Below are 115,343 nucleotides of genomic sequence, written 5' to 3' on the forward strand. Positions count from 1 at the left end.
GCGTTTTCGTCCAAGAAAATTATCCAAAGTCAAGCTCCCGTATTTCGGAGAGCTTTTTTTGCGTAATTGACTTCGGATAATTTGCTATTCATTATGTATTGAAAAAAACCAGCCCCCAATATAGGACTGGTTTAAGTTATCGTATCGTTCCCGTTAGCGTAACAAAACGAGTAAGTAGTCATAACGTCCTTCTCGTTGATGTCTATTCCGCTTTTGATCCCGAGAGTTCAACAACGCAATCACGAAGTCCTCCAAACTCTAGAAACAGTTTTTAATTCTGTCCCATGAAATGCAAGCCTATATATATCAGGCATTGATGTCGATTCCCAAAATTCAAACCCATGATCATCGTTAAAGTAATTTAGCATCAGTGTCATTATATCTCCGTGTGTCCCGATTACAATTTTCTTGTTCAGATATTCACTCAACAGATATTCCATAACTTTAATTGCTCTTTCTTGTGCATCTATACTTGACTCTCCGTCTGGAAAAGAATAACTGCGATCTTTATACAATATATATTTTGCTTCTTGAAAACTCTTATCTGATATCATACCAACCTCTCTCTCTTTTAAATCTTCGAAAATAATAATATCTTTCTTATGTACATCTGCTAATTCTTTAATTGTTTGTATAGCCCTTTCGTAAGGACTTGAAACAAAGACATCAATTTCTTCATTCTCTAATTCTGTTTTGATTTTGATAGCGTCAGAAATTCCTTTTTCGGACAATCCCCTTGTTCTTTCCATTCCCTTAATAAATGGAGATTCAGCATGCCTAACAAAGTAAACGATAGTTTCCATTTCTTCAGCACCTTTCTAGCAATAGCATCGTAGTGTATGCAATAGCAGCCTTATTTAAAAGCTTGCGGCGGGAATCGATGCTTCGTCGCTTGCTCATAGCCGTACGCTAGCTTGATTAATGTCGGTTCGCTGAAGGCCGTTCCGATAAAGGTTATGCCCTGCGGTCCTTTGGTCGTATAGCCGCCTGAGGCGATTATACCCCGCTCCGCAAATCCTCCTGGCACCGTAATGACGGGATAGCCTGCTCTAGCGGCAAGATCGTCACCTTCCTCGTTGCCGAGGAACAGCAGCGCATCTAATCGATGCTCCTCTAAGGCATAATCAATCCCCAGTTTGCCGGCCAGCTCTTTATTTTTTATTTTACTATCGAGATATTCTTGCTCGGTCAGCGTCCCGCTCGTTTCCTCTGACCAAACCAGCGTGCCTTGCCCATATTTTAAAGCGATATCCGCATGCTCTTCATTATAGGCAATCAGCTCCCGCAAGGAATGAACGGGAACCGATTCATCAAGCTTCTCCAGATAATCATTAAGATACTTCTTGAATTCATACCGCAAAACATTCCAGTCCCATTCCGTCTGCTCGCATGGAAGCTCGACCGGATCAACAATGGTTGCGCCTGCCCGCTTCAAAACCTCAATTGCCTGTTCAATAATGGCAAGCCTGGCTTCATCTAAATCTTTATAATAAAACCGCGGAACCCCGATACGCGCTTGCTTTAAATAACCGGCATCCAAAAATGGCGTGTAATCCCGGCAGGCATGCTTCACCCCGGATAACGTGACCTCATCACGCTCATCCGCTCCCGTTAACGCTCCGAGAAGAATGGCCGCATCCGTCACCGTTCTTGTCATCGGACCGGCAGTATCTTGACTATTCGTAATCGGAATAATGCCGGCCCGGCTGACTAATCCAATCGTTGGTTTGATTCCGACCAGGCACGTTTGGCTTGCAGGACTAATAATCGAACCGGAGGTTTCCGTTCCGATCGCAGCCGCCCCTAAATTTGCCGCAACCGCAGCAGCTGATCCAGAGCTTGAGGCGCCTATGAACAGCTCTCCCGGCCCATAAGGATTTAACACAAGTCCTCCTCTTGAGCTGTAGCCCGCCCACATCGAACCCGACATAAAATTCGCCCACTCCGTCATATTCGCTTTACCGAGTATAATAGCCCCGGCAGAGCGTAATTGCGAAGCAACAAACGAATCCGCAGCAGCAAAAGAATTCGCCAATGCCACCGATCCTGCGCTCGTGTGCATATTGTCATGCGTATCGATATTGTCCTTCAGAAAAACTGGGATGCCGTGCAAGCTCCCCCGGCTTCCTCTCTCGCTTCGTTCCCTGTCTAAAGCCTTAGCGATTTCTGTCGCATCCGGGTTGATTTCCAAAATCGAATGGATGACTGTATCATACCTGCTGATTCGATCCAGATATAATTTCACTAGCTCTTCTGAGCTCAGCCAACCAGCTTCCATAGCGGATTGCATGCTTGCGAAATCCGCTTCTATAACCCACTCTTCCTTATTCGGATTCATTTGATCAGCCCCCCATTACCCATTGCAGTTCATCATATCCAATTAAAGGATAAATGTCATTGTAATAAACGGTTATAGCCAGTATGCATATTTACTTTTCTCGATAACGAAAAAAGACCTTCCATAAGGTCTTGATTCCATTCGGCTCGTTTATTAAAGTATTTGCTCGATAAACCGTAAAATAAATGAGGAAACATAAGATCGGCATATACGATTTGGCATTCTTCTTCGCTTAAAGGATGAGCCTCCCGGTAGGCCCGCAGCATTAACGAGGCTCTCGAAATGCTCCAGCCATTTTTCTTCATCACTTTATTGAATATTTTCCGAATGTCCCTTGCCGGCAAATCATAGGTTAACGAATCCATGACAATAACGAATAAGCCATTCTTCGACGCTACAGAAGCTTAAAGCTCTATATTTAACCGCTGCGCAACATGCTGGAATGTATAATTGCTGTCTACGAGCTGCCTGCCTTTTACCGCCATCGCCGACGCTTCTTTTTTGTTCGTAAGCATGTAATTGATCGCATCGGCAAACGATGACGCGCTTGTATAATCCCGAACGATATATCCGTTAACCTTATGGCTTATTACCTCGGCGTTGCCGCCCCGGTCGGTTGTAATAACCGGCACGCCTGCCGCCATCGCTTCATAATGAACGCGCGCCAAAGGCTCTTGCCATTGAGCGCTGCACACAAATACGTCGGCCATCGAAAAATAATTTTGAATTTCATTTGCCGGAATAAATTTTGTAAATATAACCCGGTCAAGGTACGGCTCGGCTAATCTAAGCAACCATTTGCCATAACTGTCCACGGCGTTATCGCAAAACCATCTTCCGCCCACAATGACAAGAACGGCTTCCGGATGCTGCTCAGCACACGGCTCATGGATTGGATGAGCAAATGAGGGCCTTTTTTTTACGCTGAGCCGTAACTCGGAAAAGAAAATTACGGAAAAGGGAATGCGCTGCAAACGGATGAAGGGGTATACGTTTTGGACCTTGATAATCTGACCTATGATATCCCTTTGCGGGATGTGCGTAAGTTAATTACGAAGCGCATGGAAGAGCTGGGCTGGAATCTCGAGGAATTGGAACGTTTAATTAACTGTTACGAAGCTGTTCTGCCGCTCACGCCAGAGCAGAAACAAGTGCTGTATATCGATTTGCTATTTCCGTACAAGTATTACGGCTATGCTAAAAACCCATTCAAAAAAGGGGAACCCGGCGAAGTGAAAAAGCTGCTAAAAGGATACCAATTTGATCTGGAAGCATGCCTGTTCTACAAAAGGTATTGCAACTAAATTAGAAAAAAGAGGTGGTATTCATGAAATTAGAGGAAGAATTCGTAGGCCGGGGCGCCCAATTTGCCGAACTGCTAAAAATGCTGGCTGATCTGATTGAAGCGGATGCCCTTGTTGTCCGTGGCAAAAAAATTGAACTGCCCGATACAGACATGGAATATAAGTACAGCCATAAATCGGATCTCGGCGCCAACAAAGTCACGGTAACGATTGAGTGGCTGGATCGTTAAGCGCAGTACAAGCTCAAGGCAAGGCAGCCTCATAATAGCTTAAACCCTGATAGCCCCCTTACGCAAAACAGCGGGATAGTGATCTCTGACGAGAGACTATCCTGCTGAAGGAAGGGGGCCTTGCTATTTCCCATTAGAATCTTTCTGATACGACCTTCGCCTGCGTGAAGAGCAGCAAATAGTCGCGTCCGCCGGCTTTCGAATCCGTTCCAGACATATTAAAGCCGCCGAATGGATGGACGCCTACCAAGGCCCCCGTACACTTGCGGTTAAAATATAGATTGCCTACGTGGAACTGCTCGCGGGCCTGCTCCAATCTGCTGCGGTTCCGCGATATAACGGCGCCCGTTAAGCCATATTCGGTGTTGTTCGCGATATCGAGCGCCGCATCGAAGTTGGCCGCTTTGATAAACGCTAATACCGGTCCGAATATTTCTTCCTGGGCGATCCGGGCATACGGAGCGACGTCCTTAATGATCGTCGGTTCAATAAAATAACCGCTGCTGTCTCCAACTCTCCCGCCATGCACGATCACGCCTTCACTGCGCCCGACCTCGATATATTTTAATATGCTCACGTAGGCCCGCTCGTCGATGACGGGGCCTACATTGGTAATTTGCTCATTGGCCATCCCAAGCTTCAGCCTCTTCGTCCGTTCAACAACCTTCTCGATAACCTCGTCATAGATGAGCTCATGCACGACGGCTCGCGAGCAGGCGGAGCATTTCTGACCCGAATAGCCGAAAGCGGAAGCCGTAATGGCATCGGCAGCCAGATCGAGATCCGCGTCCTCATCGACGATGATCGTATCCTTGCCGCCCATCTCTGCGATCACGCGTTTTATCCACTTCTGATCCTGCTGGCTCAGCGAGGCCTTCTCGTTAATGCGCAAGCCTACCTCTCTCGAGCCCGTAAAGCAAATAAAGCGGGTTAACGGATGCTCCACCAAAAAATCCCCCACCTCGCTGCCCGCTCCCGGCAGGAAGTTTACGACACCGTCGGGCAGACCAGCGGCCTCGAGCAGCTCGACAAACTTGGCTGCAATGACTGACGTAGGGCTTGCCGGCTTCAGAACGACGGTATTGCCGGCAACAACCGCTGCCATCGTCATGCCCGCCATTATCGCAAGCGGGAAATTCCATGGCGGAATAATAATGCCTACTCCCAGCGGAATATAGACAAGCTCATTATCCTCGCCGGCTAACGCGACAATCGGTTGACGCTCCGAGAGCCGTTCCATTTCCCGTCCGTAATACTCCAGAAAATCGATCGCCTCGGCCGTATCTCCGTCAGCCTCGGTCCAGCTTTTGCCCGCTTCGTAAACGAGCCATGCAGAGAACTCATGCTTGCGCCGCCGCAGCAGCGCCGCAGCCTTATAGAGCACCCTCGCCCTTGCGGACGGCGTCACTTTCTTCCAATCCTCAAAGGCCGCTGCTGCCGCAAGTATCGCCTTATGCGCCAGCGCGGTATCCGCCTGAGATACGATGCCGACAAGCTGTTTCACATCGGAAGGATTGATCGATTTGCGTTTTTGGATCGTTTCGATTCGGTCCGGACCAATCTTAAGCATATATTCCTGGCCAAGCTCCTGCTCCACTTTACGCAGCGCCTCTTGAAAATCGTTAATATGATCGGTTATCGAAAAATCGGTAAACGGCTCATTCTGGAATGGCTCCCGCATAGGCGTATCCCTCCTAACAATTCAAATCGATTCATGACGCTCGTTTCACTCAAAGGATCTGCTCGCCGAGCAGCGAGCCGATCAGCTCCACGGCAAGTTTTGCCGTCTGGTCGTTTTGGTCGAGGCTTGGGTTTACTTCTACGAATTCTGCCGATGTGACAAGATCGGATTGATACAGCAGCTCAAGCGCAAGATGCGCTTCCCGGTAGCTGAGGCCTCCTCTGACGGGCGTGCCCGTGCCGGGCGCCTCGCGCGGGTCCAGGCTGTCGATGTCAAAGCTGACATGGACGCCATCGGTAATTTGCTTGAACCGCCCGATCACTTTCTCCATCACGCGCGCGATGCCGATCCGATCGATGTCATGCATCGTATAGCAAGCAATGCCTAATGAGCGGATATACGCCTTCTCGCCGGAATCAAGCGATCTGGCTCCGACAATCGCGACATGCTCCGGCTTTATTTTGGGCGAAATGCCCCTAATGCCCGTTAGCAGCGGGATGCCTCTCCCGAGACTGATGCCAAGCGACATCCCGTGGATATTGCCCGACGGACTCGTATCCTCCGTATTCAGATCCGAATGGGCATCGAACCAAATGACGCCCAGATTCGCATAATGCTCGGCCAGCCCTGCAATCGTTCCGATCGAAATGCTGTGATCTCCGCCCAGCACTAACGGGAATGCGTTCTCCGCAACGATTTCCGATACGCGTTCCGACAGCCGGTTGCTTATCTCGTGCACCTCGGACAAATTTTTTGCATTAGCCGCCTGAAGCGGCGGCAGCGGCGAGGAAACGCTGACCTCCCCTGCCAGCCGGTATGAAATATTCAGTTCAGCCAGTTTGCGTTCAAGGTCTGCGGCATGTAATATGTGCGCTGGTCCAAGCTCCGCTCCGGGAGTGCCGGCCCCTTTCCCAAAAGGAACCGAAACGATTGCCACCTGTTGAATGTTCATAGCCGTCGCTCTCCTGCCAAGCTGCTATTCGCGAAGACAGCTTGAATCTGTTCAAAAGCAAAGTCCAGTTCATCTTCCGTAATGATTAGAGGCGGCGCTAATCGGATGACATATTCATGTGTTTCCTTGCACAGCAGCCCCAGCTGCATCAGCCTCTCGCAGTAAGCTCTCGCAGGCTTTAACAGCTCAATGGCAATAAATAAGCCGCGGCCTCTGATCTCGGCGATATCCGGATGCTTGAGCGCTCTGAGCTTTGTCATAAAATAACGCCCTAGCGTAAGCGAGCGATCCGCCAGCTTCTCCTCCACGGTAACGTCCAGCGCAGCGATTGCAACGGCACAGCTCAGCGGATTGCCTCCGAACGTAGAGCCGTGCGACCCTGGCTCGAATACATCCATAATGGCACTATTCGCAGCAATAGCCGATACAGGCATCACGCCTCCGCCAAGTGCCTTTCCCATGACATAAACGTCGGGAATGACATCCTCCCAGTCGCAAGCGAATCTGCGCCCCGTTCTCCCGAAGCCGGTTTGAATCTCGTCTGCGACGAGCAGCACCTGATGCTCCCCGCACAGCTTAGCCGCACCTGCAAGAAACCCGTCCGGCGGAATACGGATGCCTGCTTCGCCTTGGATCGGCTCGAACAGCACCGCAGCGGTATGCGGCTGTATCGCTGCCTTCAATGCATCCAGATCCCCGTAAGGAACAATCCGAAATCCTGGCGTGAAGGGACCAAAGCCTTGCCGGTAAGCCTCCGTTGAGGAGAAGGAGGTTACCGTCAGCGTCCGTCCGTGAAAATTGCCTTCGAATACGATGATCTCCGCCTGATTTTCCGGTATATGCTTGACGCTGTAAGCCCAGCGCCGCACTGCCTTTATCGCTGTCTCAACCGCCTCAGCCCCTGTATTCATGGGAAGAATCCGGTCTTTTCCGGTGTAGGCTGCAAGCTTCTCGCAGAAGGCGCCCAGCACCTCGTTATGAAACGCGCGTGACGTAATGGTGACCTTATCCGCTTGCTCCTTTAACGCTTCGATAATGCGAGGATGACGATGGCCCTGATTCAAAGCAGAATAAGCGCTTAACATATCCATGTAGCGCGCGCCTTCCGAATCCTGAACCCACACGCCCTCTGCGCTGCTAATGACAATCGGCAGGGGATGATAATTATGGGCGCCGTATTGTTCTGCTAGCTCTATATCCCTCTGTTCCCTGTTCATTACATCACCTGCTCCTTTCCTTTCTGCTTAAATTGCAAATATATAGCCGTTTTTCAATTTTATGCGGTTAAGGGGTGACAAATAACAGCGAGGCTCTGCATAAGGGTAGAATGGAACAATTTCTTGTGTGAAAAACGAATGCTTGCTTTAATAATAGTCGGGGGAATTACAAAATGAAAGATAAAAAAAAGCGTTTTTTTATTATGCTATTTAGTCAGCTAGACAGCTAAAAAACGATTCCAGCCTTTTTCCATGTTATCTTGAACCCACTGCAGGTGATTAATGTCCTCATACTGCCGGAACGGGCATTCTACGCATAGAATGAGATCCAAATAAAGATCATAGAGCGCTCTGCGGCCTAGCTGTGTGTGCGTAAGCGCCGCAGAGCCATAGCCAGCCATAAACGGCGAGGATTGATGAAAGTGGCTAAAATAAAACTCCATCAGCGGATCGCCCCAAAGCGAGCGCTCGAAATCGATAATTCCCGTAACCGCTCCATCCTTGATGAACACATTCCCATCCCACAAATCCCAGTGCAAGAGCCGCGGCTCCGTAACCTCATCAAGCACGCCCAGCCTAAGCGATACCTCGTTCCTGATCGTATCGTAGTCTGCCGGCAGCTTTACGCCTTCCCGCTCTCCGTCGGAAAGCACGCTCAGCAGCAAACGGTGAAAGGCCTCTCTCCAAGAGAAGCCCGTCTCTTCGCTTGCCGCGTACAGACCAAAGCGCTCTCCGCGAATATCATTCAATTGACGGTTATAGATGCCAAGCTGATAATCAATCCGGTAACGCTGCTCCTCGGTCAGACGATCCTTCACTTTATTGTAAGGCTCGCCTTCCAGCATCTCCATAATGAAATACTCGCAATTTACGAGAGATTCGGATGCGTCATGGGCATATACGGACGGCACTGGGACGGCGCCGGCTTGCTTCACGAGTCGCAGCACCTCTACCTCCGACTTCATCAGCCCCTGCTCGTAGCTCATCATCTTCGTAGACAAAGGCGGTGCCGCCTTCACGATGACCGGCCGCCCATCCTCCAGCGTTACTTTATACGCCGCGTTCGCCCAGCCGTCCGTAAGCTCCATAACAGCAGCTGCCTGTTGGCCAAAAGCTCTTATTGCAATCGCTTTCAATTCAGTTTCGGAAAGCTTTCGCTTTATTCCGTTTTCCATCATACTCATCTCCCTGAGTGGTTTTGCAGCTTCGCAGCTAGGTGAATGGGCTGACGGCTGCGGCAGAAGACTTGTATTGCAATGCATTTGTGCAAAAGCTCTCAGCCCTCCCCCTGCCGGGCCGAGCGCTGATATAGAGAAAGTTTCTTTCTCTATATTCCTCAGCTCCCCCTCAAGCCCGCTACCGAGCGGCCTCCGGCGAAATAGCGCAACTTTCTTGCTCTATTTTCGCGAAATGCAGCAAAAACGCTGATATAGAGAAGGTTTCTTTCTCTATATTCCGTTGCTTCCCATCAATCGCCCGATTCCGAGCGGCTTCCTGCGAAATAGCGAAATTTTTTTTCTCTATTTTCGCGAAACGCAGCAAAAACGCTAATATAGAGAAAGTTTCTTTCTCTATATTCCTCAGCTCCCAGCTAGCCAGCCATCCATACGTCCGTCAGCTAGGCGTTTTTTATTCCCCGGACTGTTCGAAATGCTCCTGACAGAATGCAAGCACCATCTTCTCTTCGTCCTCTTCGAGCTCAAAGTCGATATACTTATTCGAGGAGGTCATCAAAAACTCATACTTCGCGATACGGGCTGCATCCTCTTCAATCACATAAATCACTCGAAGCGTTACGCCCTCTTCATGATATAGCTCATCATCCTCTGCAACATCCAGATCGAGTATGAATTCGTATCTCTTCCCTGTCAAAATGCCAAACGGATCCTTCATTAATTCAGCGCTGTATTCGGCAATCGTAAACATGTTATCCGCTCCTTCTCTTCTATTATAGCAAAACAAAAGCAGCCTGAAACTTGTTAACAAGCTCCAGACTGCTATTTTTTGATGAACGGCAGCGGCCGTTCAGCTTCTTACAGGCTGCTTAGCGTTTCTGTAAGCACAGGCACGATTTGCGATTTACGGGAAACAACGCCCTTCAATACCGCTTTGTTATCGGACAATGTTACGTTGTAAGCTTTCTCTACAGCATGAGCTTGAGCGCCCAGTGCGAGAGCTACGGAATCATTGTTCAAAATATCAGTTACGACAAGCACGAACAGGTCAAGGCCTTTTGTCGCGATAATGTCGGTAAGAGCTGCTTCAAGCTCTGCTTGGCGGGAAATGACATCATTCGTATCTACCGCGTTTACTTGCGCGATTTCTACTTTGTAGCTGCCCATTGCGAACTCTTTCGCATCAAGGGAGATCAGCTGCGCAATCGTTTTGTCGCTTAGATCCGCACCTGCTTTGAGCATGTCCAGACCATAGCTTTGTGCGTCAACGCCAGCGATTTCAGCAAGCTCGCGAGCAGCTGCCACGTCTTGCTCTGTGCAAGTCGGCGATTTGAACAGCAAGGAATCGGAAATGATTGCGGACAGCATAAGACCGGCAATTTCTTTGCGGATTTCTACGCCGTTTTCTTTGTACAATTTATTCAAAATCGTAGCTGTACAGCCAACAGGCTCAGCGCGGAAATAGAGCGGCTGGCTTGTCTCGAAATTAGCGATACGGTGGTGATCGATAACTTCCAGCACGCGTACTCTATCGATGTCGTTCGCGCTTTGTTGACGCTCGTTGTGGTCAACCAATATGACCGTGTCAGTCTCGTCGGCAACGTTCTCGATGAGGCGGGGAGCTGCAATGCCGAAATAGTTCAGCGCGTACTCCGTTTCGCCGTTAACGTCTCCAAGGCGGATAGCCTCGACGTCAGCGCCTAGCTTCGTTTTCAGCTCAGCGTAAGCAATAGCCGATGTAATCGTGTCGGTATCCGGGTTTTTGTGCCCGAAAATAAGTGTTTTAGTCATTTCAAGTACTCCTTAAAAGTTATTTGTCGGCAGAGCCTCTGAAGTCGTTAGCGGCCCATATCCTTTGTTGATTATATACTAAAAACCATTATAACTTTAAGTGTTCCTTATTCCTATACCTTTACACCGGATTAAATTATAAATTTTGTGAATATTGAATGGCTATACAATAAAGCGCTTATTCAGCGATGTAAGCCCGTCAGACATGGAGCGGATCAGCTCTGCCGAAGTGCTGACCTCGTCCATGGATACGATCTGCGCACCGGAGTTTGTCGCCGCATTCTTTAAACAGACTATATTTAGAAGAGGATACTATGTCCAATTTGGGGGCATATATCCTCTTTTTTCATACATATTGGAATGCATAATCAGATGCTGAAATGATAGTCTAATATGTATATAAAGATTAAGGATCATATGTTTTTTTAGTTGGGGGACGTAGCCCACAGCGGGAGGCGTAATGAGGTTTTGAAACCAAGCGTAAAAAAGGATTTAGGGGTGAAGGTCTATGCGAGTGCAAGAGGTTCTTGTAGATGGTGGCAAGAGATACATGTTAGTAGATATAGAAGGCATTCCTGTGATTCCTGTGGTGAAGTATCTCAAGTATTTAGATGTTACAGGAAAAAGCAGCAATACACAAAAGACGTACTGTTATGCGTTAAAGCAGTATTTTCTGTATTTACGGGAGACAGAAAAAGATTATAAAGAGATAAGACTTGAGGACTTGGTAGAGTTTGTGGGATGGTTACGGAGTCCGTATGGAAGCACGAATGTAATAACCCTAACCCCAGTAAAAGCAAAGAAAACAGAGAAGACGGTGAACCTTACGGTTACAGCGGTAACAAACTTCTACGACTACTTACACCGCAATGAAGAGCTGCCACATGACTTGGGTGAGAAGTTGATGCGACAAGTCTTTACTGGAGGAAGAACGCGATATAAGAGTTTCTTACATCACGTCAATAAGGACAAACCGTCCGTACGGAATGTTTTGAAGGTGAAAGAACCCCGAAAGAGGATTCAAACGCTCACAAAGGAACAGGTGCAACAAGTGATGGCAGCAACAACCAACATACGGGACACCTTCCTGATTCAACTCCTATTTGAGACAGGATTGCGGATTGGAGAGGCTCTCTCCTTATTCATGGAGGATTTCAAATTCGACCATGGAAAAGGGCATCGTATCCGCCTGACGGACCGCGGGGAATTGGAGAACGGCGCGAAGCTCAAAACAGGTGAACGAGAGATATTTGTGTCGCAAGCGTTGATGGATTTATACGATGATTACCTGTACGAAGTGATCGATGAACTGGACATTGATACCAACTTCGTGTTTGTGAAGCTGAGTGGAATGAATATGGGAAAACCTATGACCTACGGGGACGTAGAAGCCCTTTTTAAACGGTTGCGGAAGAAAACAGGAATAGATGCCCATCCTCACCTGTTCCGCCACACACACGCAACGATGTACTACCGAGAGACCAAGGATATCAAACAAGTGCAGGAACGCTTGGGTCATTCGCAAATCCAAACAACGATGAACTTGTATCTTCATCCTTCGGACGAAGACATCCGCAAGGATTGGGAAAAGGCACAGAGCGCATTTGAGATACAGAAAAAGCACTGAAAGGCGGGGGCGGGAGAGAATGAAACAGAAACAACAAACAAATACAGGGGAATTAGGGTTTCATGAACGATTACAGCAAGAGCTATCAACCTATCTTGTGAAAACAATTCAAAGTGATGGTTCTGTTACCATTCATCACGTGAAGGACCCTTATTTCTTAATCAATGATGTTTGGAATATAGTTTTTTTGGAAAACATTCCTCATTTTAAGAAAATGGTTGAGGACTTTAATGTCAAAAAAAACACAAAAAGGAATGTGCATTTTGAATTTAACAGTCTTAACGTCAACCTAGAAGCGAAATATGTCTTTTATCAAAACCTATTTAACGACAAATGGTCGTTGACTACCCTTTTTATATCTCATTCACGGTACCTGAGAAAATTGGCAATATTTTTGAACGAAAAATACCCTTCTCTCCACTCTATTCTTGATTTAGATATAGAGAAAACAGAACGAGAATGGTTGTTCTGGTTAGAACAGCAAGGGATTGCAACACATAAAAAAATCAAAAACGCTTTGACGTATGTCAAATACACACCTATAATCTACATTTTGCGCACAATTCATTCAAATTTATTTGCATTGACTGATACACGCGAAGAATTGGACAAAGACCGATGGGATGTAAGAATACTGCATGATAAGTATGGGATTAATTATGTGAAGAGTTCTACTAATTATTACATTGATTTCACCAAAATTGAACAAGTTAATATACGCCAACATGTCAAAAGATATATTAGTCAACGCTTACTTGGAAAGAACAATTTCTCTTGGTCAAGGGCTACACACTACTTAAAAGCCCTACCAAATTTTTTTTCAATCGTGTTTTCGTTAGAGCCGACATGGACTGACTTAAAAGGGTTGAAACGTTATCATATAGAACAATATATCAAATGGTTGAATGAGCACGCGAAAGAGATTTCAATAAAAAATGCACACCCTGAATACTATATATTACAAACTCTTAGTGTTATTAGAAAATTTCTTGATGATATACAGCGGTATGAGTATGATATTGCCCCTGAAACTGATATAAGATTATTACTTTTTCCAGAAGACAGGCCAAAGTTGAAGAAGAAGACATTGGACCAAATTGACTATATTCCTGACTTTGTGTTAGAACAACTCTTCAAGCATATAAACGATTTACATAAAGAAGTCATCCCAGTCATATGGATAGCTTTTAAAACAGGTCTACGAATTTCGGATATATTAGGCTTAACCTCTGATTGTTTAGAGCGACTAAACAGTAAATACTCTATTGTTACAGATATTGAGAAGACCTATGTACAAGGACATCGAATTCCAATTGACGATGAGCTAGCAAACATTCTCGCAGTTCTCATTAAGGAGTCCAAGGAAAACAGTAACAAAGACAATAATCCAGAGGAATTCATTTTTGTACGTTATCGTGGCTCTAGGAAGGGGAAACCTTATACCCAATATTGGGTTCGACTAGAACTAAATAAATTAGCTTACAAGAAAAACATTGTAGATGAGAACGGGAACTTATTTCATTTTACGAATCATCAATTTCGCCACACCTATGCGGTAAAAATGTTAAACGGTGGTGCTGACATTCTAACAGTGCAAGAATTGTTAGCTCATGCTTCTCCAGAGATGACCTTGCGATATGCCAAACTGTTGGACGATACGAAGAGAAAGGCATTTGAATCGGTCATTAACCAAGGTGTATTCAGTTTTGACTTGAACGGTGATGTACAGGAGATCAAAGCAGGCGAAGACATCCCAGCAGACATCTTGCAAGCTCTGTGGCAGGATCATAAACTAAACGCGATGGACAACCCATACGGGACGTGTCACGCTCGATTGAAAGGGAATTGTCCGCATATGGAAGCCCCACCTTGCCTGACATGCAACAGCGGCAGTCCGTGTAAAGACCTGGCAATTGGCTTTTCAGAATTGGATGTTGAAAAATATGAGATGCACGTTAAAACAACAGCAAGAGCAATAGAGGTAGCGAAACAGTATGGTCGAGACGATGTGGTGGAAAAGCAAGAGAGAAACTTACAACTATACCTCGGCATTCGGGATAACATTCGCGGAGGTAATATTATCTTTGGCAGACAAGACCGTATGAAGAGAAAGGCTGGTATACCAAATGGTTGAATACGACCGCAGAGAGCAGTTAAAAGCGATTCATAAGTCAAGGAAGGCTTCCACCTTTCAAAAGGTTGACGAAGCCATTCATAGGCTCATACGAGCCTATGAGAGCATCAATTTCAACAGTGTGGCAAGTGAAGCTGGCATAGCAAAGGCTACTTTATACAACCATCAGGAACTACGTGAACGAATAGAGTCGTTACGGCAACAACAAGAGCAAGCGCCTACACCCAAGCAAACGAAACGAGAGATGGATGACAATAACAAAGATGCCTTGATTGCTTCCTTACAGCGCCGCATTAAGAAGCTAGATGGTGAAAACAAAGAACTAAGAGAACAATTGAAAGTGGCTTACGCACAAGTATATAAAAAAATCTGAGGGAACACCGACCGTTCCCTCCTTTCTTCATTAATACGATAAAAAAGGGCATTAAATTGAGTCAATTAAGCTGGTGGGAACAATATTATATTACTCAACATGGAGGTGCACAAAGTACGCCAAGTGGTACCTTACAAAATAGAATTAACGCTATATCCCCTACATATTGGCAAGATCTTGGTCTTGTAAAATATTAAAAATGAAAGGGCTGACTACGTGAATAAAAGAAAGAAAAAAAGACCTAAGGTAGGAGATGTGTTCTGCCCATAGTTTAATAAAACGGCAGCCGATCAATATGACCAACTGCCGCGCGAAACAGAGATTACAATTCGTCCAGATTTGGCGAACGACGGAAAAGTGTTGCTTGCTCAAAGCTATAAGCGATACTAATTAGCGTTGTCTCACTGAAAGCCCTACCTGAAAACACAACACCAAATGGACCCTGCGTCGAATCGCCATCCGCATCAATTGTTCCTTTTGTTGAATAACCGGCAGGCACCGTAATCAGGGGATACCCCAACCTGGCAGCAATGTACATGCCATCAATGTCACCGGGTAGCATTAATGCATCTAATCCGTGTTTATCAAGTGCATAGTCAATTCCTTGTGTGACAGCATGATGGTTGTATTCTTGACGTTTAAGTTGATAGGTTGTCTCGTTTAATGCATTTTCTTCAGAACGAATCAGATTGTCTTGGCCAAACTTCAATGCGGAAGCAGCGTGTTTCTGATTATAACTAATCAGTTCTTGAAGAGAATGCACGGGCATATCCGAGTTTAACTTGGATAAATAGCTATTCAGTCCTGTTTTGAATTCATAGCAGATAACATCATTGTTCCATGAATGTTGTTCCAAATAGAGGTCCACAGGATCGATAACTGTTGCACCTTGCTCACGCAGAACAGCGATGGACGATTCCATAATCGAAAGTCTTTCTTCATCCAACGACCGATAGTAATGTCTGGGAATCCCAATACGAGCTTTACGCAGAAAGTCTTGGTCGAGATAAGTTGTGTAGTCATGAGAAGTACGATGCGGGCTCGTCCATGTTGCCTTATCGTTTTCGTCAATCCCCACGATTGCCCCGAGTAGAGTCGCTGCATCAGTGACTGTCTTGGAAATTGGTCCTGGTGTATCCTGACTTATAGAGATCGGGATTATGCCGCTACGGCTAGCTAGCCCTACAGTAGGCTTTATTCCGACGAGAAAATGTTGGCTCGCCGGCCCTATAATTGAACCTGCTGTTTCTGTTCCGATCGCTGCTGCTGTCAGGTTTGCCGCTACGGCTGCAGCCGATCCAGAACTTGAACCGCTGACGAAGAGCTTGTCAGGTCCATATGGATTCAATACATTTCCACCTCTGGAACTGTATCCAGCTGGCATACAGGTGGACATAAAGTTCGACCACTCGGTCATATTTGCCTTACCTAGAAGAACTGCGCCGGCAGCGCGAAGCTTTGCGGCTATGAACGAATCTTCAGTAGCAAACGATTCTGCCAATGCAATTGAACCAGCGCTCGTATGCATCCTGTCGTGCGTATCAATATTATCCTTGAGCAGGATTGGAATTCCGTGCAACGGCCCCCTACTACCTGTTGTATTTCGTTCAAGATCAAGATTTCTTGCGATTTCGAGTGCATCTGGATTGATCTCTAATACGGCATTGATTGAAGGATTATACCTATGAATGCGTTCGATATATGCAAGAACGAGCGCTTCGGAAGTACATTCACCTGAAGTCATTGCCTTTTGAAGACTCACCAAATCGGCATCTTGAATCCAATCATATAAGTTGATGCTCATTTATTAAGCCCCCGGTATTGGTGAATTTTCGGATAACAGTAATATGGTAACATGCAGCATTATCAAGGGTATAGCACAAATTTTATGTATTTAAGAAAGTATCGGTTGGACATCACAGTTGAGCTTGAATTTTCTCGAACCTCAATGTTGTAATCTACACGTTACTTCTATGAAAAATGGCAACCGATCGTATGGCCGGCTGCCGTCTTGTTCCATTCAGCTATCGTCTCTCGTTAGCTGAATCATGCTTGAGTTTTTCGACGGTATCCATCTTCAAGGATTTGTTTGAGGCCTTCAGTTCTCTTTTGAATAAACACATTCCAAAAAGTCTTACCTTTCTCAGCTAGATCTTCTTGTGAGTAGACCCCCTCATCGAATTTCCCCCAACAGCCATCTTTTGTTAACTTATCCCATCCTAGATAATCTGCATAAATGCGGTTTTCTGAGGGGATGTCTGAACCCATTGACTGAGGTTTAACCAATTCTGGACAAAGCCACATTGCGGTACAAACGGACAACAGACCGCCGTGCATCTCGTTCAAGCCCTCTAAGCCAGCCGCTTTAATTGCTTCTTCCCATGCAAGATGATTATTATGATTTGCAGTGATCACGATAATTTCTGGATATTTGTAATTAATATGTTTGACAAATGCACCTTCCCAGTAAGACCCACCGTGTCCTGTGCAGACCAAGAATTTACTAAATCCTTGTCTAGTTAAGTTACAAATAATATCCTCCAACATTGCTGTTAAGATATTGGGGCTTACGGTAACTGTACCCTTGAAATTGGCATGCTCTTCAGAGGTGTTAAAGGGGATGGTAGGTAACACGTATGCATTCAATTCTGTTCCATATGTGATTGCATATAACTCTGCAATAAGAGTATCTAAATGCATGGGCAAATACGGTCCAAATTGTTCCGTTGCCCCAACCGATAAAATCGCTGTATCCATTCCGCTGCTTGAGATTTCACTTGTCGAGTTTCTAAAACTAAGCATATGAACCCCCTAAAAGATTGATTTATACCACACCAAATTGTACCATTTTTAGAGCGGTAGAAAACAACTTTATCAAAACTATCCCATACCATAGCGTATTAAACTAATCTGCCCGTTGAACAATGCCGCCGATTTATCCATGGGCAGTCTTAACTTGACGAATACAAAGTAAAAAACATAAAAACCCCATATATTATACATGTACAATATGTGTACCCTTTATTTTATCTGCCTTTTTTCAATTTAGGTCTTGATAAAAATCGCCGCGACAAGCTGAGCCTGCGCTCCCAAAGAGCTTTCAATTAATTTCGTCGACGACCGGTAAATCGTAAAGCCAAGCATCGGAACAATGCTGCATTTCTCCATGAAACATGCGAATTCATCGTCTTTGAGTACTAGTTTTAAATACCTGCAAACTGTATACTAACATAAGTCTATTACACCTAAATTTCCCCTATTGCTAAAGGAGCAATCACCATGCTGAAACGTTTTATCGTTAAGCCATTATTATTCATCTCACTCATACTTGCTCTGCTTGCTGCATCTGTTCCTATCCAAGCGGCTTCCATTAATGTTCCCAACCACTGGGCTGCGGACGTTATGAAACGATGGAGCGACCGCGGTTGGCTGACGGCACAGGACGTGAAGTCCATTGACAACCCAACCACCCGGGCGGAATGGATTCATTGGATGAATCAAGCATTCCAGTTTACGGATGGCCCGTCAACTAAGTTCAAGGATGTGAAGCCCTCTACTAAGCTAGCCTATGAAACAGCCGCTGCTGTAGCGGCCGCTTATATCGAAGGCTACCCCGATAACACATTCAAGCCTCAGCAGAAGGTAACCCGCCAGGAAGCCGCCGTCATTATGACCCGTCTCTTCGGGCTTCGAACCGATCTCATGCCAACAGGCTACAAGGATACCGCTACCATGGGAGCATGGAGCAAAGGTGCGATAGCTGCCGTTACGGAGCAGGGGCTTTTATCAGGGAACAACGGGAAGTTTAATCCGAAAGCGCCTATTACGAAGGCGGAGGCCATTTCATTTATCGATCGAGCCCTGACCAAGAACACGATTGAATATAAACGTTCCGGCACTTACGGAAGCGACAAGAAGCGCAATTTAGTTCCTAGTGATGTCACGCTGCTTGCTGCCGATACCGTCGTGCAAAACATAAACTTTAGAGAAGACCTCATTATTGATGCTGCTGTCTTGAACGGAAGTATTACGTTAAGAAATGTGACTGTGAAAGGTACGTTAATTGTTAAGGGGGGCGGCCTAGGGCGCATCCAACTCATCGATTCAGAAATTGCGAAAATGACGATCAACAAAAAAACAAACGATGCGGGTGTTTCTTTGAAAGGGACTACAAGGGTAGGAACGGTAAAGATAGAATCCGGAGGCTCCATTGAAACGGCAAGCAGCAGCAAAATCAACGCGGTCAGCATCGCTTCCACCATGTCTCCTGCCGTTCCGGTACGTTTATCAGGTTTGTTCACTTCGGTAAACGTTGACACACCAAACCGCATCGTACAGCTTACAAACAGTAAAATCGATTTACTTCACGTTGCCAAGTCTGGATCAAATGCTAATATTTCTCTTGGGAGCACCGGTTCAATTACCGATCTGGTAGCAGGCGGAAGCTTAGAGTTAACAGGATCAGGAAAGCTGCAGTCTGCAATCATAAATACATCGAACGTCAGATTAAATCAATCGCCGCTTTTCGTTACCGCAGGCGCGGAGCTTCCACCAAATGCTACCCTGCTTATTGCTGGCAAAGAAACCAATCCCGCTGCCTACTCGCTCGCACAACCGCCAATCGTGATGGGTGTTGCAGAAAGCATAAATTACGGAGAAAGCATGTCAATCGCCAGCAGCAAAAACGGCATGCTGTACGTCGTTCCTCTGGATACGCCATTGAACCTTAATGATATCCTTATAGATGGAAGCTATATAGAACCTATCGATGCATTGGTTCCTTACACGCTCGATGCGAGTTCATTTACTGAAAAAAAATGACGTGTAGTTGTGATCGATTCATCTAATCAACTGTCCGAGCCTAAACCATTTACGATTATCAATTTTGAAAAAACACCTTTAAAGATGACTTGGGCAAGCAATAACGAGAATCGTTCACTAGCCATTTCATTTAACAAACATATCGTAAATGCATTATCTTCAATTGAGGAATTAAAGCATGCTATTACCATATCGGCAGATGGCGGCGCTTCATTCAGGACTTTGGGTATAAATGATCATGTATCAATTAACCGAGCCCATCTGAATATTGAGCTTAGCGGTGGCGTTCAAGGGAATAATAACGTCGTTCGTTTAACCGAAGGTGCCGTGAAATCGAAGGATGGCTTATACAAAAATAATGCTCTGGAATCACGGAAAATTGCTGCCGGCGTCCGCTTATCGCTATTATCTTGGAATTTTTTAAAAATCGGCGAGGATCTTCATTTTAAAGTAGACAGACCGGTAGACGTCTATTTTACTAACGTCAAGGATATCGGAAAATACAAAACCTATGAGGAGGCTGCAGCGGGCGGCCTGTCTCTTAAAATATCCGTCTCTGAAAATGAGGTAGGCAAGCAGTTAACGATTCCTACCGCTGGCTTAAAAAAAGGCGACTATGAGCTGACAACTATGTTCTTCAATGCAGAATCCTATCATATTACACTTAACGACGTTCCATTTGTCGCCTATTACAACGTATATAATTTACCGGGCTTAGACCATGACTACATTACCGTTTCAGGAATATCACCGGGAAATACAGTTACTTTCTATGCGGATAAGGACAAAAAACAATTAATCGGCCAACAGACCGGCACTTCCATCTCCGGCAAAGCCATGATTAAATTCCAATTACCGCTTGAGGACCTTGTCAGCGAGCCAAAGACCATTTATATCACACTGAGCACAAGCGGGGGCTACGAGAGCAACGTTATCCCGGTCGTGTACAAAGGAGCGAACTCTCCACCTGTCCCAAAGAACTTCGATAAAAAGATCGTTCTTAGTTTAGCAACAGGCACGTCAGCGACGATTCAGGTAAGTGAATTGGCGACTGATCCCGACGGAGATGTGTTAAGAGTAATAGGTATGTCGTATCTGCTTAATGGTATTGTCAATTGTAAAAACGGTCAGGACAATGTCGTCATTACAGCTGGATCGAAATCCGGCCAAACCAACGTAACCATCATAGTAAGCGATCCTGAAAATCATCTAATCGAAATTATCATTCCAGTAACGGTCGAAAAATAATAAAAAGGGGTATCCGTCTAGCCGATTGCCGGCCAGATGGATACCCCTTATATTCTTTCAGGGCGGGACAGCGGCCATAGCCGCCTGCCCTCTCCGCTGCAAAGCAAAATGATTCTCATAACGGCCCTCCAAGCTGTATCTTAACCAACTTGCAGCGCTCTTGACATCCCTGCAATCTGCGCGGCTAATTGTCTAATCCTCTCCTGCACGGCGCTGTCGGCAATTTCATTGTTTTCATCAAAATGATCCCGATGTGCATACACGTAATCCGGCGCCGTGTACGCTCTAAAATAGCCTGCGATCGGCTTCAATTGATTTTCGATAACGAGGAAATGCTGATACGTCCCCCCCGTACCGACAAAGCCGATTACTTTATTGCGAAACGTATCGACGGGCAGCAGATCAAACAGGTTTTTTAAAGCGCCCGTCAGCGATGCCTGGAAAACCGGCGTCCCGATAACAAAGCAGTCGGCAGCCAGTATCGCCTCAACCACTCGCCGGGTATCCTCGTTATATTGCAAGAGAGGACGGCCATCGCAAAATTCGATCGCATAGTTTTTCAGATCCAGCACCTCTACCGATAGCTCCGGATCTAGCGCTGCGGCATGATCGACGACATTTTTTACGAGCGACAAGGTCTTTGTTCCAATGAGCGTTCCCGATATTCCCAGTAACTTCAATTTATAATCCTCCTTCAGCCGAAATGACCAGCCTGTCGTACAGATGTGTTTTCAGACGTCTCATGAACGGACGCTTTCGAGCTTGCTCTGTCATAGCAGTATCAAAGGTTTGGATGAGGGGACCAGCCAGCATATCCCCTTCGATATGAGTCTGGCGATGCAGAAACAGCAGACTCTCGCCGCTGCCGCCAGGTGCCGCTGAGGCTACGACCAAATCGTTCTCAAATGCCCAAATCCGCTTCATCCAAGCCGTATTCCGCTCTTTGCCGGAGGAGCTGATCGCAACGATATCCGCTCCCTGCTTGGCCATTACCCTGTAAGATTCCGGATAGGAGCCATCCGCATCCGTCAATATGCCGACTCTGGCAAACGGAAGCTCATACGTTCGGTAAGCTTGACTCTCAGCCTTCCGCTGCTTGTCTTCATCCCCATGTATGGAGGACGAGCTTTCCGTTATGCCATCAGGACCGACGAGTACAGCTGTGCTTTTCGAATTTCCAAGCTCCTTCTCTGCAAGACCAATGGCGATATAGCTCCGATAATCGTTCGCAATCGCTTGCAGATGAGCCATGACGCGCTCTTGCGAAATAAGCGCCGGGTCAATTTCCGCCTCAGGCAGTACGAATAGCCGCGGCAGCGACTGATCGGTCAATGGCTCCGCAGTCAGGAAGGCCTGAGATAGACGCTCCAGCAAGGAAGGCCCTTCCTCATCCGGAATCGGAACGGTAATCAGCTGAAAAGGCAATTGCATGGAAGGGCTTCTCGTTTCGCCTTCTTGCCAAAGATAAGGATGCAGCAATAGCTCGCCATAAGCGCCGGGACGTCTTGAAGCCGTCATTTGCTCCCGTTTATCAGAATTCCGCTTGACTGCTCCGTAGACGATGCCTTGACCCGACAGCAGCGTCGATTGAATATCGCCATCCTGGTCGATGACGGCGCTGCCGCCCGTAAATAGCGCTCCCCTTTCCCGATCCGAACGGTTCGCCGCTATCCAGTACAGGCCATTTTCCTTGGCCCGCAGGCACCATGTCCTGCTCGGGGGATTGTTGCCGCCGCCAACCCAGTTAGTCGGGAAGGCGATGATATCCGCCCGCTTCAGCGCAGCGATTCGCGCAGGCTCAAAGTACATCGCATCCATGCAAATCAGCATCGCGATTCGTCCGATTGACGTTTCAAACACCGGAATCTCTTCCGTCCCCTCGCGCGCCCATCTCGGATCGGCGGCAAACAAATGTGTTTTGCGGTATGTGCCGACAATGCCCTCCGGTCCGATTAATACGGCGCTATTATAATAAGCGCCTGTTATGGCGTCCCGCTCGGGCAGCCCGACTACTGCGTAGCAGCTATACCGCTTTGCGGCAGCATGGAAGACATCCGTAGTCGGACCGGGAACCGGTTCCGCAAACGGAGCAATTTCTTCTCTGCTGTCCCACACATAGCCGCTGGAGGCCATTTCAGGAAAAACGATCAACCTGGCGCCTTGCTCCGCCGCTTCGGCAAGCAGCTCCAGCATGCGGGCGCGATTGCCTTCAACGTTTCCATGCCCGGCATTAAATTGAACGGCTGCCACCTTTATTTCAGCATCAAGCTTAACCCCATTCTTATCCATCTCGAACCATCACCAACGCTTCCTCATGCCAATCGATAAGCACGGCTTTGTCTTCATCCTTCTGAATGAGAATACGCGAATCGTCGTTTAGCTCGCCGACAACAGATGCCGTAATTCCCTCAGAGGCAAACAGCGCGATTACGCGATCGCAGCATTCGGAGCCTGTCGCAACAATGAATCCGTATCCGGGAAACACGCGCAGCCACCGCTCCCAGTCCATTGCTTCAGGCTTCGGAATACGCTCCAGCTCCACCACAGCTCCGCAGCCGGCATTTTCCGCAAGCATCGCGATCGTGCCTAAAATGCCTGCATTGCTAATATCTCTGGCCGATGCCGCAAGCCCTTCTTCCGCGAGCCTAGGCAATAGCTCGAACTTGGCCAGCAGCGTCTCCGGACTGTGAACGCTGGTGCAATCCCATTGGGGGTAGTCTTTGAATAGCTTCCCAGCCAGATCTACCGCTACGATAAGCGACTGGCCTGGAGCCGCTTGCGAGGCGCGGAGCAGCTTGCTTGCTTTTCCAATAATGGAGGTTCCCACCCCTTCCGCCTCCCCAGGCAGATAATGGCCCCCAACCATCGGGATTTGAAACTTCCGGCAGCCCTCGGCCATTCCTTCGGCAATCAAAGAAGCCGTCCGCTCATCAGGCGCGCTTAGCAAATTGGTGATTGCTGTCGGTCTGCCGCCCATTGCATAAATATCGCTTGTGCTGACTAACACCGCACAATAGCCCGCCCAATAAGGCTCCTTCTTGACAAGCTCAGGCAAAATGCCGTCGCAGGACATTAATAAATAACCGCCGGAAGACGGGAGAACGGCTGCGTCATCTCCGATCGGGTCCAGCATTTTCTCAGGATCCCAAGAAAATGCCCGCAGCGGCGCCTGAATATCCTTCTTTCGCAGGAAGCCTGATGATTTCGCCAATCCTTCAATTAATGCTGCCAGCTCGAGCATCAAGCGCCAACCTCCTATAAAGAGCCGCATGCTTCTTCGCCGCCAACTCCCAGCGAAAGGTATAAGCCGTTTCCTTGCCTTCGGCTATTAATCGCTCCCGAAGCTGCGCATCCGACGCCACCTGAATCATACACTCGGCTATCTCATGCTCATCCTCCGGATTCGGAAGCAAAGCGTTATGCTCATGGATTAAAAATTCGCGAAACACTTCGATATTAGACGCGATAACAGGTGCGCCGCCCGCCATCGCCTCCATAACGGCAAGTCCCCAGCCTTCTTTCACGGAAGGCTGCACGTAGCAATCTGCCAGCTGGTAATAATCTTGTATCGCTTCATTGCCCGGCGAGCCTACGATACGAACATCTTGACGGACCTCATTGTCCATCGCATCCAATTCCTTATTAAAATCATGCAAATAATAGCGATAGTCGAACAGCGTCGCTCCGCCGGCTATGACGAGAACGGCATCCGGAATGGAACGCTTCACGATCTGGAAGGCGCGCAGCGTACGGATCGTATTTTTACGCGGCTCAATGCCTCCCAAGCTGAAGAAGACGGTGCTATTCGCGAAGCCATACGCCTCCTTCAGCTGTTGCTGGCTGCCCCTTCGCCCGAAGAACCGGTTTTCCACCCCATTGTGAATAACGGTCGATTCTCTGTTGTAAGACAAGATGAGGCGGCTGCGCCAATAATCGCTAACCGTGATGAGCTCTGCCGGCCTTACAACCGACTTATGCTGACAGCTAACGAGAGCCGGCGTTGTAAAATCATCCAAGTGATGCACCGTCCGAATGAAAAAGGGGACGCGCCCCTTTTCCATCTGACGACTGAGACAATTGGCGCTGATGCAGTCCTGCGCGTGATGAATGTCATACTGCTCCAACTGCTCGCCAGCCAGCCCTTCCGTATAGGCATCAATATAGCTGGCAATACGGGCATCAAAGGTTTCTATCCCGCCGGAACGGTATGGAATAACCCGGACATCCGCCTGCACATGACGATAAAATTTCTCCTTGCCGCCGAGTCCAAGCGCAAATACCGTAACGGAACAGCCGCTTCTCACCAGCGCCTCCGCCAAGGCAAGCGTATGAACGACACCGCCACGCGGGTTCGTATTGTACGTATAAAGAGCAACTTTCATGAACAGGCTCCTTCCTCCATAGCGATAGCGTATTGGCGTACTCTAAATGCTGACTTTTACTGTATTCACCGGCTCCAAGCCCGCCAGCTTAACCACCTTGACCACGCTGTCCTCTGCCCCGCCGATCGGACGGATATGAATGCCCTTAATGCCCGAAATATCCTTCAGCTTGCCGATTAGCTCTGCTGCAATCGTCAAGCCTTCCTCCTTCGATTCCGCTGCGGTAAGGCGGGCTTTAAAGCTGTCGGGAATAACGATGCCAGGAATCTTCAGCGCCGTATCGACATGCTCGGCGTTGCGGAGCGGCAATATGCTGGCCATAATCGTAATGCGCTCATGCAGGCCGCGGCTTCTTGCCTCCTCCATCCATTCACCGATCAGATCCATATCGAATACGAGCTGCGTGCGGACGAAGTTCGTTCCGCCCTCCACCTTTGCCTCCAAGCGGTCGATCAGCTCCTTAATAGGCTTGCCCGCAATATTCTCGACCGTTCCGATTGTGAACGTCGGCTTCTCTTCGAGCAGCGTTCCATCGAACAACTTGCCTTCATCCACGAACTTGCGCACGTAACTTACGAGCTCCATCGTCTGCAGGTCATAGACTTCCTTCGCGTTCGGCTCCGTACCGACTCTCGCCGGATAACCGCCCAGAATCGCAATATTTTTTACGCTGAGCGCCGCAAGTCCGAGCAAATCGCTCTGTATCGCCATGCGATTGCGGTCCCGCAAATTGATTTGAACGATCGGTTCAACGCCGACCTGCTTGACGAAGTGAGCTCCAACTACAGGCGATAACCTGGCGATAGCAAGCAGATTGTCGCTCAAATCCACCGCGTCCACATACCCCCGGTACCTTTCCGCCTGCTCAATAAGCGACTGCGGATTCCAGCTGCGGGGCGGAATTAATTCCGCCGTGACAATAAAATGATCCTCCGCAAGCTTTCCCTTTTCCAATATTAACGTCATACGATCACCTTCTCTTTCATGAATGCTGTATCTAAAGCGTTAGATTTGGAATGTGCTCAAAATGAACGCGCCGGCACGGGAATACTCTATCAGGCAATCCTGAAGATCAAGCGGATGGCACGGAATGGAGCCTTCGATCAGATCCTCTTCCCGGTGTCCGTGCAGACCCAGACCAAAACGGCATACGTATACCTTTCCGCCTTCCTTGATAAATGTCGCCAGCCCTTCGTTATGATTCATTTGACCTCCGAAAGCGGCGTTGCCGACCGACGGGAAGCCGCGTGTCGCAATCGCGTTCATCGCCCCCGTGCCGTAAAAATAAATGGCCGTTTCAAAGCCCTTCCGCTGCGCGCGGATCGCTTGAAGTATCGCAACGTAGGAGAGGGAGGATTCATGCGCGATACCGTGGATAAGCGACAAAAATTTATCGCCTGCATTCGCTTGGTAATCAGGAAAAACCTTCGTCGAGCCATAAAGCTTCGTACCTACCGGTAAAATAGGATGAGGAATCTCATTCATCGATTTCAATTCGTTTTCAGTAAAGTTTGCCATTTGTTCATCAGCCTCCGTAAATTTGGTTTTTTTATTAAGCTTGTATGGTCAAGAGCAAATTGCTCGAATCCCTATTTTTTGAAATATACTTCCTCGGCATTGCCCCAGAAGATGCGTTCCTTGATTTCGTCCGAAACGCCTTTTACACCTTGGACCTTCCAAAACTCGCTTTCAAAATCGCTCCAAGGCTCGTCGCAGCCAAACATCACTCTATCGGCGCCAATTCCTGTACGGTCCAGCTCCTGCAGCAGCTTGCGGACCGCGAAGCCTATCGCCCAGCTCGTATCGAGATAAACGCGATAGCCTCCTTCCACCATGTCCTTCCACTGCGAGAGCAGACGGATATGCCCGCTGGTGCCGCCTCCCATATGGACCAGGTGAACCTTCAACTCTTTGCCATAACGCTTGATCATTTCGAAGAAGCCTGTAATATCCGAGCCGCCGCCGGGGCTGGTGTGGAATTGAATGGGAATATCGTACTCAACCGCCGCCCGGAAAATCATTTCATGCTGCCGCAGCGTTTGCTCGTCCCATTTGTTCGGATCGGCCGTTCCGCCGAGGATGTAGCTCATTTTGAGCGCTCTAATATTTGGCTTACCGAGCAATTGCAGGGCGGATTCCGTCAGCTCGCGATTTTGCGGCAGCCCCGATACCCACAACGCTCCCGCTACCTTGTCCCCGCCCTCCCCGCAAAGCTTGACGACAAGCTCATTATGCGAAAAGGGCTGCGCCTGCACCGGAATGCCGTAATTAGGGATGATCAGCGTCTTCTCAATGCCGCGGGCTTGCATGGACGAGCGAAGCTCCTCCGTCGTTGAAGGCCCCGGGTCAGCGGGAGAAAACGCCTCTTCCGATTCGTAGTACGGCCACGGGGCCAAATCGCCGACATGGTTGTGAATGCTGAACACTCTTCTGCCAATGCCCATCGGAGACGGCTTTTGCATTTGGTAAACACGTGAATCGGGTAAAGCTGCTTCAATTTCTGACGGGAAGCCTGCGTTTTCGCGCTTGTTCATCGTGGACATGTAAATCAGCCTCCATAAGTTGATGCGGATGCTCCTCAATCATGAATGCATCTCCGCTTGCCTGCCAGCCCAGCTTCTCGAACAGCTTCACGTTCTGCTTTTGGACCTTGGCGAAAAATCGTTTCGCTCCGCGGCGCTTCATCTCCTCGACCGCAGCTTCGATCAAGTACACGCCTACCCCTCTGAGCCGGTATTTTTCAACGACCGCCAGTCTTCCGCCCCACCATATCCCCTCTTCATGAGGATCGGAGTAGCACCGGACGGTGCCCATCAGAATCGATCCGCTCCGCCAGGCGTTCAGAAAAAGCGATGAAGAATCATGATCGTCGGCATCGGATTGCTCGAACATTCCCTGCTCAGCAACGAATACTTCCCTTCTAAGCCGGAGTGCCATTTGGATCTCCCCGGCGGACAGCGCTAGTCTTATTTCGCAATTTCTCATCTTCCATCGCTCCTTCTAGACAATCGCTTTTTCAAAGGATGACAGCGCCGAGCAAGCCCCGCATTTGGCGCAGCCTGCCGCGCTGCCTGCCGCAGATAAGCCCGCGTCGGATAAAAAAACTGCCACTTTGCCATACATTTGCTCCATGTAAGCTGAGGATGGCGGCTGCGCATGCTCGAGCATCGTTCCCCGCAAAGGTCTGAGCGGAACGACGAACGGGTAAACGCCCATGCCGGCTGCACGCCGGCAGCCCTCGAGTGTAAGGTCCGGATCCTCTCCCATGCCGAGTATCACGTAGGTCGATACTTGGTTTCGGCCGAAGACGCTAACTGCTTTGCTGAAAGCGTCAAAATAATTATCGAGCGAGATCGACGACTTGGACGGCATCATCTCGCGCCTGACGCGCTCATCGAATGATTCCACATGAAGGCCGATCGTGTTCGCTCCAGCGTCCTTCAGTATTTGATAAAGCCTCTCGTCGCTAGGCGGCTCGCACTGCACCTGGATGGGAAGGCTGCTTACCTTGCGAATAGCCTCGACACATGCCGCCAAATGCAGCGCGCCTCGATCCGTTTCATTCGGCGTTCCTGTCGTCAGCGTAATTTGCTTGATTCCATCAAGCTCCTCGGCGGCCTGCACGACCTCGGCAAGCTGCTGCGGCGACTTTTTGGCGACGGTGCTTCCCGCATCGAGCGAGTGGCCGATTGCGCAAAACTTGCAGCGATCCTTCGGACTCCAGCGGATGCAGCTTTGAATAACCGTGCTTGCCAGTACATCCGAGCCGTGAAGCGCTGCTATTTTTTGATAAGGAATGCCCTCGCTCGTTGAACGGTCGTAAAATTTCGGGCGGGCGACAGGATCGATATACATCAGCGTTTTCCCTTCATATTGAAGGGAATAGCCATCCTCCTGCTTCACGATCTCGTAAGGGGAATGCTCGGCCGGGTCATTGAAGGCCGGCAGCATAAAGGTGTCTTCCCCGAAGCGGAAAGCCGCATCATCCGAAGGTCCGGCTCCGCCTTTGCGCCCATTGTTCGTGAGTCCGGCTGTGCGTACTCCTTTGTTTTGAAGATCGACCAGCCATCTTGCATCCTCCGGAAGCAGTCCAGCTTTGTTTTTGTCTTCGCCTGCCCGATTTGTGAATTCTTTCATGGTTGAACCACCTTCCCGTTCGTACTAGGTTAGTAATCTTTCGTGTTAACTTATATTACACATAATAAACGGATTAGCCCGTTCTGCGACCATCCAACTCGTTACTTTTTTGACCATCCACTGAAATAGTTCACATGCGGACTATGCAATTGACTATTTTTAATTTTCATGTAATGTTAGTTAACATAAATATAAAATAGCTTTCTCCGTCCTTTGGCGGCAAAAGCGATTTGCAAGGCTGGCAACATTTGAATAGCGGAAGCTTCTTCCGTTATTCGTTCCCTTATCCGATAAAGGGAAGATTTAACGGAACCATATTCCTTTACTGATCTGAATAACTCCGTTTCGAGCCAATAATCGCCCATTTAGAGGGAATGAATTCCGCTATTGGAGTCGCATAAGTGTTAGAAGCAGGTTTAGCGGAATGTCTTTCCGTTATTTGTAAATCTACTGAATTGTTGAAATGAGCGTTGTTAGGAAGAAACTTCTTCATCGTTCACAAAGGCGGGGGGCAGATCATGGAGTGGAAGCCAACGAAAGCAGCGGGGATCGCGGTTTATAAGCAAATTGCCAATTATATAGAGGGCAGAATTATGAATGGGGAATTTCCGTCCGGCAGCTGGCTGCCTTCCGAACGGCTACTTGCCGAGAATCTGAATGTGAATCGAAGCACGATTATTTCTGCTTACGACGAGCTTCATGCTGCGGGACTCGTCAAACGGGTAAAGGGCATTGGCACAATCGTCAACACCGACATCTGGGCAGATGTGACAAGGCGGCTTCCCAATTGGGAGCAATATGTAAAAAGCGGATTTTTTCAGCTCAACAATCCGATTAACCGTCAAATTTACAGCGTAACGCAATCCGAAACCGACATTATTAATTTAGCTGTAGGCGAGCTAAGCCGCGACCTGCTCCCGGTTCAGCTATTGCAGGACGTTCATCGTTCGATGGAAATCAGCAGCTATTTGGGCTATGAGCATATACAAGGCAATATGAAGCTCCGTGAAACGTTAGCCGCACACCTGCAATCCCATCGCAATATTGACTCTACGGCCTCCTCGATCCTCATCACTTCGGGGGCCCAGCAAGCGCTTCACCTTATTATTCAAAGCTTGCTGAACCCGGGGGACGCCGTTGTCATCGAAGATCCGTCATATGCCTATTCCTTGCCTATTTTTCACTCGGCAGGATTGCGGACGTTTCTGCTGCCAGTATCGGAGGATGGAATAGATCCCGAAGAAATCATTTCGCTTTACAAAAAGCACCGCATCAAAATGATTTTTCTCAATCCCAACTTTCAAAACCCGACCGGAACGTCCTTAAGTGAAGAAAAAAGGTTGAAAATCATAGACCTATCTACGAAATACGGCATTCCGATCGTTGAAGACGATCCCTATAGCTTGACGGACTTCAGTGACCGAAAAGTACAAACTTTAAAATCGATGGACCGGGACGGCACGGTGATTTATATTAGCTCTTTATCCAAAATTATCGCCTCCGGTCTGCGCATCGGCTGGATTCTTGCTCCTCAATCGGTCATAAACCGTTTGGCGGACGCCAAGCAGCAAATTGATTTCGGCCATCCGAACTATCCGCAATGGATTGCGGAAAATTTACTTTCCTCTGCCGCATTCGATAACCATATCCGCAAATTACGCAAGGGGCTTCGGGTAAAACGCGATATGATGATCCAGGCGATTAAGCTGCATTTTGGAGAAACGATCGATTACATGATTCCGGAAGGCGGCATACATCTGTGGTGTAAGCTGAATGATCACTTTGATGAGCAGCAATTGTTCAAAGAAGCAATACGGCAGGGCATGGTTTATGCGCCCGGCAGCACGTTAGGCTCTTCAGCTAACCGGATCAGGCTCACCTTCAGCCGTGCGGACGACGACCGTATTGCGTCCGGCATCAGCAGGCTGGCAGAGGCGGCTCAAAAATGCGCAAAATCTAAATAGCTCTACACTGCAGCTAATCATACAAGAACGGAATAAAGCTAAAAAATAGATCTATTTCATGCCTTTTCAGTTGAGTCGAGGAAATAGATCTAAAATTTAGATCTTTCTCCTTGATTCTCTGCTGAAACACCCGCTAAACTCCCTATATCCTGCATATAGATCTAAAAACTAGACCTAATTACCCCGAGAAATTGAAATGTAACCAAATAGGTCTAAAAATTAGATTTAATCTCCCCTGTAACCGCAAGCTCGGATCTTTCACTTGTAAGCAAGACGCACTGCAAAACACAAAAAAAGGCGGGGGAATTCATTCTCCCTTCGCCTTCTCATTGTAATCCCTGTTACGCCCTAAACCCCTTCAAAAACTGAACAGCCTTGCTAATATCCGCCTCCGGGTTTGTACCGACCTCGCGTTCGATCGTCAGATAGCCGGTATAGCCGATCTCCTGAAGCGCCCGCAGGTAGGCTGGCCAATCCACGCCGCCCTCTCCGAGCGGAACTTCGCGGAACGCCGAGCCGGATTCGGCCATTACGGCAATTTTCTCATGGTCGAGCGATACCTCATAGCCATAATCTCCATATACGTCGCGCGGGTCGATATGACCAAGCTTTACGCCATCCTTCGCATGTGTATGAACGATATAATCTTTCAAATTATATACGCCCTGAACAGGATCGTCGCCCGTTACCATCACCATATTGGCAGGGTCGAAATTAACCGCTACCCCTTTCGTGCCGAGGCCGTCAAGAAAAGATTTCAAATGAGCGGAGGTCTCGGGTCCCGTCTCAATGGCGAAGTAAGCGTTCATGTCGTTCGCAAAACGGGCCAATTCCTCGCATGCCTTATGCATCGTCTCGTAAACGCGGCTGTTTGGATCACCCGGTACGATTCCGATATGCGTCGTGATGATGTTTGTTCCAAGCTCCATGCCAAGCTCCATGATCCGCTTGGACTTGTCGATCTTAGCCTGGTTTTCCGCCGGGTTCTGAAAGCCGTGACCTCCCAAATCGCCGACTAAGGCGGAAATATCGAGGCCCAGCGATTCAATGTATGCTTTCCACTCTTTACGCGCCGCAGCGCTAAGGTTTGCGGGATCAAGCTCACCGTGCACCGCATATATTTGCACGCCGTCGGCTCCGACTTGCTTCGCTTTCAGCAAGCCTTCCTTAACCCCAACCTGAAAGCTGTCCACGATAACACCAATTTTGTTCGTTATGATAGGCAATGTCATATCCTCTCGCTCCTTCGGTTAAAGTTCGTTCCATACGCGCTTTACGAATTCGAAGCCAAGCCTCGTTCCAAGCCGACAATCCTCCAAGCCTTCAAACTCGATGGAAATGAAATCATCGTAGCCGCTTTCCTTTACCAGACGCAGCACTTGCTGCATCGCGATATCGCCATGCCCGACGATTGCGCCGCGCAGCCAATTGCCGTTCGACGACTTAAACCAGCCTTCGCCCAGCTTTTCAGTAGACGGACGATAATAGAAATCCTTGACATGCACCAAGGAAGCAAAGCTAATATTGTTTGCGACGGCAGCAGCGGGATTCTCATCCACGCATAGGAAGTTGCCTACGTCCAGCGTCGTCCTAAAGTTCGGACGGTCTACTGCCTTAACGAGCGCCTGCACGCGGTCGCTGTGCTGAATATAATAGCCATGATTCTCCACACTGGTTGTAATGCCGAATGGGGCCGCATAGTCCGCGATAGCTTGGCAAGCCGCAGCCAGCCTCGGCAGCTCATAGAGGAAGCTTGCAATCGATAGATTGCTAGACGATGCTACGTCATGACGCATCTTCTTTACGCCGAGCGCTGCCGCGATATCCACCTCCTGCTTCAAGCTTGCAAGCTCCCGCTCATACTGCTCCTCGTTCAAGCCGGAAAAATTCGCGCCTACCGCATAGTTGGACAGCTCGATTCCGCTTTCCTCCGCTTGCTTCTTAATGACATCGATTAACTCCGGATTTTCGGTAAGATTGAAGCCCATCGGTACGATTTCCGCATGCTCCGCGCCAATGGATGCTATATAAACAATAACATCCTGTATCGACATTTCTCCTTTTTGAAGCGCATTATACAAGCTATAAGTGCTGATTCCCAGCTTCATAGTCGTACTTCAGCCCCTTTCGCTGCCGATTCATAAATACCGGCCAATATTTTCATGATTTCCACGCCATCCTCAACAGGGCTGATCGGCTGACGGCCGTTTGATACGCAATCGATGAAATGGCCGATTTCATTCTGGAAAGCTCCCGCGAAATCGAAGCCTTTATTGTCCGTCTGAGGATATACGTTTAAGATCGTATCGTTCTTCTCCGTTACAATAACCGTCTCCGGATCGATCTCAAAGCCGCCTTTCTCCCCGTAAAGCTTAACCGCGGACTCATTAGACTTGGCATGCAGCGTGAAGCTGACATCGACGAGCAGCGAAGCCCCGTTCTCGAAGCGGATGAGCGCATTCGCCAAATCCTCGACTGTATTTTTGCTCGCATCGTAATCGGCCGCTTGATAATAGCTTAAATTTTTGATATTCGAGCGATTGCCAAGCTTGCGGTATGTGTTCGCGCTTACCGATACCGGCTTTGGCCGGCCCATCATATACCAGCACAGGTCGATGACATGAACGCCAATATCAATAAGAGGGCCGCCGCCCGAGCGTTCGATATCGGAGAACCAGCCGCCCGGATTGCCAAGACGCCTAAGCGTCGACGCCTTGGCAAAATAAATTTCGCCAAATTCTCCTCTATCCGCCATCGCACGCAGCAGCTGCGCGTTCGTATCGTAACGGCGGACGAATCCGACCTGAAGCAGCTTGCCCGATTTCGCAACGGCCTCTTGTATGAGAAGCGCATCCTCAACGGTGCGGCATAGCGGCTTCTCGACCAGCACATGCTTGCCCGCTTCAAGCGCGGCAATGCTAATTTCGGCATGCGTATTGTTCCATGTACATATGCTAACCGCTTCAATAACCGGATCGGCAAGCAGCTCGCGGTAATCGGTATAAACCTTTTCCGCGCCGTATTTCTCAGCCGCCGCCCTAGCCCGCTCCTCGTTCAGATCGCACACCGCGTAAAGGTTCGCATTCGGGTTTTTCTTATAGGAATCTAAATGGAATGACGAGATAGAGCCTGTTCCAATAACCGCAATTTTTACCGGCTTCATTGCTAATCTCTCCTTTGATTGTATCGCATGGATTTGCATGTCTATACTTTCGTATTATAATGGTTTCAACGTGCAACTCCATGTAAAGCTGTGCGGTTTGTTTGTACAATTGTGCTATCGAGATGAGGAGGTTGAGCAAGGTGGAGAAATTCGAGGAGCTGCGCGAGCCCATGGACATGCCCGATCCGCATTTTCCGATTAAACTGCACCGGAACGCCTTCGATCAGCAGGGAGTAGTCATTTTCCCGCATCATTTTCATGAGCATCTTGAGTTTCTATATATTGTTACGGGTGAAGCTTCCATTGAATGCGGCTCAACGACAATTATGGCTTCCGCCGGGGATCTTGTCGTCGTGAACAGCAATGAGCTGCATTACGGAATCAGCATGTCGTCGAATTTGTACTACTATGCGCTCATTGCCGACATTTCCTTGCTGCACAGCCAGTCGGTGGACGCCGCCGAAACCAAATTCATTACGCCGATCACGCAGAACCGCTTGCTGCTGCGAAATGATATCGGCGACGACAGCAAAGTAACCTCCTGTATGCTTGCTATAATCCATGAGCTGGAGCAGCGGGAGTTCGGTTTTGAGCTTGCCATCAAGTCGGAATTGTACCGGCTGTTGACGCTGCTGCTGCGCGCTCATGTCGCCACCGTGCTTACGCAGGACGAATACGCCGAGCGCATGAAAAACATCGAGCGGTTCGCGCCTGTTTTCCAACACATCGAGAAGCAATACAAGGACGAGCTGTCCGTCGATATGCTGGCAGGCATGGCAAACCTAAGCCGCTACCATTTCAGCCGACTTTTCAAAGAATTGAGCGGCCATACGGTAACGGAATACATTACGATGACCCGCCTCGGCAAAGCCGACTATTTGCTGCGCCACAGTTCGCTGTCGGTATCGGAGGTTGCAGCCGCGACGGGCTTTAATGACATCTATTACTTCAGCAGAACGTTTAAAAGACACAAAAAAGTTTCCCCTTCTTCGCTCAAGGGAAACCGATTGTTATAGCGGCTTGCGGTAGACAGCCGCATGCTTTCTGTATTGCGAGGCTTGCCAGGCTGCGAGGCGTTGCTTTTCATTTGCATCGCTGCCTGCCATAGCGAATCCAAAACTGTTTGTTAATGCACTTGAGCAAGCTAGAAAGTTGTTGTTCTGACTTTTAGCTGCCTATATTGCACATGCGCAGGATAGAAAGCCGTATTTCTGACTTTAAGCTGCCTATGTTGCACATGCGCAGGCTAGCCTGCCGTAAGCCGCCTAATTGCCGCCAAACTTGGCCTCTATCGTGCTAACGTGCAGTATAGCTCTCACACCAGGGAGTAAACAGATTAAGTTTGTGCATTTATGCAGGATAGCTTCCGAGTTTAGGCTGATCATGCTTAAAGTCAGCTTCGGCCTTTCTCTATGCACGCCGCTATTTCCTGCCAAAATCAGCTTTAATTTCACCCCAAACCTCGGTATTCCACTTCAAAACCTTATTCGAATACGTATTCGTTTGAAGCCATTTGACCGCCTCATCCGTCAGTTCCCATATTTTCGCTGTTGAAGCATCCCGTTTTAAGGTTGAGGCTACCTTCTTATTGCGAAGCCAGCTAAGCGCCGTTCTGGAATCGCTGTAGATCGTTTTATTGCTGCCCTTCTCCTTCAAATAGGAAAGAGCATGTACGATCGCGATAAACTCGCCCAAATTATTGGTTCCGTTCGGGACCGGGCCGACATAAAATAAAATTTCGCCGGTCTGCGTATCGACGCCTTTGAACTCAACGGGACCCGGGTTGCCCCTCGTGCCCACGTCAACGGATATACTATCGTAGTCGATGGATGCCGCTTCCGCTTGCAGCAAGACAGGCTGCTTTAAGCTGGTGCCTGTTTTAACGCCCGCAGTTTCCTTACCCTTACCCCAATGATTGCGCCAGCCCTCCTTAAACGCCGCATCCGCGAGCGGCTTCGTCTCGAAGGACTTAAACTTCGCATCCTGCACACCGCTCACCTGCGCCTGGCATTCCGGCCATGACGTAAACACACCTGTCTTCTTGCCAACCCAAACCACATAATATTTCCCTTTTGCCATTCGTTTGAAATACCACCTTCATTTTAGTTGAGATACAAAGGTTCTCCATCGCATCCGCTTTGTTCATTTTACCATCGCCGCGATCAAAATCGATCATCAGTTAAAATCCTCAAAAGCTAAATAATAAACCGGATAGTTGGGAAGCTGCTTAAAGCCTAATTTTTTCGCGATCGCAATCGAATCCTTACGAAAATATTCTGTCGTCCAGTGCGGTGTCCCGCCGAGGCTGAGACATTTATTGATGAACGCTGCTGCCATTGTGGTCGCAAGCCCCTTGCCGCGGTGCTCAGCCGTATACGTGTTAATACCGATTTCATACTCATTTGCGCTTACAAAAACGGATATACATGTACCGACCACTTCGTTTTGCTTCAGGACGCAATAACCTATTCCTGTTTCGAAAAAATCATCCAGCGATCTCCAAAATTTCATAATTTCTGCCGCTATTGTATCCTCGGTATCCCTTTCAATGACGCTGCGGTCAATTTCCTTGAGCTCATATTCACCAGGAACATCAATCGCCTGATGAGAGAACCTCGTCAAATACGCCTGCTTCTCAAAAGAAAACGGAACTCTTTCCCCTCTTTTTAGCGGATTACTGAAAATACGATCCACCATAGCTTCAGATGCTTCAATAGAAAAGACCTCTAAATTAAAGTATTCCTCGCCTATTTGAATAGCTTCAGGCTTAATATTATTTAGTATGAAGCTCTCTAAATTCGAATAAAAATCCTCATCAGAACCGCCAATAAGGTAAAACATTTCGTTTTTCGCCCAAATCAATGCCGTCGTTGGCGACTCCCTGTCATCAACAAAAACCTTGCCTAAGTTATTGCCGTCGATAACCCCGTTCATCACAACATGAATGTCATCACCCATTAGCAGCGGTTTAATCCTTTTATAGCTTTCTACCGTTTGCAATTCATGTATCATTGGAATCCCTCACAAATGCCTTTTTCTCTATTGGTGCAGCGCAGTCTTATAACGATCAGCCTCATCCGGACTCGAGCTCTCCGAGTAAAGCTCCTTCATAATCGCCTCGATCGGCAGCGGCTCGATTGCCATGTCTATAATGCCATAGACGTCATTGAACTCTCTTATAAATTGCTTAAGCGGCAAAAAGGATGTATCGATTTCCAGCTCAATCTCGAGCGGACCGATTCTCTCGAGAATACGCAATCCTTGACGCTGAATTTCAGGCACCGCCGATTCCGTCGTTAAACGAACCGATTTTTTGTCACCGAGACGGTTTCTTAAGCCGCTTAGTGAATCGTCGACAACGATTTCTCCGTGGTTGATGACCATGACCCGCTCCGCCAGCAATTCAACATCTCCCAAATCATGTGTCGTCAAAATAAACGTAACCCCTTGGCGGTTCATGCTGCGAATAAAGCCCCGAATATTTTCCTTCGCAATCATGTCGAGACCGATTGTCGGCTCATCGAGAAAAACGAGCTCAGGACGATGCAGCATCGCCATAATGAATTCGCATTTCATTCGCTCCCCCAGCGACAGCTGGCGCGTCGGCTTACGCATAACATCGCCCACCTGAAGCAGCTCGACGAGCTCCTTCAGCGTCGCTCTATATTCGCGATCCGGCACACCGTATATCGCTTTGTTCATGTAAAAGGCATCAGCCGGCGGAATGTCCCAGAGCAGCTGTGATTTTTGACCAAACACAGCCCCTATTCTGCCTACATATTCCCGTCTCTGCTTCCAAGGAACAAGCCCTAGCGCCCGCACTTCTCCTGAGGTAGGATGCAGGACGCCTGTCAGCATCTTAAGCGTCGTCGATTTGCCGGCACCGTTAGGTCCAAGGAAAGCGACCATCTCTCCTTGCTCAACGGTAAAAGATAAATCATTAACCGCGCGTACTTCTTTCATTGGCCGGCGGATGAGATTTTTGGCTACCTCGCGCAGCGTATGACCACGCTCATGGGTCATATAGGTTTTCGTTAAATTCCGGACTTCTATCATAGCTGTTTGTCGCTCCTTCACCGTTCCTATTCAAGCGGGTTAGCCGCCCGCACTTGTATAGCCTCTCAGCATCCAGTTCCAGTACAAGGCTCCGAGAACGAGGAAAGCGGCAGCAGGCGCTAACGCCCAAAGTGCTCCCCAGCCGGCTCTGCCAAGTAAAGCCGAGGCAGGCACGGAAGCAATCAACCCGATAGGCAGTATGTAAGTGATTACATTTTGCAGAGATTTGGAGAAAATCGTACCGGGATACAGGCCAAAGCTCGTTACCGCATCGAATATATCGAATACGCGGCTGCTGCCAACCCAGCGGAACAGCATGCCGGACAGAAACAGCGATACGGCGCATAATATCGCAACCGAGGCCATGAACAGCAAGGCAAATTGCAGCCATGACTGCCCATTGGGACCAGATATGCCGCTAAGCGCATAGCCGAACAGCACAATGCCGCTTATCAGCCTGCCGAAATCATCGGGATCGAAGCCGCTCAGCATCGCCATCAGCATAACGGGACGCGGACGAAGCAGAAGCAAATCGAATGTTCCCTCCCGCACCTGAGAAAGTGTTGTGCCGACCATCCCGAAGAAGAATGGGAATGCGACGCCCTTTGCAAGCGCGAAGACAGCTTGAATAAGGAGCGCTTCATACAGCGTCCAGCCGGGGAAGGAGGCGCCCGACTTATAGACGAGCAGCGTCACGAACGGGACGACCAAATCTCCGATAATAAGAAGCAGCACGCTTAATGCAAAATGGCTTCGATACGCCATTTGCTCGGCCAGCTTCGTTCTCATCACCGCGGCCCAGCAATATAACATCCCTTTCATATCCCCACCCCCGTAAACCTTCTGAGCGCGGCGTTATACAAAGCAATCGTAATCGCCGCTGCGGCAGCTACGGCGACTGCTTGCAGCAGGACGGCCTGTCCCAGCGACAAATGAATGCCTGCCAGCTCGTAATCTCCGATATAGACCCGCGTCGGCAAATAGGTAATGAACTGAAAAGGAAGGAAAAATAATATCTTCTGCAGCATATCCGGAAAGAAAGAGAGCGGAAGGAACACGCCCGCGCTCACATCCTTCAGCAGCAAAAACACTCTCCTTACTCCCTCTGCCCGTACGAGCCAGAAAGCGGTAAGTCCAACGCAGTAATTGATGAAAAAATTCATCAGAAAGCTAAGCATGATCGATAGGATCGCCCAGCCTGGAGCAGCCGGCTTCAGATTGACGCCGAATACGAAGATGAACAGCGCCATAACCGGCAGCACCTCGATCCAAAGCGCAAGCGAACGATGTCCCAGCTTTTGTGCGAGCGCGAACAGCCAGTGCGGCAAAGGCCGGAGCGCAAATGTTACGAACTTACCGCTGCGCACCAGCATTTGCAAATTCCAATCGGCAAAGTCGAAGGAGATATAATGGATGAGCGTCACCACGCCAAAATAAGCGAGCATCTGTGAATATGTAAATCCGTTTATCGTTTCCTTGCCATTGTACATCGCCTGCCAAATGAATACCTGAACGAGGAACAGAACCGGGCCAACAAGCAAAGAGGCCGCCATATGCGACCGGAATGCAGCCCACTCCTTATAGGTTGCAAATCCGATCGCTTGAATGACGGCTATTAGCCTGCTCAAATCCATCCTGAACCAATTATATTTTGCGTTCCGGTTATCGACTCGGGGCACCAGTCTGAGACTGATGGAACGAAGAAGACGATAACCGACTTTTGCTTCGGATCCATTAAAAGCTTGCAGCGTCCCGCGCCCTCATGTCCGTACGTCCCTTCCCTGATCCATTCGCCGGCACCCGTTATCGAAGCGCCGAGCCCGTAAGTCATCGATATGAATCTGCCGCCCCAGCAAAATCCGAATGTACGGCCATCAAGAGCGTTGTCCGTCATCTTCTCCACGGATTTGCGGGATAAAATCCGAACGCCGTCCAGTGTCCCGCCGTTTAGCAGCATTTGTCCGAATCTGAACAAATCCCCTAGCGTCGAATAGAGTCCTCCGCCTGCCCGCGGAGGCGCATACGTGCGATCATTAGGTTTGAGCCGCGATGCTTCATAATCGTTAATCAGGCACAGCTCTGCATGCAGCTCGCTTGGCACATCGAAGAACGAGCGGTTCATTCCAAGGGGCTCCACAATTTGTTCCATAACGTACTGCTCATACGGAATACCGCTCGCGCGTGTAATGATCTCCCCTAGAATGGCATATCCCGCTGAAGAGTACATCCATTCCTCACCCGGCTCCGCGAGCGGTTTACCGGACAATACCGCACGAATCCACGCAGATCTGCGCCGCTTCTCCAGCTCGTCCGCATCGGTTACCGTGAACGGCCCCTCCGTCTCCGGCTCGAATGCGAACAAAATATCCCACCAGCCCATCGGATACGGCTCCAGAAAATAATAGGGATCCGCTTGCAGACCTGAAGTATGAGTTAACAGATGCAGGATCGTTATTCGTTCGTACATCGGATGCTTGAATTCTTCTATCCAATCAGAGACCGGCTGGCGAAGGAATAGCTTCCCGCGTTCAACAAGCTGAAAGATGGCTACTGCCGTAAATAGCTTCGTAACGGAAGCAATACGGCGAATCGAATCCTTGCGTAACGGAGCTCCCGGCTCGTCATAACGCAGTTGCCCGACTGCTCCATCTGCAAACACCGCTCCGTCTTTAGACAGCAGGTAAGATGCGCACTGGATTTTATTGTCCTGAACCATTTGTGCAAAATGCTGCTCAAGCCTGCTCAGCACGACTTGATCAAAACCAGCCTCCTGCGGTCCAATCCGTTTGATTTCTCCTGTTATCGACATGCTTATCCCTCCATTATGGCTTCATGCTCGCTTCTTAGTACGGTCTTCAAGCTGCTAGAGTATGCCCGACCATGCAATGGCACGCGGTGTAAGTACCGATTCATTCGTAAACCCCTTAGCGCTCGGAACCAAAAATGCAAAAACAAGCTCCTCCGCAGGATCGACGTACAAGCCGCTATGCCCGAAGCCCTCATGCGAGAAGGTCCCTTTGGTGCATAGATCGTAATGCTCCAGTGACCAACCGAGTCCGAATTTATAATCGGTTTGCTTGCTGCCCCAACCGTTGTGCAGCACCCCGTTTAAATGATTCGATGTTTGCAGCTCTACCGCACGCTTTGATACCACGCGCGTCCCGCTCCATTCCCCGCCGCCAAGCATCATTTGACCAAACTTCCACAGGTCGTCAAGCGTGGCATACATGCCATTCCCGGCTTTAGGAGGCTCATCCTCCTGCGTTTCGCTCGGCCCGACAAGCTGTTCTTCCTCCCATGCATTCGTGCAGCACACTTGATCAATAAGTGATTCGGGCACTTTAAAAAACGAACGGGTCATGCCCAGCGGATATAATATTTCATCGTGAATATATTGCTCATACGTTTTCCCGGATACCTTTGCAATGATTTCGCCAAGCAGCGCATAAGCGCTTGTTGAATAAATCCATTCCTTGCCCGGCATATTTTGCAGCGGCCCCGAGAGAATAGCTTTTATCCAGCTAACATCGCTGCCCTGCTTCTTCAATTCACGGACCGCCCACTCAAACCATGGAAGACTATGCGGCTCATTAAAAAAGCCCGGGTCTCCACGTAAACCCGACGTATGGGTCAACAGATGAAAGATCGTAATCGTACGGTGCTTATCGGTATCGAATTCAGGCAATAGGCTGCTTACCGGCTGCGTTAAGTAAAGCTGTCCGCGATCGATGAGCTGGTGAATCGCAACTGATGTAACCGCTTTCGTTACAGAGTATACTTTACGAATGGAATCCGGCAGCAATGCCGGGCTGTCTTCCGCCGGGCGCAGCTTCCCCATCGTTCGATTCGCAATAACCTTGCCCCGCCGGGACAGGATATAGCCTGCAGCTTGAATCGTTTCTTTGTTGATCAATTCGGCATAGTGGTTGTCCAGTCTGCTAATCGTCTGTGAATCGTACCCTACTTCCTCCGGTTTTGCGTCCGTCCAGCCCTCGTGTATAGCGAGCGTTTGCTGCATGCTTAAACCATCCTCCCATGATTGGGTATTTATGTAATCACAAGCACAGTTTCCATTTTAAGGGGTTAAACATGCAGGTGTCCATCTATTTTTTCTTAACAAAATAAATGCAAAAACTGAGAATGATCTAGCATTCCTAAATCAGCTTTATTAGAAGAACAATTAAAAACAGGGCAATTAAGTCGACAAAGTCAGCTTAAATGCCCCGTTTTTTCAGCATCATTCGGATTAGTTCGATCAAACACCCAGCATCATCACCGATTGAATCAGACTTCTCTATCAATCAAGCTTCACACCGAAACTTTGTTGAACACACCGTCAAAATAAGCCGCTAAATCAACCTTAATCGGCATAAAATAAATATTGCTCTTCGTTTGCTTCGTGAATGCCAAAGCCTCTCTGGAGAAAGCAATATTCCAATCTAATGTCGGCTGAAAATCCTTTGGAAAAACGACATGATTTCTCGTTTCCCAATATTTTTGAGACTTGCCCGAAACGACCGGCGATACGCCCCAGAAAATATCCGAGCCCTCCAGCATTTCCGAATAAAGCTCTATTAACCGCAGATCGAAGAACGGCTGCGTAAAAAAGCCGTCCGCTCCAGCCTCCAGCTTTCTTTGCACATACTCATATTCCTCACGGATGCTGCCCCGGTACGGATCTATCGCTGAATAAACCTTGATGTGGGGATGCTCCCTCTTGATTTTGGCAATCAAATCGACGCATGTCGTCGGATATACCCGATGCCCGCTATTTTTTGGAGCATCACCCGTAACAACGAGCACCTCGGTAATACGATGCTTATCCAAGCGGTCGATGAATGGGAGCGGCTCCGCACAATCGAAATCCATTGCTCTAATATGGGGAATGCAAGACTCATATAATGTTTTGGACATGCAGGACGCTTCCCAGCTGCGCAGCTCGAACCTCAACAAATCCGGTATATTTATCGTATTAATTTCAGGAAACTGTGCTTTCATCAATTGAAGCTCCGCTTTCAGCTCAGCCTCGTCTCTTGGAACAAGCTCTAACGAAATTCTCACTTCATAATCTCCTTACTTCTTATAGAATGAACAAAACTCATATCTAGTCTCATTATTTTATTCTGTATAATAATACATACTATCGAATTTAAATTCATTTATCCAATAAGTTTAATAAGGGAGTTCTATCATTTTTCCTTATAATGCATAGCTATTCGCACGCAGGGCATTAAACCTTCGGCAGTCCTACATGGTTTCTGCTTGCAGAAGCTCGTCAATTTTGAATAACGAAAGGTATGTAAAGCCTGCCTTCTCAAGATTGGTTCTCCCCTGCGGATCCCTTTCAATAACCGACAGAACGGTCGAGATTTCAGCCCCGTATTTCTTTAGATCATTAGCGCTTATAAGGATTTGACCGCCTGTTGTCACCACGTCCTCTATCACACAAACCTTTTTCCCTGCTATATCCGCACCTTCAGCGAGCTTACAAGTACCGTACTCCTTCGCCTTTTTTCTAACGAACACAACCGGTATGCCTGTTTTCAGCGATAACGTAGTCGCAATCGGAATGCCGCCCATCTCTAGCCCGGCTAGAATCTCTGTACCCGCAGGCACTAATGGCATCAATCGTTCTGTGATCTCCGTAAGCAGCCTAGGATTAGATTCGAACAAGTATTTATCAAAATAATGATGAGACGTTTGACCTGAACGCAGCTTAAAGCTCCCTTGTAAATGTGCCGTTTCATAAATCGCTTTCGCCAATGCTTCTTTTTCCATTTGTAAATCCCTCCATCGCCATCTTTTAAGCATAAAAAAACACTAAAGCAGCAAGCACTTTAGTGTTTCGTGTAAGAATAGAAATATGAAAATGAAAACCGAGGACTGCCCCTAAGCTCCTCATCCTTCCCTCTCATACTCCCACCCCTTCCAATCATTTCTATTATAGTACATGCTGCGCCGCAAAATGGCAACTTCAATGTCGCATTAGCGCCATTTTGTTATTCTCCTATTATTCTCCACCGCTCCAGTATGAGCTCTATTTCTCTCAAATCTCTAACCTTCGCATCATATTCGAATGAATCCGTATAATAGCTGTCTTCCTTCCATATCCCCTTCATCCCCACTGCTTTGCTAGCGAAGACATCATTGATGGGATGATCGCCTACATATACGCATTCCGCAGGCTTCACGCCCAATTTATCCGCTGCTCTAAGGAAAATAGCCGGATCAGGCTTTCTTAAGCCTTCCACTTCAGATATAAGAATGTCGTCAAAATAGTTGGCTATACCCAAAGCTTGAATATTGCCAGCTTGAAAATCACCGAACCCGTTCGTAATCATCGCCAGCTTATAGCCTTTGCTCACCAGGCTGCCGAGCAATGCAATAGCATGAGAGAACGGAGCAGCATGCGCGGAGAAGCCTGCCTTATAATCATCCAGCAGCATATTCCAATCAAGCGGCAGCTCAAATTCCCTGATGAGCGATTGGTATACACGATCCTTCCATACATAGCCTCGACTGTCTAATTCAATAAAACGGCTAATATAGCTTTCTTTGTCCACCGCAAATTTAGGTTTAATGATCCTGTCGTATTGCTCCTCCACAAAATGCAATAAGGACCGGTCACGGTCAAGCAGCGTACCATCCAGATCAAAAATAACAGCTTGAATCATAGGTCCAGTCCCTCACCGGAAAAAGAAACTAACGGAGATATTTCAATAGCCCGTGACAGGAGTTGTTCTACTGGAATACCGGCATTAATCATCCACTTTTCATGCAGCTTTAATACGAGATTTCGCGCGCTTAACGGACTATCCTCTCCCTCCTTATTTTTCACAGGAGCAAACTCCTCTTCACGCTTCATCTTTAAAAGCGTCATTCTAGGGGCTAATGGAAAAAAATCAAAAATGAATCGTTCGAGCTTATAGGCATTAGGAGCATTCGGTCTTATTAAATTCCCCTCGGAATCAACATAATCCATCCGTTTTGAAGCTGTATGATAGGGTAATTCTGTATCGGCATGATGCTCTACGAAATCATATCTAAATAGGTGAATAGATATATTTCCCGCATGATAGGTTAAGCTTCCATCATGATCTTTTTCCAGCAGCAAATGGTTCGGAATTTCCGTGTACTCAATGACAGCAGGAACATTATTTTTTAAACAGACAATGCCAATCTTTTCGTCCGGGTTCGTTTTCTCAATTACTTTTGATGCAATAGGGTTATTATGAGAAGCAGCCACCCCGATGAAAGACGGATCAGCTACTTTTATAAGAGCGTTATCTACATTGTAATAAAACATCCAGGACACGCCCCGCTTCTTCATATCAGCCAATGCACCCGACCGTTTTAATGACGAAAAACATTCTCCATTTCCGCTTGGGGCAAGCCTTAACTCCGAAGAAGGAGTTAGCATTAACTTACCATCGTGATCCAAAACCGGCATCGTGTTTTGCTGAAAGAAAAAACATTCATCTGCCGGATAACCAAAATAATTGGCGGAACTAAAAAACGCAATGGTTTCTTGATGATTTTCAGGACTCGTCATGATATACCATGGAATATACTTGTTCGCTCTTCTTGAAAGGTTCAGAAGACGCTCTGCTTGCAATTGAAACAAAGACTTACGGGAGGGGAGACCAATATCCAGTGTACCTTTTGGTCCATCATGTCCTAGTCTGCTCCCTTGACCTCCAGCAACGACGATTACCGCTACTCTCCCGCTTCGTATTAGCTCCCAGCCTAATTGTGTGTAAGCATCCTGTTCATTGTTATCATACTTATCCCAATCTTCATAACGAATTGGCGTTATATTAGCCGAATTATCCTCGATATGCTGATCTTTTTTATGAAGTATTGCAATTAACTGTTCAAAATCCACACTTAGTATTTGATCGATTAATTGAGTTTTCTCTTCGGGAGTCCGTCTCTCAAGAAAACGCAATACGTGTTCTTGCTTATATTTGTTTAGTATTTTTTCTGCTTTTAGAAATTCATTATCCATATCAACACCTCGTTTAAATAAGATTACCACAAATATTCGCCCTTTTGTTCCTAGGTGGCCTATATAAGTCCCCTTGAATAGCAGCCAACCATATTACGAATAATGGTAAAAAGTAAAGTTTTTATAAAGGGGCCTCTTCCATGTCATTCAGCCGGTTCGTTCGAGCGAAAAAGAAGCAAAAGAAAAAAGAAATCGTCCACGAATTGGGATTTCAGGAGGATAATCAGCCTCTTGAGCAGGATCTTGACCGTACGGTAGGCCGTATCAAGCAGGCGCTCGGGAATAGTCCGGATGTCATTGTCCGCACGTTTCAGATAGGGAGCCGGCCGCTTTTCCGGCTTGCCGCCGTCTATATGGAAGGTCTTACGGATATAGAGAAGGTCAATAATTTTGTCACTCATTCGTTATTGTTCGAGCAGCAAGAGAACGAGTCACCGCAATCGAACGACCATCAGAATATCTTTGAAATTGTCCTGGCCAGAGCGTTGACCGTTGGCGATGCTAAATATCTGAATGACTGGAATGTCATGATGCATGCCCTATTATCGGGAGACATCGCCGTTTTTGTCGATAACTGCGAGGGCTGCATCATCGGAAATCTCCGGGGCGGCGAACGAAGAGCCGTAACGGAACCCGAAACCGAGGTTAATATTCGAGGTCCCAAGGATAGCTTTAACGAATCGATCGGGACCAATATTTCTCTTATCCGCCGGAAACTGAAAAGCCCGAATCTTTGGCTGGAATCGATGAGAATCGGGAAAACATCGCAGACCGATGTATCCATCATGTACCTCAAGGGAATTGCGGAAGACAAGCTTGTAGAAGAAGTGAGACGGCGCTTGAAGGATATTCGAATCGACGCCATCCTGGAATCGGGTTACGTCGAGGATTTGATTCAGGATCAAACATTCACACCGTTCCCGACTATATATAATACGGAGCGGCCGGATGTGGTAGCCGGCAATTTGCTGGAGGGACGGATTGCCGTATTGGTTGACGGAAGTCCGAACACCCTGATTTTGCCGACCACCTTTTCGCAATTTTTTAAAGCAGCGGAAGATTATTACCAGCGGGTCGAATTTACCGTATTTATGCGGCTCATTCGCTACTTCGGTTTTTTTGTGGTGATGCTGCTGCCGTCCATGTACATCGCAGTGACCACCCACCATCATGAAATGATACCGACGCCTCTGGCGATCAATTTATTGGCTCAACGCGAAGGGGTCCCTTTCCCTGTCTTTTTCGAGGCTTTTCTGATGGAGGCTGCTTTTGAACTCATGCGGGAGGCCGGCACTCGAATGCCGCGGGCCGTCGGTCAAGCGGTCTCCACTGTCGGCGCCATCGTGCTGGGGCAAGCGGCGGTCGAAGCAGGCATTGTGACGGCGATGATGGTAATCGTCGTTTCATTTACGGGGATTGCCAGCTTTACAATGCCCGGCTTTACTCTCACCACTTCAGCCCGATTAATCCGGTTTCCCATGATGATTGCGGCTTCTACGTTCGGTTTTTACGGGATTTTCATGTGCACGATTCTGCTTGTGGCTCACCTGACCAGTTTGCGCTCTTTTGGTATTCCGTATCTGTCACCGTTCGCGCCTTTCGGCTTCAAGCATCAAAAGGATACCATATGGCGATCGCCCTTCAAAACATCGACTACTCGCCCGGGTTTGACGGGTCCAAGGCAGGAGACCTCCTCACAGAAGGACGGGGCCCCTTCATCCGGTCAAAACGATCAAACATTGGAAGGGCGGGTACAGCATGACACTTAAGACGGGTTTCCTTGCGCTAATGATTCTATGTATGTTTCCACTGGCTGGCTGCTGGAATTACCGGGAGATGAACGAGCTCGCCATAGCCCTGGCCTTGGGAGTGGATAAAATGAAGGAGCGGGACGAATACCGCTTCTCGTTCCAGATTGTGAACGCCCGGGATATTGCCGGCATTAAAGCAACTGGCCGAATACCGGTTAATGTTTATTCCGGTACGGGCAAGACCTTGTTAGAAGCGGTCCGGAAAGCATCGCAAAAAGTGCCGCGAAGAATTAACAATCAGCATATGCGTGTTTTTGTCATCGGGGAAGCATTGGCGAGAGAAGGGATCGAAGAGGTATTCGATTTAATGGAACGGGATCCTGAGCCGCGTTTGACGACGAGAGTATTTATCGCCAGAAATTCCGACGCGGAGACGATTCTGAAAACCGTCACGGCAGTTGAGTCCATTCCAGCCAATGCCATTCTCGGAAAGTTGAAAATAACGGGAAGAGTATTGGCGGAAAGTTATGAAGTGGAGATGGATGATGTTATTCGCGGGCTGCTGACCAAAGGAGGGGGTCCCGTTATCAGCGGGATAAGGATCGTCGGTGATGCCGAAGCCGGAGAAAAAATTTCGAATGTGGAGCAGACCGATCTCCCGACTGATCTGTATACGAGCGGCATGGCCCTCTTTAAAAAAGGAAAATTGGCAGGCTGGGTGAAGGGTGATAAGGCCCGGGGAGTTTCATGGATTAACAATAAAATGAAAAGCAGTATCATTAACCTCGACTGCGAAAGGAAAAAGGATGCCATCGCGATTGAAATTATCCGCTCCAACACCAAAATCAAGGCAAAGGTTCAGGGCGAACAACCAATCATCCGCATTTATATTGAAGAGATCGGCGCTGTAGGAGAAGCGTTGTGTCCGGTTGATATAAGTAAATCGGAGGAAATTCGAAAACTGGAACATCAGTTGAACGAAGAGACGGAGCATGATGTGATGGCGGCAATCAGGACAGCGCAAAAGCTGAAGACAGATGTTCTCGGTTTTGGGGCGGCTGTTGAACGGGCGAATCCGAAGGCATGGAAGAAGATGGAGAAGGAATGGGACAGGATTTTCGCGACATGCAAGGTGGAGGTGAACGTCGAATCTACAATCCGTCGTTCGGGCATGATATCGAAACCTTTTTTGCTCGAGGAAAAGAAATAATGTGTTGTGGAAATGGCGGTGGATTAGATGGAAAAAGCGAAAATCAGCCCGGGACAATTATTCACATTAATCGTTTTGTTTGATCTGGGGACCGCTATTCTGCGCGTTCTGGCCATGTCGGCGGGAAAAGACGCCTGGCTGGCCATTTTGCTGGGGACGGCGGGCGGATTGGCCATTTTCGGGGTTTATGCTTCACTATTCCGTTTGTACCCGGAGCTTCCGCTTACTGGTTATTTAAGAGCAATTTTGGGGAAATGGATCGGGTGGCCTTTAGGTTTGTTATACATTCTCTTTTTCATTCATGGAGCGGCAAGAGATTTGCGTGAGGGGGGCGATCTGATTCTCAGCTCTGTAATGGAACAAACGCCCGTGATTATCATCAATGCAGTTATGATCCTGTCGGTCGTGTACGTCCTGAATAAAGGGATTGAAGTGTTGGCAAGAACGGCCCAAATTTTCATGTTCATTTTGGCGATATTGGGACTGCTCAGCACCTTTCTCTTGTTTGCTGCCGGAGTCATCGATATTAACCGGCTGCTTCCAGTCATGGGGAATGGTCTAGGACCCGTCATACAAACAACCGTTAAACAAACAATCGAGTTTCCTCACGAAGAAGTCATTTGTTTCGCCATGCTGCTGCCTTATTTGAATCATCGGAAAATGGGGATTCGTGCGGGGTTCGCCGCTGTGCTGATCAGCGGTATTATACTCAGCTGTTCCACTGCCTTGAATATCGCCGTGCTCGGGATTGATATTGCAGGACGGTCAACATTCCCCCTCTTGTCCACGATCCGTTTGATCAATATCGGCGAGATTATTCAGCGACTGGACGTTTTTGTCGTTCTGACGTTGATTATCGGCGATTTTTTTAAAGTCGCCATCTTTTTTTATGCAGGCGCGTTGGCAGCTGCTGACCTGTTTCGAATCAAAGACCATCGAAAGCTCGTTCTTCCCATTGGGGTCATCATTTTATTTATATCCATGATGATCTCCAGCAGTTTTACTGAACAAATCGAAGAAGGGGACGTTTTGTTGGTTACCGTGTTTTTGTTTTTTGGAGTACTATTGCCAACCTTCTTATTGGCAGCAGCAGGGGTGCGCAAATGGTTCGGATCAAATCCATGACGCAGGCTGCTTGGCGGTTACTTTTTCTTCTTAAAATAAACAACTATCGGCTTGGTTAGCATGTATAGAATGATAAGCGTAATGAGCAGAACCTCTTCATTCATCATGGATCTGAAAGGAATCAATATATTTTCGAGGGATTCCTGAAAAGAAATTTTCAGAAACAGCAGATCCATGATGATGACAAAGCAAACACTAAGCATAAAAAGCATGAGAGAAACGATGAATATTCGCAATTCGATCTCTACCTCCTATCAGCTATCCGGTTATATTATGATATATGACAATTGATTTCATTCAGCTCTAAACAGAACATATTACGTAACATTTCGAAAACTATCGATAAACTGCTGAGCACGTTTTGGTAAATAACGATCCTTCAGCCACAGAATACCGACATCGGATTGAAAATCCGCATCCTCAATATCGAGCATTTTGACGACGGTGCTTGGAAAAGAAGACATGACCGACTTCGGGAATACGGTCGCGCCGATTCCTCCTGCGACAAGCGACATAATAATCGCAACGCTCGAGCATTCGCATATAATATTAGGCACGAAGCCGTGCCGCTTGCACTCGTTCACGACCTGCTCATGCATACGCGTCGTTTTGTCTGTCTTCAAGGTTAGGAACGGAAACTGGGCAAGCTCCTTCATGCAAATTGCTTCCTTGCTGGAATACTCCGTCCAGGAGCTTGGAATAACGGCTACGAACGGGTCTGAAGGCAGCGGCAAAATGGTATATTGCTGCGGATGCTTTTGCGCCTCAAACGGAAGTCTGGCGACGACCAAATCAATGGCCCGCTTCTCAAGCTGCTCGCCTAAGTAAAAGTGGTCGCCCTCCGATATTTTAAACGTGACCTGGGGATACCTTTCCCTGAACAGTTCGATCCGCTTCGGCAATAAGGAAATACAGGACACAACCGACCCGATCGACAGGACGCCCCGAACACCCTCCTCCATCCCCTTGACTTCCCGGAGGGATTCATCGAATTGCACGAGCAGCGCTTCTGCCTTCTGCTTAAGCAGCTCTCCCGAATCGGTGAGCTTCAGCCCCTTGCCATTGCGTTCAAACAGCTTGACGCCGAGCTCCTCCTCCATCAGCTTGAGCTGCCTGCTGAGTGGCGGCTGCTCCATATTAAGCAGCTTGGCCGCACGCGTAACCTGTCCTTCTTGTGCTATAGTCAGGAAGTATTTAAGCTGTCGCATGTCCATTCCGTTCACTCCTTTCATCTATACCCAAAAGGTATAGACATTCAACAAAATAGATATTTTAAATATATCGTATGTAGTGTTAGCATTCAATTATCGATTCACTTAAGGGAGATGGGCCAATTGCTTCAATTATTGGAAATCGAGTTAACCAAAAACAAGAAACAACAACCAGCGGCGGATCAGCTTGGATTCGGTAATCATTTTACGGATCATATGTTTATTATGGATTATTCGACGGACAACGGCTGGCATAAGCCGCGTATCATACCTTACCAACCGATCGTATTAGATCCTGCAGCCAAAGTGTTTCATTATGGACAAACGATCTTTGAAGGCTTGAAAGCGTATAAAACCGACGATGGCCGCGTGCTGCTGTTCAGACCTCAAAAAAACATACAAAGAATGAACCGCTCTAACGAGCGTCTCAGCGTTCCCGAGCTTGATATCGATACGGTGATCGAAGCTTTGAAGCAGCTGATTGCGGTTGATAAGGACTGGATTCCGACGGCTCCAAGCACATCGCTGTACATCCGTCCCTTCATCATCGCGACTCAGGCGCAGCTTGGAGTAGCGCCGTCTACCCACTATCAATTCATCATCATCATGTCGCCGGTAGGCGCTTATTATACCGAGGGCGTGAACCCGGTCAAAATTTTCGTCGAATCGGATTACGTCCGTTCTGTAAAGGGCGGCGTAGGCGAAGCGAAGACTGCAGGCAATTACGCTGCCGGTCTGAAAGCGCAGGAGCTTGCCAAGGAGAAAGGCTATTCCCAGGTGCTATGGCTTGATGGCGTGCACCGCAAATATATCGAGGAAGTCGGCAGCATGAACGTCTTTTTCAAAATCAATGGCGTCGTGCATACGCCGGCGCTCAATGGCAGCATTTTGGACGGGGTAACCCGCAATTCCATTATTCAGCTGCTCCAGCATTGGAACGTCCAGGTTGCCCAGCGTCCGATCACGATAGAGGAGCTGTACGAGGCTAGCCGCAAAGGCGAGCTGGAGGAAGCATTCGGTACAGGGACAGCTGCTGTTATTTCTCCGATCGGTGAACTGAACTGGAAGGATGACGTGCTCGTCATCAACAAAGGACTGACAGGCGAGCTTTCCAAGAAGCTCTACGATACGCTAACCGGCATTCAGATGGGCAAGCTTGCGGACCCATTCGGCTGGATGGTCGAAGCCAGCGCCGTTAACGTCTAAAGAACGATCTAAATACAAATAACCGCGGCAATCCAGTTCAACAAGCGCTGGGCTGCCACGGTTATTTTTTTGAGCTTTGATTAAGTCCTTAGCAGCGTCATCCGCGCGCGTACTCGGAGGCACGTTTGAATTGCTCGTCACTCGGGCGTACGCCTGTATAAAGGATAAATTGCTCCAATGCTTGGATAGCGAATACTTCCGCCCCCGTAATGACCTTCTTCCCCTTCTCCCTGGCAAGACGGATCACTGGCGTCTCTGGAGGGAGCGCGACCACATCAAATACGGTCTCAGCCTTATCGATAACCTCCGGTTCGAATGAAAGGTCGTCTGACTCTGAACCGCCTGCCATGCCGATGGGCGTGACATTCACGAGCAGAGCAGGACGTATAGATCCCAGATCTTCTTTCCACTCATATCCGTAGGCTTCTGCTAACGACCGGCCTGCAGCTTCGTTTCTAGCGATAACGTAACCGGAACGAAATCCCGCATCACGCAGCGCACATAAAACAGCTTTAGCCATGCCGCCGCTTCCGCGCAGCGCGAAAACACGATCACGCCGCACCTGATGCTGCTCGAGCAATTGCGAAACCGCAATATAATCAGTGTTATAGGCTCGCAGCCGGCCATTATCATTAACGATCGTATTGACGGACTGGATAGCGGTCGCAGATTCATCCATCTCGTCCAAAAAAGGGATACATGCCTCTTTATATGGCATTGAAACGGCACATCCGCGTATTCCTAATGACCGGATCCCGCCGATGGTCGCCTGCAAATCGTTAGTCGTAAATGCTTTGTAAATGAAATCAAGACCTAACTCATCATACAAAAAATTGTGAAACCGAGTTCCAAAATTTCCCGGCCTGCCGGCAAGTGACATGCAAAGCTGTGTGTCTTTATTGATTGTTGGTTTCATCATTACCTCCATTAGACGTCGTTCATTCCGTTTACCCGCCCACATTGCCGTCCGTTCCGCCAAATGCAAAATGATAGCCGTCCGGGTCCTCGATTACAAATTCCTTCCATGGCCCCCCTTCTGCATAGATGACCAGCTCCACAGAAATAATCGCGCCCTTGCTGCGAAACTCTTCATACAGAGCGTCCAGCTGCGTCCAATTATCAGTGTAAACCTGCACATCGACGGCATAGCCGCCGTTAGCTGGACGCGGATTGGGCCTTACGTCAGTAGGCTCAGCCGCTTGGAACAGCTTGAGAGCCACGCCTTCCAAGCCCCCGCGCTCTGCCCACCAATCCGTAACGTTAAACCCCAGCACCTCGCGATAAAAGCTTTGAGACCTGGCCAAGTCGGAAACCATTAATACGGTAAGCGAGCTAAGCTTATCAGACATCTTATCTTCTCCTCCTTTATTCGCATAGTGATCCTTAAAAGTATTCGCTTCTTCATTTTCATTTCCTTTTTCTGTATCGGGCGAACGCACTAAATCCGATGATTGCAACAAATCAGGTAGCAAACAATTATAGCCAATCTTTCTATGCCATTCTGTCCGCGAGTCGGATAGGATGTAATAAATAACGATAAAAAACGGTTAGAAGGATGATTATGCTATGCTTCACATTCCTGCAGCACATACTGTTTTCAACAAGGAAGAGCTTTTTGACGCTATGGCCTCATTGTATAAGATGGGAACGCCGCTCAAGAGCCGGTTCGTCTCCAATGGCTTGAATGATACTTACGAAGTCGAAACGTCTGCCGGTAAATTTATTTTGCGGATTTACAAGCATAGCTGGCGAACAGAAACGGATATACGCTTTGAGCTGGATCTGCTTATGCATTTGAAGGACTGCGGCATGCCGGTTTCATACCCTATTCCAAGGCGGGACGGCGAATGGATAACGGAGCTCAGCGCACCGGAAGGCTTGCGTTACGCTGTGCTGTTCACATTTGCTCCTGGAATAGGCAAGTCCGATGTGAAAACAAGCCGCTCCTATGGGCGCGCGGTCGCTAATCTCCATCATGCGATGGACCGCTATATTCCCCGGCACAAGCGCTTTGAGCTTGATGCCCGTCATCTGCTTGATGAGCCGCTCCAGCAGCTTCGCCCGTTTTTGCAGCATCGCCCGCATGATTTGAAGCTTGTGGACGAGATATCCGGCCGGCTTAGAAAGCGTCTCGAGCCGGTCGCAAACGGAGCATATGATTGGGGTGTATGCCACGGAGACCTGCATGGCTGGAACGTATTCCATACGGAAGACGGCGGCCTGACCCACTTTGATTTTGACTGCTGCGGTTTAGGCTGGCGCTCCTACGATCTGTCCGTATTTCTATGGGATCGCGTCCATGGCAAAGAAGATCGCTTCGAAGATGAATGCTGGGACGCTTTCATCGAAGCTTATTTGGCGGAACGCCCGCTAAGCGAGCAGGATATCGCCGTCATTCCCTTATTCGTAGCAGTTAGGCAGCTCTGGCTGATCGGACTCCATACGGGACGGAGCAGCGTATGGGGAGCATGGCAGGACGATGCTTATTTTAACGGAAAATTGAAGTTTCTCTCGGCTTGGGCAGACGCTCACCAGCTGTAGCATAGCCGGAGTAAGAAGCTTCGCGCAAGCCTCCTTACTCCGCATAGTAGGATCATGGATCGGCCGACGCCGCGCAACTCGGAAATCACCATCGCTGGCAATTACCTGTTTACTTTCTAAAAAAGGTATGCTATCTTATTTCTACGAATATAGAAATAACAACTGCTGGAAATAAGGTGAAGCCACGATGGTAGAAGACAATGCGGATCTGCGTCAAGCTGTCAAAGTATACAAAGCGCTCGGAGAGCCAACCAGGCTTAAAATAGCTATGCTGCTCACGGAGGAGGTCAATTTGTGCTGCTCCGATATTGGGACTAAGCTGGAATCCGTTGCCGGCTCAACACTCTCGCATCACCTGAAGCAATTGACGGAAAGCGGGCTGCTCGATCTCCGCAAGGACGGTACGTATATCTACTACAGCGTGAACCGCGAAATGGCGAGAAAGTACGCGCCATATTTGTTGGAGTAATTTTTTTTGGTTTTATTTCTATATATTTAGAAATATAAAAATATTGGAGTGGAGAGAGGAGCATTATTGGTATGTCGAACGCGTGGAAAATTTACATGCTGGCTATTATCAGCTTCCTGGTTGGAACGTCCGAATTTATTATTGCAGGCATTTTGGATAAGGTTGCCGCGGACGTAGGAGTTTCAGTATCTGCGGCAGGTCAGCTGATTACCGTTTTTTCGCTGGCTTACGCTTTTGGCACGCCTATTATCATGGCTTTAACGGCACGTATGGAGCGCCGCCGGCTGCTGCTCTACTCCCTTGGCCTATTCGCGGCAGGCAACTTAATCGCCGTCGCTTTGCCTGGATTTGAGTTTTTATTCGTCTCGAGAATCGTCCTCGCTCTCAGCACCGGGGTGTTCGTCGTTACCGCCCTGACCGTCGCTTCTAAGCTGGCTCCTCCCGGTAAACAGGGTAGCGCAATTGCAACGCTCGTTATGGGCTTCAGCACAGCCTTAATCGTTGGCGTCCCTCTCGGAAGGGTAGTGGCTTCCGTTTACGATTGGCCGTTGATCTTCGGTGCAATCGGCATATTGGGATTACTCGCAATGCTCATCATTTTATTCGCTATTCCGCAAACGGACGGCGAGGAGCCAGTACCTCTTCGCAGCCAGCTTACGCTATTGAAGCAGCCGAAAATTGCCGCCGCCTTGACGGTTACCTTCTTATGGATCGCCGGATACTCTATCGTCTACACTTACATTTCACCCTTTCTGCTTACGGTAACCAAATTGAGCGAACAGGGCGTAAGCGCAGGACTATTCGCTTTTGGCATCGCCAGTCTGATCGGCTCCAAAATCGGAGGCTTCAGCACCGACAAATGGGGCGCTCCCCGTACATTGGTTAGCGGCATGCTGTTTCATACGATCGCGCTTATTCTGCTCTCGCTGACGGGCCAATCCCCAGCCATCGTATTTCCTTTGCTTATGCTTTGGGCGTTTACCGCTTGGTCATCCGGCCCCACTCAGCAATATTATTTAATGTCGCTTGCGCCTGGAGCTTCCGGCATTATGCTAAGCCTGAACACCTCGGTACTGCAGCTTGGCATGGCTGCCGGCGCCGGTCTTGGCGGCATCGTCGTAGAGCAAGCTTCGCTAACCTCGATCAGTTGGATCGGAGCAACCGGGGTAATCCTCGCTGCTGCAACAGCCACGGCGTCCTTCGGAATATCCCATCAACGATCCCGCCGCAAGGCAGCGGAGAGCAGATTAGTCAAGACAGGCGCGTAAGCTCCGCATCCAAGGGATGTCGGATGGCGGATAGCACCTGCAATTCGCGATATGCTCTAACAAGCAATCCCGCTCAAAAACAAAGCAGGCTGCCAATCGATGGCAGCCTGCTTAGCTATAAAGGGAAAACGCGAGGAGAACGGGGTCTGCTGATCTTTCAAGTAACAGGACAATCTCCTGTTACTTGCTTGAGCTGCTTCCCTTTCCGCCAATTAACAGGAATATCTCCCGTTAATTGATAGGAACTCGCTTCTACTCGCACGCAATCGCCGAAATAGCTGGAGCTTTTCCAGTTAAATCCGTTTTTCGTCTTGAAATAAACGAATTAGCTGGAGAAATTCCTTCTATTTGAATCTAATCAGGAAGTAATTTTTCTTCCCTCGGCGCAGGACGACGAACTTGCCATACAGCCTTTGCTCTGCATTGACGACCGATTCGACATCTGTTTGCTTCGTTCCGTTAATGGAAATCGAGCCGCTCACAATATCCTGCTTGGCTTGGCGGCGGGACGGAGCTGCACCTGATTCGATAAGCAGATCCATTAACCCGATCTCATCTCTATTCGTAAGCACCGTTGTAGGCATGTCCTGCAGCGCTTCGATAAGCTCCGCTTCACTTAGTTGATTAACATCGCCGGAGAAGAACGCCTGCGTAATCTTCTCCGCGCTGTCCAGCGCCTCCTGCCCATGAACAAGACGGGTGATCTCACGAGCCAGCTCCCGCTGAGCTACGCGTTTTTCCGGCTGCGTCTGAAGCTCCGTCTCCAAAGCCTCGATTTCGGCACGGGAGAGGAAGGTGAAATATTTCAAAAACTTAATCGTATCGTTATCTTCCGTATTGATCCAAAATTGATAAAATTGGTACGCGGACGTCTTTGAGCGGTCAAGCCAGATCGCGCCGGATTCGGATTTGCCGAATTTTTTCCCATCGCTTTTCGTTACGAGAGGCATCGTCATCCCGTATGCGTCTCCGCCGCCCATTTTGCCGATAAGATCGAGGCCTGCCGTAATATTGCCCCATTGGTCGCTGCCGCCAATTTGGAGAGCGCAGCCATGCTCTTGATGAAGCTTATGAAAGTCGTATGCCTGCAAAATCATGTAGCTGAATTCGGTGAAGGAGATGCCCGATGACAGCCTGGAATCGACTGAGTCCTTGGCAAGCATATAATTTACGGTAAAGTTTTTGCCTACATCCCGTAAAAAAGTAATGACATCCAGCGGCTCAATCCAATCGTAGTTGCTCACGAGCTTGGCCGGATTTGCCGTCACCTCAAAATCAAGAAAGCGGGACAGCTGACGCTTCAAGCTCTCCGTCCATTGCGATACGGTTTCTGCTGTATTGAGCGAACGCTCCGTCGAACGGCCGCTCGGATCACCGATCAAACCCGTTCCGCCGCCAACCAGCGCAAGCGGAATATGGCCCGCCTGTTGAAAGCGGCGCAGGCATAGGATCGGCAGCAGGCTTCCAATATGGAGGCTGTCCGCCGTCGGATCGAATCCGCAGTACAGCACGACGCGTTCGTTAGTCAGCTTTTTATGTAATTCCTCACGGTTGGTGAATTGCTGCACCAGCCCTCGGTACTCAAGATCAGCCAAAAGATCATCATGATTGATCACTAGTGCTTCGTTTGTCATTTAACTCTCTCCTCTAATGTTTCTTCCAGTTTACGCCCTATCCGGTTTTTTTAAAAGAAGGATGTCTTTCGCAGAGCATGCTCCTTCATGTAGTGATTTTACCACAATCCGCTAACAGCAAAAAAAAGAAGTCTGCCGCGGTCGGCAAACCTCCTTTTCTTTGATTCCGTCTGTCTTATATTTTTTAGTACCGTCGGCATAGCTTTATGGAATTGTGCTGTCACGCTGCGGGTGTAGTTATCGGTTATTTAATGGCTTACCAAGTTAACCAACCGCTAGTTCGCTTATAGCCGCGTAATAATTCATATTTTCCACTGCGAAGAAGTCGTTTCATTTGAGTTCTGTAATTACGATAATCCGATTTCCTTATCTCTTTGATCTCTTTGTTAAAGTGTACACTTTTTATTCCCTTACGAAAATCTTTTAATTTCTCTTTTCTAGGATCCTTGTGATTTTTCACAAGCTCTTTGGCGTAACCGGTCCGTTCATTTTCCCAGGCTGTAATTTCTTCCTGATTAAACATCTTCATCCCCGTTGTGCCGGGTTAGATTATGGCCTTATTTGCCATGAGTACCGACACAACTAATAGAAGAAGACCGTTGGATTAAACATCTCAATCACCTCGAATTTAAATCTCTTATTTATCTTATCATATGTATTTTTCTGTGTTACATCGAATCTGCGCGTTACTTCAACAATAAAAAAGACCTGCCTCATTGTCTAAGCTACTATTATGTCGCCTGCGCCTCGGCTGTCTTCGGTTTTCCGACCCTCTGCCTGTCCCTCTGCACCAAATACATGGCGAATAAGACGCCGATTCCTCCAAGCACCTGATACACCGTCAATAATTCATGCAGCAAAAAATACCCCGCGGCGGCCGCTGTGATCGGAAGCGTGTACCCGTAAAAAGACGCTTTGAACGGGCCAAGACGGGCGAGGCTCCAATTATGCAGCGTAAAGCCAACCATGGTGGCCAGAATGGCCGTATACGCGAGACTGATCCAGCCGTTAGAAGAAATACCGGCGAAAAAGGCGGCGTCCGCCTTCCACAGCACATAGGGGAGAAGCGAAACGGCGCCGGCCGTCATCTCCCAGGAAATCAAAAGCATAAGCGGATAGCGCGACGTCAATCTGCTCATCAGTATGAGATAGATGGCGCCAAAGAGGCTCCGCAGCAGCAGTAAACCGTCCCCGCGAAGCGTATCTTGCCCAAAATGCAAGCCCTGCTCGCCTCCCGCCACGATCACGATAACGCTTACGAAAGCAAAGGGAAGGCCGATCAGAATCCGGTACGACAACCGGATTTCCTTGAGGGCAAGCGAGATGATGACGGTTAGCACGGGCATGAAGCCGCGGCCCAATACGGAGCCGTTGGCCGCATTCGAATACTGCAGAGCGTAGGACAGCAGCACCTCCATCCCGATCGCGGACAGGATGCCGAGGAACAAAATACGACCCAGATCGCGGCTTTCCATGCGGAGGCTGATGCCCTTTTGACGGAAATGGAAATAGGTTACAAGCCATAGCAGCGGGGCTATTAGAACGTAGCGAAGCCCGTTGAACATGACGGGATCCCATTCGTGTCCGCCAATTTTCATCGAGCTGATATTGATGCCCCATAACAGGTATACAACCAAAAAACCGAGATGCGGGAGAAGGAGCTTTTGGGACATTTTCGAATAATCCGCCTTTCCGTAGCCGTAGTTATACCCCACTATACGCCTCCTTCGCCATTTGATCAAAAAGCGCATAATGGAGCTTTCACAAGAAAAACCCGGAAAAACATCGACTGGCGATGCCTAACCGGGTTAAATGCACGCGCCGCATAAATCAGGGCTCTAATCAATCGGGAGGATACCATGAATCATGAAACACGGTTACCTTATTCCATTTATCTTTTATATTTTTTTGTGCGATCCGTTTTTCATAAATGGCCAACCGATTTTTGCACTCTGAAAAAAAAGGGGTTGGTTTAATTATCATTCCGAGAACATCGTCTATACCGCATGGGGCAGTCAGAACAACTTGATCTTGCTCGTCTAACTTCAGACCTAGGGCCGTTGCTGTCTCCGGGAACTTAGAAATGGCGTCGACTGAAGACACATATGGCGGGATATTATTGACAACATGCATTCTTGCCTGGTTTTTGACGGACCAAGGTATGCTTGGAAGGAGTTGCTTCAACTGAAATTCCAATTGTTTTTCGACAGCTTCGCTTATGTTTGAAGCGTCAAAATAGATGATATCTACATCTGAGAGTGAAGTCCGTTCCGTAAATCCGTGAAGGGTATCCCAGATTTTAGAACGTACAAAGCCAGCACAAACCCACCATTCAGGGAGTTTCAACGATTTAGCAGCCCAGAGGATATCCATCATCCATTTATCATCTCTAATAAGATTTATTATCTCCTCTTTACTCCTAATCAAAATATAACCCCACTCCTTATAAGAACATATATTCCCATCATATCGAGTGCAATCGCATTTGTAAAGTTATTCCACAATCCTGCCCTCTTATAATTCTGGAAACTATTGACTTTCAACTGTATTACATGCATAATACACTCAAAGTGTATGAACCACATAGTACACACACTTGCTATGAATGTGAGGTACCGCTATGAACACAAGCGAAGGGCCGACGGAAGTTGCGTTCAATAATAGAGATCCCGTCTACCTGCAGGTAGTCCGGCATTTTAAGGAACGGATTGCAACAGGCCGGCTCGCTGCCGGTCAGGTTATTCCCTCCCGGCGGGAACTGGGCGTCCTAATGAAGATTAATCCGAACACGGTACAGAAAGCGTACAAGGAAATGGAGGAGCAGCAGTTGATAATCACGGAAGGAAACTCACCCAGCAGAATCACGAATGATACAAAGCTGCTTAATCAAATAAGGTCGGAGCTGCTTGGCGAAGCGGTCAGTGCCTTTGTTGCGTCCGTACGAAAAATCGATGTTCCGGTCGATGAGCTGCTGCAGCTGGTCAGAAGCAAATTCGAGGAAGGAGGCCCGGAGCATGATTGAGGTAAAAAATATCTTCAAGCGCTACCGCCGCCGCAACGTGCTTAACGGCGTATCCTTCACTGCGGACAAAGGAGAAATTACTTGTCTCATCGGTGTAAATGGCGCCGGTAAGTCGACGATTCTGAAGGCGATCATGGGTCTGACCCCTATAACGGGAGGCTCAATCCTTATTGATGAACAAGCTCTAAGACCAAGCCTCTATGAAAAAATCGCCTTCATCCCTGATCATTTGACGATGCCTGCCGGCATGAAGCTGTCTGAAGCGATCCGGTTTATGGCAGATTTCTATGAAAGCTGGAACAGAGAACGCGCAATCGAGCTCATGCAGTTTTTCCGGCTCGAGCCTTCCGATAAAATCGGGAGCTTATCGAAAGGAACCGCTGCAAAATTCAACCTCTTGCTCGGTCTTGGCCAAGATTCAGACTATTTATTAATGGACGAGCCGTTTTCCGGTATCGACTTGTTCAGCCGGGAAGCGATTACGAATGTGTTTACGAGCGATTTGATCGAAGGCCGGGGCGTGCTGCTCACGACGCATGAAATCGGAGAGATGGAGCATCTCATCGATAAAGCCGTTTTATTGCAGGACGGTAAAGTAAGCCGGGCGTTCAACTGCGAAGAAATGCGTTACGAGGAAGGAAAATCTGTCATTGATATTATGAGAGAGGTGTACCGGGCATGAACCGTTATATAAAACTCGTCCATATGGAGGTTCATCGTTTTCGATGGATGCTCGCCATATTAATGGGAATCACAGCGGCCTGCCAGATTAGCGCCCTAATCTGGACGCTTAATAAAGAACTGTCCCTACGGGAAAAGCTGCTGTTGCTGCTGAACATGGAAGACAGCCTTCCAGCTTCCGCTCAAGAACAGCTTACTTTCGAGTGGGCGATGGCGAATACGCAGCTGTGGTTTATATTGCCCATCCTCATTTGTATAAGCGTACTTGCTTTATATGTCTTTTTCATCTGGTACCGCGATTGGATTGGGCGTCATACCTTTATTTATCGCTTGCTCGTGCTGCCTACCGCAAGGCGCAACATTTATTTGGCCAAAATATCCGCGTTTCTCCTGTTCGTTTTCGGATTTATTTCGTTTCAGTTGATCCTGCTGCCCATCCATAATATTATTTTTAAGCTCATTGTTCCGGCGGATCAGCGAGCAGATTCTCATATCGTGGACGCCATAAGCCGTAATCAGGCGCTAGTGGAGCTTATCCCCCGGCAGTTTGAACAGTTCCTGTACTATTACGGAATAGGTACGATTGCGGTATTAGTCATTTTCACCGCTATATTGCTGGAAAGAAGCTATCGCCGTTTGGGGATTTTATATGGCATGCTGTATTTGTCTGGCTGCGTGTTAGCCGTTATGTCCCCTATCTTAGCGGCAGATGTACAGAACACTTATTTATATCCAAATGAACTATACGCCGCCGAGTTAATCATGTTCATTCTCGTGCTTTGCTTATCAGTGTGGCTTGGCATGAGGCTGCTTGCCAAAAAGATTACGGTGTAAGGAGAATGATTATGAGGCGTTATTGGTTATCCATCATTATAGCCGTGCTCGCTGTGAGCGGAATAGGGTCATATTACTCGTTCGGCAGACAAAACTATTTGCCCCAGTACAAGCTTGAAACGATTCAAGGAGATCCGCAGGAAAGCGCAGCTGTCACGCTGTCAGGCTCTTATTATGGAGACATGCGCTCTGAGCCCTTAGAGGTAAATACTGCCGGAAGTGAATATGGCGGCTTGAATACGAACTTACGTTTATTATTGACTAAATCTCCATGGTATTACAGACAGCCTGATATTCAGCAGCTGCTAATAGATCATAAGTCGTTTATGCGGGGAAAAGGGAATATGAACGGTTTTTACCGCGACGAGGAGCGGGTCATCTATGCTGATGTATCTATAAAAAATAAAGGATCAGATACGCCATTAGCCGCATTGAAGCTCACTCTTCTTCATGAAGCGGCAGACAAGGTATCTACATTAGAACAGACCTACAAGCTGCCTAAAGAATCTGAATACATAGCTGTTGAAGATGTCCAGCTTATAGACGATAAGATTTATCTGCTTGTCCATAAATTTTATAAAAACAATAAACCGGTAAATTATGAAATCGTTGTAATGGATCTCGCTAGCGGGAAGCTGCTGCGAAACGAAAAGTTTGAGAATTGGAGCAGCCGCACAGAAGACATGCAAATGCAAGTCGGCATCATATTAACCGATAAACCTAGCGCTCCGTCTGATACAATCCTTTTTAACGTAAGCGAAGTGAAAATCAACAAAAATACAAGGGATGTTTATTCCGATAAGCTCAGCGAGAAATATTATTCCTATTCCTATCGTACAGGGTTGTTAACCGAATTGCCTGATACCTTTTGGCAATCGGCTGATGACACGGACATAACGATAAGCCTGCAAAACGATTATTTCTATTTGACCGAATACGGCCCTGACCACATCATCTTATCGCGGTATAACATAAAGACGAAAAAGCAGGAGCGCGCTTATGCGTCGGTATCCGCCGAGCAGCTGGGTGTGGACGAAATTAAATCCGTACAGATTAATTCTGACCGGGTGTACCTTCTCTTCAATCAAGCAGGCATTCCCGGAGCCGCTGTGCTTGATCTTGCGAATGGGGACGCCGTGTTCACCGGACGTACAGTCGAAATAAGCGACGAACAGAAAACGGATGAGGATATGAAGGAAAACCTCCATTTGTTAAATTTAGAAATCGTCGAAAATATTAAAGACTGATAGGACGATGAAAAGCTATGAGAGCATCAACGCTGCCGGATCACAAAATACAACGCCTAAGAGGGCTTGAGCATTACGCCTATCAGGTTGCCCATTTTATATTGCAGGACGAGGTTCTCGCAGCAGAGGCTGCAAAAGCTGCATTGCTGGAAATAAGCCGGGCTGACAACCCATTAGAAGGGCCGGCGGAAGAGCTTAGGATCCGGGCCAAAAGGATAACCATTCGCGCTTCGATTACAATAGCCCGCTCGGCTTCTAAACATCAAAGAGCACGCCCCACCATGCAGTGATTTTAACGCAATCCGCTGACCGCAAAAAAGGAAGTCTGCTGCGATCGGCAAACTTCCTTTGCTGTGGAGCGGTAGATTAGCCGGACCTCCTTATCTGGCGTCAGCTTATGAAATCCTTTGGAATGCTGCTCCATAAATCGGATAGATGCACCACTTATTCCCCGTTCGGTAATGCTCCGCATGGATAATCAGGTAGATGACTTTATCACGATGTAAAGCGCGCTATTGGACATGGATGGACTGCTCCAGCTTTTGAACCGGCTGATCATTCGGATTATCCGATATTCCGGTTCCGGCATCCGGACGGAGACGAAACAACGGAATGGTGATCAGCGCGCCGATAATAAATAACGTTCCGGCAAGAACATACATTCCAATAACCGAGAATAATGGCTTCATCCATCCCGCCGTACTCATTGTCAGTACGAACGACCCTAAAAATAATGGGCCCAAAATACCGTTTACACGGCCCATGAACGATTCCTCTGTATTTTTTAAGATCATGGTTTGTACAGCCACTTGAAATCCGGGAGTGACAAGACCAATGAAAAACTGTGCGGCAAGCGTCAGCCACAGGTAGATTGAAACCCCGGAAACGATCATACTCGCAGCGTTAACAAGCAGTCCAATTAGCAAGAGCAATGGCGGAGATATCTTTTTGCTGAAAATGACGGCGAGCCCCCCTCCAACGAACATTCCAATTCCGTTAGCGGCCTGAAGCCACTGGAAATAAGCTTCTGGCAGACCTAAGCGCTCCGTCACGAGGAAAATAGCCATCGGATGAATGAAGCCGACACCCAGACCCGCAGCCGCAAAGCATCCGCCCAAGATCATCAATACTTTTTTGGACAATATATGTTTGAGGCCCAAAGCCATCTCATCCCTGAGAATAGTTTCCTTGTGCTTATCCCCCGCTTCCCGATCCGGAGGTAATAAGGTTAATACGGCTGCTGACAAAATAAAGGCAATACCCATCAGTCCGATAGCTGCTTCAATCTCAAATTGTTTGTAAATAAAGGTTCCTAATAGGGGTCCTGCTATCATAAAGACGGCCATAAGTGTCTGATACATCGATATTCCGGTTTGCATAAGCTCCTCGGGAACATGCAGTTTAAACAGTTTCATCCCCGACGGCTGGGAAAATTGCGACAGTATAGATGATACTAATGTAGCGAAAAATACCGCCTTCCACGATCCGAAAGTAAGCGCAAGCAGTACCAGTAAAATTGAACCCGCGCTTAACAATTCGCACCAGATCATCGTTTTCTTCGGCTTCCAGCGGTCGGCAAATGTTCCGCCGATGAAAGAAAAAATAAAGATCGGGGCAAACTCGGCAACGTATATTAAAGAAACAGCAGTTGCATTCTTATCGGTCTGTTCCATGACGAACAGCAATACGGCGATATTGCGAACCCAGATGCCGATTTGTAAAAATAAGCCGGATAACATAATGGCCTGAAAAAAACGGTTTCGTAAAATGGACGGAGGTTTTCTTAATTGGGTCATTTGTCTCTTCCTCCCTTTTAAAGTAAACGATTACAGTAATCGTTTACGCATGAATTAAAGCACTTTCATTTCTAATTAGAAAATTATACTTCCTCTCTTATATATGGTCAATAAGAAAAAACAACCTCACTCCGGATGAGCACCGGAGCAAGGTTGTCTGCTTACCTATTTATTTGCGTTATAGAAGGCTTCGAGCTCGCGCACAACCGCAGCAAGTGATCCATCTACGCGGGTTTGACGCTGCTCTTTGCTGAAAAGCGACGTGATTTGTTCGGGGAATTGCTGCTCAATGCCGCAAAGCTCGATCGCTTCATTGAACTTAGCCGGATGAGCTGTCGCAAGCGATACGGTAATCTCTTGCCCGCTGCTGTACTTGTCAGCCGCTGCTGCGCCGCAAGCCGAATGCGGATCGAGAAGGTAGCCGTTTTCCGCTTCATACTTCTTAATCGTATCGAGACACTCTTGTCCTTGTACGCCATGTGCGCCAAATTCCGCTTGTACTTTGCTCAGCGCTTCACCGGAAATGACGATTTGTCCTTCCGCTTTGAACTGATCCATTAGATTGCGGATTTGTTCGGCATCCTCGCCTAGAACATAATACAAATAGCGCTCGAAGTTGCTCGCCACTTGAATATCCATTGACGGACTGTACGTGCTGCGGAAATCCCCCGGCTTGTACACACCCTCAAGAATAAAGCGCTCCAAAATATTGTTTTCGTTCGTAGCCAAAATGAGCTTGCCCACCGGAAGTCCCATGCGCTTCGCCAGGTAGCCCGCGAAAATATCGCCGAAGTTGCCCGTCGGTACGCTGAAGTTCACCTGCTTCGCATCCGTCTGCTTCACAACCTGGAAGTATGCATAGAAGTAGTAAACCGTCTGAGCCATAATACGCACGAAGTTGATCGAGTTAATCGCAGCCAGATGATTGCTCGCCTTAAAGTCGAGATCGGCGAACAGATCCTTGATCATGCGCTGGCAATCATCGAAGTTGCCGTCCACCGACAGATTCAGCACGTTATCGTCCTGAACGGTCGTCATTTGGAGCTCCTGCACTTTGCTTACTTTTCCATGTGGATGAAGGATACAAATCTTGATGCCTTCCTTGCCTTTGACGCCCTCGATTGCCGAAGCTCCCGTATCGCCGGAGGTTGCTCCGAGAATGTTGATTTTTTTATTTTGCTTAGCGGCTACATACGTATACAGCTGGCCCATAAATTGGAGGGCGATATCTTTAAAAGCGAAGGTCGGGCCGTGGAACAGCTCCAGCAAATAAAGATCGTCCTTCAATTTACGCACCGGCGTCACTTCCGGGTCGCGGAACGTTGAGTAGCTTGCGTATACCATGTCCTTCAAATCTTGCTCTGGAATTTCACCGTTCGTATAATACGAGAAAATAGCAAGCACCAGCTCCTGATAGCTAAGCTCCTGCCATTCCTTCAACGTTTCCGCCGAAATAACCGGAATTTCGTTTGGAACGAGCAGGCCTCCATCATTGCCCAGGCCCATCATAAACGCGTCGATAAATCCTATTTTGCCAACATTGCCTCTTGTACTAATGTACTCCATCTGTAAATAGCCTCCTACATGCGAACAATTAATCGCCCTAGATCGTTAGTTAAATCATATCATCGTTTTCCATAATAATCGATTCTTTTCAGTACAGTATATCATTTTTATCGACCAAAAATAAACGCAAGGCATCCCTTATTCAAGAATGCCTTGCGTTATTAACATTATTTTACGATTCTGGCTGCAATCGCTGCCATCTCGGCTTGCGTAATCTTATTCTTGTCCTTTGGCCGCAACGTTCCATTCATTACAGGTCACGCCTGCTTTCCGTCGTTCACGACAAGCCCGAATATCGTCGCGAAAGTGATCGCCTGCGCCGGCGATATGATACAGCGCCGCAAATCGTCCAGTGCAACGCCCAGGCTGCCGAATTCGCAGCTGCTTAGATCGATGCCGCCGAGCTTTGTTTGTGACAGCTGGGCCTGGTCGATATTTACTTCGTTTAAATAAAAGTTTGATAATGACATATTCGACATATCCGCTTTCGCCAGCGAGCTTTTCTCGAACTTAACGCCCTTCGCATTCGTGAAGCGCAGTACAACGTAATCGGCATAGCATTGCTCGAACAATACGTTGCGCAGCGTGGAGCCTGTAATATCCATCCCCAACAGCTTGCAGTTGTGAAAAGAAACCCGATGCAAAATACTTTCGCTCAGATCGATATTCGATAAATCGCAATTTTCGAAACGGACATCGGTAAATTCGGCTTTTCGCAGGCTCGTACCCCGAAACACAACATTAGCAAACACCACTCTGTCGAAGCAAGCCTTATATGCCGATTGATTATGAATGCTTCCGTCTTGAATAATGCTATCGCTAATCTCATGCTCATCCGCCCATTCGTAATCGGACACAACAAGTGCCGTCAGCCCCTCCGGTATTTTGGGAGCCTCGAGCTTCTCTATCTTGCTGGACATATGTAGAATCTCCTCCTCTCTCTAATGACTTATTCATCAGCCCCATCTATAATGTGAGTAACTGATTAAGCAAATTCTAATTTTATTTTAAGTCAAATATATGGATATAGATATGGGGGTGCGAGGGTGAAGTACGGAATGACGCTGGAACAGCGCGATAGCATAATGGGAACTCTGTCGGAGGAGCAACGTCATTTTATGCATCATGAGCTTGTCAGAGGCAGAAGAACGTTGTTCGCACGTCAGCTTGCCCGGAAAAAATGTCAGTTCATTCCCGAGGACGCACAGTTTGAGGATATTGAGTCGTTTATCGAGGAATGGGACTATATCGGATTTACCGACAGCGGCGAGGTGTCTCCGCATACGAAATGCGAGTGCGGCCGTTCCTTGCGCTATCAGCATCAGGTGCTGCATCTGCCTACGAATACGACTCGTTACTTCGGCATCGAGCATCTGCAGCTGCATACCGGGATCGATGCGAAGGCCATATCGGATATTATGAAAGGCTTCGACGTGCTCGACGGCGAGATGAACGAGATGTTATGCAAATACCGGGATGGCTGGCAGCTTGATCAGCATCTCTTTTTGCCGCTGCCGGCTGAGCTGGAAGTGCCGCCCGATATTCAGGCTCATTTGGATGCGAAGCTTCCGCTGCTCGACAGGCAGCTGGCGCGGCTGCGCGGCAGACTGCGCGAGCTCGATCAGGCAAGCAGACAGAAGAGGATTGCAGCGGCGCTCACCTACTACAATGAGCCGGCTGATCAAGCAGCCGGTGAACAGCAGCTGTACGCAGATGCTCTGGCTACCGGCAGCCAATCCGTTCAAAGCGCATTCCTCTTCGATAATGAGGACAGCAGCCAAGGCAATTTCAGCTTAGAGAAAACAGACGGCGGCCAAGGCGCGTTCGTCTTCGATGATACGGCCAACAGCCAGGGCGCATTCGTTTTCGAGGATACGGACAACAGCCAAGGCGCGTTCATCTTCGAGGATACCGAAGAGAGCCAAGGCGCGTTTGTGTTTGATGAGCCTCCGGTTAATCAAGACGCTAAATCGTTCGAGGAAGCAGGCAGAAAGCTCGGCGCCGCCATGAGAGAAGCTGAAATGAACAGCAGCTCGCAGGCCAAGAGCTCAAGCCCCTTTTACCTGCCGCCTCCTGCTCAGCGCGTAGTTGATGATGCCCTCAAATATGGACGCATCAGCACGCTGGCGATATCGAACTTCTTAATCGAGCAGAAGCTCGTTTCGGACACGCGGATGTCTACCGGCAAGCCCGGCATCTATATTGCCGTTGCCGCTTATCTCGACAAGCTTGCTGCCACGGACTTATGCGAGCTTGTAACCGGCAACGCTGAGGATCGTGTCTATTCGAGCACGCAGGCTCACCATTAATCGGACGAGCCTCTACCAGCATCGCAAGCGCAATCTTGCAGCACATACGAGAACATGACCGCAAGCAGATTCTGAGCGTATTTTATCGAAACTGAAATTTTAAGTCAAAGGAACAGCCGCGAAGGCTGTTCCTTTGTCAAATAATCGAAAGCTGCAATTTACGCTCTAATCAAGTCGTAATTCTTTCCTATTCAAGCAGGTAAATTAAGCCGGCTAGTCGAATATAATCGAATATTGTCGTTTTCCGAGTTGAACCATTGGATGGCTGGATCATTCAAATCATGATCAAATAAGGAGAATTGAAATAATCAATATGGAGACACTCACAAGCATCTACGACTTCCCCCTTGTCCTGCTTTCTATCCTTATTGCGATTATAGCTTCCTTTGCCGCATTAAATCTGGCCATTCGTATACGTAAGGCAAAAGGTTCCGCACGCTACATATGGCTTGCTTGCGGAGCATTTGCGATGGGGATGGGCATATGGTCCATGCATTTTATATCTATGCTAGCTTTCCATTTGTCTATTCCCGTCACATATAATGTAACGCTGGTTATTTTTTCGATTATTCCTGCTCTTTTTTCATCCATCTTAGCATTACATTTGGTAAGTCAACCTTCTTTGAGCAAATTCCAAGTCATTACGGGAGCCTTTTTCATTGGAATTGGCATTGTTTCTATGCACTATACCGGGATGAAAGCGATGGTGATGGAAGCAACGATTGCGTATAACCGTATTCTGCTCACTCTTTCTGCCGTCATCGCTTTTGTCGTTTCATTAGCAGCCCTGCTGCTGCTATTTTTCGTGCAGCAAAATTCGAATAAACCGGGCTTAGGATGGAGAAAAGCAGGAAGCGCCCTAATGATGGGGATAGCTATATCGGGTATGCACTTCACCGGGATGTCTGCTGCGACGTTCAAACACGCTCATGGGCAAAGCAGTTTGGCGGGATCATCGATCGATAATACGCTTCTAGCGTATTCGATTGGCATCGGCATGCTGATCATTTTTGGATTGGTGATTATCAGCACCTTTATTGAAAACCGTTTTGAATCACAAACTTTAGGCTCAGAAAGAAAATTCCGTTCCGTGATCGAGTCCGCCAGCGACGCCATTATTTTAGCCGACAGCAAGGGCACCATTATTTCATGGAACACCGGAGCCCAGCTCATTTTTGGCTATCAAGAAAAAGACGCCTTAGGTAAAAAACTGCAAATCATCATACCTGCCAGGTACAGAGAAGCTCATATAAAAGGAATGGATCGTTACCTGCACACAGGAAAACCATACGTTATAGGGAAAACGGTCGAATTGCAGGGACTAAAAGAAGACGGAAGCGAATTTCCGATCGAGCTTTCTCTTGCCGCTTGGGTAGAGGAAGGAAACACCTACTTCAGCAGCATCATTCGCGATATTACCGAGCGCAAAAAAACCGAACAAAAAATTAATCAAATGGTTTATCGTGACCCTTTAACAGGATTACCAAATCGACTTTTACTAAATGATCGCCTCACGCAAGCATTGGATCAGGCAAATGAGAATAAACAGATCATAGGCATTTTGTTTATCGACTTGGATCGGTTCAAATATATTAACGACACGCTGGGACATGCAACGGGTGATCGTTTATTGATTGAAATTGCGAAGCGCATTCAAGAATGCATGGGTACAACGGATACCATCTCACGCCAAGGCGGAGATGAGTTTATTGTGCTTCTGCCCAACACGACTTCGGATGAAATTACGAAAAAAGTAAAAAAAATAATTGATTTATTCATACAATCGGTTGTACTAGGCGAGCATGAGATGTTTATAACCCCGTCGATTGGGATTAGTTTATATCCGGCCGACGGCAGGGATATTGAGACCTTAATCAAAAATGCGGATACAGCCATGTACCGCGTTAAGGAGCAAGGGAAAAATAATTTCCAGTTTTACACACCCGATATGAATGAATTGGTTTCCCAAAAAATGAAATTAGAAATGGGGCTGCGCAAAGGATTGGATCGCGGCGAATTTAGCGTTTATTATCAGCCGCAAATTGAGGTCATTACCGGTAAAGTGACTGGCGTGGAAGCACTGATCCGTTGGCAGCATCCGAAGTGGGGAAATATTTCTCCTGCTGAGTTTATCCCGTTAGCAGAGGAAACCGGATTAATTATCCCAATTGGCGAATGGGTGCTTCACGAGGCGTGCCGTCAAAATAAAACTTGGCAAAACGCAGGCTTTCCTCCTTTACGCATCGCTGTCAATATTTCTTCCCGTCAATTTCAGCAAAATAATTTAGTGGATATGATCAGTAAAACTTTAAAAGAAACAGAGCTTGACCCTCAGCATCTTGAGCTTGAGCTGACAGAAAGCATCATCCAGGATTCGAGATATGCTATTTCTACTATGCAAAAACTAAAAGCGATGGGAATTCACCTATCCATTGACGATTTTGGAACAGGATATTCTTCCTTAAGCTATTTGAAGCTTTTCCCTATCGACAGCTTAAAAATCGACCGCTCCTTTACAAGCAATATTTTTGCGGATTCAAAGGATGCAGCGCTTGTCCATACTATAATCGATATGGCGCATAATCTGGATTTAAAAGTGATTGCGGAAGGTGTTGAAACGCAGGAGCAGCTTCATTTTCTTCAACATAAACAATGCAACGAAGCGCAAGGATACTTTTTTAGCCGTCCCGTATCAGGCGAAGAATTGTCCTTTTTTCTTAAAGAGCATTTCGAAACAATCGGCAGCGCACAAAATAAGCCGGCTTCGTAAAGTCAGCTTATTTCATACGCCTATCTCCACTAATAATCGGTTTCATCAGTGCTTGTTCTTTATGATCACTTTTCGGACTCACGGTCTTTATTTTGCATAACCTGTTTCACCAAATTTTCTGCTGCTTCTTCGTTAATTGAATTCTCTTCCGTTACATGCTCTATCGCATGCTGTGCATAGCTTGTTCCCGAGTGATTTAAATTGTTAAAAGCAGCCGGCAGTTTCTCGTTATTGGCATTGTTCAGCTGATCTGGTTTCACAAGGATTCGGCCTCCATTCTGTTTTAAATCCATGTGTATTTTGGATAAAATCACGACATAATATGCATTCTCCAGTTTCTTTTATTGGAAAAAGCTGTTGTTAAGCAGATGTACCGTTTTCGAACGGTTTAGCGTGCAAAGGCTTGTGGCTACCCCGCCGGCTGTAATCGTCATTAACGATAAGAAAAAGGTATCTCCCGGAAGCAGCAGCTCACCCAGGCTAATGATCATTAAGTCCATAATTAAAATAATTATACCGACATTGAGAGGCACATATTTCGTAAAAAAATGAGCCAGCAAATCCGTTCCGCCCGTACTGCTTTCAAACCGTATCATCATGCCGATTCCGGTTCCAATAATAAAGCCGCCGAGTACCGATCTTGTAAAAGGTGTCCATTCTATGTAATAGAGAAAATAATACTGATAAGGCTCCAATAGATCAATCACATAGCTGGAAAATAGCAGTCCGATAATGCTGTAATACAGCATGTCCCGGCTATAATACCAGACCAATACAAAGATGGGGGTACTGCATAATAACATAACCAGTCCAACTTTTATGTGAAATAAATAGTTAATGATGAGTGCGATACCGATGATTCCGCCATCTAACACACCAAGTGGAATGAGAAAGAAGTTAATACCAATCGCGATTAAAATACTTCCAATCGTAATCGCAGCGAATTTACGCAACGGCATAATTTAACCAGCTCCCAGATAAAGCCTGTCTGATGTATATGCAGCTAGGAGTCGAATTGTTCCATTAATATTAATTCCGGTGCTTTCAGCGTAAAAGCTTTGCTGCGCTCACTAGATGGAGCATGCCATTAAAATAAATCCAGTTGCTCGACGACGGGCGGCGGCGGTTCGTTCGGGTTTCCGCCGTCCGGCCTGGTCAGACCCAGCAGTTCCATCATCCGCTTGGCGTTATCTGCCGCGTCTCCCCCGGAGTTATTGTTGAAGATGACGTATATATGCTCGCTTTGCTGCTCCAGCAGCCGCAGCTTATCCGCCCAATCCTGCAGCTCCTCGTCGCTGTAACGGTACAAATAACGGACCTCTCGCCAATTTGGGGCACTGGCTTGATTCCAGCCGGATATGTTGCGCCCGTGAAACCTGACGATCGTCGCAAGAGCATCCGTTGCTTCAAGCACCGTCGGCACGGAGCCGATTCCCGCCTGCGGCTCATCGCACACGCTATGCATCCATTGCTCCCGTTCCATGAAGGCTAGCGTTTTCTCTCGAAACTCTTCCGTGAACCAGCTTTGATGGCGAAACTCCAGCGCGCATGGAATTCCCTTCATTCGTTCCTTCGTCTCCCTAAGGATTCGCACATTTGCCTGCGTGCAATCGAACCAAGGCGGATATTGAAACAATGCCGCCGTTAATCGGCCTGCCGCAATAACAGGCTCAAGCATTTCCCGAAACGCAACAAACATGTCATTCGTCGCAGGTGCCGGTACCGATGATCCGCGCTGATGCCCGGTCATGCCCTGGTAAGCTTTAACGATAAAATGAAGCGACTCCGGCGTATCCTCCAGCCATTTGATGAACCGCTCCCTGGATTGAATCGCATAAAAGGTGCTGTCCACCTCTACTACCGGAAAATGCTTCGCGTATTGCCTTAGCTTGCTTCCTGTTCTTGATCCCGAGGCATACAGCCGATCATGATCGCCCCAGCCTGCCAGTCCGATATGTATCGGCATTATAACCCCTCCGTTCCTTATAAAAAACGGTGTTCCGAAAAAGCGGCTGCTTGTCCCAAAATGCTGCCGCTCTCATCGATCAGATTCCAAACCGTCGTATCGATAATATAAAACCGCAAGCCAGTGCTTGAAATCCGGATACCCGTGTAATGCTCGACGTATCCGTTTGCCGTCACCGCTTCAAAGAAGCGGTCCCACTCCTGGCGCGCCATAGGCTCCGCCGTCAGCCTTGAAGGCGTGCTCGTGAACGCTTCCCAATCCATCTCCCACAGCCCAAGCCCTTTCAGATTGCCGTAATTTAGAATAGGATCGGCTTCCGTTCCATGTGACAAAATGACAGTCGATGCTTGGAAAAGCTGCTCCTTCAAGCTCTTTCCCGGCTTCTGCTCCAGAAGCTCCTTTCCCGTCCATCTCCGGTAGCTGTCTACCAGCAGTCTCGCATGCTCCTCTGTTGCACCGACGCCCGTTAGCGGTAATTGCATCGCTGACTTCCTCCCCGTTTTGTTCGCTTCATTTTTTATATCACGGAGAGCGTCTAATGTCTACTTCTAAGACCGGCCCGCAAGCGGCAAGCGGCGAGACGAAAAATAGCCCGCACTGGCATCATCCAGTGCGGGCTATTCTTTTCGCTAAGCTAAACCATTATTTTGCAAATATCGTTCGTGAATTCCACGGGATCCTGCAGCGGCAAACCTTCAATGAGAAGCGCTTGATTGTATAACAAGCTCGTATAGAGGCCCAGCTTCTCTTTATCTTGTTCATAGGCAGCCTTCAAGGATTGGAAGATTTCATGGTTAACGTTTATTTCAAGCACCTTGTCCGCTTTAACATCCTGGCTGCCCGGCATCGCCTTCAATATTTTTTCCATTTCTATCGTAACTTCTCCTTCAGTGGACAAGCATACGGGATGGGTTTTAAGCCGTTTTGACGCTTTTACGCTCTTCACTTTATGGTTAAGTATCGTTTTCATTTGCTCAAAGAGATCCTTATGCTGAGCCTCTTCTGCGGCAGATTCGTTATCCGCAGCGTCCGGTTCAATGCCTAGGTCGCCGCTCGATACCGATTTGAACTCTTTATCCTTGTATTTCGAGACCATCTTGATCGCAAACTCATCGATATCATCCGTGAAGTATAGAATCTCATAGCCTTTATCGGATACGAGCTCCGTTTGCGGCAGTCTCTCGATCCGCTCAATCGACTCTCCTGAAGCATAATAAATGTACTTCTGATCCTCGCTCATTCTCGATACGTACTCATCCAGCGTAACGAGCTTCTTCTCTTTGGAGGAGTAGAACAGCAGCAGGTCCTGCAGAACATCTTTGTTTACGCCGTAATCGTTATAAACCCCAAATTTCAGCTGTCTGCCAAACGCTTTATAGAATGACTCATACTTGTCCCGTTCATCCTTTAAAATGCTCAACAGCGCGCTCTTGATTTTGCTGTTGATGTTTTTCGCGATCAGCTTCAGCTGACGGTCGTGCTGCAGCATTTCTCTCGAAATGTTAAGCGACAGATCCTCGGAATCAACCATCCCTTTGACAAAGCTGAAATAGTCAGGAAGCAGATCCGAGCACTTATCCATAATGAGCACGCCATTCGAATAAAGCTCCAGCCCCTTCTCATATTCCTTCGTGTAATAGTCGAAAGGCGTATTTTCCGGGATAAATAAAATCGCATTATAGACGACAGCGCCATCGGCGCTAATATGGAGATGCTTGATCGGCTTATCGAAGCCGTAACGTTTTTCGAAATAAAACTGATCGTAATCTTCCTGCGTAAGCTCATTTTTATTTTTCCGCCAAATCGGAACCATGCTGTTGACGGTTTGCTCTTCCTGATATTCCTCGAACTCGTTTTCACTGTCCGCTTTAGGGCGTTGTCCTTTTATATCCATCTTGATCGGGTACCGGATAAAATCAGAGTATTTTTTAATAATCGACTTTAATCGATACTCTTCCAAGTACTCATCATACTGATCGTCTTCGGTGTTCTTCTTAATGGTCAAAATAATTTCAGTACCTATCGAATCCTTCTCGCACGGCTCGATGGAATATCCGTCCGTACCTGTTGATTCCCATTTGAAAGCTTCGTCGCTGCCGAGCGCCTTCGTCACTACCGTAACCTCATCCGCAACCATAAACGCGGAGTAGAACCCGACGCCGAATTGGCCGATGATGTTATGGCCATCCTTCAGCTCATTTTCCTTCTTGAATGCGAATGAGCCGCTCTTCGCGATAACCCCAAGGTTATTCTCAAGCTCCTCCTTCGTCATCCCAATCCCCGTATCGGCAATGGTTAACGTTCTGCTTGCTTTATCAGCGGTCACTTTGATGTAATAATCCTCTTTGTTAAACACCAATTGATCGTCCGTCAATGCTCTGTAATATAGTTTGTCGATCGCATCGCTCGCGTTAGAAACGAGCTCTCTCAGAAAAATTTCCCGCTGCGTATAAATGGAGTTAATCATCATTTCCAGCAATCGTTTCGATTCTGCTTTAAACTCTTGTTTGCTCATGGATAGTTCCCCTTTCAATTCATCAACGTGAAATCAACAAGGTGCCGTGACAGGAAGGCTTGACCTAGTAGGTTACAGCATCACCCTTTATATTAGCACTCAAATACTTAGAGTGCTAATCCTTATTTTTATATAACATAAACTATTTTTTATTGTCAACCCGCTTCCGCAAAATTCCATAAAAAGAACACGAATCGTTTGTTCTTCTCGATTCACCCTCCCTCTCTCTAAAGTAATACCGAAAAAAACCTCCAAAACCACTGTGAAAGTGGATTTGGAGGTTCTCTCTCTGCCGTTAAGCCTTGCGGAATGCCTCATTGTAGCAGCGTCTGCAAACCGGCTTATAATCCTCATTGCCGCCGATCTGAATCTGCTCGCCTGCGCTCATCGGCTGTCCGTCATTATAGCGAATGACCATAGTGGCCTTCCGGTCGCAGAACCAGCAGATCGTCTTTATTTCTTCGATTTTATCCGCCTGCACCAGCAAATTATAGCTGCCCTCGAACAGCTGATTTTGAAAATCGTTTTTTAGGCCAAAGGCCATAACCGGTATATTAAGTTCGTCCACAACCTCAGTAAGCTCCAAAATATGATGCTTCTTCAAAAACTGCGCTTCGTCAATAAGCACACAATAGATTTTTGACGGCATCGCCGAAGCCACGAAAGCCTTCACGCTTTCATACAGGTTCGTATTCTCATGAACCGGAATCGCATCCCGCTCGAAGCCAACCCGGGAGCCTACGCGATCCACGTTCCCTCTAGCACTGACCGACGGAGAGTAAATAAGCACCTGCTTGCCTTGCTCCTCGTAATTGTGAGCGACCTTAATAATTTCGAACGATTTGCCGCTGTTCATCGTTCCATATTTGTAATAAAGCTGCGCCAATCCAATCTCCTCCAGAAACAGATGGATTATTCTAAAAAGCCTTTGGCAGCTGATGCCGGAAGCTCGGCCTGACTGGCCCCTGAGCCGGCCCCAATGCCTAGACGCTGTCCGACCTTTTGATTGATTTGCGTCATCTTCTCCGTTTGCTGCGAAACAGTTTGGATGATTTGCCGGTTTGAGTTCTCGTATTTGTCCATCGCCGAGAAGAGATCCGACATCGCCCGCTCTACCAGCTCCATGCTCATTGCCGGTTTGGTCAACGCCTGATTCGCTTTTTCACTCGTTTCGTTCAAGAGACGCGCATTCTCGGCAAATTGATTCCCCAGCATCTCGTTCGTCGAATTGACCGCATCAATCGCTTTCATCTGGTCATCAATCGCGCTGGCAATTAAGACCGATACCGACATCAAATGCTGCGTTTTATCAATCGAGCTGTCGAGCGCGTCCATCAGCTTATCATTCGTGTCATTAATAATGTCCGTAGCAGCAATGGCCTGCTGATACAGCATGATCATTTCCGTATACGTTTGAAGCTTCGTCACAACCTTCCGAAGACCGCGCTCCAAATACGTTTTCCGGAGCTCGTTCTCCGGCTTCGCGATTTCATCTTCGAACATTTTTTTGAGACGGTTGCCGTATTCGACAAGCAGCTGCAGGTCATAAACATTGTCCAAGCTGCTGCGCTTCAGATTTCTCATGTGTACGACGTTCTCTTCAAGATTGTCGCGGCCGTCGCGCAATGATTTGACGATGACCTGCACATTCGATTTAGCGGATTGATATTTATAAATATAAGCCTTCATCGGCGCTTTCCGCAGCAGCTTCTGAACGAGGGTAAGCTGCTTGCTCCTGCTCAAATCCTCAACCTCGCTGCGCAGCTTCAGCATATTATTCGCAACCTCGGATCTCTTGCCTGACATGAGATCGGATAGCGGCCTCTCCAGCATCGTAAGCGTCTGCCCGGATCGCTCCAGCGTCTTTTGGCCTTTTTTCGTAATCTCATCCATTAACGTGTCGAGATGCATCGCATCCGTTGTCGCTACCTTCTGCATCGTGCTTTGCACTTCCTGCTCCAGCTTCTGGAGATCTTCGTTCTTTAATTGTACGAGCTGTTGTGCCATTTCTTATTCCCCCTTCATTAGTCAGTAAGACGGTAACGCTGCTGCATTAACTCAGCCTTTGTACGCAGCTCCATGAGATCCTTCTGTTCAATCGTTTTCGTATAAAAAGTAAGCTTGGAATCGACATCCTTTATGCCGTCAAGCAATAACCGCCTGTTTTGGCGCTTCGCTTCTCCGCTAAGCCGCAGAAACGGATTAATGGTCGAGTTTAAATCCTTTCTTACCAATCGCACAATGTTGTGGTTGATGCTGGAGTCCCCCAAAGCGACTAAATCGGGAATTAACCGGTTTAGACGCGATAGCAAAGCAAGTGTTTTCTGTACAATTTCATCGTCCAAATTATTTTTCTCGCCTTCGAGTAAAATCATATCTTCGATGATTCCGATGTATTCTAATGCGGAGGCAAGCTCGGGATCTTGAACCAGCGGCGGAGCAGCAGCGGATGGGACAGATTGTGCAGCCGCCGGGACACTGGCTGTTGAGGCTGCAATGGGCTGCTGTACGGGCAGGTTTTGCGGTTGCTGCTGCAGCTCAGTCCCGCGCGACGGCTCATTGATTTCTTTCCTGTCACGCTGCCGCAGCGAAAATGCGACTAGCAAAGTGATCCCGGGTATGGCAATTGCTATATAAGGAGAGGAAATCCAATATACAACTAGCGCGACTGCATAACTTCCAATCGCGATGCCTAAAAATTTTTTTATTGCACTCATTGCTGCACCTCCAATTTAGCTTGCATATGCTTATGACTGTGCTCGTCCAATCAATTATCTCGTTTTTGGTACATGCAAGTCAATTTTAAAATACATTTAGATGGCATGGAAAATGAAAAACAGGGTAAATTATCCATTGATGATACACGCACAAAGGGAAAACCAAAAAAAGAGATGCGGAGGTGAAAACCGTGGATTGCGATCAACCGGATCAACAATGCGAAATCGATCAAGACAGCTTAAAGCGCATTTTGCAGCAGTCGCTCGATCAAGAGACAGAACTGCTTCGCACCTATACAACGACTTCGGAACAGATCCATCATAACGAAGAACTCAAGACCCGGCTGCAAAACTTTGCGGAAGGGAATGCCAAACGCTCCAGGCAGCTGATGGATGAACTCAAGACATTGAATTAACAAGCGTAAACGGCTGTCGCCGTCCTTTGGCGGCAACAGCTCGTTTCGCGGTGAAATATAAGCTTATTTATAAATGTGAAACCTATAAATTCTTATATTTGAACAAAGGGACTGCCTGAGGCAGTCCTTTTGATTAAACAGTAAATATATATTCCGGAAATGAATGGTTCTTTGAATCTTCCTTATTCTCGCCTGTTTACTTCATAATTAACGGCTGCTCCACGTAGCCGGCCTGTATGCCGAACTGCGGAACGGGGCGTTCAATCGTTTTGCCCTGGAGCGCTTGAACCGCCAAATAAGGCATATTTACGCCTGAGAGACAAGTAATGTAAAGACCGCCGGACATGCGCGGATTGATCTCAAGCAATTTGGGAATGCCGTTGTTATAGCGCACTTGAATATTGAAGGCATAGGGGATACGCAAAGCTTCCGCAATGCGGTTCGCAATCGCCAGCAGCTCCGGTTTTTCCTCCAGAAGATATGTTCTTCCTGTCGATTTGCGGCGCGGAATAGCCGTCATTAATTGTCCCTCGGCGGTAGCCACGCAATCGATGCTGTATTCCGTCCCGTCCAGCAGCTCCATCACCATCAACGTATCGAAGCGGTCCGATAATGACAATGTTTCATAAGCCTGTTGAAACGTTGTCGACAAAGTGACATAGCCATAAAGGTCGCGGAGCGGATCACGCTCATTATCGATGATCCGAAAGCCCATTCCCCCCTCTGACTTCGTCGGCTTGAAGCATACCTTATGACCGGCTGCCGTAAGCTCCTCATAGGCCAGCTTAAATTGCTCAGCCGTGTTCACGACGCGATAGTCGGGAATGGCTACTAGTTCTTTTCCCTGCAGCGCTTCATAAAATTTATCCTTCTCAATCATCGAATCCAACAGCTCAATGTCACGGCAAACCATAACTTTTGTGCCAATCTCATCGAATAAATGGACATATCGCGATATTTCCTCCATATGGAGGCGGGGAATGAAGATATCGATTTTATTTCTTCGGCAGAAATCTACGCAAAATTCGACATATTGGAGGCCAAAAACTTCAGGCTCCGTTCCGATATGGTCGGACGCCAGTAAAGACATATGGTTTATGTCAGGATGCGTGCCATAAAATTCAAACGGCTCGCCATCCGGATTATTCCGAATCATATTAATATAATGATAGGCTACCGAAAACCAACGGTTCATATAAACGCGTGTCATGTCTGAATACCTTCTTCCGTGTGATTATAAATAATTAGGCTGCTTTTTTTTATCATTTCGGGCATGCTCTAAGATAGCATCCAGCAGCTCCTCGGAGGCAAGCGCCCCCCTCGTTTCCGTAAATTGAATATGGGGATGCGCGTTATAAAATCGGCCTAACTCGCCATGTACAGGCGAAATCGCATAATCGGCCGCAAGAAGCAGGCTTTCATCCAATAGGCTGTCACCAGCCGCATATACAAAGGAAGCGGCAAGCTTCTCCTTTACATATTGGATAGCCGCTCCCTTGCTGACTTTCTCGGGAACCAAATAAATTTTACGGCCTTGGAGCGAATAGCTCCAACCGAGCGTCGCAAGCTGCAGCTTCAGCTCCTCGAGCAATTCATGCGGCAAACGGTCCCGCTCGACGACGATCGAATAAAACAGCTCGTCGCATAGATCATTTGATTTCACCCAATGCGAAGAGGCGATTTTGGCGAACAAGCCGGCAATTTCCGTATGCTCGGCACAATGCTGCTTCACAGCATCTCGCACGAAGCTGTGCCACTCCTGATCGACCTGCCCGTTCAAGAGAATAGTACCGCCGTTGCTCACGATCACATATTCAGGACTGAATGCCTCCCTGATTCCGAATATACGGTTGAACTGCTCCGGTATACGCGTCGTTACGGGAACGAATCGCGCTATACGCGACAGCTGCTTCAGCTTCTCCATAGCGGGCTTGGTCATATACGAAATATGTCTGCCCTCATACAGCTCGACGGGAACCATCTCTTCGATTGCCGTCTCGCCCTTCGACCTCGCCGAATAAATTAACGTTTGATCCAGATCGCTTGCGAAGATCATTCCGATTCCCCCTTCAACGCTTTAATGATGCCGCAGCAGGAATACGTCATATTCGGGTACTCCTGGACTGGCACGCCGCGGTCCTTCGCTAACAGGAGAATATGCTTCAGGCTGGGGTTGTCGAGCCGGTCGACAAGGATTTTCCAAGGCACTCTCCGCAAAAGGACGCGGGTCGTCTCGCCTACGCCGGGCTTAATGAAATTAACGTCGGTTATGCCAAAATCGCTCTGGATACGGGCAATATCCTGCATGCCCTGCCAAGTCATTTCATTTTGCGCGGGATTCGCTTTCATATGAAGCGCCTCAGCTTTCGAGCTGGCTGCTGTCTGCTTGAAATGAGCGGAAATCTTGTCCACGAATAAGCGCGATAAATCCGACTCTTCCCAATCCTTATAATATTTTGCGCCGTGAAAATCATCCGGTCCGATCAGATCGTTACGCAGTACGGTACGGCTTATAAGACCGGAAACGGTTGAATTGAGACAAGCGCTCGGGATGAGGAAATCCTCTCTTGTTCCGAACGTTCCCGCACAATAGCCCGGATCCGCAAGCACAGCAAGCTCGTCATTAAGCTCAAGGCCATACTTTCGCTTCATGAGGCTGCATGCGGCAATGAGCACCTTCCTGATCGCGCCCTTCCCCGTCCAGCCGTCCACAAATTGCACCCGTTTATCCGGATGATTCTGATTCATGTAAAGCAAAGCGTTCTCGTCTATTCCTTTGCCCCTAATAATCGAAAGGCTGTAATGGGGAAGATCGACATCGTAAACATGTTTGATATACCGTTTGATTAATATACCGGCCGGGGTGCCGCCTCTTGCCAAAGAGGCTAGCACAACGTCGAATCCGTTCTTTTGGATAATCATTTCAGAGACGGTTCCGACCGCTCTGGCAATCCGGATAGCGGAGTCGCTGAGCGTGTCATGAAACAATTGAATGTATTCGGCGGTAGGCTGATATTCAATAGGCAGGCTCTCCGAGTAATGCCCGCCCGTCTGCATAGCGGCTTCCCGTTCCTCCGTTCGCCGCTCTAAAGAAATATCACTTAGATCCTTGAGGAGAAAGGTAACGTCCTCTTGCTTATAGCTGCCTATCGGCTCAGGATCGGCCAGCTTTTTGCGGCTGAAGCAAACGATATGAATAGTAGAAATCCCAAGGGAGAGAAGAACCTGCCTAAGCTCCTCCATTTGCGCAGCAGCTGCCTCGCGCTCCATAAACAGAAACATTTCATCATAATGACCGCGCGGGATATTGTACATAAAGTTCGCGACGCCGGCATGCTCGGGGGATGCGAACCGGTAAGCGGATCGAACCGCATACTGCGGGCTCGAATAAGGATGAATCGGACTGCGGGTACTGGATTGATACCAGACATCCGTACCCAGCTTTGCAGCTACCCGCATCGGAATGTACATAAACTCTCCGGTTCCCATGCAAAGCGCCTTGCCGCCTGCTCTATGCTCCCGCAGGAAAGCCGCTGCCTGATCGACTTCATTGTCCAGCGCAAGGCTCTCTGCCGCCGTTAGTCCGAAGCGGCCCGTATGCTTCAGGTAGGCAATTTCGCTATTTGATGTAGGAAGGCTTGTAAAACGGTTATTCACATAAAGGAAATCAATGACCGGCTCTGCCTCATGCTCAAGCTGCCCCTCCAAATGCCCCGTACTTTCAATAGGCGCGCCGTGAACCGCAATTTCTCCCGATATCAGCGACAGGCAATTGATGCTAACGCCAAGCTGCTGCTCAAGCTCGCTGAAGCGCGCGATATCCTCGTCTGAGCGCCAATCCAGCAAACTGGCTACGATATAATTTTTGTTGCCGTACCTGGTGTGCAGGTCATGAATAATGTTGATCGCGGTTTTGCCGGTCGTCATCTCGTCATCAACCAAAATAATCGTTTCGGCCTGCTCGAATAAGGCTGGATCGCCCGCATAGCAGCGATGCGTTGTCGCATGGGAATGCTCTTCCTCAAAATCTATGCAGGAGGTCATATAAGCAATGCTCTCCCTTGTCGTATGAAGGAAGGAAGCATGGCCATCGAACATATCGAACATGCTGTGCCCAAGCGCCGTTGCGGTTTCCGCGAACCCGATGAACAGCGTTTTCTCATCCGTCTTCATCTTGCTGCACTTCATCAGGTCATAGATTTCGCCGGCTGACTCGGGCGCCTCGAACGCATGCAGCAGCTGCTCGATCCGAATCGGTAGCGGCTCTCCCCTAAACTGCTGATACAATAGACCGAGCGCCGCTCCCGATAACAAGGATACATGAGGACGTACCGGGATATGCTTGCCAAGAACCTTGCTTACGAATAGAAAGCTGCGTTTTTTATTGATGCGGGCCGCCATCTGAAACAGATGCTCCAGCGGAATTTGAAAGGCGTTGTCCGTCACCTTAATCGTAATCTCTAAATCTCCGATAATATTAAACGATTGCTGATTCCCGTTCTTCTGCGAGTAAGCAGGTGAAGTTTTGGTTTTCATTTAGCACCCCATATATGTTCGATCTGATCATAATTCGTTTGGCCCAAGTCATATGCGGTTTAAACTCATTCATTTTGTTCGAATAACGGCTTTTCATGACGCCCAAATCGCCTTGGCCGTTTTCTATGATGTGCAGGGCGTCCATATACTCCTCATGCGTAACAACTAACATCGATTGTACCGGCTTAATATGAGTAGGATGAATGATCGTTTTTCCGATAATGCCATTTTCCTTGTCCATCGCGACTTCGCGAATGAGCCCGTCTACATACCGGTTAATATAATCCATGCGCAAAATCCGCCCGTTTCGTCCCATGCTCTCCTCAAATGGCGTCTGCCTCAGCTGCGGCTTAAACACGCGGTCACTCTTGAAATACTCCCATACGGGACCCGAGATGACAAAATAATTATCCATCCGGCCAAATATGTTTACGATATCCGCTATGCAATCCCGTATGACGCCTATGTCATAAATCGTATGGTCCGGACTTCTCCGAAGCCCGAAGAGACTCGAGAAATCCGTTGCGCCGATTCGAACATTCAGCACATATTCCTTATACTCATTCAGCAGCGTCGAAATGCCCAGCAGCGTTTCGACTCTATTCTCGCGGTAAATAACAGCTGCGCTCTCCAAAATCGGCATAGCGTACAGCACCCTGCTTGACCGCATGTTGCGATTGTTATATTCAGCCAAAATTCTCAGATACTCGCCGCCGGTCTCCGCGTTGAATTTTGGAAAGACGATCCCCGTAACGTATTCGATCTCTTCTCCGAAAAACGAGAGCAGCCGTTTCAGCTGATCGGCAGAGCGTACCCTTATGAAAATGAGAGGAATATCGCCGGCACGCAGTAAGCCTATTGAAATATAGCGGCCGATCGTAAGCAGCGTTGCTTTCAACATCTCTTCCGCGTACTCGAGCTGATTATCGCCCACCGCGTCTTCAAGGTCTATCACCATAGACACGAGTCCTTCATGCTTTACGGCTACCAAATCGTCTGCTATGTTATTCTTGGTTGCCGGCATATAGAGCGCAGCACCAATCGCATGAGCAATAATTTCTTTGTCAGCATCATTATTGAACGGAGTCGGAAGGGAGTAAAAGAAATTTTGCTCTTCATCATTGGTAAGATAGTTAAAGTACCTCAAAGTCATCCCTCCTAAAAGTGTTGTGAAGCAAGCAGAGAGTTAAAAAATATCCCTCGCAGTACATGGAGGGATATTTCGAATGGATTTGCTAGTATTCCTTGGCAATGAACTTCCCATCTTCTTCCTATCTATATAAATCTCTACGACAATTGCAGTCTCATAGAGAAATGTTTTCCAAAATCAATTCCACGCCCACTGCGCTAAACTTCCATTTTTTGCCACCTGACCTATTTGGTCAGATCGACCTTTTGCCCTTTTGAAAAATTAACTGGCATGAAAATGCCTCCTCGTGGATATACGAAGTAATAACACTTCTTTTTGGTTTTAAAAAAAGGGCCGCCACAGGCGACCCTTCACGGGTAAAAGGATACGATTAGTTAGTAGCCAGACCGAAGTTGCGGGCAAGACCGCCTAGACCGTCTTGGAAGCCGCTTCCGACCGCGCTGAACTTCCACTCGCCGGAATGACGGTAAAGCTCGCCAACGATAACCGCCGTTTCAATGGAGAAGTCTTCTCCCAGATCATAGCGGATGAGCTCCGTTCCGCTTTGATCGTCAACGATGCGAACGAAAGCGTTGGAAACTTGTCCAAAATTTTGGCTGCGTTCTTGTCCATCATAGATGGTGATGCAGAATGCGATTTTTTCCGTTTCTGCAGGAACGGCACTAAGATCAACAGCAACTTTCTCATCGTCGCCATCGCCTGCGCCCGTACGGTTATCGCCAGTGTGAGCGACGGAACCGTTACTGTTTTTCGGGTTGTTGTAAAAAATGAAATCAGACTCGGAAATGACTTTGCTTTGTCCGTTTAAACAAAAAACAGAAGCATCAAGGTCAAAATCTTTCCCGCCATCATATTTATTAGTATCCCAGCCTAGACCTACTGTAATTTTTGTAAGACCCGGATTTGTTTTCGTAAGATCGATTTTTTGGCCTTTGGATAAGCTAATTGCCATTTGGAATGACCTCTTTTCTGGGTGAAATTATTGATATTGACGAGCAAGGATATTGACATGGGCAGCATGAGCGCCTTCGCCGATTGCGTTGAATTTCCATTCACCATTATGTCTGTAAAGCTCGCCGACGATCAATGCCGTTTTACCGGAGTAGTTATCCGTTAAATTGAAGCGAATAAGCTCTTCATTGTTCGCTGGATTGACGATGCGAATAAAAGCGGATTTGATCATACCAAAATCTTGACGTCTGGATTCACATTCATAAATGTTGACCGCGCAAAGAATTTTGTGAATATGAGCTGGAACACGATCAAGCTGTACGATGATTTGCTCATCATCGCCATCGCCGGCGCCCGTAATGTTGTCGCCGGAATGAATGACTGAGCTGCAGCCGCTCTGCTTATTATAAAAGCACACGAGATTTTTCTCGCCGCTAAGCTTGCCGTTAGCATCGAGCAGCAACGCAGACGCATCGCAGTCCACGTTAGCCGCTTTCTTCATTCCGAAGAAGCCGCCCTTCACTTCAGCAGGATCCCAGCCGAGACCGACGATCACTTTGCTGAGACCAGTGTTTCCTTTGGTCAGATCAACCTTTTGACCTTTAACGAGAGAGATTGCCATAGTATTTGCACCCCCTTTCCATGAGGCTTATTACTAGATAAACGACCGACAGAAGGTATTGTTCCTTACAATCTACCCAACAATACGCATATTCGACATGTAAGTTCCAAAAAAAAGTAAGATCACTACAATATTCAACAATACCCGGATAGCAGTGGATAAATCAGATAAAAAACGAGATAATTATAGACATAAAATACGGTATCGCGAGGTGATTTTATGGGATTTATTCGAAGGAATAAAACGAGCCTTATTTTTGGTGCCCTGCTCCTGATTAACGGGTTATTTTTATTATCTCTCTTCCTTTCAACGCGTTAAAAAACGGAGTGGCCTTTTCCAAACCGGATCATTGTTTTCTCTTATATACTCTCTCCGGCCTTCCAACGGTGCCATAGGAAATGTCCGCTACCAATTCACCCTTAGCCACGAAATATTCCAAGTACCGCCGAGCCGTTGTACGGCTGAATCCGGCCTTCTTCCCAAGCTCCTCCGCGGTTAGCACCTCCGGACCACTATGAATGAAGGCGAGGATTTTCTCGCTCGTTATTTTATCAATACCTTTAGGAAGGTAGGTATCCTTGTCCGCCCTTTCGCTCGTTCCCCAAAGCAGCTGATCGATCCCCTCTTGATCCACTTGCTTATTCTCTCCTCCAAGCAGGGCCATTTGATTATGATACTTTTGATAGGACTTCAGCTTCTCTTGAAATCGCTCAAACACAACCGGTTTGATCATAAAATCATACACGCCGCCGCGAATGGCTTCTCTTACCGTATCAAATTCCTTTGCCGCCGTAATGATGATGACATCCGTTAACGGGTTGTTTTTCTGAATATAGGAAAGAAGGTCAAGCCCGTTCATATCAGGAAAATATAAATCGAGCAGCACGAGATCCGGAGACAAAATGTCCAAATGCTCGTGTGCCAGCTGCTCATCTGTCGCAATGCCAACCACCTCGAATCCCTCAACTTTCTCCACAAACCGGCGGTTAATCTGGGCAATTCGAAGATCGTCCTCAATAATGACCACTCGTATCATAGTTCTCTCCCTTTTTCTTTTGGAATGACAACGGTAAATATGACGCCTCCCTCTGAACGGGAATGGAAGCTAATTTGCCCCTGCAGCTGCTGTACAGCCTGTTTAACAATAGCAAGACCGTAACCCCGGTTGACCTCATTTTTCGTGGAGAAACCCGTCTCAAACAGACGATTTTCAGCGTCCTTCTCTATGCCGACCCCATTGTCTTCGATCACGATCATTAAAGCTTTGCCTACATCGGTCAAAAAAACCTTTACTGTTTTATTGTCATGGCTTGTGGCAAGCACGGCCTCCAAAGCATTGTCAATTAAATTACCGATGATGGTCACGAGATGATTGCGGCTTATTGCGCCCGGAATATCTTTAAACATACTTTTCGTATCAATTTCTAAGCTTACCTTTAGTTCATTAGCACGGTTAAACTTACCGATTAGTATACCGCCGATAATAGGATCCGGAATTTCCCTTAAGAGAAAATGGATAAGGCTTTGATGAACATCCGTTTCATGCGTAATGATGTCCATCGCTTCCTGATACGATTCCAGTTGGATGAGCCCGTATATCGTATACAGCTTATTGGAATACTCATGCGTCTGCGAACGCAGTGCTTCGGTATATCGTTTCACTTGCGTAAGCTCCTCCGTTAAACGCAGCAGCTCGGATTTGTTGCGGAAGCTGGACACGGCCCCGACGACCTGCTGCTGACGATCAAAAATCGGCAGACGATTGACCACAACCGTACTCTCGTTAATGACCATTTCTTGATCGATTTCAGCATTTCCCGATTTGATAACCTCAAGTAAACGAGACTCCGGTATGACGTCCCGCACTTGCTTTCCGGTAATCTCCATTTTCTCAAGCGGATCGATTAGCTTTAAAGCCGTTTGATTGGCGAGAGTAATGGTTCCCTCTGTATTAATAGCGATAATCCCTTCATGGATCGTTTCCAAAATAGCTCTCTTCTCCTGGTACAGCAAGCCGATTTCCTTAGGCTCTAAACCGTGAATCGATCGTTTCACACCGTTCGCAATCGCAATCGCTCCTCCGCATCCTACCATAAGCGCAATTGCCGCAAAAAAGATCATCGCATTTCGGTAGGTTGCGGCCGATTCATGAATGTCTTTCAATAAAATGCCCACCGACACGATGCCAATGATTTGATTATGATCATCATAGATTGGCGTTTTTCCCCGCAGTGAGGGTCCCATAGAACCAACAGCTTCCGAAACAATCGATTCGCCGTTCAGCACTGGCCCGTTGTCTCCGCCGATCATTTCTTTTCCGATCCGGTCAGGCAGAGGATGGGCATAACGAACGCCTTCCCGGTTTCCAATGACGATGAATTCGGCATCCGTTTCCATTCTAATTTTTTCAACGATCGGTTGAATGATTTCTGACGGGTTTTCATCGTCGAAAGCATCCTTTATCACATCCATTAGCGCTACCGTCTTTGCTATTTTAAGCGCAGAGGCGCCCACATTCTTTTGCAACGTGGTTACCAGCATTCTCTCAAAAGTAAAGGTTAATGCGATAATAATTATGAATAAGAGCGTCCCAATTAACAAAATGAGTCTGGTTTGTAATCGCATACAATAACCTCCTTGCCCACGATTTTCTGTTCTGCATGCCGGCATTGCCTCTATTGTATTCTACATATTTCCCTGAATATAGTCCCCTGAACCGATTATGGCCGTAATTTTTATGAACAAAATTAACAGTATGAATATTTTTCAACTTATGCAGTTATTCTGTTCATCTCAAATAAGCGATGCTAATATGAACCTTATAAGTCAAGTAAGCGCTTACAGCAAATTGCAGAGGCTTCCTTGACGGATACCAAGGGGGGAATTATCGAATGGTTCTCAAAACAAATAATTGGAAAACGATAGTAGCCGCAGCTTTTGTTGCCGTCAGTCTTACAGCTTGTGGGACAGCTTCGAATGGAGGGGGCTCGGATGCTGCCAAATATCCGGAGAAGCCTCTCGTGATCACGGCCCCTTCTGGAGCCGGCGGCGGATGGGATAAGACAGCAAGATCTCTATCCAAGGTGCTCGGAGAAGCGAAGCTGGTCGATCAAACGATGACAGTAGAAAATAAACCCGGCGGCGGCGGCACCGTATTTTTGGCTGAATACGTGGCGAAAGACAAGGATGACCCTTACAAGCTGTTTGTAAGCTCACCGCCCATTCTCATTAACAATCTCAAAAAAGAAGGAAACAGTCCGTATGGGTACAAGGATGTCACCCCGCTCGCACAAATAACGAAGGATTACGGCGCAATCGCTGTTGCTGCCGATTCCAAATACAATGATATTCAGGCTCTAATTGACGACATTAAGGCAGACGCTTCAAAGGTTACGCTTGCGGGCGGTTCCGCTCCCGGATCTATGGACCATTTAATCAGCGTTTTACCGGCATTTAAATCGGGGGTCGACCCAAAAACGATCAAATACCTGTCCTATGACGGCGGAGGCGAAGCGATTGCCGCATTGCTGGGCAAAAACGCGGATGCGATCGGAACGGACATCTCTTCACTCGGCAGTTACTTGAAAGCAGGCAAGATCAAGATTCTTGCGGTTACTTCAAATGAACGTCTCGGCGGCGACTTTAAGGATGTACCTACGTTAAAAGAGCTTGGCCTCGATGCGGAATTCACGATCTGGCGCGGCGTATTGGGCCCGAAAGGCATGACGGAGGATCAAATCGCATTTTGGGACAAAACGTTGAAAGCTCTCTCCGAGAATGAGGCCTGGAACACAGAACTGAAAGCAAACGACTGGGCGAGCGAATACAAAAATTCTACTGATTTCGCAGCCTTCCTGGCTGAACAAGAAGTTGTTGTTCAAGAGCTGTTAACGGCGCTCGGCATGCAAAAATAAAATGGCCAAGGGAGGGAGCATGTCTCTCTCCCTTTCTTTATTTATCCATTGGAGGTGCAGGACATTGAACAAAGTATTTGACCGATATGCCAGTATTGTATTTTTACTTCTAGGAATTGGATTTATGTGGCAGAGTACGGCTATCAGTTCTTCGGCTTATGGCAGCACCGTAGGCCCTAATATTGCCCCTTTCGGCCTCGGAGCCATTCTAGTCCTTTTAAGTCTGCGTTTGTTCTACGAAGTATTGAAATCTAAAGGCCAAAGCAGCAAGGAAGAAAAGCTCGATTACAAAAGGTTTCTCATCATCTTCGCTGCAGCCTTTTTATATGCATTCTTCTTGGAAACGATCGGTTATATCATCGGGACCTTCCTCTTCCTCCTCGTCAGCTTTCAAGTATTGGAAAGAGGAAAATGGCTGAAGTCGATTTTAATCTCCGGATTGTTTGCAGTAGGCGTCTACGTCATCTTTGTCGTCATTCTGGAAGGTTCGATGCCGGGCTTCCCGTCATGGCTATCGTGATAAAAGGAGGTACATGAATGGACACATTACAATTTCTCGCAGACGGTTTTGCGACCGCCTTCCAATGGCATAATCTGCTGTTCGCTTTTATCGGCGTGTTAATCGGTACGGCTGTAGGGGTGCTTCCCGGTATAGGTCCTATGAGCGGCGTCGCTTTACTTATCCCTATAACGGCTTCAATGACCGGCGGATTGCCTCCGGAAGCGGCGGCAACAAGCTCCATTATTTTGCTTGCCGGCGTTTATTACGGAGCGATGTACGGCGGGTCAACGACCTCCATTTTGCTCAATACGCCGGGAGAATCCTCCTCCGTCGTGACCACCTTGGACGGCTATCAAATGGCCAAGCAAGGAAGAGCCGGAGCTGCTTTGTCAATCTCTGCGATCGGCTCTTTTGCTGCAGGATTATTTGCTGTCATTGCACTCATTGTATTAGCTGAACCGTTATCGGAAGTTGCGATTAAGTTCGGACCTGCGGATTATTTTTCCTTAATGCTCCTCGGACTATGCGCCGTCAGCGGCTTGGCCGGCAAATCCATAACGAAGGCTCTTATTATGACGGTACTCGGTTTACTTCTGGCTACTATCGGCATGGATACGGTGTCGGGTGTCGCAAGGTTTACATTTGGCATTCCGCTGCTTTATTCGGGCCTCGAGTTTTTGACCGTTGCGGTCGGCCTGTTTGCTTTGGGTGAAGTATTCAAAACGATACTGGAGAACGACTACTCCGCCGGTAAAACAGCGAAGATCGAACGTATACTTCCGACAAAGCAAGATTTAAAGGATAGCGCGGGACCGATTGCCCGCGGCTCGGTTTTAGGCTTTTTTATTGGCATCCTGCCTGGTGCCGGTGCCACATTGGCTTCTTTCTTCAGCTATATTTTGGAGAAAAAACTGAGTAAAAATCCTGAATCGTTCGGCAAAGGAAATATCGCCGGCGTAGCTGCTCCAGAATCTGCGAATAATGCGGCATCAGGCGGAGCCATGATCCCTTTGCTTACACTCGGCATACCGGGATCGGGTACGACAGCGATATTGATGGGCGCCTTAATCATGTATAACATCCAGCCAGGCCCTTTGTTATTCGAGGAGCATCCTCAAGTGGCATGGGGGCTAATTGCCAGCATGCTAATCGGAAATCTCATTTTGCTTGTTCTTAATATGCCGCTTGTGAAAGTATTTGCCAAAGTCATTCAAACACCGCCGAAATATTTGATTCCGATCATTATCGCTATTTCTATATTTGGCGTATATGCTGTACAGGTGCAAATCTTTGATCTAATGCTGCTGCTTGGCTGCGGGGTTGCCGGGTTCCTGCTCGTGCGCAATGACTACCCTTTAGCTCCGCTCGTGCTCGGCTTAGTGCTGGGTCCGATGATTGAAAACAATATGCGCAGAGCGTTAACTACTTCCAACGGTGATTTTATGATTTTCCTGCAAAAACCGCTATCTCTTGTTTTCTTGATTATTGCGGCACTCTGGATTATTGTTCCAATCTTGTTGAAAAAGAGAGGGAAAGCGGTTGTCGTCAACGAGGAAGGCTAGCTTCCTGGCGGCACGTTTATGCGACAGTGACAGTAATGAAGGGAGGTTGACTGATGAAAGCTGAAATTCGAGGCATTGTGGACATTAACCAGACGGCAGCCGATTTTAAATCAAGCATCGTCCTTCGCATCAGTGAAACGAAATTCGTCGACGTTAAAAGTATCCTTGGTTTAAGTATTTCACTGTATCAAAACCAGACGTATAAACTTGAAATTCACGGACCCGACGAGGAAGAAGCCAAATCCGCTATGATCGAAGTCTTCAACAAATATCATCTTCATGTAGAGGTAAACCGTTAAGCGCCTATTTGCCCCAAAAAAGGCTGTCACCATTGCAAGTTTACTTGCTTTTGGGGCAGCTCTTTTGCTTTTGATCCAATGCTGGATTCTTTCATACACTCTCAGGATAAAGCGATTAACCCATACGCGCGAAATGAACACTTTCGTATACAAAAATGTCAGGAATAAGCCTATACTGCGTAATCGGAATTCACTATACTAAGAGCTGAAGCAGGCGTGCAGCGCCTGTTTTCATTAATCCAGGCAAGGTGGAATCTGAAGATGTCACAAAAGCAAGCTGTACTCGATCTTGGCCGGAAGACAGATACCCAGTTGGTAACGCTTCGCGGGTTGCAATTTTGGCTATACGCTACGAATGTGCTGTCACCGTTTCTTCCCGTTTATTTTCAAGCGAAAGGCTATTCCTCCGGCCAAATCGGCTTTATGATGATGCTGGGACCGCTGCTGGCGGTATTTTTCCAGCCTGTATGGGGGTATTTAAGCGATCGTTTAGGTACGGTAAAAAAAATCGTCTTCCTTCTCTGGACGTTAAGCATTCTCAGCAGTATCGGGTTGTTTGCCTCTACCGGCTACGGACCTACGTTAGCGTTTGTGACGCTCTTATACTTCTTCTGGCTTCCTTCGCTTCCGCTTATGGACAGCATTACGATTAAGGCAACCGAACGAAGAGGCCAATCCTTCGGTTCGGTACGCTTGTTCGGTTCACTGGGATATACGGTCGTGCTGATCGTCGGAGGGGTGCTGCTTGGCAAGTGGTTCGGGATCTCGAGCCTGTCGCTGATTTTCTGGGCGACATGGGCCGTTCCTCTGGTTCTGCTCTTCAAGCTTCGGGATGAGCCGGCCTCCGGAGAGCGGATGTCCCTGCAATCGCTTAAGCCGATTCTGAAAAATAAATCGTTCCTGTGGTTTCTCCTGCTGGTCTTTATTATCTCCGTCCCGCATCGCATGCATGATGTGATGTTCAGTTTGTACCTGACCGAGGCCGGAGGGTCGGATTCGATGGTTGGCTGGTCATGGGCATTGGCGGCGGCAGCGGAGATTCCTGCGTTTGCATTGCTTAGCAGGCACCTGCACCGGGTGCGCGAATTTAATTTGATCGGCCTCGTTTGCCTACTGTATACGTTTCGATGGCTCGCCTATGCCATAACGAAGGACCCTTGGGTGATGTTCGCCCTGCAGGCGGGAGCGGCAGTCACGTTCGCGGTATTTTGGATAACGGTCGTTCATTATACAGTAAATATTCTTCCGAAGCAGCTAACCTCTACCGGGCAATCTTTGCTCGCGATGGTGTTCCTCGGCTTTGCCGGCATTACAGGCGGGAGCATCGGAGGATGGCTGGAGGATCATCATGGCGGATCGAGCATGTATGTGTTCGCGGCGATTGTATCCCTGGCTGCCGGCATGATCTTTTTCGGCAGCGAAATAGTAGCGCGAAGACGGCGGGAGACCGCGTTATTGAAGCAAATCAGTAAGTTGTAGTATCTTCTGCGATTGGCGTTTCCATCATTCTCTTGACCTCTCTGAGATCATGGGCCTTGCCTAGCACCCACATCAATTTGGGAACAATCGCTTCTGTATTCATATCCTTAGATGAAATAATCAGTTCCCCGGCCGCTTCTCGCCCTACCTCATAAAGTGTACGGTCTTCGCCCTCTTCAAGACATTGAGTAGTCATAACAACAGCTACTCCCGCTTGTATGAGCTCATTTATTTTGTGAACAAGGCTTCTCCCTTGGGTAGGTATTCCTCCAAGTCCGAAGCCTTCAATTATTACTCCTTTATAATGACACTTGAGAAAATCAAAAAGCTCCGGTTTTATACCCGGGTGCAGCTTCAACAAAAAAATATCGGGACATAAGGAGACTTCTAATTTCATCTCCTTGTTCCGTACCTGCGAAATGGGTTTATTGTACCTGATTTCGCCACCTTCAAAAAAAGCGACGTACGGATGATTAATACTTTCAAAGGCATGAAAGCTTCGGGTTCTAACTTTCACGGCCCTAGTCCCGATAATCACTTTGCTGTCAAAAACAATAAATACTCCTCCAATGTCTTCGCAGGCAAATCGCGCAGCGTCGCCAATGTTTTTTCTGGCATCGGTATTTTCACAGGTAATAGGAACCTGCGAGCCTGTTATAACAACCGGCTTAGCAATATTTTGCAGCATATAGGAAAGGGCCGCTGATGTATATCCCATCGTATCCGTTCCATGGGTGATGACAAATCCGTCAAAGTCATCGTAATTCTCATAGACAGCCTCAGCTATGCACACCCAGCATTCGGGCTGCATATTCGTGCTGTCAATTCCCATCAGCGCTTTACTTTCAACCGTATACCTGTGATTTTCTCCCCATAGATAGCTCACTATTTCCTCATCCGTCATTCCCGGAGTCAGCCCATTTTCCCCTGAGACGGATGCTATGGTTCCGCCAGTAGTCAGCAAAAGTATTTTTTTCATGAGAGTTTGCCAAGAAATGCTTTCGTACGTTCATGCTGCGGGGAATCGAATATTTCGGAAGGAGTCCCTTCTTCGACGATATATCCCCCATCCATGAAGATAACTCGGTCTGCCACTTCACGGGCGAAGCCCATTTCATGAGTGACGACAATCATCGTGATGCCTTCACGGGCCAGCGCCTTCATGACCAGCAAAACTTCTCCCACCATTTCGGGATCTAATGCCGAGGTCGGCTCATCGAACAACAGGACACGAGGATTCATCGCCAGCGCGCGGGCAATAGCGATACGCTGCTTTTGTCCGCCCGATAAACGATCAGGGTATTCATCTTTTTTTCCCGCCAAGCCCACTTTTTCCAACAGTTCCATTGCTCTTTTCTCATTGAGCTGCTTTTCCAACTTTTTAATGTGTTTGGGGGCAAGCATAATATTTTTCAATACGGTTAAGTGGGGAAATAAATTAAAGCTCTGAAAGACCATTCCTACATTTTCACGTAATTTATCAATATTCGTTTTTGGTGAAGTGACTTCCACATCGCCAATCACTACCTTTCCGTTCGTCACTTCCTCAAGAAGGTTCAGACACCTGAGGAATGTGCTTTTACCCGACCCTGAAGGTCCGATAACGCAAACCACTTCTTTCTCCCGGATCGTTGTAGATATATCCTTCAGCACTTCCAAAGAACCAAATTTCTTTCTCAGGTTTTGTACGACAATCATTATATATCGAACCTCCTCTCAAGCAATCGGGACAAACGGGTTAGTGCATAAATGATTATAAAGTAGAAAACACCGACGATACCCCATATCTCAAAAGAGCGGAAATTGGAAGATACAATAATTTCCCCTCTCTGCGTCAATTCCTGAATGCCAATGACGGACAGCAGGGACGTGTCTTTAATACTAATAATAAATTGGTTTACAAAAGCAGGTAACATCCGGCGTATGGCTTGCGGCAAAATGATCAGCCTCATGGTCATAAACCGGTTAAATCCTAAAGATCGGGCCGCTTCCACCTGGCCTTTGTCAATGGATATAATACCTGCGCGAAAAACTTCCGAGATGTAAGCACCTGCGTTCAAACTGATTGCCACGATCCCTGCAGTCTCTGCCGGTATTCTAATGTCCAAAAAAACAGGCAAACCAAAATAAATAAAAAAGACCTGCACCAGTAAAGGCGTACCCCGTATGAGGTCAACATAAATGGTTGCGGGGATTCGAAGAAGTTTGCTATGGGACGTATTCATCAATCCCGTAATTAATCCTATGACAAAGGCAATACTTAAAGAAATGATTACAATCTTCAACGTAATCAGAACGCCTTGCAACAGCATCGGTAACGCATCCAAAATAACTTGTAACGAGGATGTCAACAGCCGCAACCCCTTCTTTTCATAAATTTCACATGCACGCTTTCATTTCAGCTGCAGTGAACCTGTCGCTTTATCCTTTTGCCGGCCTACTTACCTGCTTCTTGTGGACAGGCCGGCAAAAAGATTTATTTTATTTGTTTGCTTCTGTTCCTACGTATGCTTTAACAATTTCATCGTACTTCCCATTCTCTTGCAGCTTTTTTAGTCCGTCGTTTATTTTTTGCAGCAGCTCGTCGTTGCCCTTTTTGACCGCGATGCCATAATAGTCGCCGTTCAACCGATCACCCACAACTTTCAGATTAGAACCTGGATCAACTGCAATTTTGTACGAAATGACCGGGAAATCTTCTAACGTAACATCAGCATTTTTATTTACGACTTCCTGATACATCGCTGGGCTGTCGTCGAAGTATTTGATCTCCGCACCGTATTTTTTCACCAATTCCTCAGCCATCTTAGAGCCTGATGTTCCTTTTTTAATCGCTATGACTTTCCCCTTCAAATCCTCCGGACGATTAATCGTTGTGTTATCTTCCCGAACGATGAGTGAAAGCCCGGCTTTGTAATACGGCTCCGACAAGCTGACAATCTGCTTACGCTCATCCGTAATACTGATGCCTGCAATGGCGCCATCTAATTGACCCGCCGTAATCGCCGGAATAATTCCTTTAAAATCCATAGGCTTAAGTTCAACTTCGAAGCCCTCTATTTCGGCAATTGCATGAATCAAATCAATATCAATACCGATGTATTTTCCATCTTTTTCAAATTCGAAGGGAGGATACGTCGCATCAGTGCCAAACGTATATTTCTTAACCTCTTCCTTATTTGCTCCGGCTTGAACCGTCTCAGTAGACTTATTTGCACCCGATCCTTCATTGCCGCAAGCACTAAGCGTGAATGCGATGAGTGTCGCGAACAACAATAATCCTATCTTTTTCATATAACAACCTCTTCTCTCTTATTGTTTTTTTGTAAAAAAACGTTCTCTATCACATTTTTATCGTACCTCCTTCGCTACAGCAACCTTCAGAATCCTACAAAAATAATTACATCGAAAGTAAAAATAATTTACATTAAAATAAAAAACGGATGCCAAGCACAAATGTAACCGATTGCAATTTTTGCGTTTTATCCATACGTGTTAACATATATAACATTAACCTGACCATCACGAACCAACCTCTGCGCAACAAAAAGAAAAAAGAATCCAAACCGTCAATCCGGTATGCTCCAGATTGACGGTTTGGATTCTTTTTTGGTGAAACTTGAAACATATAGTCAACTTTTCATTTTATCCAATACCTCTAAATAAAAGACTTGCAAAAATTTTTTTATGTTTACTTTTCCTTTTTCAGCATTCAACTCTTCTTCCATAACCTTCATTTTCATCCGGATATCTTGAAAGTCAAAGTATAGCGGAGCGTAATATTCAAACTTCGGGTTACTGTAATCCGTTAGACCGATCGAAGCCAAATGAACCAACGCGGCCATGATGGTCCGCCTGATCCGTTGCTCAATTGCTTTACTTTCTTTCTCAATATCGCTCTTGCTTTGTTTATAGGTTCGGGCTACGGATTCATACCATTCTTTTAGCGACGGAAAATCGGAAGTCTGCCGGTGTTCAATTAAATATTCCATTAAAGATACGATATCTTTACTGCCGATTTCACCGATTATACCTAAATCCATAAGAATAGGCTTCATGACATCGCGAACGGGTCGTTCTCTACGAACCGTTGATAATTCTACGGAATCAAATTTTGCTAACGTTTGCTTGATTTCAATAATATGCCGCTCGTATTTCCGCCGTTCATTCACTTTCAACAATACGGCTTCTACTTCCAAACGGTTTATTGGCTTATGGATAAAAAACTCGATTCCTTTTTGATAGGCTTCTCCTACCATTTCTTTATTTTCAATTTGTGAAATCATAATAAACTTCCCCGTATATCCTCTGTCTTTCAATTGTGTTATCGTCTCGATCCCATCCTGATCGGGCATCAATAAATCAATCAACACCATATCCGGATTCAGATCAAGTATGATTCGGGTACCCTCCATTCCTTCCCCCGCTGAGCCTGCAACCTCGCCAATCCCGCTATGCTCTATAATATTTTGCAGCATCCGCCTGCTAACTGCGTCGTCATCCACGATAACGAAAGATAGCGACATCGGCTTCCCCCCCTTTTTGTAAAGCGGTTTTTGGAAGATGAACAACGAAGCAAGTAGCGTTTGCTTCCTCCAATTTCTCCACTGTGATCTCGCCTCCGAAAGAATGAACAATATCGCGCACATGAGAAAGGCCTATTCCTGTCGCCGCGATTCCTTCCACATTAAACTTTGTCGTATAACCCGGCTCAAAAATAAGGCTCTTATCCTGCTCAGAAATACCGCCCCCCGAATCCGAAACAACAAAAATAATTTCTTTTTCCTTTTCAACAGCTTGTACTTGTATGGTTCCATTCTTCTCAATGGCTTCTACGGCATTGGAAACCAGGTTGTTAAGCACCGTCATTAAAGGTATATAATGCGGAGTAAAGAAGTTCGCTTCCACTTCTTTATCTATCCTAATTTTTTTCTTCAGCATTTCGCTGTATTTTTGATTTCCTTTTACGACAAAATCGAGAATCTCCGAGAGGCTCATGTCAACGACGATTTCACTGTCATATAATTTCAACAATCCTGCCAAAATACGCTGAGAATCTTTCTTCACTTCGTGGATTTGCTGGGCGACTCCTAATGCTTGCCCGCTGTAGCTGTTCAATTTCTCTTCTTTCAATTTACGGGACAAATTAAAACTATTTACGGTAATGGATTCTATCGTGTCCATCGATTTTTTTAAATAAAAGGTTTCTCCATACAAACCCGCTCCGATATTAATCATTTGCTCCATCCGTTTCTGCTGCTCTGCATGCAGGAACCGCATTTGACTAATCGAAATGCTGCTGTACAGTCCGATTACAAAATAGCTTCGAACAACCGAAATGGCTATTAACTGAAACCATTCTTTGAGATAAAATGTTTCTGTATCAAGCAACACCCCGCGCATTAAAAGCTCCGTTACGTTAGAAGAAAAATCGATTACTGCAACAACCGCGCCCAAAAGAAGGGGATGAAACTCGTTTATTCTTTTTTTAAACCTGCTCATACCGAATGCGAAAACAACATAATAAAGACCGGCCGCCAAGTTGTTTTGCAAGCTTTCCAGTATGGAAAAGGTGTTCGTTTCGATCATCCATTCTCCGGCTTGGAACACTACACTAAACATCCCTGCCATAATTCCCATCGTTATATAAGGCAAGTGGCGCATGAATAATAAAAAAAATAAAAATATACTTACACCCAAACCGATCCGAAATAAATTGTCACTGAAGGGATTAACCTTGAATTCCGCACCAATGGCCGTAGCCAGGGCGATAGCAATCATTTGCAGTCTTTCATTTTTAAAAACATTATTCATCCTACGACCCGCTCCAGTCAGAGAGTCAGACATCAGCACCTTACATAAACCTATCTTCTGTTTGTATACATACTAACACACATTTAACATTCGTTGAAGCGCAAATGCCGGGCGCAAAAAAAATCCAGCCCCCGTTACAGGGCCGGATTTCCACTATAGATCATAGACCGTATAACGTCTTATTTCAGATCGATTTAATGTAAAGCTCTAATTCATTGGCCACCACAAACAAGCTTGCACGGTTTTCAAATTCCGTTCTGGTTTGGGGCATTGGAAGAAGCTTATGATACTCTCTGATTTTGCGCAGTTCTTCATAAAGGCTATTCTTGTGATCCTGGCTGCTTAAGTAAGCACTTAATAAGAGCAGAAACTCTCCGATTCTTTCCCCCTGCTCCATTTGGACGGTAATTCGGGATACGTTGGGCAGCATCCTATCCAAAATATCATACTGCTGCTTCTTTTTTTCAAAATAATCAAAATAAGAATCAGACTTGAACAAAATACTGTTCTCCGCATCGAGCAGGGCCAAGGATTTGGACTTTGTCAGCGCATCGGATAGCTGCAGCAATTCTTTCCCGTCCCACTGCGTATTCCCGTCTTTCAAATAGGCGGCTATCTCATGCAATATGGTGCGAAGCAAGCGGTCAACCTCTGCTTTGCATTGATTTAACTGCTTATCGATACTCGGCATATAAGCATTGATCACAAGCGCTACGCCGAGGCCAATCGCAATGACGAAAAACTCGTTAACGAAAAACGAAAGCTCCGGTTTCTTGTGCATATAGACGTGCATGACAATAACCGAGCTGCTTGCAATCCCTTCCTGGATCCGAAGACGGACACATAACGGGATAAATAAAAGCAGCAAAACGAGAAATGAATAAGGAAAAAAACCAAAGATCCAAAATACGGCGCTGGAGAAAAACATCCCGATGAAGCACGCGAAAAATCGGCTTACCGCAGCTTTTATGGACTGCTTGCGCGATTTCTGAATACATAAAAGCGTAAGTATGCCGGCTGAAGAAAAATACTGGAGCTGTAACAACTGGGATACCAGCACGGAAATGGAGACGCCAACCGCCGTTTTGGCCGTACGAAATCCAATACTTACCGGCGGTACCTTCAGCTTCAACCGGATGAATCCCGGCTTTATATCCAGCATCTCCATTTCATTGCTTCGACCATCTTTTTTAACCCGATGATGTAAGCCGATAATCTCATTTGCTGGCTCATGCTCTTCCCCTCCACAATGATTTAATTATGCAGCTTTATTTGCTGTCTTCAGATTCTTCGTGTACAATTGCGATTTATCGGCATCGAATTGACCTTCCGATTTTGAGATGACCACTGCAGCCAAGCTGTTGCCAAGGACATTAACGACTGTCCGCGCCATATCCAGGATGCGGTCGATTCCGGCAATAAAGGCCAAGCCTTCCGGCGGAATTCCCACAGAACCAAGCGTAGCCAGCAGGACTACGAAAGAAACGCCCGGTACTCCGGCAATCCCTTTGGAGGTAACCATTAATACAAGCATTAAAGTTATTTGATCGGTAAGCGAGATATCGATACCGTACATTTGCGCTATGAACAATGCCGCAATAGCCTGATACAGCGTGGATCCGTCCAGATTGAACGAATAGCCGGTCGGAACGACGAAAGAAGTGATCGCCTTAGGACAACCGAACTTCTCCATTTTCTCTATCACTTTAGGCAGGACTGTCTCGGAACTAGCTGTTGAGAAGGCAAGAATAAGTTCATCTTTCATGATTTTGATAATGGCAAAAATACTTGTCCCGCTAAGCCTGGCGATGATACCGAACACGACAACCACAAAGAAAATCATGGCAAAGTAAACAACGAGCACAAGCTTTCCTAGCGGAATCAGCGAAGCGACCCCGAATTTAGAAACGGTTACACCAATTAGTGCAAATACGCCGAATGGAGCAAATTTCATGATTTGATTGGTTACCCAGAACATGGCATCCGCTACGCCGTGAAAAAAGCCCAGCACCGGCTTACCCTTATCACCAATAGCGGCAACGCCCAAACCGAACATGACGGAAAAGAATATGACTGCGAGCATGTCCCCGTTTGCGAGAGACTCTATAATATTTTTGGGCACAATGTTAACAAAGGTGTCGGCAAATCCGTGGCTCGCTGCTTTTTCAGCCGAATCCACATATTGATGGACATCGGTCTTGGCGAGATGAGTCATATCCACGCCGGAGCCCGGCTGCAGCAAATTGGCTGCCAGCAATCCTAAGATGATTGCGACCGTCGTCACGATTTCAAAATAGAGGAGTGTCTTTCCTCCAAGCTTACCAAGCTGTTTCATACTGCCAGTGCCTGCAACACCAACAATCAGAGAAGAAACGACGATGGGAACGACGATCATTTTGATCAGACGGATAAAAATATCGCCAATCGGAGATAGGAAGCTTCCCACTGACGGATTCCCGTAAAACAAAATACCAACCGTAATTCCCAAAACAAGTCCAATCAGAATTTGCCAAGCAAGACCGATCTTCTTCATTTGATTCACCCCTCAAATTTACAATATTTTAATGATGTTTAAATCTTAAAACGCAATCTACAGAAATCTACAAAAACATACATTCGATAATTTATTAGATGTCATAAAATCTTACATTATCTTGTTTGACACTTTGTTACTCTATATAATAAAGCTCCAATCTATCGTTCCAACTTTCGGTTTGACGATCATTATTGAAAGAAATCGGCCGTTTGCGTTAAATAAGTTTACATCATCATGGAATTAGGAGGTGATTATCCTTGAAAACAAACATCGCTGCGTTTATCCTTATGATTATTACCGTGCCTCTCGCAGGGGAATTGAAATTTTACCCTTTTCACGACGATTTCCGCGTCAGTTTGGCCACACCCTTTTTTTTCTTTTTTTTACTGTGGATTCAAAGAATACCGCCTGTCTTATCCGGACTTTTGGTTGGTATCAACGTTGTTACCCTTCGTATCGCTTTGGATTACCTATTGCTAACGGATGTTTCTTTCGAAGAGCTTGCTCACCTGCATTATCCGCCTTTATTTTATTACCTTGCATACGCTTCTTTATTTCAATTTTTGAGATTGAACCGGCTCCCTTATCGGCCTCTGCGTGTCGGGGTTCTAAGTGTCTTAATCGAATTCATTTCAAGTCTGGTGGAGCTCTCCTTCCGCCATTCCATTTCCCTTACGACCATAGATTTATATGCTTTTGGCGAACTAATTTTAATTGCGGTCATTCGCAGCTTTTTTGTTCTCGGTTTTTATAATATCATTCAATTACGCCAGTCCATCTTAAATGAAGAACAGCAGCGTAAAGAAAAGGAACGCATCCTTATGCTCGTTTCAAATTTATATGAGGAGTCCGTCCAGTTAAAAAAAACGCTTCAATACTCGGAAGATATTACAAGAGAATGTTATGAGTTATACCGGGACTTACAAAATGCCGAATCTATAAATGGGACCGCGAATTTTGCGCAGCAAGCATTGCGGATTTCCGGAAAAATCCATGAAATTAAAAAGGATAATCAACGAATATTAGCGGGGCTTTCCAAAATGATTGCCGACCAGAGTTCATCGGACTATATGAATCCGGTGGAAATAGGCCAGCTGATTGTCAGAACGAATCAAAAATACGCAGTATCCTCAGGCAAAGATATTCAGTTCCTATTGGAGGTGGAAGAGACGCTGCCTCCCATGCATGTATACACCCTTTTATCTTTGATTAACAATTTGACAGCCAATGCGGTTGAAGCCATCCTTAACAAAGGGATTATAAAAATCTCTGTCCGGCGCTTGAATGATTTCATTGAGTTTCGAGTAAGCGACAACGGTCCTGGTATCCCCCCTAAAAAAAGAAAGGTTATATTTACGCCAGGGTACACTTCAAAGTATGATGTTTCAGGAAAGCCTTCAACCGGAATCGGTTTATCCTACGTTCAGGAAGTCGTGAAAGACCGTGGAGGACAGTTTGAATTACTGGATGAATGGGAAACCGGCAAAACCGTATTTATCATACACTTGCCTATCGATGAGCTTACCGAGAAAGGATGACGATCCATGCGATTTTTTATTGTGGATGACGATCAAGGAGTTCGCTCCATGTTAGCTGATATTATTGAGGAGGACGGGCTGGGGAAAGTGGTCGGAGAAACGGATGACGGCTTTCATATAAACAGCGACTTGCTGGAGCTAAAAAAAGTCGATATTCTTTTGATCGATATGTTAATGCCGATTCAAGACGGAATCCAGACCGTTCGGGCATTAGGGTCGCATTTTCACGGAAAAATCATCATGATCTCACAGATCGAATCGAAAAATATGATTAGTGAAGCCTACTCGCTTGGCGTCGAATATTATATTACCAAACCGGTTAACCGGCTGGAAATTTTGGCGGTTATCCGAAAGGTCGAGGAACGCTTGCGGCTGCAAAAATCGATATCCTTTATACAGAGAACTTTGCAGGACTTTACATTCGAGAAGCCTCAGGAGAGGCAAGAGCCGCCCGGTTCAAAGAAAGAAATGTTGACTGCCGGTCATTTTCTGTTGTCGGAGCTTGGAATGATCGGGGAAGCAGGCAGTAAAGATTTATTGGATATTCTCGGGTACCTATACGAAAAAGAAACCGAATCTGTTCACTCTATAAATGCGTTTCCTTCATTAAAGGATATTTTTAGTAATACCGCTGCGAAAAAACTGGGAAGCTCGGCAACATCTGCGGAACTAAATAAGGAGATCAAAGCCTCGGAGCAGCGTGTACGAAGAGCCATTTTCCAGGCACTCAGCCATATGGCTTCACTTGGCCTAACCGATTATACCCATCCAAAGTTTGAAAATTATGCTTCGAAAATTTTCGATTTCACCGAAATTCGAAAAAGAATGTCGGAATTGCAAAACAATATAGAATCATCCCAATCCCAAATCCGGATCAACACAAAAAAATTTGTACAAGTGCTCTATTTGGAAGCGAAGCAATCGATGAGTTGATTATACTAAAGTGAGGGGCCTGGGCTAATCCAGGCCCCTCACGCTTGTTTAGAAGCTGCCTATTTGTGCGCGCAGCCTGCGGATTTCCTGTATGAGCAGCAGCTGCTCCCCGGGATCATCCGGCTGCGTGCTGCTCATGAGCTGCGCTAAGCGAAGCTGCAGCATTTCCCGCTCGTTCTGATTCAGCTGCTCCTCCGGCGAAAGTGAACGGCTTCGATCCTTGGACATAAACTCCTCATACGTTCCCGGGAACAAGCTTGGCTCACTCTGCCCATCCATCAGGAGTAACCGGTTGGCCGCTTGGCGGATCAAGTACCGGTCATGGGTCACGAGCAGAATCGCGCCGGGATAATGCTGAAGCGCCTCCTCAATCTGCTCGCGCGTACTCACGTCCAGATAGTTGGTCGGTTCATCAAGCACGAGCAAATTCGCTTTGCCAAAATACAGCTTAAGGAACGCTACTCTGCATTTCTCGCCCATGCTCAAATCCCCGATTCGCTTAAACACATCCTCCTTCGAAAACAAGAAGCAGCCCAAAATGGTCCGCGCATGCGACTGCGTCATCCCCGGCAGCATCAGCAGGCTATCCAGAATGGTCGCCTCGCTATCGAGCTTACCCAGCTCCTGCTCGAAGTAACCGATTTTCGCCTGCGGATGAATGACTACCTTGCCTGCGGCAGGCGTTAAGCTGCCCGTTGCCAGCTTCAGCAGGGTCGACTTACCCGCTCCGTTCGGTCCAAGCACGGCAAGGCGGTCGCCCCGGTCAAGCGAGAGACTAAGCTTACTGAATATGTGCTTGCGGCCTTCATAAGCAAAGCTAACCTCCTCCATGCGCAGCAGCGTCGAAGCTGTGAAGCCATCCGGCTCCAAATGCAAACGCAGCTGCGATTCCTCGCGAGGCTTCTGCACTTTTCCCTGGTCTAAACGCTCCAATGCGGATTCCTTCGCATGCAGACGCGATACGTTCTTTTTTGACTTTGACCTCAAAAAATCATTTTGCCCAGCCGCCTTATGCGCCTGCTGGAACCATTCCGCATACATGCGTATGCTCTCAAGCAGCTTTTCCCGCTCCAGCTCCTGCTTCTTGTGCAGCGCCTCCTGCGTCCTTAGCTCAAGCTCCTTCTGCGCCTTGTAGTCGGTGTAGCCTCCGGGATAGCGGTGGCAGCCATGCCGCTCCAGCTCCAGAACGGCCGTTGCCGTACGGTCGATAAATGTCCGGTCATGCGACACGTATACGATCGTTCCCGGATACGCCCTCACCCATTGCTCCAGCCAATCCAGCGCGGCCGAATCCAAGTGATTCGTCGGCTCATCCATCACCACGAGCTTCGGCTCTCTGACCATAAGCGCCGCCAATTGGGCTTTCGTCTTCTGACCGCCGCTGAGCTGAGCAAATGGCATGCCCCACAATGAAGCTTCAAAGCCTAATTGCGTTAAGCATCTCTCCGCTTTGATCTCAAAGCCATAACCATCAAGCTGCGCATATCTCTCGTACAGCTCGCTGTATTGATTTAACAGCTTCCCGCTCGTCTCATTCTCTTGCATTTGCTGCGTCAGATCCGCCATCGCCCGCTTCAAGCCGAACAATTCCTCCGATCCCGCCTGAACGAACTCGAGCAGCGTGAGCGAGGTATCCGTCTGCGCCTGCTGGTCAAGCCAGCCCCACTCTTCAAGGGGCAATAAGCGCTGGACCACACCCCCATCAAGCGCAAGCCTTCCGGTCAAGCCCTGCAGCAGCGTCGTTTTGCCTACGCCGTTGCGACCGAACAGCGCAAGCCGCTCGCCCTCTTTTACCTCGAAATTTATATTTTCGAACAGCATATAGCCGTCCCATTCTTTAATCGCCTGTTTAACTTTTAGCAGCATCAATGTATATTCCCCATTTCCGATTACAAAATAAAAAACCGTGGCCAGCGGCACACGGTCGAATACGAAGGGGAATATCAGGTAAACGAAAATAAGGATGCGTTACGCCGCTGTATAGCGGGTAAACAACTCCTATCTGTCGCTGCTGATTGACTAAGCATAAGTCCCCAAATCGACGCACGTATCCCTGACCGGTTCTCGCTGCCGAGAACGCCGCTTGTATTTAAACAAGTTGTTTACAGGAATCGTGTACTTACTTCATCGGCTGGGTTACCTCCGTCAGTCATCAGTATGAATATGTGTTTATTATATAAGACTGGCGAGTATTTATTCAAGCCCAACTTTCGATGCGGTACATTTGCCGCCGTTAATTCTTCAGCGGCTTTAATCTTGCTTCGATTTGCGTGCGTTGCGGCTCCAGAAACGGAGGCAGCGCCAATGATTCGCCCAAATGGTTGATATCTTCATCCGTATCGAAGCCCGGACCGTCAGTCGCCAGCTCAAAAAGGATGTCGTTCGGCTCGCGGAAGTACAGCGAGCGGAAATAGTAGCGGTCGACGAAGCCGGAGTTTGGAATACTGACTCCACGAATATGCTCGATCCACTCGCGCAGCTCGTCGTCGTTGTCTACGCGGAACGCTACGTGATGCACGCCGCCATGGCCCTGCTGCTCACGCGGCAAATCATGCCGCTCCTCGATATGAACCTCGGCGCCGCTGCCGCCTTCTCCGGTTTCGAATACGACGATATTCGGCTGGCCTGCAATCCCAGACGGATACTTCCCTTTTTCGCGGAAGCCCATCAGCTGGGTCAGTACGAGAACGGTAGGCTCCGGATTTTTGACCGTAAGCTGCACCGGGCCAAGTCCGAGAATGCCGTATTCGGCAGGCACTGTGCTTTTATCCCAAGGAATTCCGCCCTTAACGCCTTCATTATGTTCATCGGATACGAGCACTAAGCGCTGTCCTTCAAAATCTCTGAAAGCAATCGTATTGCGTCCTGCGCGTTCAATCATTTCATCATGATTGACGCTGAATTGCTCGAACCGCTCCTTCCAATAACGAAGCGCCGCATCATTCGCCACCCGCAGGGACAGGGAAGAAATGCTGCTTGTGCCGGCACGGTTTTTGCCAGTCATCGGAAATTCGAAGAAGGTCAGCTCCGTTCCCGGATTCCCCTTCTCATCTCCATAAAACAAATGATAAACCGACGTCTCGTCTTGGTTAACCGTCTTTTTGACCAAACGAAGACCTAGCAGCTGCGTGTAAAAGTCAAAATTGCCGGATGCGGTGCCAGTGATTGCGGATACGTGGTGAATGCCTTTAAGTTGCATATAAACAACCTCCTAAATAGTTTTGTGATGCAAAATTTGCTTCTCTTGCACCGTATCATTTAATTTTGTATTTTTTTAAGTAAATCGAGCAGTTGCCTCTTCTCATCCCGGTCCAAAGCGTTATACTGCGACGCCTGGAATTGCTCCTGTACCGGAACGACATCATTAAATAATGCTTTGCCCTTTTCCGTTAGCGATACGTATTTGGTCTTCCACTCTTGCTCGCGCCTTACTAAGCCCAGCTCTTCAAGCTTGCCAAGCAGCTGCGTAATGTTCCCTTTCGTGACAAAAAGCTTGTCGGCCAGCTGCTGCTGCGTCAAACGGTCATGAGCGCCAACCTGCGCGAGCATGTCGAACTGCGCGGCGGATAAGTTCCATTTTTTCAAATGCTGGTGGGATTCCCGCAGGCTTTGATTATAAACCCGCGATAAGCGAAACCATATCATTAAGCCTAACCGCTCATCACGTTTAGATAAGAAGGATTCCGTATCTTTTTGATCCATTCGACCACCCCAAGCCTTCGTTATAGTTATCAGTTTAGTTATAAACTGATAAAAAGTCAAATGCCGGCATTAATCCCCTACCTCGGACTAGGGAAACCGGATTTGCAATATGTTAAGATAAGCGGATACAAAGCGTAAGGAGATATTGCATGATTGAACGAAATCCTATTTCCCGGCAGCCCCTACCGATTGGGCAGACTCCGCTGGATCCTGTTGCAAGAAATAAACGCAAACGAAACAGATTTCTGCTCCTAATTATTTTGGCCGTCACCGCTGCTATATTGTGGAAGGCGATTCTCACCTTTGAGCCTCCCGTACCTGACACCGAAATCATTCCTGCTATTCCGATAACAGAACTGCATCCGGTCGTATTTGCCAAGCAAAACGAATTAATCTCAGAAGCAGGAAAGGCCGGCATCACCATTCTCATTACGGACGGCTTCCGCTCAAATGAAGAGCAGGACGCTATTTATGCAAAGGGAAGAACGTCGGAGGGCAAGATCGTTACGCAGGTGCAAGGCGGCCAGTCGTATCATAATTACGGCCTCGCTATCGATTTTGCACTGCGCACCAAGAAGGGTGAAGTCGTATGGGACATGAAATATGACGGCAATAAAAACGGACAAGCAGATTGGATGGAGGTCGTCGCGATTGCTAAACGGCTTGGCTTTACCTGGGGCGGTGACTGGAAGAACTTCCCTGACTATCCGCATCTCCAAATAGATTTCGGCTATTCGATCCGTCAGCTCCGCAACGGGCTCCTGCCGCCTGTCGAGTAACCGGACCCCTCAGGACATACTCTGCCCACACAAGCCAAAAGGGTACAAACCGGTTTCCGGTCTGCACCCTTTTGGCTTGCTTCATTCTCATTATTCTCCGCTCACTAAGAATAAACATAGCTAATATTTCCGCTCTATCCGTCCGTTTATTATAGCCCTGCTATAATTTCATAAGAACGCAGGCGTGCCTTGTGATCGAATATATGGGCTGCAACCATGATCTCATTGGCTTGCGTCGACTCCATATATTGCTTTAGCTTAATGCGCACTGTCTCCGGCCCGCCGACAATGGAAGAACCCAGCTGCTGCTGCAGGGCGATCTTCTCCTGCGGTGTCCACACGGCATCCATATCGCGAACCGGAGCAGGCAAAGGTCCGCGGGCATTGCGAATAAACGACAGAAATAGCTGCTGCATCGATGTAGCCAGATAAGCCGCCTCCTCATCCGTATCAGCCGCAACCACGTTTACCGCGACCATCCCTTTCGGTTTATCGAGAACGGCAGAAGGCTTGAAGCTGCTGCGATAGAGATTCATCGCCGGAACGGTAAACGTAGGCGAGAAATGACCGGCGAAAGCGAACGGCAAGCCGAGCTGAGCAGCCAGCAACGCACTAAAATCACTTGAGCCCAGCAGCCAAATCGGTATGTCCAGCCCTTCGCCCGGAATCGCTCGCACGGGCATGCCGATCTCCGTGCTCGACGGGTCTAGAAACGCGCGAAGCTCCGCCAGCTGCTCGGGAAAATCATGGCCGTTGCTTCTTCTGTTTCCTCGAAGCGCCGCTGCTGTAAGACCGTCGGTGCCGGGCGCGCGGCCGAGACCGAGATCGATGCGGCCGGGAAATAAAGACTCCAACGTGCCGAATTGCTCGGCGATAACAAGCGGCGCATGGTTCGGCAGCATGATGCCGCCCGAGCCTACGCGAATCGTCGACGTGCCTGCCGCTACATGGCCGATGACGATTGACGTCGCCGAGCTCGCAATGCTTGGCGCATTATGATGCTCCGCCAGCCAGTAACGGTTATAGCCCCATTTTTCCGCATGCTGTGCAAGATCTAACGTATTGCTAAGCGATTCGGCGACAGAGCCTCCTTCGACAATTGGTGAAACATCGAGTACCGACAACGGAATGTTAAATGCTGAATTTATTTTGGTCTGTTTTGACATAACGCTCACCCTTTACTTCATGATCGGAAGACGCGGCTTCCATAAGGCTAGACACGCAATAACTGTATGAATATTAGATACATATTGGGCGGTACAAAAAAGAAAGCTGCCTACAATGACGACTGCCGTATATAATTAGCGGTAATATACAGCCTTCTACCTTATTACCGCTGTTGCTTACACAGCTGAAGCATCGTGGCGCTTCTCATTTGCTGTAAGGCCTTATACCTGATGTTCCTTTTGCAGCTGTTGGCATTTTCGGATCTTATCCAAAGCCGTTTGAAGCGTATTTTGCTCCAGGTAAGCTACATAATGAAGCTCCGCTTCGTAGAAAAAATGATCCATGACCGCTTGTATATTCGCCGAGACGAGACACTCCTCCTCCGGATTACCCGAACACCAGTGAGGCTTAAGCGAACAGCCGGAAAGCGCCCGGTAAATTTGAGCAAGCGTAACCTCCCCCGGCTCGCAGTTCAAAATATAGCCGCCGCCGATTCCTTCCTTCGTTCTCACAAAACCGTGTTTCCGCAAAGTGCTCATTATTTTGCGAATGCGCGTCGGATTGGTTGCCACGTTGCGGGCAATCGTCTCGCTGCTGGCCATATGATCAGGCAAATAGGCTAACAGCACCAGGCTGTGAACCGCTACCGTAAATTCACTGTTCATCTCTGCACTCCCTCTCAAGAAGGATACTGTAATTTTATTGCATACAGTTGATTAAGTCAAACCTTCCTTTCTAAGAATAGCACAGAGAGAAAGTCCTGGCATAGACTTTCTCATCTGCCCACCCCCGAATAGATATAATGATGAGCATCAATTAACCTATAAAGACGGCTTCTGCCATACTTGATACTTGTTGCCGTCCGGATCTTTGAAACCAAGCTGCAGTCCGCAGCTGCCCTCGTCCCGAATATCCGTCTCGGTCCATGTGCCCGCCTCCTTCAAGGAAGCATATAGCGACTGAATATCTTCGGTCTCAAAGCATAGCGGAAACATCTCGAACGATTCTCCATCTTCAGCCCAGCCTGTCGTCTCGAACGTGAGCGGAGTCATGGCAGGACTCGGCAGCAGAAAGAGCCACCCGCCTTCTCCCATGATCATAATAGCGCCACGCCCAGGTTCAACGGGGGAACGGAGCTGCATACCGAGCACACGCTCATACCACTCCGCCGCCTTTTCCGCATTCGAGACCGGAACGTACGCACAATTGATATTTTTAATCATTTCACATCAGCTCTCTTTCAATGTTTTAGTTATTTGTCTCCACTGCCCTTTCCTGCTTTTCCGAATAGCTCCGCAGCAGCTCCTCGACCGGAATTCCGTTAATGCGCATACCTTCAACATTGCAGTCGTTTAATTCAACGTCCTTTAAATTACAGGATTGAAAAATCGCTTTGCTCAAATCACTAGTCAGGAAGCGAACGGGCTCGATATTAATCCAGCCGTCTGTTCCCGCTTCCTCCTCGAAGCGGCTGACTTCAGCATCGGGACGGCGAATATTTTCGAATAGCGTACCGCCCATCTGCACTTCATTAACATGAACATTTGAGAAATAAATATGGTTCCACTTCGAATGGACAAAGTTCACATGCTCAAGGGACGTATCTCTTGCATCGACGCCGTGCAGCTCAGCTCCCTTCAAGCAAACCATATGCAGCTTCTCTCCGCGCATATCATCCAGCTCGAAACCGCCCTTGTGATCAAACATCTTCTTCTCTGTTAAAGCCATCTTTATCCTCCCTCTCGTTCCGGGCCGGTTAATGAACCCAAATTTCCGAATGGTATTCCCCCATAAAATGAAACAGCTGCTCCAGCTGCTCGACGCCCTTCGTTTCCGCTTCTTGCGCATGCTGCAGCAATTGTATCGCCTGATCGGCCGTATTTGGATCCTTCGGATGGCCGCCGTCCGGAAACGGAAATCGTTCTCTTAATTGCCCGAACGCTGCCGCAACCGCCTTATAATGTACAGCCGCATCGCCGGCATGCTTGCGTACCGTTCGCTCCACTACGTTCGATCCGTCCCAGCGGAACGCTATTTCGCGGAGGAAGCGTGCGGCGAACTCGCGTGCATCGCCGATGACAAGCAAATTGAAGGCATTTCCATGCTCGTCAGCACGGCGAAGCTTCATCACATTAATCCATGCCTCGTAACCGGCCAGCCCCTGCGCAAATTTATTGCCGAACACATGCGTCCATTCCTTGCCCCGGGCATGGTCGACAATCATCGATAACGCCATACGCAGCATTTCGTATTTGGAATGAGGCAGGCTCTCGCTGATCGTCGTCACGAACAACAGATCGATCTTCGGATCTGCGAACTGCGCATAAGTGAGCGTTCCGTCCTTCGCATGGTCCTTCGCATGAAATTGCTGCTTATCATCGTCATAGCCGTAAATCAATCCGAATTCCGGGGTGAACAAATCGAATGCGATGGCAGGCACGCCGCGATCAATAGATTGTTGTACTAGTGCTATCGTCCGCTCAACCTTATCCGGCGTAAGGGGAGCGGACGGATCAGCCAGACAGCTCGTGAAGCCGAGATTGCACAAATTGCGGCGCAAAATATAACCGCCAGGAAACGAGGTCGGCCCTGCTGCGTTAATGCTCTCCGGATCGATATTCATTCGAAAGGCATGGCCCGTAAACCCCATAACATCCGTCAATGTAAGCTGATTCTTGTCGGTATAGCTTACCGCACCGTGAATGGCGGCTGCCGCCGAGGTCCAGGTCTTCGACCAATCCCTATCAATTGTCATCGCTTCTTTCCTCTCCATCTCAAGTGAACCTTATGTTTACGTTATATTAGGGGGGGAGTTAATATCTTTCGTCTAGGCAAGCCTAGCGACGCTCTTCGCTGCACGTAAAGACTGATCGAGATGCGTATGCGCTCCTTCTGCAGCTTGGCGCGGGATCTCGACAGCGTATTGTATACGTTAGCAGTCGTCGTATCGAACAAATCGGCAATTTCAGCCGGGGGCAGCTCCCCGAAAAATCTCGCCTCGAAA

The 115,343-nt window shown here is 47.6% G+C and carries 110 protein-coding genes and 1 pseudogene (1 of these 111 running past the window's edge); 32 read left to right on the plus strand and 79 right to left on the minus strand.

The features are described from left to right. Positions 1–239: 239 nt before the first annotated feature. From ASG81_RS04730 to ASG81_RS04745, 3 genes are all read right to left on the minus strand, one after another. Complete coding sequence (locus ASG81_RS04730; protein ID WP_056629749.1) at positions 240–803, minus strand: histidine phosphatase family protein; 564 nt, start codon at positions 801–803, stop codon at positions 240–242. 50 nt (positions 804–853) lie between these two features. Beyond that, the gene (locus ASG81_RS04735) at positions 854–2,338 is read right to left on the minus strand and encodes an amidase family protein (protein WP_056629752.1); all 1,485 of its coding nucleotides are present in this window, start codon (positions 2,336–2,338) and stop codon (positions 854–856) included. 404 nt (positions 2,339–2,742) lie between these two features. Further along, positions 2,743–3,312 (minus strand): glycosyltransferase family 4 protein, encoded by a 570-nt coding sequence (locus ASG81_RS04745; protein WP_056629759.1) that lies wholly within the window; start codon positions 3,310–3,312, stop codon positions 2,743–2,745. A 21-nt stretch (positions 3,313–3,333) separates the two neighbouring features. Here ASG81_RS04745 and ASG81_RS04750 point away from each other — a divergent pair, with 21 nt between their 5' ends. Further along, positions 3,334–3,642, plus strand: coding sequence for a hypothetical protein (locus ASG81_RS04750; RefSeq protein ID WP_056629762.1), 309 nt, complete (start codon positions 3,334–3,336; stop codon positions 3,640–3,642). A 23-nt stretch (positions 3,643–3,665) separates the two neighbouring features. Next, positions 3,666–3,872 (plus strand): hypothetical protein, encoded by a 207-nt coding sequence (locus tag ASG81_RS04755; protein ID WP_056629765.1) that lies wholly within the window; start codon positions 3,666–3,668, stop codon positions 3,870–3,872. A gap of 133 nt (positions 3,873–4,005) precedes the next feature. On the opposite strand, the gene pruA is transcribed toward ASG81_RS04755, so the two are convergent. The 6 genes from pruA to ASG81_RS04790 form a co-directional block, all read right to left on the minus strand. Next, positions 4,006–5,553, minus strand: a complete 1,548-nt coding sequence (pruA, locus tag ASG81_RS04760; RefSeq protein ID WP_056629768.1) for an L-glutamate gamma-semialdehyde dehydrogenase — start codon at positions 5,551–5,553, stop codon at positions 4,006–4,008. A gap of 49 nt (positions 5,554–5,602) precedes the next feature. Then, complete coding sequence (rocF, locus tag ASG81_RS04765; RefSeq protein ID WP_056629770.1) at positions 5,603–6,505, minus strand: arginase; 903 nt, start codon at positions 6,503–6,505, stop codon at positions 5,603–5,605. Beyond that, on the minus strand, positions 6,502–7,722 hold the full coding sequence (locus ASG81_RS04770; protein WP_056629775.1) for an ornithine--oxo-acid transaminase: 1,221 nt from the start codon (positions 7,720–7,722) through the stop codon (positions 6,502–6,504). Before ASG81_RS04770 ends, rocF begins: the two co-directional genes overlap by 4 nt. Positions 7,723–7,940: 218 nt before the next feature. Further along, positions 7,941–8,900, minus strand: a complete 960-nt coding sequence (locus tag ASG81_RS04775) for a phosphotransferase family protein (protein WP_162254994.1) — start codon at positions 8,898–8,900, stop codon at positions 7,941–7,943. A gap of 451 nt (positions 8,901–9,351) precedes the next feature. Continuing rightward, the gene (locus ASG81_RS04785) at positions 9,352–9,648 is read right to left on the minus strand and encodes a DUF6509 family protein (RefSeq protein ID WP_056629785.1); all 297 of its coding nucleotides are present in this window, start codon (positions 9,646–9,648) and stop codon (positions 9,352–9,354) included. A gap of 107 nt (positions 9,649–9,755) precedes the next feature. Further along, positions 9,756–10,688 carry a manganese-dependent inorganic pyrophosphatase gene (locus ASG81_RS04790; RefSeq protein ID WP_056629790.1) on the minus strand — a complete coding sequence of 311 codons (933 nt, stop codon included), beginning with the start codon at positions 10,686–10,688 and terminating at the stop codon, positions 9,756–9,758. Between the two features lie 508 nt (positions 10,689–11,196). On the opposite strand from ASG81_RS04790, the gene ASG81_RS04795 reads away from it, so the two are divergent. From ASG81_RS04795 to ASG81_RS04805, 3 genes are read left to right on the plus strand one after another with little or no spacing between them, the layout of a single operon-like run. Continuing rightward, positions 11,197–12,315 (plus strand): tyrosine-type recombinase/integrase, encoded by a 1,119-nt coding sequence (locus tag ASG81_RS04795; RefSeq protein ID WP_056629793.1) that lies wholly within the window; start codon positions 11,197–11,199, stop codon positions 12,313–12,315. Positions 12,316–12,334: 19 nt separating this feature from the next. After that, positions 12,335–14,449 carry a tyrosine-type recombinase/integrase gene (locus ASG81_RS04800; RefSeq protein WP_056629796.1) on the plus strand — a complete coding sequence of 705 codons (2,115 nt, stop codon included), beginning with the start codon at positions 12,335–12,337 and terminating at the stop codon, positions 14,447–14,449. Next, positions 14,442–14,822, plus strand: a complete 381-nt coding sequence (locus ASG81_RS04805; RefSeq protein ID WP_056629801.1) for a DUF6262 family protein — start codon at positions 14,442–14,444, stop codon at positions 14,820–14,822. Before ASG81_RS04800 ends, ASG81_RS04805 begins: the two co-directional genes overlap by 8 nt. 322 nt (positions 14,823–15,144) lie before the next feature. On the opposite strand, the gene ASG81_RS04810 is transcribed toward ASG81_RS04805, so the two are convergent. Then, positions 15,145–16,626, minus strand: a complete 1,482-nt coding sequence (locus ASG81_RS04810) for an amidase family protein (protein WP_056629804.1) — start codon at positions 16,624–16,626, stop codon at positions 15,145–15,147. A 242-nt stretch (positions 16,627–16,868) separates the two neighbouring features. Continuing rightward, a complete protein-coding gene (locus ASG81_RS04815) occupies positions 16,869–17,624 on the minus strand; it encodes a creatininase family protein (protein ID WP_056629806.1) in 756 nt (251 codons plus the stop codon). Between the two features lie 477 nt (positions 17,625–18,101). On the opposite strand from ASG81_RS04815, the gene ASG81_RS04820 reads away from it, so the two are divergent. After that, positions 18,102–19,643, plus strand: a complete 1,542-nt coding sequence (locus ASG81_RS04820) for an S-layer homology domain-containing protein (protein ID WP_056629809.1) — start codon at positions 18,102–18,104, stop codon at positions 19,641–19,643. A 9-nt stretch (positions 19,644–19,652) separates the two neighbouring features. Beyond that, positions 19,653–20,891, plus strand: coding sequence for an Ig-like domain-containing protein (locus ASG81_RS04825; RefSeq protein WP_056629813.1), 1,239 nt, complete (start codon positions 19,653–19,655; stop codon positions 20,889–20,891). A gap of 140 nt (positions 20,892–21,031) precedes the next feature. Here ASG81_RS04825 and ASG81_RS04830 read toward each other — a convergent pair whose 3' ends face one another. The 9 genes from ASG81_RS04830 to ASG81_RS04870 form a co-directional block, all read right to left on the minus strand. Next, complete coding sequence (locus ASG81_RS04830) at positions 21,032–21,571, minus strand: NADPH-dependent FMN reductase (RefSeq protein ID WP_056629817.1); 540 nt, start codon at positions 21,569–21,571, stop codon at positions 21,032–21,034. 1 nt (position 21,572) lies between these two features. Then, entirely contained in the window at positions 21,573–23,180 is a 1,608-nt protein-coding gene (locus ASG81_RS04835; protein ID WP_056629820.1) for a nitrilase-related carbon-nitrogen hydrolase, read from the minus strand. Further along, the gene (locus ASG81_RS04840) at positions 23,173–24,132 is read right to left on the minus strand and encodes a sll0787 family AIR synthase-like protein (RefSeq protein WP_056629823.1); all 960 of its coding nucleotides are present in this window, start codon (positions 24,130–24,132) and stop codon (positions 23,173–23,175) included. The genes ASG81_RS04835 and ASG81_RS04840 overlap by 8 nt, the downstream gene beginning before the upstream one ends. Next, complete coding sequence (locus ASG81_RS04845) at positions 24,107–25,273, minus strand: MSMEG_0565 family glycosyltransferase (RefSeq protein WP_056629826.1); 1,167 nt, start codon at positions 25,271–25,273, stop codon at positions 24,107–24,109. Before ASG81_RS04845 ends, ASG81_RS04840 begins: the two co-directional genes overlap by 26 nt. Before the next feature lie 42 nt (positions 25,274–25,315). Further along, a complete protein-coding gene (locus ASG81_RS04850; RefSeq protein WP_056629830.1) occupies positions 25,316–26,239 on the minus strand; it encodes a methylenetetrahydrofolate reductase in 924 nt (307 codons plus the stop codon). Between the two features lie 39 nt (positions 26,240–26,278). Further along, positions 26,279–26,791: an MSMEG_0572/Sll0783 family nitrogen starvation response protein gene (locus ASG81_RS04855; RefSeq protein ID WP_056629833.1), complete on the minus strand. Its 513-nt coding sequence runs from the start codon at positions 26,789–26,791 to the stop codon at positions 26,279–26,281. A gap of 71 nt (positions 26,792–26,862) precedes the next feature. After that, positions 26,863–27,816: an amidohydrolase family protein gene (locus tag ASG81_RS04860; protein WP_235548733.1), complete on the minus strand. Its 954-nt coding sequence runs from the start codon at positions 27,814–27,816 to the stop codon at positions 26,863–26,865. Beyond that, positions 27,767–28,258 carry an MSMEG_0567/Sll0786 family nitrogen starvation N-acetyltransferase gene (locus tag ASG81_RS04865; protein WP_056629836.1) on the minus strand — a complete coding sequence of 164 codons (492 nt, stop codon included), beginning with the start codon at positions 28,256–28,258 and terminating at the stop codon, positions 27,767–27,769. The genes ASG81_RS04860 and ASG81_RS04865 overlap by 50 nt, the downstream gene beginning before the upstream one ends. Before the next feature lie 15 nt (positions 28,259–28,273). Then, positions 28,274–29,410: an MSMEG_0568 family radical SAM protein gene (locus tag ASG81_RS04870; RefSeq protein ID WP_081417135.1), complete on the minus strand. Its 1,137-nt coding sequence runs from the start codon at positions 29,408–29,410 to the stop codon at positions 28,274–28,276. A 518-nt stretch (positions 29,411–29,928) separates the two neighbouring features. Here ASG81_RS04870 and pdxR point away from each other — a divergent pair. Then, on the plus strand, positions 29,929–31,374 hold the full coding sequence (gene pdxR, locus ASG81_RS04880; RefSeq protein ID WP_056629843.1) for a MocR-like pyridoxine biosynthesis transcription factor PdxR: 1,446 nt from the start codon (positions 29,929–29,931) through the stop codon (positions 31,372–31,374). Between the two features lie 341 nt (positions 31,375–31,715). Here pdxR and ASG81_RS04885 read toward each other — a convergent pair whose 3' ends face one another. From ASG81_RS04885 to ASG81_RS04895, 3 genes are read right to left on the minus strand one after another with little or no spacing between them, the layout of a single operon-like run. After that, positions 31,716–32,606: a sugar phosphate isomerase/epimerase family protein gene (locus tag ASG81_RS04885; protein WP_056629847.1), complete on the minus strand. Its 891-nt coding sequence runs from the start codon at positions 32,604–32,606 to the stop codon at positions 31,716–31,718. An 18-nt stretch (positions 32,607–32,624) separates the two neighbouring features. Next, positions 32,625–33,482 carry a sugar phosphate isomerase/epimerase family protein gene (locus ASG81_RS04890; RefSeq protein WP_056629852.1) on the minus strand — a complete coding sequence of 286 codons (858 nt, stop codon included), beginning with the start codon at positions 33,480–33,482 and terminating at the stop codon, positions 32,625–32,627. Continuing rightward, positions 33,479–34,537, minus strand: a complete 1,059-nt coding sequence (locus tag ASG81_RS04895; RefSeq protein ID WP_056629854.1) for a Gfo/Idh/MocA family protein — start codon at positions 34,535–34,537, stop codon at positions 33,479–33,481. Before ASG81_RS04895 ends, ASG81_RS04890 begins: the two co-directional genes overlap by 4 nt. A gap of 140 nt (positions 34,538–34,677) precedes the next feature. On the opposite strand from ASG81_RS04895, the gene ASG81_RS04900 reads away from it, so the two are divergent. Then, positions 34,678–35,553, plus strand: coding sequence for a helix-turn-helix transcriptional regulator (locus tag ASG81_RS04900; protein ID WP_327205144.1), 876 nt, complete (start codon positions 34,678–34,680; stop codon positions 35,551–35,553). A gap of 406 nt (positions 35,554–35,959) precedes the next feature. On the opposite strand, the gene rnhA is transcribed toward ASG81_RS04900, so the two are convergent. From rnhA to ASG81_RS04955, 11 genes are all read right to left on the minus strand, one after another. Continuing rightward, positions 35,960–36,616 (minus strand): ribonuclease H, encoded by a 657-nt coding sequence (gene rnhA / locus ASG81_RS04905; protein ID WP_056629860.1) that lies wholly within the window; start codon positions 36,614–36,616, stop codon positions 35,960–35,962. 96 nt (positions 36,617–36,712) lie between these two features. Beyond that, complete coding sequence (locus tag ASG81_RS04910) at positions 36,713–37,549, minus strand: GNAT family N-acetyltransferase (protein ID WP_056629863.1); 837 nt, start codon at positions 37,547–37,549, stop codon at positions 36,713–36,715. A gap of 27 nt (positions 37,550–37,576) precedes the next feature. Then, entirely contained in the window at positions 37,577–38,593 is a 1,017-nt protein-coding gene (locus tag ASG81_RS04915; protein WP_056629865.1) for an ABC transporter ATP-binding protein, read from the minus strand. 39 nt (positions 38,594–38,632) lie between these two features. Further along, complete coding sequence (locus ASG81_RS04920; protein ID WP_056629867.1) at positions 38,633–39,415, minus strand: ABC transporter permease; 783 nt, start codon at positions 39,413–39,415, stop codon at positions 38,633–38,635. Next, positions 39,412–40,221 carry an ABC transporter permease gene (locus ASG81_RS04925; protein WP_200961427.1) on the minus strand — a complete coding sequence of 270 codons (810 nt, stop codon included), beginning with the start codon at positions 40,219–40,221 and terminating at the stop codon, positions 39,412–39,414. The genes ASG81_RS04920 and ASG81_RS04925 overlap by 4 nt, the downstream gene beginning before the upstream one ends. After that, entirely contained in the window at positions 40,218–41,402 is a 1,185-nt protein-coding gene (locus ASG81_RS04930) for a serine hydrolase domain-containing protein (protein ID WP_056629873.1), read from the minus strand. Before ASG81_RS04930 ends, ASG81_RS04925 begins: the two co-directional genes overlap by 4 nt. Positions 41,403–41,456: 54 nt before the next feature. After that, positions 41,457–42,611: a serine hydrolase domain-containing protein gene (locus ASG81_RS04935; RefSeq protein WP_056629876.1), complete on the minus strand. Its 1,155-nt coding sequence runs from the start codon at positions 42,609–42,611 to the stop codon at positions 41,457–41,459. 290 nt (positions 42,612–42,901) lie between these two features. Next, positions 42,902–43,654, minus strand: a complete 753-nt coding sequence (locus ASG81_RS04940; RefSeq protein WP_056629879.1) for a methylenetetrahydrofolate reductase — start codon at positions 43,652–43,654, stop codon at positions 42,902–42,904. A 186-nt stretch (positions 43,655–43,840) separates the two neighbouring features. Next, positions 43,841–44,371, minus strand: coding sequence for an orotate phosphoribosyltransferase (gene pyrE, locus ASG81_RS04945; RefSeq protein WP_056629881.1), 531 nt, complete (start codon positions 44,369–44,371; stop codon positions 43,841–43,843). Positions 44,372–44,592: 221 nt separating this feature from the next. Beyond that, positions 44,593–45,267, minus strand: coding sequence for an HAD family hydrolase (locus tag ASG81_RS04950; RefSeq protein WP_056629883.1), 675 nt, complete (start codon positions 45,265–45,267; stop codon positions 44,593–44,595). Next, on the minus strand, positions 45,264–46,601 hold the full coding sequence (locus ASG81_RS04955) for a UDPGP type 1 family protein (protein WP_056629886.1): 1,338 nt from the start codon (positions 46,599–46,601) through the stop codon (positions 45,264–45,266). Before ASG81_RS04955 ends, ASG81_RS04950 begins: the two co-directional genes overlap by 4 nt. A 140-nt stretch (positions 46,602–46,741) precedes the next feature. Here ASG81_RS04955 and ASG81_RS04960 point away from each other — a divergent pair, with 140 nt between their 5' ends. The 3 genes from ASG81_RS04960 to ASG81_RS04970 are packed head-to-tail and all read left to right on the plus strand — an operon-like array spanning position 46,742 to position 50,687. Continuing rightward, positions 46,742–48,370, plus strand: coding sequence for a spore germination protein (locus tag ASG81_RS04960; RefSeq protein ID WP_056629888.1), 1,629 nt, complete (start codon positions 46,742–46,744; stop codon positions 48,368–48,370). Further along, positions 48,360–49,562 carry a Ger(x)C family spore germination protein gene (locus ASG81_RS04965; protein ID WP_056629890.1) on the plus strand — a complete coding sequence of 401 codons (1,203 nt, stop codon included), beginning with the start codon at positions 48,360–48,362 and terminating at the stop codon, positions 49,560–49,562. The genes ASG81_RS04960 and ASG81_RS04965 overlap by 11 nt, the downstream gene beginning before the upstream one ends. A gap of 27 nt (positions 49,563–49,589) precedes the next feature. Beyond that, positions 49,590–50,687 (plus strand): GerAB/ArcD/ProY family transporter, encoded by a 1,098-nt coding sequence (locus ASG81_RS04970; protein ID WP_056629892.1) that lies wholly within the window; start codon positions 49,590–49,592, stop codon positions 50,685–50,687. Between the two features lie 17 nt (positions 50,688–50,704). Here the strand turns inward: ASG81_RS04970 and ASG81_RS04975 are convergent, their stop codons facing one another. Both ASG81_RS04975 and ASG81_RS04980 read right to left on the minus strand, forming a co-directional pair. Beyond that, the gene (locus tag ASG81_RS04975) at positions 50,705–50,923 is read right to left on the minus strand and encodes a hypothetical protein (RefSeq protein ID WP_056629895.1); all 219 of its coding nucleotides are present in this window, start codon (positions 50,921–50,923) and stop codon (positions 50,705–50,707) included. Between the two features lie 81 nt (positions 50,924–51,004). After that, complete coding sequence (locus ASG81_RS04980; RefSeq protein ID WP_056629898.1) at positions 51,005–51,901, minus strand: LysR family transcriptional regulator; 897 nt, start codon at positions 51,899–51,901, stop codon at positions 51,005–51,007. 120 nt (positions 51,902–52,021) lie between these two features. Between ASG81_RS04980 and ASG81_RS04985 the strand changes: the two genes are divergently transcribed. Then, positions 52,022–53,104 carry a branched-chain amino acid aminotransferase gene (locus tag ASG81_RS04985; RefSeq protein WP_155971218.1) on the plus strand — a complete coding sequence of 361 codons (1,083 nt, stop codon included), beginning with the start codon at positions 52,022–52,024 and terminating at the stop codon, positions 53,102–53,104. Between the two features lie 97 nt (positions 53,105–53,201). Here the strand turns inward: ASG81_RS04985 and ASG81_RS04990 are convergent, their stop codons facing one another. Together ASG81_RS04990 and ASG81_RS04995 are read right to left on the minus strand one after the other, a co-directional pair. Beyond that, positions 53,202–54,023 (minus strand): shikimate 5-dehydrogenase, encoded by an 822-nt coding sequence (locus ASG81_RS04990; RefSeq protein ID WP_235548734.1) that lies wholly within the window; start codon positions 54,021–54,023, stop codon positions 53,202–53,204. A gap of 28 nt (positions 54,024–54,051) precedes the next feature. Next, positions 54,052–54,453 carry a VOC family protein gene (locus tag ASG81_RS04995; RefSeq protein ID WP_056629906.1) on the minus strand — a complete coding sequence of 134 codons (402 nt, stop codon included), beginning with the start codon at positions 54,451–54,453 and terminating at the stop codon, positions 54,052–54,054. A gap of 217 nt (positions 54,454–54,670) precedes the next feature. On the opposite strand from ASG81_RS04995, the gene ASG81_RS05000 reads away from it, so the two are divergent. The 3 genes from ASG81_RS05000 (at position 54,671) to ASG81_RS05010 (ending at position 57,382) form a co-directional block, all read left to right on the plus strand. Next, on the plus strand, positions 54,671–55,645 hold the full coding sequence (locus ASG81_RS05000; RefSeq protein ID WP_056629909.1) for a homoserine kinase: 975 nt from the start codon (positions 54,671–54,673) through the stop codon (positions 55,643–55,645). A 187-nt stretch (positions 55,646–55,832) separates the two neighbouring features. Continuing rightward, a complete protein-coding gene (locus tag ASG81_RS05005; protein ID WP_056629912.1) occupies positions 55,833–56,114 on the plus strand; it encodes an ArsR/SmtB family transcription factor in 282 nt (93 codons plus the stop codon). Positions 56,115–56,185: 71 nt separating this feature from the next. Then, positions 56,186–57,382, plus strand: coding sequence for an MFS transporter (locus ASG81_RS05010; protein WP_056629917.1), 1,197 nt, complete (start codon positions 56,186–56,188; stop codon positions 57,380–57,382). Positions 57,383–57,726: 344 nt separating this feature from the next. On the opposite strand, the gene tyrS is transcribed toward ASG81_RS05010, so the two are convergent. The 4 genes from tyrS to ASG81_RS05030 form a co-directional block, all read right to left on the minus strand. Continuing rightward, positions 57,727–59,016, minus strand: coding sequence for a tyrosine--tRNA ligase (gene tyrS, locus ASG81_RS05015; RefSeq protein WP_056629922.1), 1,290 nt, complete (start codon positions 59,014–59,016; stop codon positions 57,727–57,729). A 256-nt stretch (positions 59,017–59,272) separates the two neighbouring features. After that, entirely contained in the window at positions 59,273–59,539 is a 267-nt protein-coding gene (locus ASG81_RS05020; protein WP_235548735.1) for a hypothetical protein, read from the minus strand. Positions 59,540–59,747: 208 nt separating this feature from the next. After that, entirely contained in the window at positions 59,748–60,731 is a 984-nt protein-coding gene (locus ASG81_RS05025) for a DMT family transporter (protein WP_235548736.1), read from the minus strand. 127 nt (positions 60,732–60,858) lie between these two features. Then, positions 60,859–61,392 (minus strand): nucleotidyltransferase family protein, encoded by a 534-nt coding sequence (locus ASG81_RS05030; protein WP_081417142.1) that lies wholly within the window; start codon positions 61,390–61,392, stop codon positions 60,859–60,861. 244 nt (positions 61,393–61,636) lie between these two features. Between ASG81_RS05030 and ASG81_RS05035 the strand changes: the two genes are divergently transcribed. The 5 genes from ASG81_RS05035 to ASG81_RS05055 are packed head-to-tail and all read left to right on the plus strand — an operon-like array spanning position 61,637 to position 65,090. Further along, the gene (locus tag ASG81_RS05035; protein ID WP_056629930.1) at positions 61,637–62,038 is read left to right on the plus strand and encodes a GntR family transcriptional regulator; all 402 of its coding nucleotides are present in this window, start codon (positions 61,637–61,639) and stop codon (positions 62,036–62,038) included. Further along, a complete protein-coding gene (locus ASG81_RS05040) occupies positions 62,031–62,720 on the plus strand; it encodes an ATP-binding cassette domain-containing protein (RefSeq protein ID WP_056629932.1) in 690 nt (229 codons plus the stop codon). Before ASG81_RS05035 ends, ASG81_RS05040 begins: the two co-directional genes overlap by 8 nt. Next, on the plus strand, positions 62,717–63,553 hold the full coding sequence (locus ASG81_RS05045; RefSeq protein WP_056629935.1) for a hypothetical protein: 837 nt from the start codon (positions 62,717–62,719) through the stop codon (positions 63,551–63,553). The genes ASG81_RS05040 and ASG81_RS05045 overlap by 4 nt, the downstream gene beginning before the upstream one ends. Before the next feature lie 11 nt (positions 63,554–63,564). Further along, complete coding sequence (locus tag ASG81_RS05050; RefSeq protein ID WP_056629938.1) at positions 63,565–64,800, plus strand: hypothetical protein; 1,236 nt, start codon at positions 63,565–63,567, stop codon at positions 64,798–64,800. A 17-nt stretch (positions 64,801–64,817) separates the two neighbouring features. Beyond that, positions 64,818–65,090, plus strand: coding sequence for a hypothetical protein (locus ASG81_RS05055; protein ID WP_056629941.1), 273 nt, complete (start codon positions 64,818–64,820; stop codon positions 65,088–65,090). A gap of 222 nt (positions 65,091–65,312) precedes the next feature. Here the strand turns inward: ASG81_RS05055 and ASG81_RS05060 are convergent, their stop codons facing one another. From ASG81_RS05060 to ASG81_RS05070, 3 genes are all read right to left on the minus strand, one after another. Beyond that, positions 65,313–66,596, minus strand: a complete 1,284-nt coding sequence (locus ASG81_RS05060; RefSeq protein WP_056629942.1) for an MFS transporter — start codon at positions 66,594–66,596, stop codon at positions 65,313–65,315. Between the two features lie 165 nt (positions 66,597–66,761). Then, entirely contained in the window at positions 66,762–68,162 is a 1,401-nt protein-coding gene (thrC, locus tag ASG81_RS05065; protein WP_056629946.1) for a threonine synthase, read from the minus strand. A gap of 257 nt (positions 68,163–68,419) precedes the next feature. Further along, positions 68,420–69,082, minus strand: a complete 663-nt coding sequence (locus tag ASG81_RS05070) for a pentapeptide repeat-containing protein (protein ID WP_056629949.1) — start codon at positions 69,080–69,082, stop codon at positions 68,420–68,422. 126 nt (positions 69,083–69,208) lie between these two features. On the opposite strand from ASG81_RS05070, the gene ASG81_RS05075 reads away from it, so the two are divergent. Beyond that, positions 69,209–70,471, plus strand: a complete 1,263-nt coding sequence (locus tag ASG81_RS05075) for a DUF3895 domain-containing protein (RefSeq protein WP_056629952.1) — start codon at positions 69,209–69,211, stop codon at positions 70,469–70,471. 313 nt (positions 70,472–70,784) lie between these two features. Beyond that, positions 70,785–73,241 carry a bifunctional diguanylate cyclase/phosphodiesterase gene (locus ASG81_RS05080; RefSeq protein ID WP_056629955.1) on the plus strand — a complete coding sequence of 819 codons (2,457 nt, stop codon included), beginning with the start codon at positions 70,785–70,787 and terminating at the stop codon, positions 73,239–73,241. A gap of 65 nt (positions 73,242–73,306) precedes the next feature. Here the strand turns inward: ASG81_RS05080 and ASG81_RS05085 are convergent, their stop codons facing one another. From ASG81_RS05085 to ASG81_RS05120, 8 genes are all read right to left on the minus strand, one after another. Next, positions 73,307–73,501: a hypothetical protein gene (locus tag ASG81_RS05085; protein WP_056629958.1), complete on the minus strand. Its 195-nt coding sequence runs from the start codon at positions 73,499–73,501 to the stop codon at positions 73,307–73,309. Positions 73,502–73,582: 81 nt separating this feature from the next. Continuing rightward, positions 73,583–74,200 (minus strand): YitT family protein, encoded by a 618-nt coding sequence (locus tag ASG81_RS05090; protein WP_155971224.1) that lies wholly within the window; start codon positions 74,198–74,200, stop codon positions 73,583–73,585. Between the two features lie 128 nt (positions 74,201–74,328). Next, the gene (locus ASG81_RS05095; RefSeq protein ID WP_056629962.1) at positions 74,329–75,207 is read right to left on the minus strand and encodes a DUF72 domain-containing protein; all 879 of its coding nucleotides are present in this window, start codon (positions 75,205–75,207) and stop codon (positions 74,329–74,331) included. Between the two features lie 17 nt (positions 75,208–75,224). Further along, complete coding sequence (locus tag ASG81_RS05100; RefSeq protein ID WP_056629965.1) at positions 75,225–75,689, minus strand: MEKHLA domain-containing protein; 465 nt, start codon at positions 75,687–75,689, stop codon at positions 75,225–75,227. Positions 75,690–75,841: 152 nt separating this feature from the next. After that, complete coding sequence (gene htpG, locus ASG81_RS05105; RefSeq protein ID WP_056629967.1) at positions 75,842–77,722, minus strand: molecular chaperone HtpG; 1,881 nt, start codon at positions 77,720–77,722, stop codon at positions 75,842–75,844. Positions 77,723–78,017: 295 nt separating this feature from the next. Continuing rightward, positions 78,018–78,608 (minus strand): thymidine kinase, encoded by a 591-nt coding sequence (locus ASG81_RS05110; protein WP_056629970.1) that lies wholly within the window; start codon positions 78,606–78,608, stop codon positions 78,018–78,020. Positions 78,609–78,634: 26 nt separating this feature from the next. Beyond that, on the minus strand, positions 78,635–79,729 hold the full coding sequence (locus tag ASG81_RS05115; RefSeq protein ID WP_056629972.1) for a toxic anion resistance protein: 1,095 nt from the start codon (positions 79,727–79,729) through the stop codon (positions 78,635–78,637). A gap of 17 nt (positions 79,730–79,746) precedes the next feature. Then, the gene (locus tag ASG81_RS05120) at positions 79,747–80,439 is read right to left on the minus strand and encodes a hypothetical protein (protein ID WP_056629974.1); all 693 of its coding nucleotides are present in this window, start codon (positions 80,437–80,439) and stop codon (positions 79,747–79,749) included. A 191-nt stretch (positions 80,440–80,630) separates the two neighbouring features. Between ASG81_RS05120 and ASG81_RS05125 the strand changes: the two genes are divergently transcribed. After that, positions 80,631–80,855 carry a hypothetical protein gene (locus ASG81_RS05125; protein WP_056629977.1) on the plus strand — a complete coding sequence of 75 codons (225 nt, stop codon included), beginning with the start codon at positions 80,631–80,633 and terminating at the stop codon, positions 80,853–80,855. A gap of 196 nt (positions 80,856–81,051) precedes the next feature. On the opposite strand, the gene ASG81_RS05130 is transcribed toward ASG81_RS05125, so the two are convergent. From ASG81_RS05130 to ASG81_RS05165, 9 genes and pseudogenes are all read right to left on the minus strand, one after another. After that, on the minus strand, positions 81,052–82,065 hold the full coding sequence (locus tag ASG81_RS05130) for an ATP-grasp domain-containing protein (RefSeq protein WP_056629979.1): 1,014 nt from the start codon (positions 82,063–82,065) through the stop codon (positions 81,052–81,054). Between the two features lie 24 nt (positions 82,066–82,089). Next, the gene (locus ASG81_RS05135) at positions 82,090–82,911 is read right to left on the minus strand and encodes an HAD family hydrolase (RefSeq protein ID WP_056629982.1); all 822 of its coding nucleotides are present in this window, start codon (positions 82,909–82,911) and stop codon (positions 82,090–82,092) included. Then, a complete protein-coding gene (locus ASG81_RS32490) occupies positions 82,908–84,098 on the minus strand; it encodes a cysteine protease StiP family protein (protein ID WP_235548737.1) in 1,191 nt (396 codons plus the stop codon). The genes ASG81_RS05135 and ASG81_RS32490 overlap by 4 nt, the downstream gene beginning before the upstream one ends. Continuing rightward, positions 84,087–85,391, minus strand: a pseudogene (locus tag ASG81_RS32495) (phosphoribosyltransferase family protein); the annotation flags it as partial. The pseudogene ASG81_RS32495 and the gene ASG81_RS32490, both read right to left, overlap by 12 nt. Then, positions 85,333–86,538, minus strand: a complete 1,206-nt coding sequence (locus ASG81_RS05145; protein WP_056629984.1) for an HpcH/HpaI aldolase/citrate lyase family protein — start codon at positions 86,536–86,538, stop codon at positions 85,333–85,335. The pseudogene ASG81_RS32495 and the gene ASG81_RS05145, both read right to left, overlap by 59 nt. A 373-nt stretch (positions 86,539–86,911) precedes the next feature. Then, on the minus strand, positions 86,912–87,493 hold the full coding sequence (locus ASG81_RS05150) for a TerD family protein (RefSeq protein ID WP_056629987.1): 582 nt from the start codon (positions 87,491–87,493) through the stop codon (positions 86,912–86,914). Positions 87,494–87,520: 27 nt separating this feature from the next. Then, positions 87,521–88,114 carry a TerD family protein gene (locus ASG81_RS05155; protein ID WP_056629992.1) on the minus strand — a complete coding sequence of 198 codons (594 nt, stop codon included), beginning with the start codon at positions 88,112–88,114 and terminating at the stop codon, positions 87,521–87,523. Positions 88,115–88,460: 346 nt separating this feature from the next. Continuing rightward, positions 88,461–89,150 (minus strand): response regulator, encoded by a 690-nt coding sequence (locus ASG81_RS05160; RefSeq protein ID WP_056629998.1) that lies wholly within the window; start codon positions 89,148–89,150, stop codon positions 88,461–88,463. Further along, positions 89,147–90,739, minus strand: a complete 1,593-nt coding sequence (locus ASG81_RS05165) for an ATP-binding protein (protein WP_056630001.1) — start codon at positions 90,737–90,739, stop codon at positions 89,147–89,149. The genes ASG81_RS05160 and ASG81_RS05165 overlap by 4 nt, the downstream gene beginning before the upstream one ends. A gap of 266 nt (positions 90,740–91,005) precedes the next feature. Here ASG81_RS05165 and ASG81_RS05170 point away from each other — a divergent pair, with 266 nt between their 5' ends. The 5 genes from ASG81_RS05170 to ASG81_RS05190 all read left to right on the plus strand — a co-directional run bounded on the left by ASG81_RS05170 (position 91,006) and on the right by ASG81_RS05190 (position 95,870). Next, entirely contained in the window at positions 91,006–92,028 is a 1,023-nt protein-coding gene (locus tag ASG81_RS05170; protein ID WP_056630004.1) for a Bug family tripartite tricarboxylate transporter substrate binding protein, read from the plus strand. Between the two features lie 64 nt (positions 92,029–92,092). After that, entirely contained in the window at positions 92,093–92,548 is a 456-nt protein-coding gene (locus tag ASG81_RS05175) for a tripartite tricarboxylate transporter TctB family protein (RefSeq protein WP_056630008.1), read from the plus strand. A gap of 17 nt (positions 92,549–92,565) precedes the next feature. Continuing rightward, a complete protein-coding gene (locus tag ASG81_RS05180) occupies positions 92,566–94,092 on the plus strand; it encodes a tripartite tricarboxylate transporter permease (protein ID WP_056630012.1) in 1,527 nt (508 codons plus the stop codon). Positions 94,093–94,145: 53 nt separating this feature from the next. After that, positions 94,146–94,391 carry an HPr family phosphocarrier protein gene (locus tag ASG81_RS05185; RefSeq protein ID WP_056630015.1) on the plus strand — a complete coding sequence of 82 codons (246 nt, stop codon included), beginning with the start codon at positions 94,146–94,148 and terminating at the stop codon, positions 94,389–94,391. Between the two features lie 261 nt (positions 94,392–94,652). Then, positions 94,653–95,870, plus strand: a complete 1,218-nt coding sequence (locus ASG81_RS05190) for an MFS transporter (protein WP_056630019.1) — start codon at positions 94,653–94,655, stop codon at positions 95,868–95,870. Here ASG81_RS05190 and ASG81_RS05195 read toward each other — a convergent pair. From ASG81_RS05195 to ASG81_RS05230, 8 genes are all read right to left on the minus strand, one after another. Beyond that, positions 95,857–96,849 carry an asparaginase gene (locus ASG81_RS05195; RefSeq protein WP_056630022.1) on the minus strand — a complete coding sequence of 331 codons (993 nt, stop codon included), beginning with the start codon at positions 96,847–96,849 and terminating at the stop codon, positions 95,857–95,859. The genes ASG81_RS05190 and ASG81_RS05195 overlap by 14 nt on opposite strands. After that, the gene (locus ASG81_RS05200; RefSeq protein ID WP_056630025.1) at positions 96,846–97,568 is read right to left on the minus strand and encodes an amino acid ABC transporter ATP-binding protein; all 723 of its coding nucleotides are present in this window, start codon (positions 97,566–97,568) and stop codon (positions 96,846–96,848) included. The genes ASG81_RS05195 and ASG81_RS05200 overlap by 4 nt, the downstream gene beginning before the upstream one ends. Beyond that, the gene (locus ASG81_RS05205; RefSeq protein ID WP_056630028.1) at positions 97,568–98,221 is read right to left on the minus strand and encodes an amino acid ABC transporter permease; all 654 of its coding nucleotides are present in this window, start codon (positions 98,219–98,221) and stop codon (positions 97,568–97,570) included. The genes ASG81_RS05200 and ASG81_RS05205 overlap by 1 nt, the downstream gene beginning before the upstream one ends. A 130-nt stretch (positions 98,222–98,351) precedes the next feature. Then, the gene (locus ASG81_RS05210; protein ID WP_056630033.1) at positions 98,352–99,164 is read right to left on the minus strand and encodes a transporter substrate-binding domain-containing protein; all 813 of its coding nucleotides are present in this window, start codon (positions 99,162–99,164) and stop codon (positions 98,352–98,354) included. Positions 99,165–99,502: 338 nt separating this feature from the next. Further along, positions 99,503–100,396, minus strand: coding sequence for a response regulator (locus ASG81_RS05215; RefSeq protein WP_056630036.1), 894 nt, complete (start codon positions 100,394–100,396; stop codon positions 99,503–99,505). Then, a complete protein-coding gene (locus tag ASG81_RS05220; RefSeq protein ID WP_056630040.1) occupies positions 100,368–101,684 on the minus strand; it encodes an ATP-binding protein in 1,317 nt (438 codons plus the stop codon). The genes ASG81_RS05215 and ASG81_RS05220 overlap by 29 nt, the downstream gene beginning before the upstream one ends. 184 nt (positions 101,685–101,868) lie before the next feature. Beyond that, positions 101,869–102,852 carry an aromatic acid exporter family protein gene (locus tag ASG81_RS05225; RefSeq protein WP_081417138.1) on the minus strand — a complete coding sequence of 328 codons (984 nt, stop codon included), beginning with the start codon at positions 102,850–102,852 and terminating at the stop codon, positions 101,869–101,871. Positions 102,853–102,942: 90 nt separating this feature from the next. Next, the gene (locus ASG81_RS05230; protein ID WP_056630043.1) at positions 102,943–104,217 is read right to left on the minus strand and encodes a cation:dicarboxylate symporter family transporter; all 1,275 of its coding nucleotides are present in this window, start codon (positions 104,215–104,217) and stop codon (positions 102,943–102,945) included. A 260-nt stretch (positions 104,218–104,477) separates the two neighbouring features. Here ASG81_RS05230 and ASG81_RS05235 point away from each other — a divergent pair, with 260 nt between their 5' ends. Together ASG81_RS05235 and ASG81_RS05240 are read left to right on the plus strand one after the other, a co-directional pair. Continuing rightward, positions 104,478–105,758, plus strand: a complete 1,281-nt coding sequence (locus tag ASG81_RS05235; RefSeq protein WP_056630046.1) for a sensor histidine kinase — start codon at positions 104,478–104,480, stop codon at positions 105,756–105,758. A 6-nt stretch (positions 105,759–105,764) separates the two neighbouring features. Beyond that, positions 105,765–106,691 carry a response regulator gene (locus tag ASG81_RS05240; RefSeq protein WP_056630049.1) on the plus strand — a complete coding sequence of 309 codons (927 nt, stop codon included), beginning with the start codon at positions 105,765–105,767 and terminating at the stop codon, positions 106,689–106,691. A 48-nt stretch (positions 106,692–106,739) separates the two neighbouring features. Here the strand turns inward: ASG81_RS05240 and abc-f are convergent, their stop codons facing one another. From abc-f to ASG81_RS05255, 3 genes are all read right to left on the minus strand, one after another. Continuing rightward, positions 106,740–108,557: a ribosomal protection-like ABC-F family protein gene (abc-f, locus tag ASG81_RS05245; RefSeq protein WP_056630052.1), complete on the minus strand. Its 1,818-nt coding sequence runs from the start codon at positions 108,555–108,557 to the stop codon at positions 106,740–106,742. Between the two features lie 367 nt (positions 108,558–108,924). After that, complete coding sequence (locus ASG81_RS05250; RefSeq protein WP_056630055.1) at positions 108,925–109,890, minus strand: ring-cleaving dioxygenase; 966 nt, start codon at positions 109,888–109,890, stop codon at positions 108,925–108,927. 59 nt (positions 109,891–109,949) lie between these two features. Next, a complete protein-coding gene (locus ASG81_RS05255) occupies positions 109,950–110,393 on the minus strand; it encodes a MarR family winged helix-turn-helix transcriptional regulator (protein WP_056630058.1) in 444 nt (147 codons plus the stop codon). Positions 110,394–110,542: 149 nt separating this feature from the next. On the opposite strand from ASG81_RS05255, the gene ASG81_RS05260 reads away from it, so the two are divergent. Then, a complete protein-coding gene (locus ASG81_RS05260; protein ID WP_081417139.1) occupies positions 110,543–111,172 on the plus strand; it encodes a M15 family metallopeptidase in 630 nt (209 codons plus the stop codon). Between the two features lie 149 nt (positions 111,173–111,321). Here ASG81_RS05260 and ASG81_RS05265 read toward each other — a convergent pair whose 3' ends face one another. The 6 genes from ASG81_RS05265 to ASG81_RS05290 form a co-directional block, all read right to left on the minus strand. Continuing rightward, positions 111,322–112,338 carry an LLM class flavin-dependent oxidoreductase gene (locus ASG81_RS05265; RefSeq protein ID WP_056630059.1) on the minus strand — a complete coding sequence of 339 codons (1,017 nt, stop codon included), beginning with the start codon at positions 112,336–112,338 and terminating at the stop codon, positions 111,322–111,324. Between the two features lie 222 nt (positions 112,339–112,560). Next, complete coding sequence (locus tag ASG81_RS05270; protein WP_056630063.1) at positions 112,561–113,004, minus strand: Rrf2 family transcriptional regulator; 444 nt, start codon at positions 113,002–113,004, stop codon at positions 112,561–112,563. Positions 113,005–113,160: 156 nt separating this feature from the next. Then, positions 113,161–113,562, minus strand: a complete 402-nt coding sequence (locus ASG81_RS05275; protein ID WP_155971227.1) for a VOC family protein — start codon at positions 113,560–113,562, stop codon at positions 113,161–113,163. 25 nt (positions 113,563–113,587) lie between these two features. Next, complete coding sequence (locus tag ASG81_RS05280) at positions 113,588–114,067, minus strand: pentapeptide repeat-containing protein (RefSeq protein ID WP_056630067.1); 480 nt, start codon at positions 114,065–114,067, stop codon at positions 113,588–113,590. A 28-nt stretch (positions 114,068–114,095) separates the two neighbouring features. After that, complete coding sequence (locus ASG81_RS05285; RefSeq protein ID WP_056630070.1) at positions 114,096–115,094, minus strand: hypothetical protein; 999 nt, start codon at positions 115,092–115,094, stop codon at positions 114,096–114,098. A gap of 41 nt (positions 115,095–115,135) precedes the next feature. After that, on the minus strand, positions 115,136–115,343 hold the 3' portion of the coding sequence (locus ASG81_RS05290; RefSeq protein WP_056630074.1) for an RNA polymerase sigma factor. 560 nt of this gene lie beyond the right edge of the window; the window shows 208 of its 768 coding nt (coding positions 561–768); its start codon lies off the right edge, out of view; the stop codon is at positions 115,136–115,138.

Source organism: Paenibacillus sp. Soil522 (assembly GCF_001428245.1).
Classification (GTDB): Bacteria; Bacillota; Bacilli; order Paenibacillales; family Paenibacillaceae; genus Pristimantibacillus.

What these genes read in the sequence shown, in the direction of transcription:
- ASG81_RS04730 (WP_056629749.1), bottom strand. Translation starts at nt 803, where the DNA reads ATGGAAACTATCGTTTACTTTGTTAGGCATGCTGAATCTCCATTTATT.
- ASG81_RS04735 (WP_056629752.1), bottom strand. Translation starts at nt 2,338, where the DNA reads ATGAATCCGAATAAGGAAGAGTGGGTTATAGAAGCGGATTTCGCAAGC.
- ASG81_RS04755 (WP_056629765.1), top strand. Translation starts at nt 3,666, where the DNA reads ATGAAATTAGAGGAAGAATTCGTAGGCCGGGGCGCCCAATTTGCCGAA.
- pruA (WP_056629768.1), bottom strand. Translation starts at nt 5,553, where the DNA reads ATGCGGGAGCCATTCCAGAATGAGCCGTTTACCGATTTTTCGATAACC.
- rocF (WP_056629770.1), bottom strand. Translation starts at nt 6,505, where the DNA reads ATGAACATTCAACAGGTGGCAATCGTTTCGGTTCCTTTTGGGAAAGGG.
- ASG81_RS04770 (WP_056629775.1), bottom strand. Translation starts at nt 7,722, where the DNA reads ATGAACAGGGAACAGAGGGATATAGAGCTAGCAGAACAATACGGCGCC.
- ASG81_RS04775 (WP_162254994.1), bottom strand. Translation starts at nt 8,900, where the DNA reads ATGATGGAAAACGGAATAAAGCGAAAGCTTTCCGAAACTGAATTGAAA.
- ASG81_RS04785 (WP_056629785.1), bottom strand. Translation starts at nt 9,648, where the DNA reads ATGTTTACGATTGCCGAATACAGCGCTGAATTAATGAAGGATCCGTTT.
- ASG81_RS04790 (WP_056629790.1), bottom strand. Translation starts at nt 10,688, where the DNA reads ATGACTAAAACACTTATTTTCGGGCACAAAAACCCGGATACCGACACG.
- ASG81_RS04795 (WP_056629793.1), top strand. Translation starts at nt 11,197, where the DNA reads ATGCGAGTGCAAGAGGTTCTTGTAGATGGTGGCAAGAGATACATGTTA.
- ASG81_RS04800 (WP_056629796.1), top strand. Translation starts at nt 12,335, where the DNA reads ATGAAACAGAAACAACAAACAAATACAGGGGAATTAGGGTTTCATGAA.
- ASG81_RS04805 (WP_056629801.1), top strand. Translation starts at nt 14,442, where the DNA reads ATGGTTGAATACGACCGCAGAGAGCAGTTAAAAGCGATTCATAAGTCA.
- ASG81_RS04810 (WP_056629804.1), bottom strand. Translation starts at nt 16,626, where the DNA reads ATGAGCATCAACTTATATGATTGGATTCAAGATGCCGATTTGGTGAGT.
- ASG81_RS04815 (WP_056629806.1), bottom strand. Translation starts at nt 17,624, where the DNA reads ATGCTTAGTTTTAGAAACTCGACAAGTGAAATCTCAAGCAGCGGAATG.
- ASG81_RS04820 (WP_056629809.1), top strand. Translation starts at nt 18,102, where the DNA reads ATGCTGAAACGTTTTATCGTTAAGCCATTATTATTCATCTCACTCATA.
- ASG81_RS04835 (WP_056629820.1), bottom strand. Translation starts at nt 23,180, where the DNA reads ATGGATAAGAATGGGGTTAAGCTTGATGCTGAAATAAAGGTGGCAGCC.
- ASG81_RS04840 (WP_056629823.1), bottom strand. Translation starts at nt 24,132, where the DNA reads ATGCTCGAGCTGGCAGCATTAATTGAAGGATTGGCGAAATCATCAGGC.
- ASG81_RS04845 (WP_056629826.1), bottom strand. Translation starts at nt 25,273, where the DNA reads ATGAAAGTTGCTCTTTATACGTACAATACGAACCCGCGTGGCGGTGTC.
- ASG81_RS04850 (WP_056629830.1), bottom strand. Translation starts at nt 26,239, where the DNA reads ATGACGTTAATATTGGAAAAGGGAAAGCTTGCGGAGGATCATTTTATT.
- ASG81_RS04855 (WP_056629833.1), bottom strand. Translation starts at nt 26,791, where the DNA reads ATGGCAAACTTTACTGAAAACGAATTGAAATCGATGAATGAGATTCCT.
- ASG81_RS04860 (WP_235548733.1), bottom strand. Translation starts at nt 27,816, where the DNA reads ATGTCCACGATGAACAAGCGCGAAAACGCAGGCTTCCCGTCAGAAATT.
- ASG81_RS04865 (WP_056629836.1), bottom strand. Translation starts at nt 28,258, where the DNA reads ATGAGAAATTGCGAAATAAGACTAGCGCTGTCCGCCGGGGAGATCCAA.
- ASG81_RS04870 (WP_081417135.1), bottom strand. Translation starts at nt 29,410, where the DNA reads ATGAAAGAATTCACAAATCGGGCAGGCGAAGACAAAAACAAAGCTGGA.
- pdxR (WP_056629843.1), top strand. Translation starts at nt 29,929, where the DNA reads ATGGAGTGGAAGCCAACGAAAGCAGCGGGGATCGCGGTTTATAAGCAA.
- ASG81_RS04885 (WP_056629847.1), bottom strand. Translation starts at nt 32,606, where the DNA reads ATGACATTGCCTATCATAACGAACAAAATTGGTGTTATCGTGGACAGC.
- ASG81_RS04890 (WP_056629852.1), bottom strand. Translation starts at nt 33,482, where the DNA reads ATGAAGCTGGGAATCAGCACTTATAGCTTGTATAATGCGCTTCAAAAA.
- ASG81_RS04895 (WP_056629854.1), bottom strand. Translation starts at nt 34,537, where the DNA reads ATGAAGCCGGTAAAAATTGCGGTTATTGGAACAGGCTCTATCTCGTCA.
- rnhA (WP_056629860.1), bottom strand. Translation starts at nt 36,616, where the DNA reads ATGGCAAAAGGGAAATATTATGTGGTTTGGGTTGGCAAGAAGACAGGT.
- ASG81_RS04910 (WP_056629863.1), bottom strand. Translation starts at nt 37,549, where the DNA reads ATGATACATGAATTGCAAACGGTAGAAAGCTATAAAAGGATTAAACCG.
- ASG81_RS04915 (WP_056629865.1), bottom strand. Translation starts at nt 38,593, where the DNA reads ATGATAGAAGTCCGGAATTTAACGAAAACCTATATGACCCATGAGCGT.
- ASG81_RS04920 (WP_056629867.1), bottom strand. Translation starts at nt 39,415, where the DNA reads ATGAAAGGGATGTTATATTGCTGGGCCGCGGTGATGAGAACGAAGCTG.
- ASG81_RS04930 (WP_056629873.1), bottom strand. Translation starts at nt 41,402, where the DNA reads ATGTCGATAACAGGAGAAATCAAACGGATTGGACCGCAGGAGGCTGGT.
- ASG81_RS04935 (WP_056629876.1), bottom strand. Translation starts at nt 42,611, where the DNA reads ATGCAGCAAACGCTCGCTATACACGAGGGCTGGACGGACGCAAAACCG.
- pyrE (WP_056629881.1), bottom strand. Translation starts at nt 44,371, where the DNA reads ATGGAAAAAGAAGCATTGGCGAAAGCGATTTATGAAACGGCACATTTA.
- ASG81_RS04950 (WP_056629883.1), bottom strand. Translation starts at nt 45,267, where the DNA reads ATGATTCAAGCTGTTATTTTTGATCTGGATGGTACGCTGCTTGACCGT.
- ASG81_RS04955 (WP_056629886.1), bottom strand. Translation starts at nt 46,601, where the DNA reads ATGGATAATGAATTTCTAAAAGCAGAAAAAATACTAAACAAATATAAG.
- ASG81_RS04960 (WP_056629888.1), top strand. Translation starts at nt 46,742, where the DNA reads ATGTCATTCAGCCGGTTCGTTCGAGCGAAAAAGAAGCAAAAGAAAAAA.
- ASG81_RS04965 (WP_056629890.1), top strand. Translation starts at nt 48,360, where the DNA reads ATGACACTTAAGACGGGTTTCCTTGCGCTAATGATTCTATGTATGTTT.
- ASG81_RS04970 (WP_056629892.1), top strand. Translation starts at nt 49,590, where the DNA reads ATGGAAAAAGCGAAAATCAGCCCGGGACAATTATTCACATTAATCGTT.
- ASG81_RS04980 (WP_056629898.1), bottom strand. Translation starts at nt 51,901, where the DNA reads ATGGACATGCGACAGCTTAAATACTTCCTGACTATAGCACAAGAAGGA.
- ASG81_RS04990 (WP_235548734.1), bottom strand. Translation starts at nt 54,023, where the DNA reads ATGATGAAACCAACAATCAATAAAGACACACAGCTTTGCATGTCACTT.
- ASG81_RS04995 (WP_056629906.1), bottom strand. Translation starts at nt 54,453, where the DNA reads ATGTCTGATAAGCTTAGCTCGCTTACCGTATTAATGGTTTCCGACTTG.
- ASG81_RS05000 (WP_056629909.1), top strand. Translation starts at nt 54,671, where the DNA reads ATGCTTCACATTCCTGCAGCACATACTGTTTTCAACAAGGAAGAGCTT.
- ASG81_RS05005 (WP_056629912.1), top strand. Translation starts at nt 55,833, where the DNA reads ATGGTAGAAGACAATGCGGATCTGCGTCAAGCTGTCAAAGTATACAAA.
- ASG81_RS05010 (WP_056629917.1), top strand. Translation starts at nt 56,186, where the DNA reads ATGTCGAACGCGTGGAAAATTTACATGCTGGCTATTATCAGCTTCCTG.
- tyrS (WP_056629922.1), bottom strand. Translation starts at nt 59,016, where the DNA reads ATGACAAACGAAGCACTAGTGATCAATCATGATGATCTTTTGGCTGAT.
- ASG81_RS05020 (WP_235548735.1), bottom strand. Translation starts at nt 59,539, where the DNA reads ATGTTTAATCAGGAAGAAATTACAGCCTGGGAAAATGAACGGACCGGT.
- ASG81_RS05030 (WP_081417142.1), bottom strand. Translation starts at nt 61,392, where the DNA reads ATGATGGATATCCTCTGGGCTGCTAAATCGTTGAAACTCCCTGAATGG.
- ASG81_RS05035 (WP_056629930.1), top strand. Translation starts at nt 61,637, where the DNA reads ATGAACACAAGCGAAGGGCCGACGGAAGTTGCGTTCAATAATAGAGAT.
- ASG81_RS05040 (WP_056629932.1), top strand. Translation starts at nt 62,031, where the DNA reads ATGATTGAGGTAAAAAATATCTTCAAGCGCTACCGCCGCCGCAACGTG.
- ASG81_RS05045 (WP_056629935.1), top strand. Translation starts at nt 62,717, where the DNA reads ATGAACCGTTATATAAAACTCGTCCATATGGAGGTTCATCGTTTTCGA.
- ASG81_RS05050 (WP_056629938.1), top strand. Translation starts at nt 63,565, where the DNA reads ATGAGGCGTTATTGGTTATCCATCATTATAGCCGTGCTCGCTGTGAGC.
- ASG81_RS05055 (WP_056629941.1), top strand. Translation starts at nt 64,818, where the DNA reads ATGAGAGCATCAACGCTGCCGGATCACAAAATACAACGCCTAAGAGGG.
- ASG81_RS05060 (WP_056629942.1), bottom strand. Translation starts at nt 66,596, where the DNA reads ATGACCCAATTAAGAAAACCTCCGTCCATTTTACGAAACCGTTTTTTT.
- thrC (WP_056629946.1), bottom strand. Translation starts at nt 68,162, where the DNA reads ATGGAGTACATTAGTACAAGAGGCAATGTTGGCAAAATAGGATTTATC.
- ASG81_RS05070 (WP_056629949.1), bottom strand. Translation starts at nt 69,082, where the DNA reads ATGTCCAGCAAGATAGAGAAGCTCGAGGCTCCCAAAATACCGGAGGGG.
- ASG81_RS05080 (WP_056629955.1), top strand. Translation starts at nt 70,785, where the DNA reads ATGGAGACACTCACAAGCATCTACGACTTCCCCCTTGTCCTGCTTTCT.
- ASG81_RS05090 (WP_155971224.1), bottom strand. Translation starts at nt 74,200, where the DNA reads ATGCCGTTGCGTAAATTCGCTGCGATTACGATTGGAAGTATTTTAATC.
- ASG81_RS05095 (WP_056629962.1), bottom strand. Translation starts at nt 75,207, where the DNA reads ATGCCGATACATATCGGACTGGCAGGCTGGGGCGATCATGATCGGCTG.
- ASG81_RS05100 (WP_056629965.1), bottom strand. Translation starts at nt 75,689, where the DNA reads ATGCAATTACCGCTAACGGGCGTCGGTGCAACAGAGGAGCATGCGAGA.
- htpG (WP_056629967.1), bottom strand. Translation starts at nt 77,722, where the DNA reads ATGAGCAAACAAGAGTTTAAAGCAGAATCGAAACGATTGCTGGAAATG.
- ASG81_RS05115 (WP_056629972.1), bottom strand. Translation starts at nt 79,729, where the DNA reads ATGGCACAACAGCTCGTACAATTAAAGAACGAAGATCTCCAGAAGCTG.
- ASG81_RS05120 (WP_056629974.1), bottom strand. Translation starts at nt 80,439, where the DNA reads ATGAGTGCAATAAAAAAATTTTTAGGCATCGCGATTGGAAGTTATGCA.
- ASG81_RS05130 (WP_056629979.1), bottom strand. Translation starts at nt 82,065, where the DNA reads ATGACACGCGTTTATATGAACCGTTGGTTTTCGGTAGCCTATCATTAT.
- ASG81_RS05135 (WP_056629982.1), bottom strand. Translation starts at nt 82,911, where the DNA reads ATGATCTTCGCAAGCGATCTGGATCAAACGTTAATTTATTCGGCGAGG.
- ASG81_RS32490 (WP_235548737.1), bottom strand. Translation starts at nt 84,098, where the DNA reads ATGGAGGAGCTTAGGCAGGTTCTTCTCTCCCTTGGGATTTCTACTATT.
- ASG81_RS05150 (WP_056629987.1), bottom strand. Translation starts at nt 87,493, where the DNA reads ATGGCAATTAGCTTATCCAAAGGCCAAAAAATCGATCTTACGAAAACA.
- ASG81_RS05155 (WP_056629992.1), bottom strand. Translation starts at nt 88,114, where the DNA reads ATGGCAATCTCTCTCGTTAAAGGTCAAAAGGTTGATCTGACCAAAGGA.
- ASG81_RS05160 (WP_056629998.1), bottom strand. Translation starts at nt 89,150, where the DNA reads ATGATACGAGTGGTCATTATTGAGGACGATCTTCGAATTGCCCAGATT.
- ASG81_RS05165 (WP_056630001.1), bottom strand. Translation starts at nt 90,739, where the DNA reads ATGCGATTACAAACCAGACTCATTTTGTTAATTGGGACGCTCTTATTC.
- ASG81_RS05170 (WP_056630004.1), top strand. Translation starts at nt 91,006, where the DNA reads ATGGTTCTCAAAACAAATAATTGGAAAACGATAGTAGCCGCAGCTTTT.
- ASG81_RS05180 (WP_056630012.1), top strand. Translation starts at nt 92,566, where the DNA reads ATGGACACATTACAATTTCTCGCAGACGGTTTTGCGACCGCCTTCCAA.
- ASG81_RS05185 (WP_056630015.1), top strand. Translation starts at nt 94,146, where the DNA reads ATGAAAGCTGAAATTCGAGGCATTGTGGACATTAACCAGACGGCAGCC.
- ASG81_RS05190 (WP_056630019.1), top strand. Translation starts at nt 94,653, where the DNA reads ATGTCACAAAAGCAAGCTGTACTCGATCTTGGCCGGAAGACAGATACC.
- ASG81_RS05195 (WP_056630022.1), bottom strand. Translation starts at nt 96,849, where the DNA reads ATGAAAAAAATACTTTTGCTGACTACTGGCGGAACCATAGCATCCGTC.
- ASG81_RS05200 (WP_056630025.1), bottom strand. Translation starts at nt 97,568, where the DNA reads ATGATTGTCGTACAAAACCTGAGAAAGAAATTTGGTTCTTTGGAAGTG.
- ASG81_RS05210 (WP_056630033.1), bottom strand. Translation starts at nt 99,164, where the DNA reads ATGAAAAAGATAGGATTATTGTTGTTCGCGACACTCATCGCATTCACG.
- ASG81_RS05215 (WP_056630036.1), bottom strand. Translation starts at nt 100,396, where the DNA reads ATGTCGCTATCTTTCGTTATCGTGGATGACGACGCAGTTAGCAGGCGG.
- ASG81_RS05220 (WP_056630040.1), bottom strand. Translation starts at nt 101,684, where the DNA reads ATGAATAATGTTTTTAAAAATGAAAGACTGCAAATGATTGCTATCGCC.
- ASG81_RS05225 (WP_081417138.1), bottom strand. Translation starts at nt 102,852, where the DNA reads ATGGAGATGCTGGATATAAAGCCGGGATTCATCCGGTTGAAGCTGAAG.
- ASG81_RS05230 (WP_056630043.1), bottom strand. Translation starts at nt 104,217, where the DNA reads ATGAAGAAGATCGGTCTTGCTTGGCAAATTCTGATTGGACTTGTTTTG.
- ASG81_RS05240 (WP_056630049.1), top strand. Translation starts at nt 105,765, where the DNA reads ATGCGATTTTTTATTGTGGATGACGATCAAGGAGTTCGCTCCATGTTA.
- abc-f (WP_056630052.1), bottom strand. Translation starts at nt 108,557, where the DNA reads ATGCTGCTAAAAGTTAAACAGGCGATTAAAGAATGGGACGGCTATATG.
- ASG81_RS05250 (WP_056630055.1), bottom strand. Translation starts at nt 109,890, where the DNA reads ATGCAACTTAAAGGCATTCACCACGTATCCGCAATCACTGGCACCGCA.
- ASG81_RS05255 (WP_056630058.1), bottom strand. Translation starts at nt 110,393, where the DNA reads ATGGATCAAAAAGATACGGAATCCTTCTTATCTAAACGTGATGAGCGG.
- ASG81_RS05260 (WP_081417139.1), top strand. Translation starts at nt 110,543, where the DNA reads ATGATTGAACGAAATCCTATTTCCCGGCAGCCCCTACCGATTGGGCAG.
- ASG81_RS05265 (WP_056630059.1), bottom strand. Translation starts at nt 112,338, where the DNA reads ATGTCAAAACAGACCAAAATAAATTCAGCATTTAACATTCCGTTGTCG.
- ASG81_RS05270 (WP_056630063.1), bottom strand. Translation starts at nt 113,004, where the DNA reads ATGAACAGTGAATTTACGGTAGCGGTTCACAGCCTGGTGCTGTTAGCC.
- ASG81_RS05275 (WP_155971227.1), bottom strand. Translation starts at nt 113,562, where the DNA reads ATGATTAAAAATATCAATTGTGCGTACGTTCCGGTCTCGAATGCGGAA.
- ASG81_RS05280 (WP_056630067.1), bottom strand. Translation starts at nt 114,067, where the DNA reads ATGGCTTTAACAGAGAAGAAGATGTTTGATCACAAGGGCGGTTTCGAG.
- ASG81_RS05285 (WP_056630070.1), bottom strand. Translation starts at nt 115,094, where the DNA reads ATGACAATTGATAGGGATTGGTCGAAGACCTGGACCTCGGCGGCAGCC.